The organism is Gordonia sp. IITR100, from assembly GCF_002009645.1.
Lineage (GTDB): Bacteria > Actinomycetota > Actinomycetes > Mycobacteriales > Mycobacteriaceae > Gordonia > Gordonia hongkongensis.
In genome coordinates, this window is sequence record NZ_MVKV01000021.1 from 1 (window position 1) to 84,382 (window position 84,382).

An 84,382-nucleotide genomic window follows, 5' to 3' on the forward strand; every position below is an offset into this window, starting at 1 on the left:
TGACGCTTCCGTCCCGCCATGATCCCTATCGTCCCTTCTCCGCCCTCAACAGGGCAATCAGGACTCTAGAACCACCCGGACCGGTTCACGGGGGACACGCCACAATACCGAGCCTGCGCTCGCGGTGGGCGTTCGGTTGGAGAGCGTCGACGGTCAAGAGATCATCCGGATTGATGTTCCCCGCGCCGACCCTGGCCCCGTCGGCACGAAGTTGGGAGTCTTCACCAAGCGCGTGATCAAGTCTACGGGCGAGCCAGAATGCGCCCCTATGACCGCGCATGAGATTGTCAGCATGGGCATGATCACCCGCGGTCAGGATTTCGCAGCCTCTGCAGCGTGGGACGCAACCCTGACTGACCTCGATCCGTTTGAGTTCAATCGTTTTCGTCGGATGTGCCTTGCGTCGGGAGACGATCTTGCAGACCTCTCCGACCCAGATATACTCCGGGCTCTCGGGCTCGTACCTTTGTCCGCCCCGGTCAGCATCGGGGCAGTCCTTCTCTTCGGAACTGGGTCCGCGGTGCAACGATGGGTCCCAAACGCTGAAGTGTTGTTCCAAGACGTACGCAGCGGGCACCCACCCACAAACATCCAAATGGTGGAACCACTACTAAAGACGGCTGAGAAGCTGCGCGACCTCGTAGATGCACAGAACACAGTCACGGAAGTCATGGCTGGGCTCCTGCGTGTTGAAGTTCCACTCATCCCATCGATCACTCGTCGGGAAGCTGTCGCGAATGCGTTGGTACACCGCGACTACACCGCTGTTGGTCCCATACGGTTGCAGCTGACGGACGGCAGTTTCGTGGTCTCCAGTCCGGGCGGATTTCCACCGGGCGTCACCACGCAGAACATTCTTGACCAGTCCAGACCTCGAAGCCTGATTCTCGCTGGAGCGTTCAAACGCGCCGGCTTGGTCGAGAGGAAGGGCAAGGGTGTCAATGACATGTTCGAACAGCAGCTAAGGGCCGGACGAGACGTCCCTGACTACTCACACAGCACCAGCGACTCGGTTGTGGTCACCGTCCCCCTCGGAAACGCAGACCTGGATCTGGTTCGTTTCTTACTCACATGGGAGAACGAACACCAGCAACCACTGAGCCTCGACGAGTTGCGGATTGTCCACGAGGTGAAGACTTCGGGCTCGGCGACGAGTAGCGAAGTCGCTGAGGAGTTGCATCTCATTCCTGCGAGCACCAGGACTAGCCTTGGGCAGCTCGTCGAGAGGGGCATCCTCGAGTCTCGCGGTGTCGGTCGCAGTCGGAAATACCACCTGACCGCGCGCTTCTACGATCTTGCGCAAGATCGCAACGCCTACGTGCGTGTGAAAGGCGTCGATCCGCTCCAGCAGGAACGAATGATCCTAGACTATGTGACCGCGTACGGTTCGATAACCCGTAGTCAGGCCGCCGAGCTCTGCCAGACCATCCCGCCTCAAGCCCGCTCGGTACTGAAGCGGCTGGTGGAAGACGGCCGACTGATTCTGGTAGGGCAACGTCGCGGTTCACGCTATGTGCTACCAGACTGAATGAGCGATAACTCCGCGGGCCAGCATTTGTGGAGCCTAGGAGATTCGAACTCCTGACATCTGCCTTGCAAAGGCAGCGCTCTACCAACTGAGCTAAGGCCCCGTGCCGTACCGATCGGTTCGGCGGGATGCGAGATTCCGATGTCCGAAAACATCTGTCGCAGTGGGCCTAGGAGGACTTGAACCTCCGACCTCTTCGTTATCAGCGAAGCGCTCTAACCGCCTGAGCTATAGGCCCTTGAACCGAGGAGTGAGATTACCCGACCGATGCCCCAACAAACAAAACGGCTGGTCAGGGGCTCGCTCAATCGAGGTCGGCGAGAGTCACCTCGGCGCCGCCGACGAGGTCGGCACAGATGTTGTAGATGTAGCTGCCGATCGTCGCGAGCGCGGTCAGCAGGATCGCGTTTATGGCGCCCAGGAGCGCCGCGGCGCCGAAGACGGTGCCCGCCCCGATCACGTCGTTACTCGCGGCCGATTCCTCCGCCATGAGCGTTCCGAAGCTGTTGTTCACCTGATCCCACACGCCCATGCCGTCGAGGATGAGGTACAGCACGGCGACGGAAATCATCCAGATGAAGAACCCGACCACCGACAGCACGGCCGCGACCTTGAACGTCGCCCACGGGTCGATCCGACGCACCTGCACCGAGGCGCGCAGCGCGGTCCCGGCGGCGAGTACCTGGCGAGGCGCCGACCGCGGTGCGGAGGGCTTGGATCCCGGCGCCTGTGCCGTCTCGGGTCGCTTCAGGTCCGCCGTGTGGTGGATCTGATCGAGGTCGGGCAGGTCGTTCTCCGGGAGGTGTCCCCGATCGATGGTGCTGGTGGGAGACTCGACGAAGCCGGGTTCCTCGGTCGCCGTCGCGGCACCCGCCCGTCGCGGACTCTCGAGCTTGGTCACCGGGGCCTGCTGGCCGCTCATGCTGGCGGCAGCGGTGCCGCTGTTCGTCACGACGCCACGCGGCGGCGGGCCGCCCGGGTTGTTCAGCGGCGGGCCTGCCGGGCCCTCACCGGTGCTCGGACGCTGGGCGGCGTCGCGGTTGAACGTCTCGGTCGGGGCGGCTGACGGATCGTCGGCCGGCCCCCGCTGCCACGGCGGCACCAGTCCCCCGGTCGGGGTTCCCGTTCCGGGTCCCGCCGGTCCCCCGGCGGGGCGCCCGTTCTGGTCCTGATGCGGCTCGTTCGGTGTGCTCACAGACATTCCCTCACTCAGGCGTTCCTGACGTTGCTCGCTCGGCGCCGGGTCCGAACCCACCGTTCCCGACCCGTCGACTCGCGACGGGTCGAGCAACAGTGGCCTTCACCCTAACGCCTAGGAAGAGACCTCTGTCTCGTCCGGCTCGTCGGCGTTGCGGGCGATGGCGATGACCGTGGTGCCCTCGTCGATGTTCATCAGACGGACACCCTTGGTCTGGCGTCCGGCCTTGCGCACCGATTTCGCCGTGGTGCGGATGACGCCGCCCCCCGAGGTGATGGCGTAGAGCTCGGAGTCGTCGTCGACGATGAGCGCGCCGATCAGTTCACCGCGTCGACGATCGTGGGCGATCGTCAGCACACCCTTGCCGCCGCGACCCTGCACCGGGTAGTCGTCCATACCGGTCCGCTTGGCGTACCCGCCGGACGTGGCGACCAGCAGGTAGGTGCCCTCGCGGACGACGTTCAGTGACAACAGCGTGTCGTCGGTGTTGAACCGCATGCCCTGGACGCCGGAGGTCTGCCGGCCCATCGGCCGCAGGGCTTCGTCGTCGGCGTGGAACCGGATCGACTGTCCCTTCTGCGACACCAGGAGCAGATCATCGTCGGCGCTGCACAATTGGGCGCCGACCAATTCGTCCTCGCCACGCAGGTTGATCGCCGCGATGCCGCCGGAGCGGTTGGAGTCGAAGTCGACCAGTCGCGACTTCTTCACCAGGCCGTTGCGGGTGGCGAGCACCAGATACGGCGCATCCTCGTAGGTCTTCAGCTGGATGACCTGGGCGATCCGCTCCTCCGGCTGGAAGGCCAGGAGGTTGGCGACATGCTGACCACGGGCGGTGCGGTTAGCCTCGGGCAGCTCGTAGGCCTTGGCGCGGTAGACGCGACCCTTGGTGGTGAAGAACAGGATCCAGTCGTGGGTCGAGCACACGAAGAAGTGTTTGACGATGTCGTCCTGCTTGAGCCCGGCACCCTGCACACCCTTGCCGCCGCGACGCTGGCTGCGGTACAGGTCGGTCTTCGTGCGTTTGGCGTATCCGGTTTCGGTGATCGTGACGACGACGTCCTCGCGGGCGATCAGATCCTCGTCGCTCACATCGCCGTCGGCCGCGATGATCTTGGTCCGACGCTCGTCACCGTACTTCTCGACGACCTCCTTGAGCTCGTCGCGCACGATGGCGCGCTGACGCTCGGGCCGGTCGAGGATGTCCTTGTAATCGGCGATCTCGAGTTCGATCTCGGCGAGTTCATCGACGATCTTCTGACGTTCCAGGGCCGACAGACGGCGCAACTGCATCGCGAGGATGGCATCGGCCTGGATCTCGTCGATGTCGAGGAGGTCGATCAGGCCGGTACGCGCGGTCTCGGTGTTGGCCGAGCGGCGGATCAGCGCGATCACTTCGTCAAGCGCGTCAAGGGCTTTCACCAGACCGCGCAGGATGTGGGCGCGCTCCTCGGCCTTGCGCAACCGGTACCGCGTCCGTCGCACGATGACGTCGATCTGATGCGCCACGTAGTAGCGGATCATCTGGTCCAGACGCAGCGTGCGGGGCACGCCGTCGACGATGGACAGCATGTTCGCACCGAAGCTGGTCTGCAACTGGCTGTGCTTGTACAGGTTGTTCAGGACGACCTTGGCGACGGCGTCGCGACGCAGCGTCACCACGATCCGCATGCCGACGCGGTCCGAGGACTGATCCTCGATCCGGCTGATGCCCTTCAGCTTTCCCTCGTTGACCTGCTCGGCGATCGACTGGATCAGGTTGTCCGGGTTGACCTGGTAGGGCAACTCGGTGACCACCAGCGTGGTGGATCCCTTGTTCTCCTCGATGTCGACGACACTGCGCATCCGGATGCTGCCGCGCCCGGTGGTGTAGGCGTCCTTGATCCCCTGGCTGCCGACGATCAGTCCGGCCGTGGGGAAGTCGGGTCCCTTGATGCACTCCATGCACGCGGCGAGGGTGGTCTCGTCGTCGGCGTCGTGGTTCTCCAGCGCCCAGAACACCGCATCGGCAACCTCGTTGAGGTTGTGCGGGGGCATGTTCGTCGCCATACCGACGGCGATACCGCCGGAACCATTGATCAGCAGGTTCGGGATACGCGACGGCAGGACCGTCGGTTCATTCGTCTTGCCGTCGTAGTTGGGGACGAAATCGACTGCCTCCTCGCCGATGTCGCGCAGCATCTCCATGGCCAGCGGGGTGAGCCGGGCCTCGGTGTAACGCATCGCCGCGGCGCCGTCGTTGCCCCGCGAGCCGAAGTTGCCCTGACCGTCGATGAGCGGGTACCGCATCGACCACGGCTGGGCGAGGCGCACCAGGGCGTCATAGATCGCGGTGTCGCCGTGCGGATGGTAGTTACCCATCGTCTCCGCAACGGGTTTCGCCGATTTGACGTAGCTGCGGTCCGGGCGGAACCCCGCGTCGAAGGACGCGTAGAGGAGGCGGCGGTGCACCGGCTTGAGACCGTCGCGGACCTCGGGAAGAGCGCGGCCCACGATGACGCTCATCGCGTAGTCGATGTAGCTCTTCTGCATCTCCTGCCCGAGATCGACGGGCTCGATGCGATCGCCTTCACCGCCGGCGGGCGGAAGGGTGGTGTCAGTCATGTGTGTACTTTCTCCGATCGGAGCGGAATCGCAGGAACCCGCGATCAGACATCGAGGAAGCGAACGTCTTTCGCGTTGCGGGCGATGAAGCTGCGTCGGGCGGCGACGTCCTCACCCATCAGGATGGAGAACAGTTCGTCGGCGGCCGCGGCATCGTCGAGGGTGACCTGGCGCAGGACACGCACGGCCGGGTCCATGGTGGTCTCCCACAGTTCCTTGGCGTTCATCTCGCCGAGGCCCTTGTACCGCTGGATGCCGTCGTCGGTGTTGATCTTCTTGCCCGCCGCACGACCGGCCTCGAGCAGTCCGTCCCGCTCGCGGTCGGAATAGGCGAACTCCGGAGCCGACTTCTGCCACTTGAGCTTGTACAGCGGCGGCATCGCGAGGAACACGTGACCGTGCTCGATGAGCGGCCGCATGAAGCGGAACAGCAGGGTGAGCAGGAGGGTCGAGATGTGCTGACCGTCGACGTCGGCGTCGGCCATCAGCACGATCTTGTGATAGCGGAGCTTGCTGATGTCGAACTCGTCGTGGATGCCCGTGCCGAAGGCGGTGATGATCGACTGGACCTCGGTGTTCTTGAGCACCCGGTCGATGCGCGCCTTCTCGACGTTGATGATCTTGCCGCGCAACGGAAGGATCGCCTGATACATCGAGTCGCGGCCCGACTTGGCGCTGCCGCCGGCCGAGTCGCCCTCCACGATGTAGACCTCGCACTTGCTCGGGTCGTTGCTGCGGCAGTCGGCGAGCTTGCCGGGGAGGCCACCGATGTCGGTGGCGGTCTTGCGGCGCACCAGATCGCGGGCGTTGCGTGCTGCCATCCGGGCCCGCTGCGACTCGACGATCTTCTTGATGATCGTCTTCGCCTCGGCCGGGTTGGCCTCCAACCAGTGTCCGAGGTGCTCACTGCAAACGCGCTGGACGAATCCCTTGACCTCGGTGTTGCCCAGCTTCGTCTTGGTCTGGCCCTCGAACTGCGGATCACCGACCTTCACCGAGATCACCGCGGCGAGGCCCTCGCGGATGTCGTCACCCGAGAGGCGGTCTTCCTTCTTGTCCTTGATGAGCTTCTTGTCCACCGCGTACTTGTTCACGGTGAGGGTCAGCGCGGCGCGGAAACCCTCTTCGTGGGTACCACCCTCGTGGGTGTTGATGGTGTTGGCGAAGGTGTGGACCGACTCGGAATAGCCTGCGTTCCACTGCATCGCGACCTCGACCTCGTGGCCGGTGCCCTGGCCGGTGAAGCCGACGACGGTGGTGTGGATCGACTGCTTGGTCCGGTTGAGGTGCTTGATGTAGTCGACGAGCCCGTCGGGGTAGTGATAGGTCCGAGTCTTCGGCTTGGCCGCGGCGGCGGCCTTCTCCTCCTCGGACTTCACCGCCTCGGCGGCCTCGGTGGTGCCGCTCTCCTCGTCACCGTCGGCGTCACCCGGCGGCTCGATGGCCTGTGGACGCTGATCGGTCAGCGTGATGGTGAGGCCCTTGTTCAGGAAGGCCATCTCCTGCAGACGACGCGCCACGGTCTCGGCGTTGAATCGTGTGGTCTCGGTGAAGATCTCGGGGTCCGGCCAGAACCGCACCGTGGTGCCGGTCTTGCGCGTCGGGGTCCCCTTCTCGAGGGCGCCGGGTGTCGCGTAGGTGTAGGTCTGCTCCCAGTTGAATCCGTCGTTCTGGATCTCCAGCTCCACCTTGGTGGACAACGCGTTGACCACCGAGATGCCGACGCCGTGCAGACCACCGGACACCGCGTAGGCGTCGGAGTCGAACTTGCCGCCGGCGTGCAGCTGGGTCATGACGACCTCGACCGTCGGCACGCCCGTGCGGTGCATGCCGGTCGGGATGCCGCGGCCGTCGTCGACGACCTGGACGCCGCCGTCGGCCAGGAGGGTCACGTCGACGCGCGAGGCGAAGCCGGCCATCGCCTCGTCGACCGAGTTGTCGACGACTTCCCAGATCAGGTGGTGCAGCCCTCGCTCACCGGTGGATCCGATGTACATGCCGGGCCGTTTGCGGACGGCTTCCAGACCTTCGAGGATGTTGATCGAATCGGCGCCATACTCTGACGGCTTCTTCTTGTTCTTCTTCGGTCCGGTGTCGTTGGTGTCGGCCACGAGGTGCGTCCGCTCCTGTTCTGCTCATCGACGGATCAGGTGGTCTCCGGATCCGTCGTCGATCCTTCTCGACGGGGCACACGGCGGTTGCGCGCACAGGGATACCCGGTGGGTACATCCGGGTAGCCTGGAGGCGCTGTCTGTCTGCTGTTGTGCACCCCTGTCGGGACAACTCTCCACAGTGTACTGCCTGACTCGCCCTGGAACGCGCATCCGGGGCCGCTAACAGGCCCTCAGAACGATTTTTTTGCCTCGATCCCGGTTCGATCGTGGCTTGGGGATGGAAAACGGCCCACGAGGCTCTGCAACTAGTAAAGTGCGGTCGAGTCTGCTAGCGGCGCGTCAGCCGTAGGTGTCGCGTGGGCCGCGCCCGCGCACATGCCGTTCACCCTTACGCCACGACGGGCCCTTCGGACCGCTGATCCGCAACGAGGTGACCTGGCCGTTGCCGATGGCGGCCGCGATCTTGGCGAGGATCTGGGCCTGGATGTAGCGAAGTTGCGTCGCCCATGCCGTCGACTCGGCCTGCACGTGGAGGACGTTGTCGCGCAACGCAACCGGCTTCGCATGAGCGGCTATGTCCGAACCCACGATCTGTTCCCACATCCCGAACAGGGTGCCTTCGCCGATCTTCTCCTGCCACCCGCGATCCTTCGCCAGACCTCCGACGAGCCGGCCGAAGGGCTGCGGATCCCGCGGATCCGGACCGGAGCCGGACCAGCGTCGACGCCCCTGGGATCCGCGCGGGACCCGACGGACGGGTGACGCCCGGCCCCTGCCGACCGACTTACCCGCGGCGCGGGCCTGGGCCCGGGCCTCCTCGAGCGCCTTGCGGGCACGCTCGTACCCGCCGAGTTCGCCGGGCGGTGTCGGCCGTGGTGCGGGGTCGGCAGGATCCGGGGACCCGGACGGGCGATCGTCACTCATGGGCTTCCTCCCCCGCTGCCGTCACATCGTCGAGCGCAGAGTCGACGATGTGCGACCGCCGGCCCGCATCGTCGTCGACCACATCGACGCCGATCCGCCGGCCACCGATCCGCCCGGGGATGTCCTCGGCGACGGCGGCGGTGATGAGGAGTTGCTCGGCGTCGGCGGTGAAATCGACGAGTTGCGCGCGCCGCTTGGCGTCGAGTTCGGCGAACACGTCATCGAGCATGATCACCGGCTCGACACCTTCGGCGCGGGTGAGCTCGACGGAGCCGAGGCGCAGAGCCAGTGCCAACGACCAGGATTCCCCGTGTGAGGCAAAGCCTTTCGCGATATCGCTGCCGAGGACGATGTCGATGTCGTCGCGATGCGGACCGACGAGACACAAGCCCCGCTCGATCTCCTTGTCGCGCAACTCCGTCAGGCGTAGTGCCAGCACGTCGGCGATCGCCTCGGGTGTGTGTTCCTCGATCTCCACACCGCCGGCGGGACGATACCGGAGCACGGCCGGCCGTGAATGCGGCGCGATCGACGCATACGAGCCGGTGAAGTGCGGCTCGAGCTCGGCGAGCACCGACAACCGCGCGGCGATCACCTGACCGCCGAGATCCGCGAGCTGACCGTCCCAGACATCGAGCGTGCTGACCACCGAATCTGCCTGTTGCCCACCACGTCTCAGCGCCGCGGCGGCAGTCTTGAGCAAGGCCGACCGCTGACGCAGGACCCGGTCGTAGTCTGCGCGGGCGGCGGCGAATCGGGGACCCCGCTGCGCGACGAGCTCGTCGACGAAGCGTCGTCGGTCGCTCGGGTCACCACGCACCAGGGACAGGTCCTCGGGCGCGAACAGCACCGTACGGAGGATGCCGAGCAGGTCGCGGGGCCGCCGCGCCGGGCTGCGGTTGATGGTCGCCTTGTTGGCGCCCTCGGCATTGATCCGCAGCTCGGCGGTCAGCTCACGGCCGTCGTTCTCGACCGTCGCGGTTACCGACGCCGACGCCGATCCCGCGTGTACGAGCGGTGCATCGGAACTCACCCGGTGTGAGCGCAGCGTCGAGAGATAGAACAGCGCCTCGAGCAGATTGGTCTTGCCGAAGCCGTTGCGGCCGGTGAAGACCGTCGGCCCGGGTGCCAGATCGAGGTCGACGGCCCGCCACGATCGGAAATCGCGCAGATGCAGCTCACGGACGAACACGAGTCGGCGTCGATCCTGAGGACGGTGAGGCCGTGGCGGCCGTCAGCCCGGGAGGCGGACGGGCATCAACAGGTAGCTGAACGCGCTCTCGGGAGCGACGAAGGCGCCGGACTCGTCCGCGACCGGATCCTCTCCGCTGGCCGGGCGGAGGACGGCAGGCCGACTGGGGGTGGTGAATCCGAAGTCCACCGCGTCGGCGTTGATCGCCGACAACCCGTCCTGCAGGTACCCGGGATTGAACGCGATCGTGAGGGGCTCACCCTGGAACGACACGGGCAGCTCTTCCTCGGCCTTGCCGGCCTCGTCGCCGCCCGCGGTGAGCAGCACGGATCCCTCGGAGAACTCCATCCGGACCTGCGCGCCGCGCTCGGCGACCAGGGCCACACGCCGGATCGCCTCGATCAGCGGGCCACTGTCGATGGTGGCGACGGCGGTGTGGCTGGCCGGGAGCAGCTGACGGAACTTCGGGAACTCCGCGTCGAGCAGGCGGGTGGTGGTCTTCTTGGTCTCTCCCAGGATGCCGAGGATGCCGTCGGATCCGATGGCCGCGCCACCACCGAACGCCAGCGAGACGACGCCGGTGCCCTCGGCACCTGCGGTCTTGGCGCTCTCCGAGAGCGTCTTCGCGGGCACCAGTACGGCCCCCTTGGTGTCGGGATCGGAAGGCTCCCACTGCAATTCACGCACCGCGAGGCGGAAACGGTCGGTAGCGGCGAGGACGACGGAGTTGCCCTCGATCTCGACGCGGACACCGGTGAGCATGGGCAGGGTGTCGTCCTTGCCGGCCGCCACGGCCACCTGCGAGATCGCCTCGGCGAAGAGCTGCGACGGGATCGTTCCGGTGACGGAGGGCACGTCGGGCAACTGCGGGTAGTCCTCGACCGGCATCGTCGGGAGCGAGAACTTCGCGCTGCCACAGGTGATCGCGACGCGTGCACCGTCGAGGGTCACATCGACCGGTTTGTTCGGCAGGGCCTTGGTGATGTCGGCGAGGAGCCGACCGGAGACCAGGACCTGTCCGGGCTCGGCGACCTCCGCGCCCAGATTTTCCTGGGCCGAGACCTCGTAGTCGAAACCCGAGACGGTCAGGCCCGTTTCGCCGACGTTGAGCACCACACAGCCGAGAACCGGGACGGGCGGACGAGACGGGAGACTGCGGGCCACCCAGGCGACGGAATCAGCGAACTCGTCACGCGCGACACGAAACTTCATGCTGGGAGGTTGCCCTTCTCTCGTTCTCGTTCCCGCCTGGATCGCCGGGTCGGCGGCGCAGTGGGTCGGCCGGCCTGGAGTGGGATCCCGCATCCGGGAATCCCACTGTAGAACGCCGCCGCCCGAGCCGGAGTGGTTGGGGCCAAGTCAGACCGTCGTCGGAGCCGGCCGCGGGCGACGCGATCGGCGACGGTCTGTGCACAGACCTTCTTACAAAAGAATCTCTTTCTAGAGGGATCCATCTCAGTAATAGGAGTTGTGCAATCTGTGGACAACCATGACATCGGGCCAGTCCGGGCGGGTGTGGACGTGTGCATGACCGGTGGAGCAACGTCGAGCGGATCCCTTCGGGGATGTGGAGTTCTCGTGTTGTTCGCGCGGCGTCCACCGGCGATGCACATGCCGACCCCGGTTATCCCAAGGATTGTGCACAGCTGGTGATCGATCGTGAGCAGGGTCGATGTCGGCCGAATCCGACTGTGGGAAGGCGGTCCACGGCGGCGAAGACTCTCGACCCGAGGACCAGACTTGGCATTCGGAGGGGCCATCGCAGTCGCCATCGGATGCCACTGCGGGCGGCGGAACACCCCCGGACGACCGCACCCCCGGGCCGTCGTGGCCTCGGGGGTGCGGAGAGCTGTAGGTGTGCGCGTGTCAGCCCACGGCGCGCTGCTTGATGCGGGCGGTGAGTTCCTGGACGTGGTCGTACACCCGGCGGCGCTCGGCCATCTCCTTGCGGATCTTCCGTTCGGCGTACATCACCGTCGTGTGATCGCGGTCGAAGGTCTCGCCGATCTTCGGCAGCGAGAGGTCGGTGAGCTCACGACACAGGTACATGGAGATCTGGCGGGCCTGGGCGATCGACCGTGTCTTACCGGGACCTCGTAGTTCCTCGACAGAGATGTCGAAGTACTCGGCGGTGATCGCGAGGATGCTCGCCGCGCTGACCTCCAGGGTCCCCGAGTTGGGGAGCAGGGCCTGCAGGACGACGTCGGCGAGTGACTTGTCGAGAGCGGCGTCGTTGAGCGACGCGAACGCCGTCACGCGGATGAGTGCACCCTCGAGTTCACGGATGTTGCGCTCGATCTTCGACGCGATGAGTTCGAGAACGTCGTCGGGAACCGCGATGTTGTCCATCTGCGCCTTCTTGCGCAGAATCGCGATCCGGGTCTCCAGATCGGGCGGCTGGACATCGGTGATCAAGCCCCACTCGAACCGCGTACGAAGCCGATCTTCAAGTGTCGCAAGCTGTTTCGGCGGCCGGTCAGAGGAGATGACGATCTGCTTGCTCGCGTTGTGCAGGGTGTTGAAGGTGTGGAAGAACTCTTCCTGGATACCTTCTTTGCCCACGAGGAACTGGATGTCGTCGACCAGCAGCACATCGACGTCGCGATACCGGCGCTTGAACGCCACCCGCCGGTCGTCGCGGAGCGAGTTGATGAAGTCGTTGGTGAATTCCTCGGTGGACACGTACTTGACCCGCATGCCCGGGAAGAGGCGCTGCGCGTAATGGCCCGCGGCGTGCAGCAGGTGCGTCTTGCCGAGTCCGGACTCTCCCCAGATGAACAGTGGGTTGTAGGCCCGGGCGGGGGCTTCCGAGACCGCCACCGCCGAGGCGTGCGCGAACCGGTTCGACGCGCCGATGACGAAGGTGTCAAAGGTGTACTTGGGGTTGAGGTTTGCGCCGGTGGCCGGCGGCGTCGAGGTCGGCCGCTCGGCGAAGTACGACGCCCAGTCGCCGGACGGGCGCGTCGACTCCGGCACCGGGGACGGCGCGCGGCCCGCGCCCACGGGTGCGGCCGTGTAGTCGACCGCTGCGGCCGCTCCGGCGATGGGCCGTACGTCGGGAACGGGTGTTTCCGCCACCGGCTCGTCGTTGCGCGGGGTGGCGATACGGACGCCGAGATCGACGGGTTCGTCGAGGTGGCGGCTGAGGACCGAGCGGATGGTCTCCCGGAGATTGCGTTCGATCTGTTCCTGGACCAGCGCCGTCGGCACGGTCAGCAGGGCGAAGCCTTCGGTGAGGGTCAGGGGTCGAACCAGTGACAGCCACGCCTTCTGCTGGCGTGTCAGTGGTTCGTGGTCGCGTGCGGCTTCGTCGTCGTTGAGTTCGGCGACGACCTGTTGCCACACCTCGCCGAAAGTGTCTCGGTCTGAAGTCACGGGGCTGGCCTCCTGGTCCGGAAAACTACCAGCGATCACGAGAGCGGTGGCATCTGCGCCGGAGTCCCCGTCTCTCCACAGGGTTATCCACACCTGTGTACAAAGGTGACGAACTGGGGACTTCGGTCGGAGCCAGGTCCTCGAAGATCTACCTCGACGGGAGGGGTGGCCGACGCTGTGAGTGAACGTAACAGAGGTCGGGGAGGGCCACAAAGCGATCGGGACGTTTGACTCGATTCTGCTGACAATCTTGCTTTCGTGGCCGAGAACACACTGGTCGCGAACGGTCCCGGAGAACGGACGTCGCCGTTTGATTTGGACGCCCGGTGTCAGTAGTCTCGACTGGTCATCCAGGTTGCGGATTTGCGCGGCGAACTTCCGTGTTCGCCGAGTCATCACCGACACCAGTTCGGCACCGTCCTGGATCAACAGACCAACCACAACATGTGGGTCATGCCCGGGTAACCGGCGTGCCCACAGGGAGCACAAGGAGTCACCGTGGCCAAGGGCAAGCGTACTTTCCAGCCGAACAATCGTCGTCGCGCTCGCGTGCACGGATTCCGTCTGCGCATGCGGACCCGCGCCGGACGTGCGATCGTCAGCGGCCGTCGTTCCAAGGGCCGCGCGAAGCTCACCGCCTGATCGTCGGCTCTCACCGGGTCCCGTACGGGGCCCGGTCAGCTGTTCGATGACTGCGCCCCTTCATCGGATCTCACGGGGATCCGACTTCTCTCGCACCCTCAAGTCCGGTGCGCGGGTGAACAGTCGTGACTTCGTCGTCCATCTCGCGATGGTCGGTCGTGAATGGCCCGACCCCCGCGGCCTTCGACGGGACGTGGCGATGTCCGGTGGTCCCTGGTTCGGTCTCGTGGTCAGCAAATCCGTCGGCAATGCGGTGACGCGCCATCTCGTCGCCCGCCGACTGCGCGCGGCATTCGCCGGCGCATCGCATCTGCTTCCCGACGAGACCTATGTGGTCGTCCGTGCCCGCCGAAGCGCGGCCGAGCGATCCAGCGACGAGCTCGCCGACCAGCTCCGCGACGCGTTCACCAGTCGTCGTGTCCTCGCCCTGACCGAGGCCGTCGCGGCGTCGGCCGATGGAGCGGGACCGCGGTGATGAGCGGCACCACCGACACCACGCCGTCGCCTGAGACCGAGGCGGATTCGACGACTCCGCACGCGGCCTCGAGCGGATCCGGCGCGCGCCTGTGGCGCGGACTCCGCCTCCTCCCCCGCCGCACCGTCATCTTCCTCATCGAGCTGTACCGCACCTGGGTGTCGCCGATGCGTCTGCCGTCCTGCCGGTTCGAACCCACCTGCTCGGGATATGCGGTCGAGGCACTGGACCGGCACGGCTTCCTCTACGGCTCGGTGCTGTCGGTCATCCGGCTCGCGAAGTGCGGACCCTGGCACAAACCCGGTTACGACCCGGTTCCCGAACGCGGCTTCGGCGAACTGTGCCGCGACCTGTGGCGCTCGGCGACCGGCACACACCGACCTCGAAACCATCAGCACGCGTCCGGCGAGACGCGTGCTCTGTGAGTACAACAAGTGAGGGGTAACTGACCCGTGCTCGACTTCATCTATTACCCGGTCTCCGGGATCATGTGGGTCTGGCATTGGCTCTTCAGCCATGTCACACCGAACTCCCCCGGTGGCGACGGCATCGCCTGGGCCCTGTCGGTGGTGTTCCTCGTGTTCACCCTGCGTGCGATTCTCTACAAGCCCTTCGTGAAGCAGATCCGCACCACGAAGAAGATGCAGGAGATCAACCCGCAGCTCCAGGCGATCCGTAAGAAGTACGCCAAGGATCGGGTCAAGATGACCGAGGAGATGCAGAAGCTGCAGAAGGAGCACGGGTTCAACCCGATGCTCGGCTGCCTGCCGATGCTGCTCCAGATCCCGGTCTTCATCGGTCTGTTCCACGTGCTGCGCTCGTTCAACCGCATGGGCACCGGCATGGGTCAGCTCGGCATGAGTGCGGCAGAGACCCGGTCCCAGGGCAACTACGTGTTCAGCGCCGAACAAGTGCAGAACTTCCTCGACGCCCGCCTCTTCGGTGTCCCGCTGTCGTCCTACCTCGTCGAGCCGGCGACCGAGTTCCAGGCCTTCGTCGAGCCCGGCTCCCCCATCGACTTCACGCGCCCGCAGATCGCGTTCGTCGTCATCCCCATGATGATCGTCGCCTCCATCGCGACGCACCTGAACTCGCGTGCGTCGGTTGCCCGTCAGCCCGAAGCGGCGCTGGAGAATCCGCAGACCCGGATGATGAATAACCTCGCGCTGTACGTCTTCCCGATCGGCATCCTCGTGACCGGCCCGTTCTTCCCGGTCGCCATCCTCCTGTACTGGATGAGCAACAACATCTGGACCTACGGTCAGCAGCACATCGTCTTCGGGCACATCGCCAAGGAAGAGGAAGAGGCCAAGCTCCTCAAGCAGGAGAAGCTGAAGGCCAATGCGCCGAAGCCGGGCGCGCGACCCGACCGGAAGAAGAAGCCCGCCGCGACGAACACCAACGGCGCCGACTCGACGAGCGTCTCCCTCTCGAAGGACGGATCGTCGGACAAGGCCGGGACCGACGGTGTCGACGCAGATGCATCGCCCGACGAGTCGACGACCGCCGCAGCGGACACCGGGGCGGGAGCCAAACCCAAGCCGGGTCAGAAGCCCACACGTCCAGGCGCCGGCGCCGCCCCGGGCAAGAAGCAGAACCACAACCGCGGAAGCCGTTCGACAGCCAAACGCGGAAACAAACGCGGTGGCAAACGATGACCGCCCCAGACTTGTTCGATGAAGCACAGAAGTTAGGTGAATGAGATGACAGCAGAGACTGCAACTCAAGCCGGTACGGACGCCGAGACCACGGCGGGACCCCAGACCGAGGACCAGGCCGATACGTCTTCGTCGGCTGTCGGCGACGACGGCGCGGTGGCGGACAACGCCGTCACGGAAGCGGCGGATAGCGACGCCGACGATGACGAGGCGGCCGCGACCGACGTCGACGACGAGACCGATGAGGACGACTCGGATGAGGACGACTCGGATGAGGACGAGGACGACGAAGACCGTCTGGTCGAAGAAGGCGAGATCGCCGGCGACTACCTCGAGCAGTTGCTCGACGTCCTCGACTTCGATGGCGACATCGACCTGGATGTGGATGGCGACCGAGCAGTCGTCAGCATCGATGGCGGCGACGACCTGACGAAGCTCGTCGGGCGCAAGGGCGAGGTCCTCGACGCGCTCCAGGAGCTGACCCGCCTTGCGGTCCAGCAGGCGACAGGTGAACGCAGCCGCCTGATGCTCGACATCGCCCGCTGGCGGGCTGATCGCCGTGATCGGCTGGCACGCCTCGGTCGTGAGGTCGCCGAGCGAGTCCTGTCGTCCGGCGAGCGCGAAGCGCTGGATCCGATGACCCCGTTCGAGCGGAAGATCGTGCACGACGCGGTCGCGGTCGTCGACGGCGTCGTCAGCGAGAGCGAGGGTGCAGAGCCGAAACGTCGCGTGGTGGTCCTCCCCTCGTAGCAAGTACTCCCCTCCCCCACGGAGGTGAACAGGCCCCGACCGTCTCGGTCGGGGCCTGCTTCGTTTCCGGGTACTTCTTGGGTTGTGTGCCGCGATAGCGGGTGGCGCTTCGTCGGCGTAGCGCATTGTGGGCTACTTACACGGTTGTTGTTTCACGTGAAACACGAGCCGTCCGATGAGGCGGCGAACAGAACGGATGCGCGCGGGGCGTTGTTGGGCACGATCGAGTCGACGGTCGGCGCCCCTTGGAACTCGGGTTGTGGTCGAACGTCCCGGGATGTCGCCGGCGGAATGCGTAATCGTCACCTTCGGATGCCTCGATCCCTCGCGCCCGGTGGCCGACTCAGGCGGCGACGTTGCTGCACATGGCGGTAGCGCCAACTCGCACCATGGACGTCCTCGTAGCGCGGTGGATGGCCACGTGTGCCGGACGCGACGAGGGAGCCCAAAGCCGTTCATTGCCCGGCCCGGGTCGAGGCCCGTTCGGTCGAGCGGCTGCCGAGTTGCTGTCTCGGCGGCCGCTGTGACGCCAGGGCAGTTCCGGGTGTTGGCAGCGCGGACCGCGGCAGTGACTCTCCGGCGGGTTGGCATACCCGCGCCATCCGTCGCCACTGGCCAACGACACCGCTCGCTGCTTGGTCCGGACGTAAACTGGTCGAATTGTCACGTGACGCTTCCTTCCGGGACCGGAGTGTCAATCGAAACGGTCGTCATCAGACCCTTCGAGGCTCGCTTCGCTCGCACCTCAGCGAGCTGGGTGGCGCAGGGCTCGCACGTCACTATCTTCAGCCTGGCGACTGTTGTGGACCATGGAAGAACACTCGTGAATATCCGAGTCCGTGCTCCCCTGATCCGACAGATCGACCTGCCCCCTGCACCCAGAGGTGACCCCGGAGCTTGCGGAGGCCGCGTCTAGTTCTGCCCCTGCGGAGTGTCCGGAGCTTGCGGAGGGCGCGTCACCCCCTGCTCCCTGAGGAGCGTCCGGAGCTTGCGGAGGGCGCGTCACGAAGGGTCTTCGCAACCCGGCCCACCAAGACCCTTCGTGACGCTCGCAGGCTCGCTCCTCAGGGAGCGGGGGTGATGCTCGCAAGGTCGCTCCTCAGGGAGCGGGTGGTGCCGCTCGCAAGGTCGCTCCTCGGGGAGCAGGTTGTATCGCTCCCGAGCTCGCTCCTCGGTATCTGCGGCCTGGCGGCCGTCGTGGGCTACGAGGGAACCACCGCTCCCTGAGGAGGCCGGAGCTTGCGAGCGTCACGAAGGGTCCTGGCGAGATGCGTCGCGAATCTATCAAGGCTCGTCGACCTCGACCACATTCGTCGCTTGCAGTGCCTGGCGGCTTGCACTTCTGACACCCCAGGGGGCCGCAGTCTTGAGGACCTCTCGGATTAGGGGGCGGAGGGGGCGTATGCGACGCAGATGTCGATCTCGGATTCGACGGGACGCCGCGTTCTGATCCGCCGGTTTGTCGTCGAATCACACCGATGTGTTTCACGTGAAACATGGCGCCTGGACCCGATGTGCACCGACCTGCCAGAGGGTTGGGTTTCACGTGAAACACTGTCTAGGAATCCCACTCGAACGGAGGCGAAGTGCCGTCTGACGCACAACCCGAGCACGAGCACGATCTTGATGTGTTGGCGGTTCCGCCAGACATCGCGACTGATGTCTTCGGTGAGCGGGTGGCGCTGGCGGTGGACTACTGGCGCATCCTCGCCACCGACGGGATCGACCACGGACTCATGGGGCCGCGAGAGGTCCCGCGACTGTGGGATCGTCACATCCTCAACTGCGGCGTACTCGGCGAGCTCATCTCCGACGGATCGCGCGTGATCGACATCGGCAGCGGTGCCGGCCTCCCTGGCATCCCCCTCGCCATCGCACGCCCGGATCTCTCGATCACTCTCATCGAACCGCTCCTCCGACGCAGCACCTTCTTGGACCGTGCTGCTGCCGCGCTCTCGTTGGACAACGTGATCGTGATCCGTGGGCGAGCCGAAGAGAAGGCGGTACGCGCCGTCGTCGAGCCCGCCGATGTGGTGACGTCGCGAGCCGTCGCGCCGCTCGAACGATTGGCGAAATGGTCCGCTCCCCTGGTCCGGCCCGGAGGCCAGATGATCGCGATCAAAGGGTCGTCAGCAGCCGAAGAGATCGAACGAGATCGGGCGGTGGTCGGGCGCTCTGGGATCACAGAACTGACGGTTCACACGTGTGGCGATCGCGTTCTCGAAACGCCGACGACCGTGATCGTGGGAACCAAGACCGAGCGGTCGCGCGGTGGCCGTTCCGGACGGCGCTGAGGAGGCGATCGGATTGGTGTGGAGTCCGCGAAGGGCGCAGAATAGGAAGCGTTCTGTCGGCACCCCCGAAGGTGCTGCAATGGACGCTTCCGCGACCGTGGGGTCGGCAGCTACAGCCGCCGGCGGTACGGACGCGAGTCCGTACGAGGTCGGTCAAAGGAGTCCACGCGTGGTCGATCAAGACCCGAATGTTTCACGTGAAACCCCGGCAGGGGGTCACCCCGGAGTTGACGGCCAGCCCTTCGCCGACACCCCTATCGCCATGGCCGCAGAGCGCGCGAGCCAGGTACTGACTCCCGGGGGTGCGGGGCAACTACCCAAACCGCCGCATACACGGATCATGACCGTCGCCAATCAAAAGGGCGGCGTCGGGAAGACCACGACGACCGTCAACCTCGCGGCCGGGCTCGCACTGCGCGGTCTTCGCGTTCTGGTCGTCGATCTCGACCCCCAGGGCAACGCCAGTACCGCGCTCGGCATCGATCATCGTGCGCAGGACATCGCATCGGTGTACGAGCTGTTGCTCGGTGAAGTGACCCTCGAGGAAGCGATCCAGGAGTCGCCCAGCCAGCGCGGCCTGTTCTGCGTACCTGCGACTCTCGATCTGGCCGGCGCCGAGATCGAACTCGTGTCGCTGGTGGCCCGCGAGAATCGATTGCGTAATGCGCTCGCCGACGATGTGCTTGCCAAGTACCAGATCGACTACGTGTTCATCGACTGTCCCCCATCACTGGGTCTGCTGACCGTCAACGCGATGGTGGCAGCCCGTGAGGTTCTCATCCCGATTCAGTGCGAGTATTACGCACTCGAGGGCGTCGGACAGTTGCTGCGCAATATCGAACTCGTACAGGCGCACCTCAACCGTGAGCTCCACGTCTCCACGATCGTGCTGACGATGTACGACGGCAGGACGAAACTGGCCGACCAGGTGGCCGAAGAAGTGCGGCGCCACTTCGGCGACAAGGTGCTGAGCACGATCATCCCGCGAAGCGTCAAGGTGTCCGAGGCCCCCGGCTACGGGATGACGATCATCGAGTACGACCCCGGCTCTCGCGGCGCAATGAGTTACCTCGATGCCGCACGCGAACTGGCGTTGCGGGCTGCCGAGGGGGCGCCGGCGTGATCCGGTATCGCCTCGGTTCACGTGACACGCCGACTGACGACCATCATCGCGAAAGGGAGCACCAATGAGTCAACGAGACGCTGCTCAGCGCCGGGGTGGACTCGGACGAGGGCTCGCGGCGCTGATTCCGACGGGGCCTGCCGACGACCAATCGGGCGCCCCGCGCCTCGGCAACGCCGCAGCGGATGTCGTCATCGGCAAGGGTCCGACGACAGCTGATGATGGCGTCAAGACCTCGTCGACTGCCGCTACGCAGGCGACCGGGACGCAACCTCTCAGCCCGGAAGAGGCGGGCGCGGTGTACCGCGAGTTGCCCCCGAAGGAGATCCAGCCGAATCCCAGTCAGCCCAGAACCGTCTTCGATGACGAGGCGATGGCGGAGCTCGTGCACTCGATTCGAGAGTTCGGACTGATGCAGCCCATCGTGGTGCGCCGACTCAAGCAGCCCACCGCGGATGGGATCGCCTATCAGATCGTCATGGGTGAGCGCCGGTGGCGGGCAAGCCAGGAGGCAGGGCTCGAGGCCATCCCCGCGATCGTGCGGGAGACGCCTGACGGTGACATGCTGCGCGATGCTTTGTTGGAGAACATTCACCGTGCGCAGCTCAACCCACTCGAAGAAGCGGCGGCCTATCAGCAGCTGCTCGAGGAGTTCGGTGTGACGCACGAGGAGCTCGCCTCTCGCCTCGGCCGTTCTCGCCCGCTGATCAGCAACATGATCCGGTTGCTCAAACTCCCGATTCCGGTGCAACGCCGGGTCGCGGCGGGGGTGCTGTCGGCCGGCCATGCCCGCGCTCTCCTGTCCCTCGAGACCGGAAGCGACGCTCAGGAAGCTCTCGCGGCGCGGATCGTCGCCGAAGGATTGTCGGTGCGGGCGACCGAAGAAGCTGTCACGCTCGCCAATCGTGGCGACGGTCCGGAAGCGAAATCTCCGTCGGCACCGAAACGCCGTCCGATGCAGATGCCGGGCCTCCAGGATCTCGCGGAGAGACTGTCCGACAGTCTGGACACCAGGGTTACAGTCAGTCTAGGGAAAAGAAAAGGCAAGATCGTGGTGGAGTTCGGCTCGGTCGACGACCTGGAACGCATTGTCCAGTTCATCGATCCGAAGAAGTGAATTTCGACGCGGGATTTCCGGTACCACCTAGACGCGGAAGTAATGTCACAGTGACGATTGACGTAGCCAGCGGGCGCTTGTACAGCGAAAGCTGTTGTTGCGCTACTACATTCGGCATCCGTGGAATTCTCGACCGGGGCGCATCGACATGAGTGTGTCCGTCACTCGGTTGGAACTGGGATCCTTCGCCTCGCTCCCCCACCACACCCGCAAATGCGTCTTCTGGGAAGTCGAGCCCGTGGCGCAGACAAGCCGCGGCACGGCACCGGGCCCCGGCGATCTCGAACCCTACGAGAGCGAGTTCGACAAGGAGGCGTGGATCTCGGGTCTTCTCCTCGATTGGGGTGCGTGCGGGCAGGTCGCGATCGAATCGAGCACGAATACTGTCATCGGTACAGCCTTCTACGCGCCGCCCAATCGTGTTCCGCGGTCGCAGCACTTCCCTACGTCGCCGGTCAGCCACGACGCCGTGCTGCTCACCAACATCCGTACCGAGCCCGGCCACGACGAAGTCGCCACCATCCTGCTGGACGCGGTGCTGGGCGACCTGATCCGACGAGGCGTCCGGGCGGTCGAATCGTTCGGTCTGGTACGGAACGGGTCCGGCGCGGATCCCTTTGTGCTCGCCGGGAGCGCGGGTGGGGTGGCCGACGATCTCGAGCTCTGGTCGGATGAGGCGATCGTCGAAGTCGCGCGTGAGATTCTCGATGACCCGCAGACCGACCTCTGCACGAACTGTATGAATGACGCGTCGTTTCTGAAAGATTCCGGGTTCGACGTCGTGTCGTCTCACCAGAGGTTCCCGCGTTTCCGACTGGAGCTCGACGAAGGACTCGGCTGGAAGGTCGAGGTGGAGAGTGCGCTGCAGAAACTGGTGGTGATGGCCGAGATGGATCTGGCCGGTCGGCAGCGGACGGCGGTCCCGGTGGGAACCGGGCCGCAGCGGATCAGCGGGAGCTGTTCTCCGCGGCCAGCAGATCCGCGAAAGTATAAGTACCCGTAGGACGATCGTCCTGATCGAGCAGGTACAGTCGCTTCACCGCCACCACGATGGCGTCGGCGATGACGTTGCGCCAATCTGAATCAGCAAGCACTGCAGCGTCGTTCGGGTTCGTGATGTAACCGACGTCGATGAGCGCCACCGGCATCCTGGTGAGCCGAAGGACATCCCAGGTGCGCTCGTGAGTCCGGCAGTCCGACAACGGCGTGCGTGCCGCGATCTCCCGCTGGATGAAGCCGGCGAGGTTGCGCCCGATCGTCGAGTACGAGTCGTTGTTGCCGAAGTAGAACGACGCGACACCGTTGGCGCGCGCGTTCCGGTAATGGCCGCAGCGGAGCGAGATCATCAGGTCGGCGTCCATCAGATTCGCGACGCGAGCGCGCTCGTCGTCCCCGGGACGCCCCCGACCGTCATGCGACAGGAACGTCTGCATCCCTGTGGCCGCCATCCGGCCTTCGAGACGAGCACCCAGGTCCCAGAGCAGTTCCGACTCGCGATCGGCGACCTCACCCGTTGACAGGGCGTGGAGTCCACCGGAGCCGGGGTCGATGAGGATCCGCTTCCCGGACAACTGCGGTCCGGAACGACGGACGTGCTCCTCCTCGCGGATCGCGTACGGCGAACCGCCGGTCACTCTCGTGCCGAGGCGCTCCAGCGAACGCAGGGTGGCCGGACCGCAGATCCCGTCGGAAGCGAGACCGTATTCACTCTGGTAAAGACAGACTGCGTTATGAGTGGTCAGGCCGAAGACGCCGTCGACCAGTGACGTGAAGTAACCGAGGTTCTGCAACCGGCTCTGCAGGGTCGCGACATCGTCGCCGACCATGGGCGCCGACAGCTGATACGAGAGCACTCGAGCGCCGAGCCGGTAGGACGCCTCGCGCAGGACGCGGTAGGTCGCCGGGCCGACGATGCCGTCGACGATCAGGCCGCGCTCCTGCTGAAACGCACGGACGGCCCGGTCACACGCCTCGTCGAAGACGGCTTCGGGTGGATTCCACCCGTTCGCCGAACCACCGTGTGTGGCGCTGGAGGATCCATCGTCGGGCAACAGACCACGTCCGACGAGGATGGCGCGGATCTCGGCCACCGCCGAGCCGTGATCACCAAGTCGGAACAATGGCATCTGGTCACCCCTCGTACGAATCGCGGCAGGTGCGGCTCTGCGCGATGTCCGATGTAGCCATGCGGTACACCGGTGAAACGTCAGCCTGCATTCTCGCAGCTGGACTTCACTACACCAAACTGCACGGAGCCGAATCGGCGTGATCCGGCGTGCAGGGGTCTCCGGTCGAGACCACGGCCGACACTACCAACGCAAACAGTCCGCGGGTGGAACGGCAACGTCGTTCACCCGTCGGACTGTCGCGTCGATGTGCGGAGAATCGCAGGTCGTCAGGCCGACTGGCCGACGACCGAGTCGAGCTCACGAAGCAGGGCGGCCTTGCCCTTGGCGCCGACGATCGTCTTCACCGGCTGACCCTTGTCGAACAGGATCATGGTCGGGATGGACATGATCTGGAAGTCACGCGCGGTCGACGGGCTCTCGTCGACATCGAGCTTGGCGACCGTCAGCTTGTCGCCGTGGTCGCGAGCGATCTCCTCGAGAACCGGAGCGACCATGCGGCAGGGACCGCACCAGGTGGCCCAGAAGTCCACCAGAACCGGCTTGTCGGCGCCGAGAACGGCGTCCTTGAACGTGGTGTCGGTGACGGCAACGGTGTGTGCACCCATGATCTGATCTCCTTGGTCGGACCGGGCCGGGTGGCCCAGGGGGTAAGTGGTTGACGGTTCAGGCGGGTGCCTGAACAGCGTCGATCTCGGAAACGGAGGCCGCTTCGGCGTCGTCCACGCTGAGGTCGGCTGCCTCACCCTGCTCGGCCAGCCAGCGCTCGGCGTCGATGGCCGCCGAACATCCACTGCCCGCGGCGGTGATGGCCTGTCGGTAGGTGTGGTCCACGAGGTCCCCGGCGGCGAACACGCCGGGAAGCGAAGTGAGGGTCGTACGTCCCTGGACCAGGACGTAACCCTCGGGATCCAGGTCGACCTGCCCGCGGACGAGCTCGCTGCGCGGGTCGTGGCCGATCGCGACGAACATGCCGGTCACATCGAGGGTGCTGACCTCGCCGGTGCGCGTGTCCTCGACCTTCAGGCCCGACACCGAACCGTCGCCGACCACGGACTGCACCGCGGCATTGGTGACGAAACGGATCTTGTCGTTGGCACGTGCGCGCTCGAGCATGATCTTCGACGCCCGGAACTCGTCACGACGGTGGACCAGCGTGACACTCCGCGCGAACTTGGTCAGGAACGTGGCCTCTTCCATCGCGGAGTCGCCGCCGCCGATGACGGCGATGTCCTGGTCCTTGAAAAAGAAACCGTCACAGGTGGCACAGGCGGACACACCGCGGCCGAGGAGCTGCTGCTCCCCCTCGATGCCGAGATAGCGCGCCGCCGCGCCCATGGCGAGGATGACGGCGCGGGCTCGGTAGATCTCCCCGCCGACCTCGACCTCCTTGATCCGGCCGGTCAGCCGAACGGTGTCCACGTCCTCCATGCGCAGGTCGGCGCCGAAGCGGATGGCCTGCTCACGCATCTCGTCCATCAACGCCGGACCCTGGATACCGGTCTGGAAACCGGGGAAGTTCTCCACCTCGGTGGTCGTCATCAGGGCGCCACCGAACTGGGTGCCCTCGAAGACGATGGGAGATAGCTCGGCGCGCGCGGCGTAGATCGCTGCGGTGTACCCGGCAGGACCAGATCCGATGATGATCAACTCGTGGATCTGCTGGGTCTCTGGCTGGCTCACTTGTCCTCCGTGCTGTGGGTTTAGCGAGACCCGCCCAGTCCAGGCGGGTCACGGCTGCTTCAACACCAGGGTAGGCGGAGATGTTCCCGCTGACGCGACGCGTGCCCCGGCCGGTCGGCGCAGCCCTGGGCCTCGTGACGTGCCGGTCACCCGCCGACGATGCCTCGTGAGATCAGCGCCGGGTTTCCCAGGTCACAGTCGAGGCCGACGATCAGCGCGTCGAAACGTCCTGCCACGCCCGTCGACAAGAGAATCGCGGCGGCCCCGGTGCCGTCGACGAGGATTCGACCGGAACCGACGATCACCACCTCGACCGGTACCAGGTGCGCGGCGGTGCAGCGGCGGAGCGCCTCCACGGAACCAAAGGGTGCTCCGTCGGTACGCCCGAGGACCGAGAGTGCGGTCGCGATGCCCGCGGGACCCGCCGGGGTCGGGACCGACGACGACTGAGCGCGCGGCGTCTGCCCGGGATTGGTCGCGTCGGGCGCCGAGACCAGCCGCAGTATTCCGACTGTTCCGACCGCGACGACGACGACTGCGGCGGCAGCCAGCAACAGACGGCCGGCCATTCGACGGTCGTCGCGCGATCGGGAGCGGGCGGGTCGACGCCCGCGGCGTGCGGCCGAGATGTCGACCGGTGCGGGATCCCGGCCGAGCGCGGCGAGGGTGGTCGCGACGTCGGCGCGGACCTGGTCGGGAACGGGTGCGGGCGCCGGACCGGCGGAGCGTAGATCGTCGGAGGTGTGATCCAGCGCGGCCAGGATCGATTGTGCGGCAACGTCATCGACGATGCGGGAACGGATATGTGCGGCTGTCCGGTCGGGCAGTGCACCGGCGTGCAGGTCGGCGAGGATCTCCGCCGAATACGGCGGGTCCGGTAGATCGCCGGTCTCGTGGTCGTCGGGTCCCCGAGGGGTCATGGTGTCAGTCTTCCATTCCGGGGGATGGCGGGCGTTCGTGGAGTTCGGCTCGGTTCGGCGTGGTTCACGAGCGGAGTCGGGTCAGAGGAGGCGGTCTCCTGGTCGCGATCCGTCGAATACTTGGACGCGGCCCGCCCCGGTTCGGTTCCCCCCGGCCGCGATCTGTCGGGAACGGTATGGACCAGTCGGGGTGATGGCGGGTCAGCCGCTCCGCAGATGTCCGAGGACCTGGGCGAGTTTGAGGCGGCCGCGAGCGCATCGACTCTTGATCGTGCCCTCGGCGACACCGAGGATCTCGGCCGCTTCGGCGACCGTGTAACCCTCGATGTCGACGGCGACGATGGCCGCCCGTTGCCCTTCGGGGAGGACGTGCAGCGCTCGCCCGATCGACACCGACAGGTCGACGGCGGCGATGTCGTCGGTGGTGTCGGCGATGGAGACCACGTCCCATTCCGGCAGCGGCACGGTTCTGCGGACCTTGTTCCGTCGGATGCGATCGAGGCCGGCGTTCACGACGATCCGGTGCAGCCAACTCGTCACCTTGGCATCGGACCGGAAGTCGTGTGCGGTCCGATGCGCGGCGAAGAGGGCGTCCTGCAACGCGTCTGCGGCATCCTCCGGATTCTGGCTGGTCCGCAGCGCCACCGACCACAGGTAATCGAGATGGCGGCTGATGAGATCGGAGAAGGCGTGTGGGTCGCCGGCGAGGTGAGCGTGCAGAAGCTGCTCGTCGCTACGCGTGTCGATCGCGTCGTTCCCCCCGGGCATGGGCTGAGAGTAGTGGAGCCGACACCGCGTCATCCGTTGGAGCGACGGCTGTGCACAGCTGTCGCCGGTTGACGAATTTGTCCTCAGGCCGGCCGGTCAGGACTCCAGGCGGGCGCGCACCGCAGCCATCCGCGTCCGCAACTCACTCTCGTCGATGACCCCGCGGTCGAGCAGAGTGTGTGCCAGGGCGACCAGTTGGTTCTCGGGGTAGGGCAGGTCGGCGTAGATGGTCGCCGACAGCCGGTCCTCCTCGTCGCGTCGTTCGACGACGCCGGGGGCGCCCGCGTTCACCGCGGTGGAGTCGGCGACCCGGTCGAGCGCATCGCAGAGACCGTCGAGGCTCGTCTTCCACGGTGGAACAGGGTTCTCCACACCGTATTTCGCGGCCATTCGGTGCCACACCTGGTTCCGGTCGACGATCTCCTCGAGTGGTCCGTGGGATGATCCGGTGCGTCCGTCCTCGGTCATCGGCTACTCCCCCGCCGGGTGGACGGCCGGACGGATGGCCGAGACGACGTTGGTGGTGACCCCCGGTCTGGGGAGCGCGACTCCGATGAGGCAGTCGCGGGTGATGATCTCCGACAGCTGCTGCTCGGTCCATCCGTCGGTGCCTGCCGGGCGCCGCGGCATCACCATGAAGCGGTGCTTCTGATTGGAGTCCTGCACGCGTACGGAGACACCCTCCGGGAGCTGGAGTCCGAACTCGGACAGCACCTGTCGCGGCCACCGCACCATCCGGCGACGGTAGTTCGGCGTTCGGTACCACTCGGGCGAGTTCCCCAGGATCGGGCGCGGATAGCACGAGCACAGCGCACACACGATCACGTGATGGATCGTGGGGGTGTCGGCGAGGATCTCGAAAGCCGTGAAATCGCTGGGTGTTCCGAAACCGGTCGGTTCGAGCCAGTCGACGCCGACCTCCTTGCTGGCGGCCATCGAGTCGTCGAGTGCCAACCGCTCGAATTCGGGGTCGAGCCAGGCCCGGGCGACGAGCGTCGCCGCGGGCGTCGGCCCGATCTGTTCGGCGAACTCGGTGAAGCGGCGGTGCTCCTCGGCGGTGAAGAGTCCCTTTTCGATGCACAGCTCACGCAGCGCGATCTCGAGTACCTCGAAGTCGGTGATCTCGTCGACCATCGGCTTGACCGTCCGGTCGTGGTCGTGGTCGTGGTGATCGTCGCTCACCAGCGGTCGTCCTCTCCGCCGGCGGATTCGAGCCAGCGTTCGGGGATCTCGGTCTGCAGGGTGTCGTCGGCGGGCCCGGTGTAGCCGTGCCAGAGGTCGCCCATGGTGAACCGGACCACGTAGAACCACTCCGGTTGGGCGTCAGAGAGACCCCAGGTCTCGTCCTCGGGCGCTGGGCTCTCGTAGGCGACGGCCGCGACCTCGCCGACCGCGCCCCGGACGTATTCCGGTGTCCGCGTGTACAACAGGACGGGCAGCTCGCGGACCCGGACCCGGTCCCCGATGCCGAATGCGGCGTCGCCCGCCCGCCCGGCGTAGATCTGCGGGTCGCCGATTCCGATGGCGTGCCGGTGGTGTGTGTTCCGCGGGACGTCGGATCCGTCTCCGACGCTGCGCGGGCGGGCCTCGAGACGCCGGCCGTCCAGGCCGCCCGCGTATCGCTCCCGGACCTCGAGCATGCGTTCACTGAGCTCGCCGAGCGCGATGTGGTGCTTCTCGACGAGAATTCTGGCGACCGCCAGCAACCAGCGTCCGTAGTACGGGATTCCGAGGTAGACCGCGCGACCGACGTCGACGTTGCCGATCCGACGCCGCTCTTCGGACAACCAGATTCCGCGCCAGGCGAGCACCTCACACATGACATAGGTCATGTGCTCCCATTCTTCGTACGCCTTGCCCTCGTAGGTGATCGGTGCGTCGGGCTCACCCCCGACGTCGTGCACCGGCTTCATGTAAGCGACGAATCGATCGTGGTCGAGGAGATCGGGCGTCGGGGCATCCGGCAGCTCGGGATACGAGGACTTAAGTCGCGCAACGAGTTCGAGTTGTCTCGCACGTTCTTCGGCAGTGCTCACCGGACACCTCCCGGACCCTTGTCCGACGGTTGCAGCGCAGTTGCAGGAGAACTTACACGCCGGCCGCGGGGTTCAGGAGCGTTTTCGGCACGCCCTTGCTCCCCGATCCGAACGAACGACAACCGCGAGCGCATCAACCCTTCGTGGATCGTCGCTTGCGCTCCTCGCACCTCAGTATCTGCGGCCTGGCGGCCGTCGTGGACTACGAAGGAACCCGTTGTGTTCGAGCAAGCCCAACCACTGCTCCCTGAGACTGAGGAGGCCGGAGCTTGCGGAGGCCGTCACGAAGGGTCCTGGGAGTCGGGTTGCGAAGACCGTGACGCGCCCTCCGCAAGCTCCGGGCGCTCCTCAGCTGAGAGAGCAGGGGGCAGGGCGTTCTTTCGGATCAGGGAGCAGAGGGAGGGCACCGTTTTGACCCCACACAGCAGCGGTTCTGTAGTTCTTGCGGATATGGGAGCAGCCTCGAAGGGTCAGGTCAGAAGCCGGCCATAGGCGGCGGCGAAGAGCTCCACACAGACGTCGAGGATCTCGTCGAGCGCATAGCGTTCCGCGTCGGCCTCCCCCGCACCGGCGACGTACCAGTCGACGAGAAGCTGGGTGACTGCTCCGACCAGGCCCACCGACGCCAGCCGTTCGCGGTCCGACGTCGGTCGCGAGCCACGAGCGAGTGCCAGGATGAGCGCGGCCCAGTCGTGGATCGCGCGCATGCGGACCCGCTCGATCTCCGGGGACACACCCACCACTTCGACGAGCATCACACGCGCGCGCCGGGGATCGTCGGCGAGGCAGGACATGAACGCCCCGAGAGCCGCTCGTGTGACCTCCGGAACACGCTCGGCGGCAACGCCTTCCGCCGAGTCCGATGATCCGGGGGCGGCGCCGGCGATCTCCGCTGCGGCATCGACGGTCGCCGCCCGGACGAAGTCGACGCAGTCGTCGTACACGGCGACGAGCAGGGCGGCGCGGTCGGTGAAGGACTCGTAGAAGTATCGCTGCGTCAGTCCGGCGAGGTCGCAGATCCCCTTCACCGACACGTTCGCGTATCCGTCGGTTCCGAAGGCGTCGAGCCCGGCCTCGATCAGGGCGGCGCGACGGCGTTCGCGCCGCTGCGTCGGGTCGGCTCCGCCATAGCGTCGTCCGGGCGGGGTCGGCGTCGACGGGCTCGGGTCCGGCACGGCTGTCACGCGAACTCCCTCCCGGGTCTTTACAGCAGATCTTCTGACACGTTACCTTGTCAGAAGTAAGTGACATGGCATCGTGTCAGATATCGCTGTGAGGGGACAATCGTGCTGGAGCTCTTGCCGGAGCCGATGAGTGAGCCGACCGTGCTCGCGATCCCGTTCTTCGTCACCCTGCTGGCCATCGAGTGGTTCGCCGCGGCCAAACTCGAGCACGATGACACCGAGACAGCGCCGCCGGGCGCCTACGACTCGCGGGACGCGCGTTCGAGCGTCTCGATGGGACTGGTGTCGATCGCGACCAGCGCCTTCTGGAAATTCCTCGGACTCCTGCTGTACAGCGTGCTGTTCGCCTATGTCGCCCCGTGGCAGCTTCCCGCGGACGAGTGGTACACGTGGATGATCGCCTTCCTGGGCGTGGACCTCCTCTTCTACTGGAGTCATCGCGTCTCGCATCGGGTCCGCCTGGTGTGGGCGACCCATCAGGCCCATCACTCCAGCGAGTACTTCAACTTCGCGACGGCGCTGCGGCAGAAGTGGAACATCAGCGCCGCGGTGCTGATGTGGATCCCCCTACCGCTCCTAGGCATCCCGCCCGCCCTGGTGTTCGCCGCCTACTCGCTGAATCTCATCTACCAGTTCTGGATTCACACCGAACGGATCGGAAAACTGTGGGCACCCGTCGAATTCGTGCTCAACACACCGTCGCATCATCGGGTGCACCACGGCTGCGACCCCGAGTACCTCGACCGCAACTACGGCGGGGTCTTCATCCTGTGGGACCGGATGTTCGGCACGTTCGCACCGGAGATCCGCCGGCCCCGTTACGGCCTGACCAAACCGGTGGACACATACAACATCCTGCGACTGCAGACGCACGAATATGCGGCGATCGCGCGGGATGTGCGCGGTGCGTCGACGTGGCGCGCCCGCCTCGGCTACGTCTTCGGGCCGCCGGGATGGACGCCACGCGACCTGGTCGGAGAGCAGGTGGCGGGGACGACTGGCGCATCCTCGGAACGCATCTGACGGAGCGACCTCAAGGGCGAGGTCGGTCGGGCGCCATATGCGGTCACCGTGCCGATCGTCGTGACGAGTGAGATGAGCGCGGTCTGGATGCCGAGCACCGCCGGGCTGATCACGAAGCTCATGAGCCAGACCTCAACTCACTCAATCTGGTTCGTGCATCTGAGCCTGCCGCGAACAGGCATCCGAGCCCTGCTGCCACCACCGTCGCCCCGAGAACGGCGCAGCGCCCGAGGCCCCGGGGTCGGTCCTACGCTTCTCGCGTGTCAGGCGGTCGCGTGAGTACCGCGGGGCGGCCGAGGGAACCGTCACGGTCAGATACGAGCGCGCGGTATCAGGATGGCGTATGCCAGTTTCCTCAATTGCCCGTCGATGCCGGGCCGAGAGCGGAGCTCGGGGGACGAGATCACGTGGCCGGCGAACCCGGCCAGAGCCTGCTCCAGAGCCTTGGCATCGGCCTGTGACAGGCTGGGCGTACGCACGCGGATGGCAGTGGTCCACTCGGCGGAGTAGTCCGAGGTGATGCGGCCGAGAGATCTGGTCGGCTTCCGGTAGATACACCGCGTCCCGAACTGCCACGGCCAGCACCCGCCCATTGGGGCCCAGCGAGTAGTCGACGAACACGCGCAGGAGCACGTGGAGCGTGTCACCGGCGGAGGCTCCGTCGAGTGCCGCGATCGACGTCCCCAACAAGCCTTCGATGCCTCGACGGATGACCGTCCACAAGATCTCCGTCTTCCCTGCGTGCTCGTGATAGACGGTCGCCACCGAGACGCCCGCGTGGGCGGCGATCTCGTCGATACGAACGTTCCGGAAGCCGCGTACGAAGAACAACTCGGTCGCGACGTCGAGGATTCGTTCGCGTCGGGCGATCGGACTTCGACGTGATCGTGCGTCATCTGTCCCCACCACAACCGGAGCCGTGGCCAGGTCACAGTCGAGAATCGAGTCCGTGAGCGCTCGCTGGACCTGCATGAGCCGCTTGGCCGACAGTGAGCCACGCATCCGGGCCGTGCTCGAGTACACACTGAGGACAGCGGTCGCGAGTAGTTCCGCGCCCGCCGGGTCGACCGCGGGTCGGGCGGCGCTGATCTTCGCCGCCAGCGTGTCCACGAGTCCCCCGAAGGAGCGATTCAACTCGGACAGGCCCGATCGCTCCAGGTGCAATCGTTCGCGGTTCCAGAGGATGGAGACATCTCGATGCGCGGTCATGTCACCCAATGCGTCGAAGAACAACCCGATTTGCTCCTCGGGAGTGCCACCGCGCTCCTGCGCATCGGCCATGAACCGGCTGACGGTCCGCACCTGCGCGGTCAACGCCTGCGCGAGGATGTCCTGCTTGGACGGGAAATGTCGGTACAACGCAGGCCCGGTCAGTCCGACCGTCGCACCGATCTGTTCCATGCTCACGTTGCGGTAGCCGAACTCCTGAAACAGGCGTGTCGCCTCTCGGACCAGGTGTTCGAGCCGGAGTTCGGGCAGTCGAGCGCTCTTCGCACTCGCGGTGTCTGCGGATTTCGACACTGGTGTCGAGGGCAGCGGTACAGGAGACCGCGCCGATGGATCTGCGTCATGACCCGCTCGTACGCGAGTGCCGTCGTCGTTCATACTCGTTGGTCGTAACTCGGACCTCGAGTTGCACGCGCCGATAATCGCGGGGCGCGGTCAGGTGCTCGACCGGTGCGTCAGCCGGCCATCGTGACGCGCGAGATCTCGGCCTGATAGCCGCTTCCCGAACTCGGCAGGCTCGTGAGCCAGACCATGACGTAGCGGGTGGTCGGCGGCTGGGCGATCGGAATCGTGGTGGACGCCTGGTCCACCTGACCCGACGCCACCGTCGTCGTCCGGGCGAACGCCGGACGCGCCGACGGCGACGTACGGATCTCGACGCTGATCCCGGGCGTCGGACTCTCGATGGTGACCGACCGCACCAGGCGTTCCGCTCCGAGGTCGAACATGAGGCCCAGCCCCGGCTTGAGCCCGCCGAAGTCCGGACGCCCGCGATAGTTGTCGGTCTGCCACGGCGGGGCGGCGCCGGTGATCACGTTGCGAACGTTCGCCGAGTTGTCCGGTGTCTGCGCGGAGAAGTCGACGACCGAGACCGACTGCAGCGCAATGGGTTGCAAGGCCGCCGGGGCCGCGGGCGTCGGCGGCGGCTGGGCGCCGGGCGGAGGCGAGGGCTCGGTCGTGGTGAGGATCGAGTCGATGTCGCTCGAGCCGCTGCTGCCGCCGAAGATGTTGGTGGCACCCACGATCAGCGCGATGACGATGAACAGCGCGAGGAGTCCGGCGCCGATGAGCAACGCCAGGTTGCGGCGCGGTGGCTTCTCGTCGCCGCCGGCACCCAGTCGGGGCGCCACGCTCACCGGCGGCGGGGCGTCGGCGTCGGTGATGGCCGGCAACATGTCGGTGTTCAGATCGACGACCGTGGCCTGATCGAGGACGTGCTGGACCGTGGCCGCGGTACGGATCCCGCGGGAACCGTCGAGCGCGCGCGCCGCGACCGCCGAGATCTCGAACGGGATGTCGGGCTTGCTGAGCCGCGGCTCGACCGGTTGTCCGTCCTCACCGGGCGTGGCCACGGGGATCCCACCCACGGGCTCGGTGGAGTCGGCGGTGGTGATCAGCCGGGACCCGTCCGCGGGATCGAGCGCCCAGCGGTTGAGCAGGAGCGCGTACAGCACGGCACCGAGGCCGCGAACATCGGACGCCTTGTCGTCCCCGGCGAGGGTGCCGGGGAACGCCAGCACGGCATTGCCGTCGTGGCTGATGCGGATGCGGTCGGGATGGTCGATGGACAGCGCGCCACCGGAGCGGTGGGCGATCTCGGCGGCCGCGGCGAGTGAACGCACCGCCCGCGCGGCGCCGATCGGCGACGGTCCCGACCCGGCGACATCCGCCAGGGACGATCCGGGCACCCATTCGGCGACGACGATGCCGCCCGACGATCCGCGGACGACGTCGAGGACCCGTGCCACCCCGTCGGAGTTGATCTGGCCCAGGCGCAGGGTGCGCGACAGCACGGCCTGCGGTCCCTGATCGGACATCTTGGCGGCCTGACCACGCTCGGGCGGCGGTGCGAGCTGCTCGGCGTCGACGAAGGTCAGCGCGACCTCACGGTCGAGGTTGATGTCCTGGGCCCGCCAGAACTGCAGACCGCGGGTGCCGCCGTGCTGCTCGAGCAGTCGGTACCGGCCGCCGGCGACCGCAGCACCGGGGATGAGGCGTGGTCCGCGCCGGCGTGGGCTCGCCGCGCTGTCGGCCGCACCGGTCTCGGCGGCGGGAGTCGGGGTCGGTGGAGTGGGTGCGTCGCCGGCTCTGGGCGCGGCGGGCGGCCCGGTGGCAGCAGTGGTGTCGACCTCACTGTCACTCACGCGACGGACTCCTCTCCTGCGGTATCTGATGTCGCGCGGTACCGGCGCGCGTTCGGGGATGGGGCGCACATCCCGGGTCGCGCCGATCGCGCCACCGGAGTGTACGGAGTACGACTGCCACGTCGCGGTACCTCTGTCGAAGCGGCGCAGCACCTGTACCTGACCAGAGTACGGGAGCGATTCGTCGCCTGTGACGCGCGGAAACTGAACTGTGATCGCCGGTGACTGTTCACGTTCGGGCTGCGGCGGCGGGGCGAGCGCCGGGATGAACCGGCCGAGCAGACGGCGTACGGCCAGCCCGATCGCGACGACATCCGGTACGCGGGCCGCGGCGAGACCGGCGTAGGTCACCGCGAGCACCACCGCGGCGGTCAGCCCGAGGTAGAGGACCGACCCCACCTTGCCCAGCCAGCCGATCATGTCGTCGAGGCCGGTGAGTTTCGCGACTGCCCACACGGTGGCGGAGACCCCGATCGAGACAGCCAGGGTCACGACGGACGTGCGTGCCACATCCGAGAGCCGGGCCCCGCGAAGACGGCTGCGGAGCAGGAAGTGCCCGACGACGGCACCGACCAGATAGCCCAACCCGTTGGACAGCGCGAGCCAGCGCACGACGAGTTCGGGATCGTCGAAGAGCACCGGCCCCAGGTACGACGACACCACCTTCACCACGGTGATGCCCAGCGCGATGAACGTCGGGGTCCACGCGTCCTCGCGGGCGTAGAACACGCGCAGCTGGACGAGGGTCATCGAGTACGGGATGAGGGTGAACGCACCCCACGACAGCACCGAACCCAGCTGCGACGCGGAGGCGGCGTCGAACTTGCCGAAGTTGAAGACGGCGATGGCGATGGCCGGTCCGAAGAACGTCATGAACGACACGACCGGGACGAGGGCGACCATCGTCAGTCGCGTCGCCAGGGACAGATCGTCGACGACCGCCTTGGTGTCGTCGGCGGTGGCGTTGCGCGACAGTCGCGGCATGATCGCGGTCAGGATGGTCACGCCCAGCACGCCGTACGGAAGCTGCAACAACTGCCAGTGGGTGAAGTAGATGCTGACGCCCGACGCGTCGGCCGACGATGCGATCCGGTAGGTGACGATCAGGCCGACCTGGAGCAGCGCCACATACGCGACGATCGCGACGGCCATGTTCCCGAACTGGCGCAGGCGCGCGTCGATCCCCCACTGCAGGCGCAGCCGCACCCCCGACTTGCGGAGGAACGGCACCAGTATCAGCGCCTGGAGCACGACACCGGTCGTGCAACCGATGCCGAGCACCAGGAGCTGCGGATCGGACATCCGGACGGGGTTGAGGGTGATCTCGCCGGGCACCACCGCGTAGAGCACGAGAGTGGTGATCTGCACGACGTTGTTCAGTACGGGCGCCCACGCACCCGGCTTGAAGTAGCCGCGCAGGTTGAGGATCGCGATGAACAACGCGGACAGGCCGTAGAACAGGATCTCCGGCAGCAGCAGGTAGGCGAGCGCGGTCGACAGCTCGCGATTGACCTGCCCGTCCCCCAGGTTCAGATAGGTGAGCAGCGGCGCCGCGATCACCGCCACGACCGTCGCGGTCCCGAGGACGACGACGGTGATGGTGAAGATCCGGTTGATGAAACCCTCGCCGCCGTCGTCGTCCTCGGCCTCGGCCCGGGCGAGCAGCGGGATGACGATCGCGGTCAGCACGGCGCCGAGGACGACCTCGGCGATCATGTTCGGCAGCACGTCGGCCGCCTGGAACGCCGAGGCGATGGCAGGGCCGAGCATCGCGAGGATGAGCACGGTCCGCAGGAAGCCGGTGATGCGACTGAACAGGGTGGCGATCGCGATCGACCCGCTGGTGCGCAGGATGCTCGAGTCCGAGTCCCGCGCCAGACCGGTCGACGACGCTTTCCCGTCGGACGCCTTCCCCTCGGGCGCCTTCTCGTCGGGTGCCTTCTGGACGGACACCGCGCCGGCGGCCACCGGACCGTTCGACGGTCGGCGGGGGTCGGACGCGGTCATGACCCGCGTGTTGTTCTGGGCCGGTGACACGTCCGGCCGGGCCGGCGTGGGTGCCGGTGGAGTAGGTGCCGATGGCGCGGGCGGACGCGGGGCCGAGGGTGCCCGCCCGCCCGGTCGCGGCGGCGCGGGTCGTGGGGCCGCAGACCGCGCGTCGGGCGATCCTGGTGCGGCAGGCCGTGGCGCGGTGGGTCCCGGATCCGGGGACCCGGGCGGGATCCGCGTCGGAGGCACCCGGCCACCCGGAACCCGGTTCGGCGGAATCCGCCGGGGTGCGGCGCGCTCGGGACGCTGGGGCGGCACCGGGCCGGGTGTCCCCGACCGCGGTGCACGCGGCTCATCGTTCCAGGTCACGTCGCTAGGGCCGCCGTCCTCGGGTCGTCTGATGTCGGTCATGGAGGGTCATCGCCCGGTTCCTCGCCGTACGTCCGACCCTCGCTCTGCAGGGTACGGCGTCGTTCCTGATACCCGCTTCCGGCAAGCATTCGCTCGAGTTCGTCGGGTTCGGGACGGTCGGCGTCGGCGGGATCGGGCTGGCCGCGGAAACGATGCCAGAGGCGACGCGCGGTGAGCAGGACGAGCGCCGCCGCGGCGATGATCGTGATGTAGAACAGCGGCTTGCCGTACGCGTTGGTGTGCACCGACAGGCTGATCGGCTGGCCCAGTGGCACGCCGGTGACCGTCGACAACCGGATCTGCACACTGATCGCCTCGGAGGCGTCGCCCTGGGTGGGCAGCTGGATCTGCCGGGTGCCGCGCGCCGGGATCTCGATCACCCCGAGGTCGCCGATCTCGATGCCCGCCGGCTCGGATGTGGTGATCCGGGCACGCACCGGGAGCGCGAGGTCGTTGCTCACGACCAGCAGCAGCGGACTCCGCTCGGAGGCCAGCGTGTAACGACCGCCGGGATCGAGGATGGTGACCGACTGCGACATCCGGTACAGGGTCGACGCGACGGCGTCGATGCGTTCGGTCTGCGCGCGCCGCAGGTGGGTGTAGACGGCCGACCCCTGGGCATCCGGGGAGCGGATCGCCCGGAGCTGGTCCTCGCGCAGCGGCGACATGTACCGCTCGGGGGTGGCGGCGACATCCGCCGAGCGCACCAGGGCGCCCTCGAATTGCCAGCTGTCCTCGACATTGCGTCGTATCGATCCGGTCGCGTCGCTCGTCAGCACCGAGCCCACCTCGCCCACCGGACCGACCCCGGGCGGGTCGATCAGCCGCGCCTGCTCGGGCGCGGAACCGAGGTCGGCGGCCAGCGTCGACAGCGGAGCCGGTGTCGCGGCACCCGATTCGAGGAGCAGCCGTGCGGTGGTGAACAGGGCCTCGGCGTCGGCGGACGTGGGCGACCAGTACGTCGGGGGCATCAGGAACGCCGATCTGCCGACGACCGGGTCGGGCGACGGGCGTGCCCCGGGTGCGGTCGGACCGGGTTCCGGCGCGGCGATCGCGGGATAGGCGAGGGCACCGATCGCGCTCTGGCGCCTGCTTCCCTCGGACTCGTCGGACAGGTCGACGCGCTGACTCGGAGGCGTCAGAGCGGGGGTGGACGGCGCCGTACCGAGCGCGGCGAACGAGGCGGTCACAGGTGCGTCGTAGGTCTGGGCGGCGAGGTCACCGATCCGGTAGCGGCCGGCGGCGTCGCGGCGACCGACCGGCGCGACGGAGTTCGACGACACCGCGGTCGCGGTCACCTCGGCCTCGGTGAGGGCGGCGGCGCCGTCGGCGTCGATCGCCCCCAGGGCGGGGATCGAGAGACCGCGCACGCTCCGGACGCCGAGCACGGTGTCGATGATGTCCGCCGGTGACCGCAGCGCGGCCTCGGTGAGGCCGGTGTTGCCGATCCGAGTCAGGGAGGTCAGGTCGGCCTGCGCGTACGGCAGGGCCACCACACACATCCGCTGCGCGATCCATCGCAGGCTGGCGAGCCAGCGACCGGCGGCCTGCGCGCCGTTACCGGGCCGGGTCGTCGACCGCGGATCGGCGGGATTGTCGGACACCTCGTACCCCAGCGACATCGCGCGCACCGTGACGACGAGGTCGGGGTCGATCGCCAGGCACATGCTGTCGGCGAGCTTCTCCGAACCGGGCAGTGCGCTCGGTTCCGGGTTCTCCGGTGTCTCGGATGGCGGGGTGTCCGATGCCGCCGAATCAGATTGTGCAGGTGGAGGTTCCCCGACGACCCGCTGCAGCGCGGCGAGTAGCTCGGCGAGTCTGCCGCCGTCGGCGAGCGACCGCGCCATGTTCTCGTTGATCAACCGGACCGGTTCGGTGTTGCCGCCCAGCACACCCGGCGCGAGCTGCGGCGGGGCGGCCAACGGCCACACCATCGTCATGCGTGCCGGGCTGGACAGGTTCGCCGACACCGACCCGTCCGGCCCGAGCCCGACGACCGGGTCGGCGTCGGAGTACTCGGTGGACGGGTCGACGTAACCGGCGGCCCGGGTGTCGTCGGGCGGTAGGGACAAGACCGGCAGCAGCATCCGCGATCCCGCGACCTGCGCGGTGTTGCCGTACTCGGGGGTGCCGTTGACGTTGACCTGCATCGGGTACACGCCGGGCTGGGAGATGGCCAGGCCCTGGCCGTCGGGACCGTTGTTGGCCGAGAGTGCCATCGACATGCGGAAGCCGACGCTCTCGCCGGGGGCGAGCGAGTCGGACAGCGCCTCGAAGGGGCCGGCCACGGCGACGGCCGGATCGTCGTCGGCGAGGTCGGTGCGCAGGCCCGCGGCCGACGCCACCGGATCGCCGCGCTCGAGCCGGATGGTCAGGTCGGTGATGGACCGGTCGCCGACGTTGTCGACGCGTCCGCTGACGGTGACCACCGGCCGGCTGGTCGTGGTCACGATGTTCGGGGTCATCGAATCGATGACGATGCGGGCGAAGCGGCTCGGTGACCGGTCCGACGCGCCGGACCCGGCGTCGGAATCGCTGGTGGCCGTCTCCGGCGCCGCCGACGCCGGTCCCACCGCGCCGGACAGGACCATCAGACCGAGAACGGCCAGGACCACGGCGGAGGCCAGAGTCGCGAGCGCGCCGGACCGCAGCGCATGCGAGAAGGCGAGAGAACGAGACGAACGGGGCTCGGCGGCGGACGGGCGCGGCTCAGCCATCGCCGGCCGCGGGCCGTCGTGGACGGCGCCGGCGCCGGCGCGGACGAACCGGGGGCGGTGGCTCGTTGCGGCGCTGGTTGCGCGCGGCGGCGGCTTTCTCATAGGCGTTGGGTTCGGTGCGGATGCTGTCGGCCTCGGACTGGGCCAGCCGGGTGGGGTCGGCGGCGAGTTCGGCGATCACACCTCGGGCCATCCGGGCGAGTCGCCGCTCGTCAGAGTACGTGAGCCGACGCGGGAGCTCGTGTAACGGCACCCAGGCCACCTCGGACACCTCGTAGTCGGCGTCGGACAGCTCGCCGCCCGTGCACCGCAGCAGGTAATGATGCACGGTCTTGTGGATCCGACGACCTTCGCTGACGAACCAGTAGTCGATCTTGCCGAGCGGGGCCACCACCGTGCCCTGGATCCCGGTCTCCTCCTCGACCTCGCGGATGGCGGTCTGCTCGGCGGTCTCGCCGGTTTCGATGTGTCCCTTGGGCAGCGACCACATGGTGCGTCCGCGACGGTCGACGCGACCGATGAGCGCGGCCGACAACTGGTCGACGGGGAGGTCGAGGTCGGAGATGACGAGCCCCCCTGCCGAGGTCTCGCGCACGGTGCGGAGTTTCTCGTTGCCCGCGCGGTCGGGATGGACGCGCTCGGCAGCCGGGCGTTCGGACGCACGGTCCGCCCGCGCCGTGCGCCGTCGACCCTTCGACGCCTTGCCGCCGGCCTGGGTCAGACCGGTCTTGGTCAGCTTGGCGCTGACGGCGACCATGTCCGACGGCTTCGGCGGGGTGACGCGGGGTCGCGCACGATCGGGATCGACCGGGAGCTTGTCGACGGGCTCGGCCTCGACCGGATCCGGGCACGCGGGATCGGCGGCCCGGGCGCGGGCGAGGTCATTGGGAGTCGGGTGATGAGTGCTGGGTGCCGGTTCGGAGGCCGGGTTGGGCGAGCCGGGTTTGTGGCCCGGCCGCGAGCCCGCCTGGCCGGGAGTCGGCTGCTTGTTCTTGGGTTGGGCATGACCGCTCTGTTTGTGCCCGTGCGGACTGTGCGCCGTCGGGGTGTGAGCGGGCGCCGCACCTCGGTTCTCGGACTTGCGCCGGCCCCGGCGGCGTCGGCCGCGCCGGGCACGACGCCCCTGGCCGGAGGCATTCTGCTCGCCTTGTCCGCCACCCTCACCGTGCGCACCCGACGAGACGCCGCTGACGTCTGAAGGGTTGGTCGAGGAATCGGTGGACACTCCACGATGCTAGCGGCTGGTCACCTGCAGTTTGTCCGGACGCCTCCGAGGGCGCGTAGGTTGTGGATTCGCAGTGTCGCGAGTGCGCCGGGGGTGTATGAGTCGTCGCCGACGAGCTGTGCGGCGTCGTCGTCGCGGGTCACGACGGTAGGGTGGCAAGCCGTGAACGACACTTCCCCGTCCGGTGCGGCGGCGTCTGGGCCATTCCGGAATGGGGCAGCCCAGCCGGACCAGGTGCACTCGGCGGACCCGGAACGGCGCACCCGTCTGCTCGCCGCCGCGGCGATCGCACTGCGCGACCTCGACGACGTCCTCGTGCCCCTCGGCAAGCTGTTCGAGACCGCCGGCCACGAGCTGTACCTGGTGGGCGGCTCGGTGCGCGACGCGGTTCTCGGGCGTCTGGGCAACGACCTCGACTTCACGACCGATGCGCGCCCGGAGACGGTGTCGCAGCTCCTCCGCGGCTGGGCCGACGCGTTCTGGGACGTCGGCATCGAGTTCGGCACGGTCGGGGTCCGCAAGGGCGACCACCTGATCGAGATCACGACGTTTCGCGCGGACTCGTATGACCAGGTCAGCCGCAATCCCGAGGTCACGTTCGGCAAGACCCTCGACGACGACCTGATCCGACGGGACTTCACCGTCAACGCGATGGCGGTCCGGATCGGCTCGGCGGGCGCCCAGGACTTCCGGGACCCGCTCGACGGGATGACCGCCCTGCTGGCCGGGGTCATCGACACCCCCGCCACGCCTGCACAGTCCTTCGGCGACGACCCGCTCCGGATGCTCCGCGCCGTGCGGTTCGTCTCTCAGCTGGGATTCCGGCTCGCGCCGCGCGTGTGGCAGGCGATCACCGACATGAACGGCGAGATCGAACGCATCACCGTCGAACGCATCCGTACCGAGCTGGACAAACTGATCTGCGGCGAGTTCCCGATCGAGGCGATCGACGCCATGGTCGAGACCGGTCTCGCCGAGCGGGTGCTGCCCGAGGTGCCCGGCATGAAGCTCACCATCGACGAGCACCACCAGCACAAGGACGTCTACCAGCACTCACTGACAGTGCTCCGCCAGGCCATCGATCTCGAGGACGGCGATCCGGACCTGGTGCTGCGCTGGGCGGCTCTGTTGCACGACATCGGCAAACCCGCGACGCGGCGGCACGAACCGGGGGGTGGCGTCAGCTTCCATCACCACGAGGTCGTGGGCGCGAAGATGGTGCGCAAGCGGATGCGGGCGCTGAAGTATCCGAAGGCGGTGGTGTCCGACGTGGCGCAGCTGGTCTTCCTGCACCTGCGCTTCCACGGTTACGGCGACGGCGCGTGGACCGACTCGGCCGTCCGTCGGTACGTCACCGATGCCGGTCCCCTGCTCGACAAGCTGAACAAGCTGGTGCGCGCCGACTGCACCACCCGTAACAAGCGGCGCGCCCGGCGGCTGCAGCAGAACTACGACAGTCTCGAGCAGCGGATCGCCGACCTCCAGGCGGCGGAGGATCTCGAGAAGGTCCGGCCCGACCTCGACGGCAACGCGATCATGGAACTCCTCGGCGTGCCGCCCGGCCCGATCGTCGGACAGGCGTGGCGTCATCTGAAGGAGCTACGCCTGGACCGTGGACCGCTCAGCCGCGACGAAGCCGAGGATGCCCTTCGCGAATGGTGGGCGGCGCGCAGCGGTCAGTGAGGACTGCGAGACGCCCCGGGCGTTTCAGCTCGCGGGCGCGAACACCTCGATCGCGTGCGGTACCGCCTCGAAAACCGCCGGCAGCTCGCCGACGAGGTCACCGTCGACCGACACGAGGGCGGGCGGATCGCAGTACAGCTCGACCTCTGCGCCGCGCATGGTCCGGACGTTCGGGCTGTCGATGTGCTTGCCCGAGAACACCTTCGGGAAGACACGCGCAATCGTCCAACGTGCCAGCCGCGGTGGGGTGAGCGCGAGGGTAACGTCGAGCCGGCCGTCGGTGATCGACGCCTGCGGCGTGATCTTCATGCCACCGCCGTACGACGTGGTGTTGCCGATCGCGGCGAAGATGAGGTCGGATTCGACGGCCTGGTCGTCGACGCGGACCTGGTAGTGACGCGACCGCAGTGCGAGTAGTTCGAGCAGCGCCGCGATCGTGTACCGGGACTGTCCGCGCGGTCGGCGCATGTCGATGGCCCGCGCGGTGACCGCGGCGTCGAACCCGGTGGCGGCGACCGTGCTGAACAGCGCGGTCTGCCCGTCCGGGAAGCTGACCCGGCCGAGGTCGATGGGTCGTCGGTGGCCGGCCAGGATGACCTCGACGGCGTCGGCCGGATCCAGTGGGATGCCGAGGTTGCGGGCGAAGTCGTTCCCGCTCCCGGCCGGGATGACGGCCAGCGGCTTGCCCGACCCGATCGTGGCCTCCACCGTCAGACGCACCGTGCCGTCGCCCCCCACGACGACGAGGACGTCGGTGTCCCCGCGGGCTGCCTTGCCGGCGAGATCGGCGGCGTCGGCGATGTCCTCGCCGACGATGATCTCCACCTCCACGCCGCGGGCACGCAGCAGTTCTGCGGCGTCGTGGGCGACGCGCAGGCCCGTTCCGTGCCGTGCGTACGGACTGGCCACGAGTGTGGCGTGTTCGATAGTCATATGAGTCGGCCCCCCGCCGTTCAAGTGATCCGTTACAGTGTTACACATCATGGCAATCCGTAACGAGGAGATCGGGGATCTCGTTCTGGATGCAGCACGGAGCTGTCTGCTGCGTAGCGGCGGACGCAAGGTGACTGTTTCCGAGGTGGCCCGACAAGCAGGCGTGAGCCGACCGACGGTGTACCGCCGGTGGCCCGACATCAACGAGATCATCCGCGGGCTGTTGACCCGCGAGGTCCTGGGGGTCGTCGAGGACGCCATCGGCGGACGAGGCGAACCCGCCGATCTGGATGCGCTCGTCGATCGGGTGGTCGCGGTCGTCGGCGCGCTCCGCGACGACGAACTGATCGCCTCGCTGTGGCGCGAGCAGCGAGACTTCATGGCGCCGTACGTCTTCGAGCGTCTCGGTACGAGTCAGCAAGGGGCGCTCGCGATTCTCTCGGACATGCTGTCGCAGGCCCAGGAACGGCGCCACGTCCGGGCGGGTGACGCCAAACGGATGGCGGCGATGGTGCTGCTGATCGCGCAGTCGTTCCTCCAGTCCGGGGCGCTGGTCTCCGACATCATCGCCGAGGGCTGGAGCACCGAGTTGCACGAGATGCTGGCCGGGTATCTGCGTCCGGCCGGTGCGGGCGTCGACGGATGACGTCGTGAGCGTCGGTCCCGCGGTGCGAGTCTGATGGCGACCCTGTCCGCCGACACCCGTCGTCGTGCGCTCGACCGTCTGACGTCCGGCGATCCCCTGGATCTGCTGGTCATCGGCGGCGGTGTGACCGGCGCCGGGGTGGCGCTCGACGCCGCGACCCGTGGCCTGCGCGTCGCGCTCGTCGAGAAGGACGACCTCGCGGCCGGAACCTCGCGCTGGAGCAGCAAACTCGTCCACGGTGGTCTCCGTTACCTGGCCAGGGGTGATCTGCGGATCGCGCGCGAAAGTGCCGTCGAACGTCATCATCTGATGACCGCCATCGCTCCGCATCTGATCGCTCCCCTCCGCCAGATCATCCCCGACCGTGGCGGCAGGCAGACCTCGATCATCCGATTGGGCCTCCGCGCGGGAGATGTGCTCCGACGCAACGCCGGTACCCCCGACTCGCTGTTGCCGCCGCCGACCCGGGTGTCGGCGCTGGAGACCCTCGCCCGCTTCCCGGCGGTGTCGCCCCACGGTCTGCGCGGTGGTATCTCCACCTCCGACGGTCAGCTCGTCGACGACGCTCGGCTCGTCGTCGCCCTCGCACGTACGGCGGCTGGCTACGGCGCATCCGTCTGCACCCGGGTGCGGGCCGAGCGCGTGGACGGCCGCGGGGCCACCCTCACCGATCAGTTGACCGGTGAGAGCTTCGACGTCGGTGCGCGGATGGTCGTCAACGCCACCGGCGTCTGGTCCGGCGGCATCGATGATGCACTCGCCGTACATCCCAGTCGGGGAACGCATCTCGTCGTCGACGCGGCGCGGTTGGGATTCCCCGACGCCGCGCTGATGACCCCGCTCGGCACCTCGGTGTCCCGGTTCGTTTTTGTGATCCCCGCGCAGCTGGGGCGCGTCTACGTCGGCCTCACCGATGTCGCGGCGCCCGGGCCGATCCCCGACGTCCCGATGCCGGACGAGTCCGAGATCGACTTCCTGCTCGACGCCGTGAATCCCGCTCTCGCACGGCCGTTGGATCGCTCGGACATCATCGGCACGTTCGCCGGTCTGCGACCGTTGGTCGACACCCGCGGCGGCGGCCGCGACTCCGAGGCCCTCGCCGACGTCTCGCGGCAGCACCACGTCGGCGTCCGCGGCGATGGTCTCGTCAACGTCCTCGGCGGCAAGCTCACCACCTACCGGCGCATGGCCCAGGACGCCGTCGACGCCGCGCTCGCGACCACCGACCTCACCGCCGGGGACTGTGTCACGACCACGACCCCGCTGGTCGGAGCCCTGCGGAGTCCGCGCGAGCAGGGGCTGCCGGCTTCGCTCGTGCAGCGGTTCGGCGGGGAGGCGCCGGCGGTGGTGGACGCCGCCGTTCTCCCCGGTCCCCTGGATCCGATCGTCCCCGGCATCGATGTCACCCGCGCCGAAGTCGAGTTCGCGGTCACGCACGAGGGTGCCCTCGACGCCGACGACATCCTGCACCGGCGCACGCGGATCGGCCTCGTGCGAGTCGACGCCGACGCGGCACGGCCGGAGATCGAGCGGATCCTCGGCGAGATCCTCGGGTGAGCGCGCTCGGCGCCGGGTGAGCGTCAGTAACCCATGGTGCGCAGGGCGTCTGCGACGCGGTCGAGTTCGGACCGGCGTACGTCGAGGTGCGGGCTGATTCGGAGCACCGGATGCTCGGTCGCCAGCGGGGCGCGCCAGGTGTCCGCGGCGGTGACCAGGACACCGAGTGACAACAGCTTGTCGCGGGCCGCGGCGACGTCGTCGAACTGCCATCCGGGCGGTGGTGCGAGGGTGATGATCGCCGACGGCTCGTCGATCGGTTCGAGGACCTCCCAGCTCGCGATGCCGTGGAGTCGTTCGCGGGTGACCCGGCCGATCTTCGCGAGTTCGCGGAAGACGCGCTGCTGGCCGATCTCGAGCAACTCGCGGACCGCGACACCGAGTCCGAGGCGCCCGGCGATGAATGCCTCGGAACCGTCGATTCGTACCGGCCGCAACGAGTCTCGACGCACCGCGACGAACCCGACGCCACGCGGGCCGGTGAGCCACTTGCGGCTGGTGCCGTAGACGACGTCGGCACCGGTGACGGTGGGGACGTGACCGACCGACTGCGCCATGTCCACCACTACGGGCACACCGGCCCGATGCGCGAGTTCGACGATCCGCGTGACCGGCTGCACCACACCGGACATCGAGCCGATGTGGCAGACGTGGATGAAGTCGGGCTGCTCGAACTGCAGCATGTTCTCGAGCGCGTCGGTGTCGACGTGACCGTAGACGTCCCCGTCGGGCATGGTCCGTACCGCGTACCCGCGGCGCTCGAACTCCTCGAGGTTGGGGCCGAATTCGTTCTTCGCCACCCACACGGTCGATGTGACGGGCAGGCTCCAGTTGGTGAGGAGGGCGCGCAGAGCGGCGCGGGCGCTCTCACGGAAGACCACCTCGTCGCCGGTGTGTCCGATCAGGGCAGCGAGATTCCTTGTGTCGCGCGCGATCTCCTCGGCGCGGTCGTCGGCGGCGACATACGACCCGCGTTCGGTCTCCCGCCAGAGGTGCGCGGTCATCGCGCCGATCAGTGCGTAGGACGAGCGGCCCGCCGAAGCAGAGTCGAGGTGTGCCAGGGCTGGTTCGAGCCGGGCCGCATGCCACTGCTCGCCGAGATCGCTGACGTACATGGGCCACAACCTACCGGGTGGTCGAGGTGTCCACACCCATCGGGAACCGCACAGCGGGAACCCGGGCGCTGGGAACCGATCGATGGGAACCGATCGATGGGAACCGGATTGGGCCCCGTTGCGTCCAAGACCTCATGGACCCGGCGATCGAGTACTTCTTCGGGACCGGCGACGGTCCGACGACGCGCTGGTCCGGGACCGCCGACCTCGCGCTCGGGGATCCGCGGTCCGATGTCCTGGACGCGATCGGGCTCGACTTCGACGGCGACGGCCGTCGCGATGACGCGATGTGGGACACCGACGCCGACGGTGTCGCCGACGTCGCCGCCCTCGACACCGACGACGACGGCGCGCCCGACGCCTTCTACCGCGACTCCGGTGCCGGTCTGTGGGACCGGCCCGTCGCGCGAGCCGACCTCGTCGGCGAACAACTGCCGCGGCGCGACGTCCCCGAGCGGACTCCGCAACCCCCGCCGGCGCAGGTCACCCGGGTCGACCTCGACGACGACGGCGACCCCGACGTCGAGATCGTCGGCGCCGACCGGGGCGGCCGGATCGTCGGCGAACGACTCTACGTCGACTCCGACGGGGACGGCAGCCACGATGTGATGCTGGTGGACCTGGATGCGAACGGCGTGGCCGACGCCGCCTACGACAACCGGGACCCGCGGTTCACGCGGCGGGGTCGGTGACGGTGTGCCGCACCGTCGTGGGCTCGGCGGACCAGTGCCCACGCGGATGCAGGAGGCGCACCACGAGCATGCCGAGCAGGTACAGCACCACCCCGAGCACGACGAGCCCGACCGCCCGGCCATCGTCGGGGATCGCGAGGGCCGCGACGGTCACCGCACCCACGTAGGCGATGTTGAACACCGCGTCCTGCACCGAGAACACCTGTCCGCGCACCGCGTCGTCCACGTCGACCTGCATCGCCACGTCGCCACACAGCTTGGCGATCTGGCCGATGAGTCCGAGTACGAACGCCGACCCGCAGATCACCGCGAACTCGAAGCTGAGTACGGACAGCTCGGCGAACGCGCCGACGGCCAGTGCGGCGAGCAGCGTCACGTACCGGCCCACCCGTGCCACCGCGATCGGTGTGATGATCGCGGCGAGAAGCGCCCCCGCGCCGGTGAAACCGATGACCACGCTGACGCGGTCGACCCCGTCGCCGGGACCCATCTGGCGCGTCAGCACCAGGATCATCAGCGTGTTCATCCCGAACACCAGCCGGTGGGCCCCGATCGCCGACAACGCGGCGGCCACGGTCTTGTGGTGGACGACGGCGCGGGCACCGTGCCAGAGGCCGACCGAGACCGCGTGCACGGCCGAACGACCCGGGTCGTCGGGCTCGTCGGGACCGAGTTGCAGCGGACGGAACCGATGCGCCAGCCCGCCGGAGACGACGGCCAGCACGATCCCGGCGATCATCGTGAGGGCACTGCCCACGTTGTCGTCGCCGAAGATCGCGCGGAGTCCCAGGGTGATGCCGAGCCCGACGGTGAGCATCGCGCCGCCCAACGTCGTGAACAACGCATTGGTGGCGACCAGCACCTCACGCCGCGCGACGTGCGGCAGTCCGGCCGACAGTCCGGCCGCCACGAACCGGCTCGCACCCGTCGCGGCGAGGGCGGAGATCAGCACCACGACATCAGGTGCGCCGGAGGCGACGGCCAGTGCGACGAGCCCGATGATCAGCCCGCGCAGCAGGTTCGCGTACAGGAGGACGTTGCGTCGATCCCAGTGGTCGAGCAACGCGCCCGCGAACGGGCCGATGAGCGAATACGGCAGCAGCAGCACCGCGAGGCCACCGGCCACCGCGAGCGGATCGGCATGGCGCTCGGGGTTGAACAGGATGCTGCCGACCAGCGCGGCCTGGAAGATCCCGTCGGTGATCTGACTGGACAACCGGACCGACAACAACCGGCCGAGTCCCGGCGACGAACGGAGGGAGTGGACGAACACCGACCACCCGCGTTGGTCACGGGTCACCTGGGTGCTGCTCACCGATCCAGCCTACCGAGCTGACGATGGACGCCGTCGGCCACGGACGTGCGATGATGGTCGGGTGGCCGGAGGTGAAGACGCAGACGATCCCACACCGGAATCCCGCCCCGGAGAACACTCGGCGGACAGCGGTGGTGGTGCGCGTATGCCCGGCGTCCCTTGGGATGCCGACCCCACGCCGCGGGTGCGTCCGGGCACCGCGCTGATCGCCTCGACCGATCTCATCGAACCCACCTTCGCCCGGACCGTCATCTACGTCATCGAGCACAACGAGTCGGGCAGTCTCGGGGTCATCCTCAACCGGATGAGCCAGACCGCCGTGCACAACCTCCTGCCGCAATGGACCGACATCGCGGCCTCGCCGCGCGCCCTCTATGTGGGCGGGCCGGTGAACCAGGAGGCGGCGCTGTGCCTGGGGGTGGTGAAACCCGGCACCGACATCGACGACGTGCCTGCCCTGCGTCCGGTCGACGGCCGGGTCGTCCTGGTCGATCTCGACGCCGACCCCGAGCCCCTCGCCGAGATCCTCGAGGGTGTCCGGATCTTCGCGGGCTACAGCGGATGGGGCATCGGGCAACTCGACGATGAGCTCGACCAGTTCAGCTGGATGGTCGCCTCGGCACTCCCTCGCGACCTGCTCGCGCCGCCGGCGTCGGACGTGTGGTTCGACGTCCTGCGCAGGCAGGCCTGGCCGAAACCCCTCCTCGCGACCCACCCGATCGATCTCAGCGTGAACTGAGTCCGTCCGTCCGGACGGTGATGCTGAGCATTGCCTGAGACACCCGGTGATCCACGTCACCGGCGGGGTGTTAGGTTGTGGACGCTCGATCAATTTTTCGCTGGACAAGCCGTGGATTGTTCCAGCGCATGACATGCGGGGGTGTGCATGAGCGGGTCGAAGAGTGCGCGGGTTCTGGCCGGGGTGATCCTCGCGGTGGTCGCGCTGGTGGCGCCCATCGCCGTGGCGGGCGCTGCCCCGGTCGGACCCACCGGCGGCGCCGACGGGGCGCGATGGGCGGCGAGCCACGACGGCCCGCAACCCTATGCCGGCGTCAATGTCACCTGGGATGTGCCGATCCGGATGAGTGACGGCACGGTTCTCCGGGCCAACGTGTACCGCCCGGCCGACGCTCGCGAGCGTCCCACGTCGACGAAGACGCCGGTCATCGTCAACATGACGCCCTACACCAAGCTCATCACCACCGTCGGTTCCGCGGTGATGCAGAACCCGGTGCTCGAGCCCTACCTGCTGCAGATCGTTCGGTCGATCAACCTGTCCGGCACGCCGATCGACGGCATCAACGACATCGCGCACACCATCCGCGACGGCGGCGCGAAGACCTTCCTCGTCGACTTCGATCTCGTGCGCAGCGGCTACACGCAGGTCGTCGTGGATGTGCGCGGCACCGGTTTCTCGCAGGGAGTCTGGGACGTCTTCCAGTCGCGGGAACAGCGCGACACCATCGAGGTCATCGACTGGGCGTCGAAGCAGCGGTGGTCCAACGGCAAGGTCGGCATGTCGGGTGTGTCGTACTCGGCGATCAACCAGATCCAGGCCGCGAACAAGAACCCGAAGGCACTCAAGGCGATCTTCCCGGTCGAGCCGGGCGGCGACCTCATCCGCGACATCGTCGCGCCCGGCGGCGCTCTGGGTGTCGGCTTCCTCCCGCTGTGGCTGACGCTGGTCAACACCACCAAGATGATCCCGAACGTCGCGTCGATGCTGAACGGCACCTTCGACTGGAAGTGGTTGGCGGACCGGATCTCCGACCCGTTCACCTTCTACCCACAGCTGTTCGCCGCACTGCTCACCCCCGACATCCCGTCGGTGCCGCCGAACCTGAAGGCGTTGCTGGACAACAACTCCGAACCGAGGTCCGCGTGGCTCGACCACGCCGACCGCATCACCACCCCGACGCTCATCTACGGCGGCTGGTTCGATCTCTTCACCAACAGCGAAGTCCGGATGTACAACAACATCCCGTTGCCGCCCGGCAAGAAGCAGTTGATCATGGGCGACGGGTATCACCTCACAATCGGCGGCGGCCAAGAGGGCCGGCGGAACACCCCACCCCGGTTGGACGTCCTGCAGAAGGCGTGGTTCGACAAGTGGCTCAAGGGAATCGACAACGGTGTCGACCGCTACGGACCGGTCAATCTCAAGCAGGTCGGCGACTCGTGGATCACCGCCCAGCAGTTCCCGCGCGCCGGGATGGAGCGCCAGCGGCTCTACCTCGATGACCGGCGCAGCGGTACCGCGGCACACGCGGTCCGGGACGGCAGCCTAACTCCCGTTGCACCCACATCCCGCGCTCGGTTGACCATCGCGCCCGGTCTGGCGACGATGTGTTCGCGCGACGCCGCACAGCAATTGGCCGGTGCCCTGGCGATCTTCCCCTTCTGCGCCGACGACGCCCGCATCTCCGAGCGCGCCGCACTGACGTTCACCACTCCCCCGATGACCACGACACGCAGCGTGTCCGGGTACGCCAACGTGCGGTTGAACACCGTTCTCGACGCCACCGACGGATACTGGACCGCCACCCTCAACGACGTCGCTCCCGACGGGACGTCGAAGGTGCTGACCTCCGGTCAGGTGATGGCGTCGCTGCGCGGATACGACGAGGCGAGGTCGCGGTTCGCGCCCAACGGCGACGTGATCGATCCGTTCTACGAGCTCACGTTGGCGTCACGCCAACGCGTCGTGCCGGGCCGCCCGGTGAGTGTCGACATCGGCCTGCTGCCGACCGAGGCACTCATCAAACCGGGCCACCGCCTGCGGATCGACGTGTTCGCGATGAACTTCCCGCGCGGTCTGCCGTTGCGTCCGCTGTTGAACGAGTCCGGACTCCGGCCGCAACACATCCAGCTCGACCCGAACCGGCCGAGCTTTGTGAACCTGCCGCTGTCGACGCCGGTGGGACCCCCTGCTCCCTGAGGAGCGCCCGGAGCTTGCGGAGGGCGCGTCACGAAGGGTCTTCGCAACCCGACTCACCAGGACCCTTCGTGACGCTCGCAAGCTCGCTCCTCAGGGAGCGGGTGGTGACGCCCGCGAGCTCGCTCTCAGTATCTACGGCTTGGCGGTCGTGGACTACGAAAGAACCCGTTGTGTCGGAGCGGGCCCAACCTCCGCTCCCTGAGGAGGCCGGAGCTTGCGGAGGCCGTCACGAAGGGTCCTGGCGAGATGACGTCGCCAACCCTTCGAGGCCCGTCGACCTCGACGCGCTCCTTCGTCGCTTGCTCGGCCCGGCGGCCAACGCTCCTCGTACCTCAGTATCTGCGGCCTGGCTGCCGTCGTGGGGTCGAAAGAACTGCATCGTTGCCGCCCTATCTTGAAGCGCAATCTCTGCCGAACTTGCGCTACTCGCGTGCACTGTGGCGCCGCATTCTCGTGACCGACGAACTTCAACTCGACTCCTAGACTTCGATCGAAGTCCATCGGTCGAGTTGAAGTCTGCCGGTCGCGGGCCCGGCGCCCTCCGTTGTTATCTGCTCTACCCGCAGGCCGCTTTGCGGACTCCGGAACCGCTGAACTGGCGTTCTTTCGGATCAGGGAGCCGGGGTGGGCGCGCCGGCCGCTTCGGCGTCGTCGGCCTGCCGCCCGTACCGAGTGGCCAGCCACGAGCAGATCATGAGCTGGATCTGGTGGAAGATCATCAGCGGCAGCACGATGAGGCCGACGGTGGTGCCGGCGAACAGGACGGTCGCTATGGGCAGGCCGGTGGCCAGGCTCTTCTTGGTGCCGCAGAACTGGATGGCGATCGTGTCGGCGCGGTCGAAGCCGAGCCGCTTCGGGAGCCAGCCGGTGATCGCGAGCATCACGATGACGAGCAGCAGCGAGATGACGGTCACGGCGATCACCTGACCCACCTCCACCGACGACCAGATGCCCTGGACGACCCCCTCGCTGAACGCCACGTAGACGACGAGCACGATGGCGCCACGGTCGGCCAGCTTGGTGATCTTCGCGTGCCGGGTGAAGAACGGGCCGACCCACCGGCGGGCGAGCTGCCCGAGCAGGAACGGCACCAGGATCTGCGCGACGATCTTCAGGACCGACGTCGCGTCGATGCTGATGTCGCCGGCGTTCTGCATCAGCGCGACCACCAGCAGCGGGGTCAGGAAGACGCCGAGGATGTTCGACGTGGATGCGCTGACGATCGCCCCGGCGATGTTGCCTCGGGCCATCGAGGTGAAAGCGATCGAGGACTGCACCGTCGATGGGACCAGGCATAGAAAGAGCAGTCCGGCATAGAGGTCCTCGCCGATCAACGGCTCGACAACCGGTTTCAGCGCCAGTCCCACGATCGGGAAGACGATGAACGTGAACGCGAGGATCGTGACGTGCAGCCGCCAGTGCCGGAGACCTTCGAGCGCCTCGCGTGGATGAAGTCGAGTGCCGTAGAGGAAGAACAGTGCGGCGATCGCGACGATCACCACCCAGTCGAGTGCCTCCGCCGCCGCGCCGCGAACCGGCAGGAATGCGGCCACCGCGACGGCGATGCAGATGGCCAGGATGAAGCCGTCGATCGGAGAACGATCGAGGAGATTCTTGAGAGTACGCATGGATGTGCCCCGAGATCAGTGATGTGAGACGACGCCGGCCGCCTCAGGCCTGGGCCGAGTCGCCTGCGCAGACGCCGCGCAACGAGCAGGCACCGCAGCTGCTGGTGCCGCAGTCGGCCGCCGGGGCCGAGGGGTTCTCGTCGGCGGCATGGCTGTGGGCGTCGCCGCCGGAACAGCAGGAACAGCCCTCGTCGTCGGCGGGTACGGCTGCAGCGGCGCGTACCCCGATCCCGCTGACCAGTCCGACCACCACGAGCGCGGCCACCAGCGCGACGAGTCCGAAGGCCAGTGCCCACCCGCCCGGGACGGCAAGGGTCGCGATGGCCCCCAGCGTGAGGATCACCGACGCGCCGAGAGTGCCCGGTCCGGCGATGCGGTTGGCGATGCGGAAAGCCTCGTCGGACCGCATGGTCTCCGCGGAGCGAACGCCGATCCAACGATTGCGCGGGAGGGTGCCGCGGAGTCCGCGGATTCCTACCACCGCCCAGAGTCCGGCCAGCACGAAGAGCAGTACGGCAACGGCGACGGACACGGCATTCACGACCCACAGCATACGACCGTGCGTCGTACCGAAGTGAATCGGTATCTGACGAGCCGGTGCCGCCCACGTCGGAGGCGACCGGATTGGGGGCGGCGACGGACAGGATTTACCCTGGTCGCGTGACTTCAGCCGAGAAGACGAGCGGCGACACCGCCGGCACGACCGCCCACCGCTACACGGCGGCGGTCGCCGGCGAGATCGAGCAGCGCTGGCAGCAGACCTGGTCCGACGAGCACGCCTACGAGGCGCCGAATCCCGTCGGGCCGCTCGCCGGTGACCTGTCCGCCTTCGGCGGCGGGGACGCCGACGCCGCCGACAAGCTCTTTGTGCAGGACATGTTCCCCTACCCGTCCGGCGCAGGCCTGCATGTCGGCCACCCGCTCGGCTTCATCGCGAGCGATGTCTTCGCGCGCTACCAGCGGATGACCGGCAAGAACGTGCTGCACACGATGGGCTTCGACTCGTTCGGCCTGCCCGCCGAGCAATACGCTGTGCAGACCGGCACCCATCCGCGCACCACCACCGAGCAGAACATCGAGCGCTACCTGGGCCAGATCCGACGGCTCGGGCTGGGCCACGACGAGCGCCGTCGGGTGGCCACCACGGACGTGGACTTCTACCGGTGGACCCAGTGGATCTTCCTGCAGATCTACAACGCCTGGTACGACACCGACCAGGGCAAGGCTCGGCTCATCTCCGAGCTGGTCGACGAATTCGCTTCGGGTGCACGAGCATTGGGTGGAAAGCATGAGGGGCGCCGCTGGGCCGACCTCTCCCCCGCCGAGCGCACCGAGATCCTCGACGACCATCGCCTGGTGTACCTGAGTGATTCGCTGGTGAACTGGTGCCCCGGACTGGGCACCGTGCTGGCCAACGAGGAGGTCACCGCCGACGGCCGCAGTGACCGCGGCAACTTCCCGGTGTTCCGGAAGCATCTGCGGCAGTGGATGATGCGGATCACCGCGTACTCCGACCGGTTGCTCGACGACCTGGATCTGCTGGACTGGCCGGACAAGGTCAAGACCATGCAGCGCAACTGGATCGGACGCTCGCGCGGTGCCCAGGTTCGCTTCGACGTGCCCGGCGTCGGCGGCATCGAGGTGTTCACCACCCGTCCCGACACCCTGTTCGGCGCCACCTACATGGTTCTCGCGCCCGAGCATCCGCTCGTCGGCGACCTCATCACCGGAGCATGGCCCGAGGGCACCGATGATCGCTGGACCCGCGGCGGGGCCGACCCCGCGGCCGCGATCGCGGAGTACCGCGCGTCGATCGCCGCGAAGTCCGACCTCGAGCGCCAGGAGAACAAGGAGAAGACGGGTGTCTTCACCGGGAGCTTCGCCGTCAATCCCGTGAACGGAGAGCAGGTTCCGGTCTTCGTCGCCGACTACGTCCTCATGGGCTACGGCACCGGCGCGATCATGGCGGTCCCGGCCCACGACGCCCGCGACCATGAGTTCGCGACGGTGTTCGGACTGCCGATCCGCGAGGTGATCGGCTCCGACACCGACATCGCCACCGAGGCGTACGTGGGCGACGGACCCCTGGTGAACTCCGGGTTCCTCGACGGTCGCAATGTCGAGGACGCGAAGGCGGCGATCGTCGAACGTCTCGAAGCCGACGGTATGGGCACCGGGAGAATCCAATACAAGCTGCGCGACTGGCTGTTCGCCCGTCAGCGTTACTGGGGCGAACCCTTCCCGATCGTCTACGACGCCGCCGGCCAACCCCACGCGCTGCCGGAATCGATGCTGCCGGTGGAGCTTCCGGAGGTCGACGACTATGCGCCGGTGTCCTTCGACCCCGACGACGCGGACAGCGAGCCGTCGCCTCCGCTGGCGAAGGCCACCGAGTGGATGACGGTGGAACTCGACCTGGGCGACGGCGTGCAGACCTACACTCGGGACGCCAATGTCATGCCCCAGTGGGCGGGCAGTTCGTGGTACCAGCTGCGCTACATCGACCCCACCAACTCGGAAACCCTGTGCGCCAAGGAGAACGAGGCGTACTGGATGGGGCCCCGGCCGGCACTGCACGGCGAGAACGACCCGGGTGGCCTCGACCTCTACATCGGTGGCGTCGAGCACGCGGTGCTGCACCTGCTGTACTCGCGGTTCTGGCACAAGGTCCTCTTCGACCTCGGATACGTCACGAGTCGCGAACCGTACCGAAAGCTGTTCAACCAGGGCATGATCCAGGCGTACGCCTACACCGATTCGCGCGGCATCTATGTGCCCGCCGAAGAGGTCACCGAAGAGAACGGCGAGTTCTTCTACAACGGTGAGAAGGTTCGCCGGGAGTACGGCAAGATGGGCAAGTCCCTGAAGAACTCGGTGGCGCCCGACGACATCTGCCGCGACTACGGTGCCGACACGCTGCGCGTCTACGAGATGTTCATGGGTCCGCTCGACCAGTCACGGCCGTGGGCCACCAAGGACGTGGTGGGGTCGCAGCGATTCCTGCAGCGCATCTGGCGACTCGTCGTCGACGAGGAGTCCGGTGCGCTCCGGGTCGCCGACACCGAGCTCGACGACGACACGAAACGGTTGCTGCACAAGACGATCGCCGGCGTCCGCGAGGACTACGACGCGTTGCGCAACAACACGGCGGTCGCCAAGCTCACGGTGCTGACCAACCACCTCACCAAGAACTTCGAGAAGACCGGCGCCCCGCGGGAGGCCGTCGAGGCGCTGGTGATCATGCTGGCTCCCCTGGCCCCGCACATCGCCGAGGAGCTGTGGCACCGGCTGGGTCGGGAGACCCTGGTGGTGCGGACCGCATTCCCGGTCGCCGATGAGGAGTGGCTGGTCGAGGACACCGTCGAGATCCCGGTTCAGGTCAAGGGCAAGGTCCGCAGTCGGATCACCGTCCCGGCCGACGCCGACGAGGAGACCCTGCGTGCCGCCGCGCTCGCCGACGAGAAGATCGTCGCGCTCCTCGACGGCGCCGAACCCCGCAAGGTCATCGTGGTGCCCGGTCGGATGGTGAACATCGTTCCCTGACGGCACCTCTCTGATCCGAGTGGGCCGTACTCATGCTCCCTGAGGTGCGAGCGAAGCGAGCCACGAAGGGCTCGCAAGGTGTCTCACCAGGCCCTTCGTGGCTCGTCGCTTTCGCTCCTCGCACCTCAGGGACCAGAGATCGACGCTCGCTCCTCAGGGATCCTAGGCCGGTCGTATCTACTTCGGCGGCAACTTCCGCGCGTAGTTCGAACCGATCGCAATCCAGCGGGAGAGCTGGCGGTCGGTGGCGATGCCGGCGTCGTCGACGCGTAGCCATCCCCGGAGCTCGCGTTCCGACATCACCATCGGCCGGGTGTGCGGGTACTCGAGGAGGCTCTCGGTCTCCTCGGGTGCGACGCGCACCATGATCCCGCCCTTGCCGCTGGCAGCGACGGCCATGTTGCCGTTGATCAGAAAGGCCAGCCCGCCGAACATGCGCTTCTCGTCGAGGCCGCACTCGGTCGCCAGCAGAGCACGGATGCGGTAGGCCAGTTCCTCGTCGTACGCCACCGGTCCACATTATTCGGCTTCGGTCACGAACCGGGACTTGGCAACGAACTTACTGCGCAGTAAGGTACTGCCATGGCGATCAACCTGGAGCTCCCGAAGAAGTTCGATTCGACGGTCGAGCGCACCCACATGGCTGCCGAGCACCTCTTCCGGCCGATCTCGCGCAAGTACGACCAGGCCGAGCACGAGTACCCGGTCGAACTCGACGAACTGGCGAAGCTCGCCAAGCAGAGTCGCTCCACGGAGAAGTCCGCCGACGCCGAGAAGTCCGCCTCCGACGCTCCGTCGGTGAACGGCGCGAACATGCGCGGCCTCCTGTCGGCTCTGGAGATGAGCTGGGGCGACGTGGGCCTGCTGCTCTCCATTCCCGGTCAGGGCCTGGGCAATGCCGCGATCGCGGCCGTGGCGAACCCCGAGCAGCTCGAACGCTTCGGCGACGTATGGGCGGCGATGGCCATCACCGAACCGAGCTTCGGTTCCGATTCGGCGGCGGTCTCCACGACCGCGACCCTCGATGGCGACGAGTACATCCTGAACGGCGAGAAGATCTTCGTGACCGCGGGATCGCGCGCCGACCACGTCGTCGTGTGGGCGACCATCGACAAGAGCGTCGGACGCGCGGCCATCAAGAGCTTCGTCGTGCCGATGACCACCGAGGGCGTCACCGTGGCCCGCCTCGAGCACAAGCTGGGCATCAAGGCCTCCGACACGGCCGTCATCCGGTTCGAGAACGCGCGGGTCCCCGCCGAGAACCTGCTCGGCTCGCCGGAGATCGACACCAAGAAGGCCTTCGGCGGGGTCATGCAGACCTTCGACAACACTCGTCCGGTGGTCGCCGCGATGGCCATCGGGCTCGGTCGCGCCTCCCTGGAGGAGCTGCGTCGGATGCTGGAGGAAGCGGGTCACGAGATCGACTACGACCGTCCCGCGTCGTCGCAGCACGCCACCGTCGCCGAGTTCATCCGCCTCGAATCCGATTGGGAGGCCTCGTGGTTGCACACGGTGCGGGCGGCGTGGATGGCAGACAACAAGCAGCCCAACTCGACCGAGGCATCGATGTCGAAGGCGAAAGCCGGTCGGACCGTCACCGACATCACCAACAAGACCGTCGAGATCGGTTCCACGGCAGGCTATTCCGAGACGTCACTGGTGGAGAAGTGGGCGCGTGACTCGAAGATCCTCGACATCTTCGAGGGCACACAGCAGATCCAGCAGCTGATCATCGCCCGGCGCATGTTGGGGAAGAGCTCGACCGATCTGACGTAGTCCGGGTGTCGTCGAACGTCCTCAGACCTGCGCGATGAGCCACGCCGCGATCGTCTCGGCATTGTCGCGGTCGGTGGCCACGCCCGCATGCCCGGTGAACCGGTCGGAATACGTGACGCGCACCCCGGCGCGCCGATAGGTCTGCACCAGACCGGACACCAGCGGTTGCGGCGACACGGTGTCGACGGTGCCCGAGTCGATGCGGACCGGTAGCCCTCGAGCAAAACGCAGACGGTCGACGTCGTTGTCGCGCAGCACTTTCAACAATGCGGCCTTCATCTCGTCGCCGCGCGGTCCCAGGAGCTGGGCCGGCGCGAGGCCGCCGAACGAGTCCGGTGAGGTCAGGTCGGCGTAGCAGCGGGCCTCGACCTGCGGACGGAGCCTGCTCGCCGCCGCGCTGAGCCCGCCGTTGGACATCAACTCGTCGAACTCGGGATCGGCTGCGGCCGCGCCATATCCGATGAGAGCGGCCAATCCCATCAGTTCGTTGATCGCGGGACCGGACACCGGAACGTGGGACGCCCCATCGAGGAGCGCGGCCACCTGCGTCGGCGGTGCGAGTGCCGACACCGCGCGGAGTCGGAGGTCACCCCATTCCGATGACGGCCGCGCCGCGGCGGCCAAGGCGGCGACGGCGCCCTCGGAATGCCCGGCCACGACGACGTCGCGGCCGATCCGTCGGTCGTGATCCGCGACGGCCAGCGCCATGTCGACCGTCGATCGCGCCAGCGAGTCGCCGATGAGATACGGGTGCGGCCCGGGCCCGCCGATGCCCTCGAAGTCGGGCCGCGCCACGGCGAATCCGGCGTCGAGCAACCGGCCGACGATGCCGTCACCTGACGTCATGCGGGGAAGTTCGGAATGACCGGCATGGGCCTGCGACGGCGCGCATCGGTCTGCAGCGCCGACCGTCATGTGATTCCACACGGCGAGCGGCCAACCCCCGGCGGGCGGCCGCGTCGACGGTGTGAGCAGCGTGCCGGTCATCTCCGTCGGGAGACCGCGGATGGACGTCGAGCTGTATCGCACGCGCAATGTCGAACCCGCTTGGGGGAGTGCGATGACCGGGTCCGTCACGGTCTCGGAGTCGACGATGCGCGGGACCACGTGAACACCGGCCGGCGAATCCGGCCCCGGACCTCCCGCCCTGGCGGGAGCTTGCACGGTCAGGGCCGTGGCGAAGGTCAACGCGACTCCGACGACTGCGGCGAGAAGCCGTCGGCCGCCGATCGATCTCTTGTCCTTCGCAAGCAGGGTAGGCAACGTCACCCGTAGCAGAGTAACCGGGATCCGGGTGCGCCGCGCCGCCTCTGCGGGTCGCAGCACAGATCAGCGCAGGAGACGTTGGCGCAGTGCGGCTTCGCGCGCGAGCCGTTCGGCGTCGCGGCGGCGGCGCTCGGCCATGATCGCCGACAACACGTCTTCGAACGGGGCGCCGGGCGGGGGAGCGGGTGCGACGAACGGCGCGACGTCGAACACGATCCTCCGGGCGGCATGGGCTCTCGGCTCGGGCTTCATGCCGTGGCGGCCGTTGAGGAACTGGCGGATGATCACCGCGAGTGGGTCGGGGAGGGCGGCCATGTCGGCGGACACGGCCCACGAGTGCAGGCCGGGTGGCATCTCGATGGGTGCCTGCTCGACGAGCCGGTGGCGGTCGCGGATGACGTAGGTCCCGGCGAGCAGGTCGCCCAGGCGCTTGCTCTTGCGCGAGATGGCCGCCGAGATCAGCGCTGGGAGTCCCAGGCACGCATACAGTTCGACGAAGCCGACGAGTGCTCGGGTCAGGGAGTGGCGGAACCCGGTCGGGCCCGCGTCATCGCGGACTGTTCGGAGGCCCAGGACGAGGTGTCCCACGGTCTTCCCCGGGGTCACGGTCTCCAGCAGCGTCGGGAGTGCGACGACGGCGACGATCGGGATCAGGGTGTTGATGGTTCCCCGCCACGCCTCGCTGGCCTCGCCGGCGACCTTGAACGACATCCACCACAGGAACAACCACAGTCCGAACCCCAGCAGGACGTCGATGATGCCGGAGAGAATCCGGTAGCCGAGGTTCGCCGGCGGGAGTGCGAGAGCGACCGCCTCGCCGGAGACGAGGTCGTTGCGTCCGACGCCGACTGTCGTCGTGGCGCCCGCGCCCCACGCGACCGGACCGGGTCGGCCGGCGACGGGTGCACCCGGGCCCGCGGGGGCCCGAGGCGGCACTGGACGAGACATCACGCCTCACCCTACGACGCAATTCGTCGACAGGGCATCGGGAACTCACAGCCCCGACGTCCGCTGAATGACACGTGCCGCGGAGGTGAGAATGCCCGATACGCTGGCCGAGTGGATCTCGACGCCTATGTGTCCGCGCACCGCGCGACGTGGGAGCGGCTCGATGCGCTCTCGCGGCGCCGCCGACTCACCGGTGCCGAGGCCGACGAGATGATCGACACCTACCAGCGGGTGGCCACCCACCTGTCGGTCATCCGCTCGACGGCGCCCGATGCCTCGCTGGTGGCATACCTGTCGGGCCTCCTGGCCCGCGCCCGCGGTCGCGCCACCGGAACCCGGGTCAGCACGCCGGCGACGGTGATCGAGTTCTTCACCCGATCGTTCCCCGCGGCCCTGTACCGGATGCGCTGGTGGTGGCTCTCGGTGATGGGCGGGTCCCTCGGTGCGGCCGTGATCATGACGTGGTGGGTGCTGGCCCACCCGCGGATCGAGAGTTCGTTCGCATCGCCCGCGGAGATCGAGCGTCTCGTCACCAACGACTTCGAGAACTACTACAGCGAATACGAGGCGACGTCGTTCGCCGCTCGCGTGTGGACCAACAACTTCTGGCTGGCCGCGCTGTGTATCGCGTTAGGGCTCTTCGGGTTCCCCGTGATCTGGATGCTCTACACGAACATCCTCAATCTGGTGGTCGTGGCGTCGATCATGATCCGGCACGGTCGTGGTGACCTGTTCTTCGGACTGATCCTGCCGCACGGAATGCTCGAACTGACCTGCTTGTTCGTCGCTGCGGGCGTGGGCCTGCGGATCTTCTGGGCCTGGGTGGCCCCGGGGAATCGAACGCGTGCAACGGCTCTCGGGGAGGAGGGCCGGGCAGCGGTCGGTGTCGCGCTGGGTCTGGTCGTCGTGCTGCTGCTGTGCGGGGTCATCGAAGCGTTCGTCACGCCGTCCCCGCTGCCGACCTGGGCCCGGATCGGGATCGGCGTGACGGCGTGGACGCTCTTCATGTCGTACGTCTTCGTCGCCGGTCGCCGCGCGTACGAGTACGGCGACACCGGCGATCTCGACGAGGCAGCTCGCGGGCTCACCGTCCCGACGGCGAGATAGCGGCCCGTCGACGTCGAACCGGAATGGAACGACGCCTACGATCACCGGAAAGGGTCGACGACGACGAAGGGGAACACTCTGATGGCCACTCGCAAGGGATCACTGGACGCTGTCTCGCTGCTGGGCGGGGGACTGGCCGCCACCGGGGTTGCGCACTTCATCAAGCCCGAGATCTTCGCCCCGATCACCGAGCCGGTGTTCCCCGACGACACCACCACCTGGACCTACCGCAACGGTGCCTGCGAGACCGCCATCGGCCTCGCACTGGTGTCGCCGCGGACCCGCCGGCTGGGCCTGGCCGGGCTGGCCGGCTACGTCGGGTTCCTCGGTTACCGGGCGGCTCTCGCGAAGAAGTGATCCTTTGCTCCTCAATCCGAAAGATTGACCTGACCAGTGCTCCCTGAGGAGCGCCCGGAGCTTGCGGAGGGCGCGTCACGAAGGGTCTCGCAAGGCGTCTCACCAGGCCCTTCGTGGCTCGTCGACCTCGACGCGCTCCTTCGTCGCTTGCTCGGCCCGGCGGCTTGCGCTCCTCGCACCTCAGGGAGCAGAGGGGACGGCACCTCTCGGGCTAGGAACCAGGGGGCAGGTCGTTCTTTCGGATCAGGGAGCAGGTCGGCCTCACGAGAACCGTTGCGCGAGCCACCCCCCGATCTGGGCGGCGGCCAGGCTCGCGCCGGTCGGGGCCCCTCGGCGGATCGGACCGCCGAAGTGGGTTCCCTCGACGCGGACGTGCGTGACATCGTCCGCGCCGAGGGCGTTCACCATCGCCACCGCATCCTCGGGGAAGCACGCTTGGTCGCCGGTGAGCTCGACGAAGAGCGCGGGAACCCGGACACCGGGCGCGCATCGGAGGAATCCGGCGTTGCTCGACAGGCCAGACCAGGTGGACAGCCACGCGTCGGGGGTCGCCAGCCGACCGAACCCGACCAGGCCGTAATCCGTGAGGTCGGGACGCCGACCGAACAGCGACCCGTAGGGCCGGTCGTTGGGGCTCAGGGACTGATCGAGGAACCGCAGGTCGGCGTCGGTCCGGTAGATAGTCATGATGCGCGGGGCGAGCGAGGCCCGACGGTCGTCCGGGTCGTCGCTTTCTGCGAAACGTGCTCGTGCGCGCGCGGTTTCGGCGACCAGATCCCGCGCGACGGTGTCGAGTCGTTCGACCCGGGCGCGTTGGGCGGCGCGGTACCGCTCGACGAAATCCGGTGCGTACGAGGAGCTTTCCGGAGGCTCCGCGTAACCGTTGGCGGGCTCGAACGGATTCAGCGAGGGGTCGGCAGCGAGCGGATCGTCCTCGTCGGTGACCGATGGGTCGATGAGGCGCAGCAGCAGTTCGCCTTGACCGGGATGAGGCGCGAGGAAGATGGCGCCGTCGGGGACCGGCATGTCGGCACCGGCCAGGTCCACGGGTCGGCCGGCGGGAGTCGTGGTCAGCCGATCGCCGGGCGCCAGTCCGGCCTGCTCGTGGTAGAAGGCGAACAGGGCGCCGCCACCCGAATGGCCCAATGTGAGCACAGATCCGAAGTCACGTTCGCGCAGGAAGACCTGTCCCGCCGCGGCGTCGAGGATGGCCTGCTCGTGGACGAGGGTGAGGTCGTTGTTGACCGAACGCGTGCCCTGCGTCCACACCGCGAACCCGCGGGCGAGCAGTTCGGGGACGAGTACATGGTGTGTCAGGTCCTGCCGCGGATGCATGAGGGCGACGACGACGGTCGCGCCGGGGACGGTGCGCAGAACCCCGGTGACCTTGGCGCCGTCGGCGGTGGTCAGCTCGTGCACGGAGGTCGTGGTGTCCGCCGGTTGCTCGGCGGCGTCGATGTAACGACCCGCTCCCAGTCGGCTCGTGCCCGCGGCGGTGGGGGCGGTCATCGCGGTTCGACCTTCAGTGCGTCCTTGTCCCACTGCACTATTCGCGAATCGAGGAGCCCGGCGACGCTGCTGTACCAGACGGCATGGCGACACCCGGTTGCCCGCCGGTCGATGACGATGGTGTCGTCGGCGGTGATCCGGAAATAGGGTCCGACATGATCAACCGAAACACCCGGCGCTTCGCCGGCGACCGCCGCGACGGCCTTGTTCTCCGGGACGTCGAGTACGAACAGGGTGGTCATCGGACGGTCGCCTCCTCGGCGGCGAGTACGTCGCCGGCGGATTGCTCGTCCTGCCAGGCCGCAGCCCGTTCGACGATCCGCTCGGCCTTGCGCATGAGAAGCGCGTCCATGCTCGGATTCGGTTGCGACACCACGTCGATGAGAGCCTCGATGGTCAGATTGGCGTCGAGGTCCTCCTGCGGCGTGACGGCCCGCATCGCACGCGTGATCTCGATCATGTATCCGTTCGGGTCATGGGTGTAGATCGACTCGATCGTCTCGTGTTGGATCTGCATCTCGACCGGCCACTCGCTGGCATCCAGGCGTCGCCGGTACTCCAGCAGATCGGCTTCGTCGTCGACGTGTATGGCCAGGTGACGCGAGCGGATGAACCAGATCGGTACGTCCTCGGCGAAGCGTGAGTACGAATCCCCCTGCGGGCCACCGTCGAACGGCTCCAGTCCGAAGTAGTAGAAGAACGCGAGCCGGTCGTCGTTGCCGATGTCGAAGAAGAAGTGGATGAAGTCGGGATGCCTGTCGGGTCCCCAGCCGGCCGCGCAGATCGAGTGGACGACGGGGAAGCCGAGGACGTCGCGGTAGAAGCGGACCGTCGCCGCCGGGTCGAAGGTGGGGTAGGCGACGTGGTCGACGCCGCGGACCTTGTGGGGGAGTGAACTCATGGGGGGCTCCAGAGGATTCGAGGAACGGGGATCAGGCGGGGACGGTGGCGATGTCGGCGCGCAGCAGGCTGCCCGCGCCCTCGATGGAGGCCGGAAGGCCGAGTCCGCGCAGAATGCTGTAGGCGCCGGCCGTGGCAGCCGACAGCACGGGCAGACCGAACTCACGCTCGGCGTCGTCGATCAGATCCAGCGACGGCATCTGGACACAGCAGGACAACACCAGCGCGTCGACACCGTCCAGTTCGAGGGACCGGGCGGCGGTCATCACGCGTTCGCCGGGGATACATCCCACCTCGGCGTTGTCCGCGACTTCGAGGGCCCGCCAGTCCATCACCTCGAAGCCCTCGGCGTCCAGGTACTCGACGACCTTCTCGGCGAGCGGCCGGAGGTAGGGGGTCACGAGGGCAATGCGTCGGGCGTCCAGTGCACGGAGCGCCTCGACCAGGGCACCTGCGCTCGACCGGATGATCGCGTCGGAGCCGCCGGTGGCCAGCTGTTCCGCGACGGCACCCTCGACGCGCTGGTGCTCGCCCGGCCCGCCGACCATCAGCGCCACCAGGCAGGCATAGAGGATCACCTCCGGTGAGGCGTCGGCGATCTCGAGAACGCAGCGTTCGCGTTGTGCGTTCATCGCGGCGAGCTGTTCCGGGGACACCGTGTGCATCCTCATCCGGGTCGAGTGGAACGAGAACTGCGAGGTCGGGTGCCGGTTCAGGAGGGCAGGCATCTCGGTCTCGACCGTGACGTTCGAACTCGGCACGACGAGGCCGATGCGATGGACACCCATGGGTCCGGTCCTTTCGATCGCGGCCCGCGGAGGGCCGTTCACGCCAAGTTGACGTTAGCGATGATTATTCGACGCCAATGATGATTCGTCAAGGCGTTCGTCACGGTGGGTCTGACCTGCAGCGATAGGTGACTGGGGGACACTCGATGGTGATCCAGCTCATAACAAATGCTTGACAGGTGGTCGATTGCGTCGAATACTCAACGCCAACGTAAACGGACCTGAAGGGCCTCGCAGCCCGGACAACGAAGGAGTACCTGGCCATGGCATACGTGATAGGTGTGGACGTCGGGGGGACGTTCACCGACGCCGTCCTCGACGACGGCAACGGCTTGGTCGTCGCGGGGAAGGCGCCATCCACCCCGCCGGATTACTCGGCCGGGGTGATGGATGTCCTGACCGTTCTCGCCGAGCAGTTGGGCCGTCCACTCGACGCCATGCTCGCCGACACCCACCACATCGCGCACGGCACCACGTCGTCGCTGAACGCGCTGGTCATGGGCCGAGTGCCGGACGTCGGATTCATCACCACCAAGGGGCACCGCGACTCGATCTTCATCATGAACGTCGAGGGTCGCTACCTCGGTATGTCACCCGAACAGCTGCAGAATGTGGTCGCGCAGAGCAAGTCTCATGGATTGATCCACAAACGGCATGCGCTCGAGGTCACCGAGCGAATCGACCGGGACGGCCGTGTCGTCGTCGCACTCGACGAGGACGAGGTCCGGACCACGGTCCGGCAACTGCTCGACGACGGAATCTCCGCGATCGCCGTGTCGCTGCTGTGGTCGTTCCGCAACCCCGTGCACGAGCAGCGGATTCGCGAGATCGTCGCCGAGATCGATCCGAGCGTCTTCGTCTCGCTGTCGAGCGAGGTCAGCCCTCGCATCCGTGAGTTCGCCCGCAACGCGACCACGGTCATGAGCACCCAGATCGGTCCGGGCCTCCGGGACTATCTCGGCGAGCTCGAGGGCAGACTGCGCGAGCACAAGCTGGCCGGCCCCTTGCTCGTAATGCAGAGCAACGGCGGCGCGGTGGCCGCATCGGAGGCCCCGGGAAATGCCATCTCGACGGTGGGTTCGGTGCTCACCGGCGGCGCGGTCGGGTCGGTGTCCCTCGGTAGGCAACTGGGCCACGACAACATCATCGCCACCGACGCGGGCGGCACGACGTTCCTCGTCGGGCTCGTCGTCGACGGGGAGCCGGTGCGATCGTCGACGACGATCATCAATCACCATCCGATCAACGTGCCCACCCTCGAGGTCCACGCGATCGGCGCCGGCGGTGGCGCGATCGCCTGGCTCGATGCCGGCGGCAACCTGCAGATCGGCCCCCACAGCGCGCAAGCCGTTCCGGGCCCGGCCTGCTACGGACAGGGCGGTACCGAACCGACGAACACCGACGCCAACCTCGTGCTCGGAATCCTGCCTGAGCGCGGTCTTCTCGGCGGCCGCAAGGCTTTGGACCTGAATCTCGCCCGCGAAGCCATCCGTACGCGCATCGCCGAACCGCTCGGCCTCTCGGTCGAGGACGCCGCCGCGGCCATCTACGCGGTGCAGAACGCCCAGACCGGCGATCTCCTGCGCAAGACCGTCGTCGAGGCCGGCCACGACCCCCGCAACTTCATCGTCTACGCCTTCGGCGGCTCGGGTCCCGCTCATTGCGGGCTGTACGCGCAGGAGATCGGGGTGTCCAGGGTCGTCGTCCCGCTGGGCCAGGTGGCCTCGGCGTTCTCGGCTTACGGCCTCGCGTCGTCGAACATCGTTCTCGCCAAGGAACTGTCGGACCCGGCGGCGATGCCACTCGACCCGGCCCGGGTGGAGGAGAACTTCAAGCTGCTCGAGGAGCAGGTGCGTGGTCAGCTCGACCGGCAGGGCCTGCAGTTCGCCTCCGTCGAGATCGAGCGCGAGATCGACATGCGCTACACCATGCAGCTGGCCGAGGTCGCGACCCCGCTGCCGGATGGTTCGCTGACGTCGACCGAGATCGTCGCCGCCGCGGAAGCGTTCGAGAAGAAGTATGCCGACCTGTACGGGAAGGACAGCGGGTTCCGCGAGGCGGGCATCCAGGCCATCACCTACCGGGTCCGCGGCACGGGAGTCCTGCCGTTCTCGCCGGAACTTCCCGAACTCGCCACCGCCGACACCTCGGACCCGGCTTTGGCACACGTGGGCGTGCGCAAGGTCTGTCTCGACGGCCGGCGCGGCTTCGTCGACACCGACATCTACGACTACGCCGGCCTGCGCGCCGGGCACATCGTCCGCGGACCGGCGGTCATCGAGGTGCCCACCACGACCGTCGTCGTCCCCCACGACACCACCGGTGAGATCGACCGCCTCGGCAACCTGAACATCACCGTCGACCCCGCATGATCGATCACCAGCAGCAACCACAGGAGTCGCTCTCATGACCGCACCCATCCCCGGCTCGGAGGTCTTCTCCAGCCGACCCGCCGACATCGACGCGCTGGCCAGATCCCTGCCGCCGTCGTTGCCGGTGCACACCGTCTCCCAGGAACAGATCGACGCACTCGACCCGCTCACCTACGAGGTGATCCGGCACCGCTTGTGGTCGGTCACCGACGAGATGGGCGAAGCCCTCAAGCGGATGTCGGGATCACCGATCGTGACCGATGCCAACGACTTCGACTTCGCGATCAGCGACGAACTCGGCCAGGAGGTCCAGGTCGGGCTGTACAACACGATGCTCGTCGGCGCCGTCGACCTCGCCATCTACTGGACACTGCAGCATCGCTCGCTCAATCCGGGAATCGCCGAGGGCGACATGTTCCTCTGCAACGACCCGTGGGTCGGCGGTGGACTCCACCAGAGCGACGTGATCGTCTACCAGCCCGTCTTCCACGACGGGAAGCTGTTCGCCTGGACAAGTGCGATCTGTCACGAACCCGACCTCGGTGGGTCGGGACTGGGTTCGTTCGACCCGGCCGCCAAAGACGTTTTCTCCGAATCACTTCCGACGCCGCCGATCAAGGTGGTCCGCGACTACGAACTGCAGCGGGACGTCGCCGACGTCTGGGTGCGGCGCAGCCGGGTCCCGATGCTGGTCGGACTCGACCTGCGCGCCAAGATCGGGGCGAACAGCGTCGGACGTGACCGGTTGCTCGCGGTCATCGAGCAGTACGGCGCGGACACGGTCAAGGCCGTCATGAAGCGGATGATGTCCGACGCGGAGGGGCGGCTGCGGTCGAAGCTGTCCGATCTGCCGGACGGAACGTGGCACGCGACCGGCTATCAGGACCAGTCGCAGGCCGGGGACCGTGGCGTCCACAAGATCACCGTCGCCATGACCAAGACCGACGATCACCTCGAATTCGACTTCACCGGCACCGACCCGCAGACGGGCGTCATCAACTGCACGTATGCGGGCATGCGCGGCGGGGTGATGCTGGCGCTGCTCCCCATCCTCGCCGGCGACATCCCGTGGTCGGCAGGCGGTCTCATGCGGTGCTTCGACCTCGTGGCCGAAGAGGGGACGATCAACAACGCCACCTTCCCGGCGGCGGTGAGTCGCGGGCCGATCGGCCCGGCGTGGCTCACCGGCAACCTCATCGCCGAGTGTCTGGCCCAGATGCTGGATCGCCACCTCGAGTTCGGCAAGAACGTGCAGGCATCGTGCTGCGGTACGTGGGACACCGCGGTGGTCGCGGGCCTCGACGAGCGCGGCGAACAACCGGTGCCGTTCCTCAACATCATGATGGAGCCGATGGCCGGCGGGTACGGTGCGCGGCCCGTCGCCGACGGCATGGACACCGGTGGCCTCTTCTGCATCCCGATGGGGCGCATCCCCGACACCGAGATGACCGAGTTCCTCTACCCGCTGCTCACGCTGTGGCGCCGGGAGGAGCCCGACTCCGGCGGCCCGGGGCGCCATCGCGGCGGGGTGTCGGCGTCGTTGGCGGTCACCCCGTACGGGACGAGTCTGCCGATGGGTCTCGTCTTCGCCTCGGCGGGCAAGGCCGTCGCGCAGAACGCCGGACTCGCCGGCGGACTGCCCGGCAACACCGGCCTGGAGATCCTGGCACGCGACTCCGGCGTACAGGAACTGTTGGCGCAGGGCCGGATTCCGGGCACGCTCGACGAGCTGGCCGGTGCGAAGGAGATCGGCGCGTGCTACGACGAGAGTTACCTCGCCCCCGGTGAGGTGCTGTACATGCACTGGCAGGGTGGCGGCGGTTACGGCGATCCGCTTCGCCGGGAACCGGAGGCCGTGGCCGCCGATGTGCGCAACGGGAAGGTGACCCCCGCGGGTGCCGAAGACGCGTACGGCGTCGTGCTCACCGCCGGCGAGGTCGACGACTCGGGCACGGAGCGGAAGCGGGCGGAATTGTTGGAGATGCGGCGTACCCGCTCCGAGATCCCCAGCGGACAAGAGGCGACCCTCGATCTGAGTTCCGCTCGACGACTCGACGACAACCTGGTCGAGGTCACCATCGGCGATTCCCGCGTGGTGGGATGCGCCCACTGCGGAAGACTGCTGGGCGACAGCAAGTCCGGGCGGCTCGACCTGGCGCGCTACGACGGTCCGTCGAGCGACGCCGGTCCGCAGGTCACCTCCGATCCGGGCGAGTACGTCGACACCGAGGTCGTCTTCCGGCAGCAGTGCTGTCCCGGGTGCTTCACGGCCATCTACTCGGGCATCGTGCCGGTCGACCATCCCGACCGCGTCGCCGAACTCGCCCAGCTCATCCCGGCGGTGGCGGGTCGATGACGGTGACCTTCATCCCCGGACGACCCTCGGACGGCGCGGCCCCACCGGGTCGGGCCCGGTGGGGTGATCGCCTGGTCGGGTATCCCGCGGATCGCGCGGCGGCCTACCGGCGGGCGGGGGAGTGGACCGATCGCCCACTGGCCGACCGGTTGCAGGACACCGTCGACCGTTTCCCCGACCGCCCCGCCGTCGTCACAGACGTGGCATCAATGACATACGCCGAGTTGGGAGTTCGCTCCGATCAGCTGGCCGCCGGGTTGCTCGATCTCGGGTTGAAGCCGGGTGACCCCGTGCTGTTCCAGACGGGGAATCGAATCGAGACCGTGTTGATCTGGTACGGATGTCTCAAAGCGGGACTCGTCCCGGTGGCGACACTGGCGGCTCATCGGGCGCACGAGATCGGTCACATCTCCCGCGCGGTCGGGGCGGTCGGCCACGTCGTCGAGGCGGGGCTCGGTTTCGACCTCGTCGAGTTCGCCCGGCAGCAGGCAGCGGGTCACCCGACCCTGCGGACGATCCTCACCATCGGGGCGCCCGACGGCGTCGGGGACGACGTGAACCGGGTGGAGGCGCTCGGCTCCGGAATCGCGCCCGCGGAGGCACGAGCGCGGATCGCCGCGATCCAGGCCGACGTCGATCCGCTCGACGTGTGTGCGTTCCAGCTGTCCGGCGGCACGACCGGTGTGCCGAAGGTCATTCCGCGGCTGCACGTCGAGTACTGGGACAACGCCCTGCTGTACGCCCGGCGCCTCGGTTGGACCGAGGAGACCCGGGTCGCCCATCTGATCCCGATCATCCACAACGCGGGCATCAGCTGCGGCCTGCACGCCGCACACTCGGTGGGTGGTTGCCTCGTCCTCGCGACCGCGGACGTGTCGAAGGCGTTCCCGCTCATGGCACGTGAACAGGCGACGGACGTCCTGATCGGGCACGGGCATTATCAGGCCGTCACCGGTCCGGACTTCGACGCACCGAGCGCCTTCTTGCGCACCGTGATCCTGTCCGGGGCGAAGCCGAGTCGTGAGCTCTTCGACCGAGCCGGCGGGGAGAAGCGCTGGGTCGGACAGCTCTTCGGTATGTCCGAAGGCCTGTTCACGGTGTCCCCACGCGACTCGTCCGACGAGGACCGCCAGACCACCGTCGGTACCCCGATCGCGGCCGGCGATGAGATCCGCATCCTCGAACCCGGTACGGAGACCGAGCTGCCCGACGGCGAGGTCGGCGAATTGTCGTGCCGAGGCCCGTACACCATCCCTGGCTACTTCGATGCGGCCGAACACAATCGGACCGCGTTCACGTCCGAGGGCTTCTACCGGACCGGGGATCTCGCGAAGGTCGTGGTGATCGACGGGGTGCGCCACCTGTCCATCCAGGGGCGGATCAAGGACCTCATCAACCGCGGCGGTGAGAAGATCAACGCCGAGGAGGTCGAGCTGCTGCTCGTCACCCATCCGCAGGTGCGCAACGCCGCGGTCGTCGCGATGCCGGATCCGCGTCTGGGAGAGCGGACCTGCGCGTACCTCGTGACCGCCGACGACCGGCAGGTGTCGATGGAGAGCGTCCAGGCCCACCTGGAATCGCTTGGCGTGGCCAAGTTCAAATGGCCCGAGCGACTCGAGCTCGTGCCGGAACTGCCCCAGACAAACGTCGGGAAGATCGACAAGAAACGACTCCGCGCCGATGTCGTGGCCAAGCTCGACGCCGACGCACGCGTCGGATCTGCCGCCACGCCCTCGGGCGCCGACCAGTGAGGAACAACCCATGAAACTCAGTCGAATCGCCGTGCTCGGTGGCGGTCCGGGTGGGCTGTACGCCGCGCGACTTCTCAAACGAAGCCATCCCGACGCCGAGGTGACCGTCTACGAACAGGGCTCGCCCGACACCACTTTCGGGTTCGGCGTCGGACTCGCATCCCGTACCCAACGCAACCTGCGCGAGGCGGACCCCGCGTCTCTCGACGCCATCGTCGCGGTGTCGCATCCGCACGAGATGTCGATGCGGGTCGGTGACGACGTCGCCCGTCTGTCGCACGGGGAGCTGCTCGCGATCGCGCGTACGACACTTCTCGACGTTCTCCAGCAGCACGCCGTGGACGCCGGGGTACGGCTCGAGTTCGGTGTGCGGCGGACGGTCGCCGACCTCGACGCCGACCTGATCGTCGCCGCCGACGGTGTCAACAGTGCAACCCGGACGGACATGGCCGACGATTTCGGGCCGGCCATCTCCACCGGGGAGGGACTGTATCTGTGGTGCGGAGCCGACGTCGCCCTCCCGAGCGCGATCTTCACACCGGTCACCACGGCCGATGGCACCTTCGTCGCGCACGCCTACCCGTACGCGTCCGACCGGAGTACGTTCCTGATCGAGACCGACGAGACCACCTGGCGTCGTGCCGGTTTCGATCTCTCCACCGAGAACACCCCGATGACCGACAGCGACCAGACCGCGCTGGCATATCTTCAAGACGCCTTCGCCGACACGCTGGGCGGGCACCGGCTGATCGGCAACCGCACGCGGTGGCTGCGGTTCCGCACCGTCACCTGCGCCCGGTGGCACTCCGGGAACGTCGTGCTCCTGGGGGACGCCGCACACACCGCGCACTACTCGATCGGTTCGGGAACCAAACTCGCGATGGAGGATGCGATCGAACTCGATCACGCGGTCCGGAGTGCGACGACGCTCGACGAGGCGCTGTCGGCGTACGAGTCGGCGCGTCGGCCGAACGTCGAGTATCTGCAGTCGATCGCGGCGCGTAGCGAGCAGTGGTGGGAGTCGTTCCCCCGCCGCACCGGAATCCCGGTGGACCAGTTGATGATCGCGTACATGACCCGAGCCGGGAAGGTCGGACTCGACCGCTTCGCGTCCTCGGCGCCCGAGGTGGCCCGCCGCGGGCTCGCCGCGTATGCGGGCGTCGACGATGCTGCTGTCCCCGCCGGCGGATTGTCGACATGGGTGGTCGGACAACCGTTGTCACACGGGCCCTGGACGTTCCCGACCCGGCAGGCCCCCGCCGAGCTGTTGCTCGACCCGGGAACCACCCGGCTCGAGGTCGACATCGACTCCGCCTGGGGAGAGGCCGCGGTACCTCTTCTCGCTGCAGCTACGGGCGCGTCCGCGGTGTGGCTGACCGGCCGCGGCGACCGGGACGCGGTGCTGACGCGCCTGGACCTCGGCGAGCGGCTGCGTCAGGAGACGGACGCGCTGGTCGTCGTGGAGGCGCCCGCCGGCTCCTACGACGATCTCGTCGCCGGGTTGGTGAGCCTGCGCACCGATCTCGTCGCCGTGACCGACGGCGACGTCCCGGACGAGGTCCCGGAGGTCGGGCGCGGCGCGGGGGCCGGACGCACTATTCTTCGCCTATGACCAGCTCGACGCCCCAGGAGTCGCCGGCCGCCGGGCGCACCGGCCGCAGCAATTCACGGCGTGAGCTGGTCGAACGCGAGATCATGGAGCAGGCCACCAGGTTGTTCGCCGAGCGCGGGTTGGCGAGCACCACCCTTCAGGACATCGCCGACGCCACCGGTCTGACGCGTCCGGCGCTCTACCACTATGTGGCCAACAAGGACGAGCTGTTCGCCCGGCTGGTCAGCGAGATCGCCGAGGAACCGGCCATCCTGCTCCACGAGATCAACCAGCGAACCGACCTCGATCCGGTCGGGAAGATCCACGAGATGGCGATGTCCATCGCGCTCCACCAGACCCAGACCCTGGATCGGTTCCGGCTGCTGATCCGCTCGGAAGCGGAGCTGCCGCCCGCACTCGCCGAGACCTACCGGCAGAGCCGCCGGCGGGTGCTCAAGGAGTTGGTGGCGGTCATGGAGGAAGGTATCGCCGGGGGCCGGTTCCGTGCCGCCGATCCACGGATCTCCGCGCTCGGCATCGTCGGCATGCTGAACTGGCTGGCCTGGTGGCATCACCCGGGTGACAGCGAGAGCGACCGTAAGGTCGCGCGCCAGCTGGCCGACATGGCGGTCAACTCGGTCGTCGACCCCGATGCGGACAACACCGTGTCGGGCGCAGAACGACTCATCGCGCAGATGCGGCAGAACCTCGATTACCTGGAGCGGGAGGTCCGGGAGCGCACGGAGCCCCCGGCTCCCTGATGCGAAAGAGCACTCCTGGCCTTCGATCCGAAACAAGCGCATAACCCCTGCTCCCTGAGGTGTGAGGAGCGATAGCGACGAGCCACGAAGGGCAACCCCTCCGCTCCCTGAGGAGCGCCCGGAGCTTACGGAGGCGACGTCTACTTCTGCTCCCTGAGGAGGCCGGAGCTTGCGGAGGCGACGTCTACTTCTGCTCCCTGAGGAGGCCGGAGCTTGCGGAGGCCGTCACGAAGGGTCCTGGTGAGATGCGTCGCCAGCCCTTCGAGGCTCGTCGACCTCGACGCGCTCCTTCGTCGCTTGCTCGGCCCGGCGGCTGGCGCTCCTCGCACCTCAGGGAGCAATGGTTCTGTCCTCCTTTCGGACTAGGGAATTCTTCCCGCGCCTGCCGCCGAGTGCGGGATCAGATCCGTCCGAACTCCGCCATCGCGTCGGCGAGGGTCATGCCGTTGCGGATCGCGGCACGGACGTCGATCTCCTTCTCCGTCATGGTCTCCGCTGCCTCGAGCACGACGTCGACGATCCCAGCGGGGATGACGATGACACCGTCGTCGTCGCCGAGGATGAAGTCGCCGGGCTCGATGACGACCGGTTGCTCGGATGCGCCCGGCAGGGTGACGGGTTGCTGCCACGTCTCGACGCGCCAACGGCCGCTGGTCTGCACCGAGGTCGGATAGCGGGAGAACGTCGTGAAGCCGATCTCGTGGAGCCATCTCTTGTCGCGCACACCGCCGTCGACCACTGCGCCGACGGAGCCCCGCTGCATCATGCCGATCGCGACGAGTTCACCGAAGTAACAGACGCCCCGGCCGTTCCCCTGCCACACGGAGACCTCGTCCGGGCCGATCTGGCTGCACGCCTGCGCTTTCAGCGGGTCCCGTCCCGGGGCGTCGCTCATCGCGCCCGAGATGGTGAACGCCCAGCCGGCCAGCCGTTCGCGCCCGGCCGCACACGTGAAGTCGGTGCTGAGCGCCTGATCACGGTGACCCAGGTCGTCGAGGACGTCGGCGACGTTCGCGACGTCGACAGCGAGGAAGCGGGAGCGGATGAGTGCGCGGTCGGTGCTGGTGCGCATGGGCATCGGCGGCTGACTTTCGGTGAGGGCGGGCGAGGAGCGGGGAAGGAACTGCTGTCGCATCAGGTGTCCTGACGCGTGCGCATCCGCAGGCGGCGGAACGCGGTGAACAGGACGACGACGGCCAGGACTCCGTAGAGGACCCAGGTGATCGCGCTGCCCACCAGCACACTCGGATCACCGCCGCTCGACATCATCGCGTTGCGCAGGCTGGTCTCGGCAAGGGGGCCGAGGACGACGCCGATCATGACGGGGGCGAGCGGGAAACCATAGCGTCGCAACAGATATCCGACGAAGGCGATGGCGATGACCAGGATGAGGTCGGTGATCGCGGCCGAGGTCGCGTAGACACCGAGCACGCAGAACACCGCGATCCCCGCGTAGAGGTAGTGCCTGGGGATCAGCAGCAGTTTCGCCCAGATGGCGGCGAACGGCATGTTGAGGATCAGCAGCATGACCAGGCCGATGAACAGGCTGGCGATGAGCGTCCAGACGAGATCGGCGTTGCGTTCGAAGAGCAGGGGGCCGGGCTGCAGGCCGTACTGCTGGAATGCGGCCAGCATGATCGCCGCGGTGGCGGAGGTGGGCAGACCCATCGCGAGCAGGGCACCCATCGCGGTGCCCGAAGTCGCGTTGCCCGCTGCCTCCGGACCGGCGACACCGCGGATGGCGCCGTGACCGAACTGGGGGTCGGGTCGTTTGCGGTCGAGACGACGCTCGGTTCCGTAGGCGAGGAAAGTCGGCACCTCTGCGCCGCCGACCGGGATGACGCCGAAGGGGACGCCGAAGCCGGTGCCGCGCAACCACGCCGGAAGCGCCTCGCGGAACTCGGCGCGCTTGAGGAAGGGCCGCCCGACGACGGCGTCCGCGTCCGGCGCACGCGTGCGGTGGATGCGGGAGGCGACGTAGAGGACCTCGCCCAGGGCCAGGGTGCCGACGGTGATGACGATGATGCTGATGCCGTCGAACAACTCGGGCGCGCCCATCGTGAAGCGCTGGGTGCCCGAGATGCCGTCGATCCCGATGACCGCGAGGATCAGCCCGATGAGGAGTCCGGTCAGACCCTTGATGACGGAGTCGGAGACCACCGAGGCAATCGCGATGAAGGCGAAGACGGCGAGGGCGAAGTATTCGGCGGGACCGAATTGGATGGCGAGATCGGCGAGCTTGGGTGCGAAGAACACGACGATGGTCGTCGCGATCATGCCGCCGATGAAGGCGCCGATCGCGGCGGTGGCCAGGGCCTGGGCGGCCCGCCCGCGTTTGGCCATCCGATGACCCTCGAATGATGTTGCGATGGCGGTGGACCCGCCGGGCGTGTTCATCAGGATGCCCATGGTCGAGTCACCGAACAGGCCGCCGAAGTACACGCCGGCGAACATGATGAACGCGGCGGTGGGGTCAAGGGTGAAGGTCACCGGCAGCAACAGTGCGACGGCCATCGCCGAACCCAGGCCCGGGAGCACACCCACCGCGGTGCCGAGCAGCGCGCCGATGAAGACCCAGAGCAGGTTCATCGGGGTGAGCGCCTGGGAGAAACCTTCCAACAGGAGTGAGACGTTGTCCATCAGAACAGCCCTCCCAGGATGCCGGCGGGGAGGTTCAGCCCGAGACCCGCCGAGAAGAACGCCTGCACCGCACAGGAGACGACGAGCGACACCGCGATGTCGAGGACCGGACGGGTGGAACCCATGGCGTAGGCGACGATCCAGAACAGCAGCGCGGCGGACAGGATCCAACCCAGCGGGATCAGCAGCACGGTGAAGGCGATGAGTCCGGCCAGGACGAGACCCAGTGCACGCCAGTCACTCTGCGTTCGCCACTGACCGGTCGCGGGCGGCACGATGTCGGGATCGGGCTCGTCGGGGTGACGCAGGGTCTGCACGGTCAGGAGTCCGGCGATCAGGTAGGCGCAGATCGTCAGGATGATCGGGAAGAACGCGGGCCCGGGAGTCGCTGCGCTACCCGGGATGTCCATCCCGATGATGCCGGCGGTCAGGTAGACGGCAAGTGCGAGCATGAGGCCCGCGACGACCAGACCGCTTCGGCCGGTGAGCGGTCGGCGCGCGCGGTCCGATCCGTGTCCGTCGTCGAGCGTCGTGCCGGCGGGCTGTACCGCCGCATTGTCAGTCGTCATGATGGGCTGCCTTCACTGCCAGTACGGGGACCTCGGCGTCGATGAGGATGCGCTGTGCGTTCGAGCCGAGCAGGAGTTTCCCGACGCGGGACCGGCGGCGCAGTCCGACGACGATGAGATCGGCGGCCAGTTCTTCTGAGACGTCGATGAGTTCGGCGGCCGGATCGGAATCCTCGCGACGATGGCCGAGCCAGCGAATCGCGGTGTCGTTGCCGGCGTTCTCGATAGGGGCGAAGTCGGGCTCGGGAATGCCACCGTCGTCGTCGACAGCAGGGGTTTCCATGTCGAAGACGATCAGTTGAGAGCTCTCGCTGCGCGCGAGGCGCCGGCCGTGTTCGAAGGCCGCTCGACCTTCGGGGGTGTGGGCGAAAGCGACAAGGATGGGCATGGGTTCTCCGTGATGTCGTGTGGGGCAGAAGTTGTGCAGTGCAGGTTCGGCGACCGCCGGTCAGTCAGTACCCGAGGTCGGCCCAGATGCCGCGGACGAACTCCGATTGCTGGTCGATGACCTGGTTGAATCCGGTGCCCGGCGTGAACGTGTCGGACCAGTTGTTGCGCTGCAGTGCATCTCGCCACTCGGGTGATTCGACGACCTCGGTGACGATCGCCTCGAGTTCGGTGCGTTGGTCATCGGTGATGCCCGGCGGTGCGACCACCCCGCGCCAGTTGGTGAGGGTGACGTCGTAACCCAGTTCGGACAGGGTCGGCAGATCGATGGCCGGGACCGGCTCGGGGGCCGAGATCGCCAGCGCGCGTAGATTTCCGGCGGTGATCTGGTCGACGAAATCCTCGTAACCACTGACCGAGGCCTTGATCGTCCCGGACATGAGTGAGGTCGCCAGTTCGCCACCACCGGAGTAGGCGATGTAGTTGACCGCGCCGGGGTCGATACCGTTCTCCCGAGCCATCTGGCTGATGATCATCTGGTCGACGCTGCCCAGCGAACCGCCACCGAACGTGAAGTTCTTGGGGTCCTTCTTCCATTCGGCCATCAGCTCTTCGATGGTCGTGATCGGAGAATCAGCCGGTACGACGACGACGTCGTAATCGTCGGCGAGCCGCGCGATGGGGGTGACGTCTCCGAGATCCACGTCGGACCCGTTGATGTTGATCGCGCCCAGCATCGTGATGCCCATGACCATGATCGTGGTGGCGTCGCCGGTCATCCCCGCGAACTGGCTGAGTCCGATCGTGCCGCCGGCACCGGGGATGTTGACGACCTGCGAGTTGTTGACGATGTTCTGGGCTCGCAGCGCCTGCTGCATCTCGCGCGCCGCACCGTCCCAACCACCACCGGCGGCCGCGGGCGCGATCAGGGTCAATTGCGATCGCGCGTCGGCGCCGCCCTCGCTACCGGCCGCGTCGACGACGCCGACGACGACGATCGCCGCGGCGACCAGTGCGCCGAGTGCTTTGACGAGCGTGGGAACACGTTTCGGCGGACGAGACGTGCGGGACAGCTCTGTCGATTCGTCGGTGCCGGGGGATGGTGCGGTCATGCGGTCCTCGTTTTCGTTCGGGGTCGGGTCCCGAGGCCGAGAGCTACCAACATCGTCTGACTCGATTCTGCTGCGGATGTGAGGACAACCACGTCGGTGGTCACATCGGAAGTGTTGGCGTAACCGTCGTCACAGTCACGCTTGGGCGCATAAGTATCGTTTTGCGCTTTTCGCGCGCGCTCGGCGTCGCACAGTTATAGATTATAACCTATGGCGGTGACGCACGACACAGGGGTTGGAAAAGTGGCAGCGGCCAGGTCAGCCGGCGACGGGGTCCTCGGTGAGCGCATCGATGGCACGACGTCCGAGACTGTTGCCGATGTGCTCGCGCATCACCGCGTCGGCACGCTCGGCGTCACCGTCGGCGACGGCATCCATGATCGCCCGGTGCTCGGCGGTGACCCGCGACCGGTCGTCGGGTGAATCGCCCCGGTGGGAGAGGCCGATGACTCGGTAACGATCTGCTTTGTCCCAGAGTCGTTCGAGGATGTCGATGAGAACGGGGTTGCCCGAAGCGCGGTACACCGTGCGATGGAATTCCCGGTGTCGGACAAGGGCATCGACATCGGACGCACTGGCGATGGGCGAGAGGCGATCGAAGGCATTGCTGATGGCGGCGATGTCGGCCGCCGTTCGCGTCCGCGCGGCGAGCGCCGCCGCGAGCGGGTCCAGGTTCTCGCGTACCTGGTAGAGGTGGCGCGCCTCATCGGCCGATACGGGGGTCACGCGCGCGTCTCGGTGGGCCTCGAGTTCGACCATGCCCTCGGCGGACAGCCGGCGGATCGCCTCGCGGAGGGGAGTCGTGCTGACGCCGATCTCGGCCGCCAGCTTGGCCTGGGGGATCACCGCGCCGGCCGGCAGGACGCCGGTCAGAATCCGCCGCTGGAGCTCGGCGTATGCGTAATCGTTCTTGGTGAACATCCCGCCTGGTGTGGTCATGGCGGGCCTCCCGGCAGTGGTCATGGGACGTCGAGGGTGCGGCAGCGCCGGACGCGGCGATGATAACACGGGTGGTGCAAGTTATAGGTTATAACATATGGTGGGATGCATGAGTGGAGCTGAACGCCGCGCGCAACCCGATCTGCCGGTCGTCGATGTCGAGCGGCGGGTCGGGTCCGACGTGTACCGGCAGTGGCCCACGGTGGTCCGTCTACTCGCCGAGAACGTGACTCGCCATGCCGACGCCGAGACGCGCGATCGAGCCCTGGACGACATGACCCGCTGGCTTCGCGCCGGCACCAGCGACGCCGAGATCCCGTATGTGCCGGGCCGGTTGCTGATGCACGACACCACCAGCACGCCCGCCCTCGTCGACATCGCCGCGATGCGTGACGCGGTTGCCGCCCGAGGTGGGGATCCGACGGCGTTGAGTCCCCGCCTTCCGGTGGAGGTCTCGGTGGACCATTCGCTCGCGGTCGAGTCGTTCGCGCGCCGCGATGCCGCCGCGGCCAATCTCGCCCACGACATGCGTCGCAACGCGGAGCGGTATCGCTTCCTGGCCTGGGCGTCGACCACGATGGACACCGTGCACATCAACCCGCCGGGTACCGGGATCATGCACACGATCAACCTCGAACAGCTCGCCACCGTGGTGACGGTGGAGAAGGTCGGTGGCGTCGACCACGCGGTGCCCGACATGATGCTCGGTACGGACAGCCACACGCCCATGATCAACGGGCTCGGTGTATTGGGCTGGGGCATAGGAGGTCTGGAAGCCGAGACGGTGATGTTCGGCATGCCGACCACACTGCGGATCCCCGAGGTCGTGGGAGTCCGCCTCACCGGGACGCTCTCCGCGGGCGTGCTGGCCACGGATCTCTCGCTGGTCGTCACGCACCGTCTGCGCGAGCTCGGGGTCACGGGTGAGTTCGTCGAGTTCTACGGGCCGGGCGTATCGGCACTGACGGCGGGCGCACGGGCGGTGATCGCCAACATGGCCCCGGAATACGGTGCCACCACCGGGTTCTTCCCCGTCGACGCACAGACCGTCCGATATCTGGCCGACACCGGACGTACCGCAGAACACTGCGAGCTCGTCGAGTCGGTGACACGACGGCTCGGACTGTGGTTCGACCCCGATGCCGAGCCGCGTTTCACCCGCACGATCGACATCGACCTGGGTGCGGTGGTCCCGTCGGTGGCCGGTCCGCGTCGCCCGCAGGACCTGGTCCCGGTGACCGAGTTGCCGGCGACCTTCGACGCCGAGGGGCCTTCTCGATGTGACGACGACATCCCGATGCCCGCCTTCCCGATCGCCATCGCGTCGATCACGAGCTGTACCAACACCTCTGACCCGCGCCTCCTCATCGCCGCGGGTTTGGTCGCCCGCCGCGCACGGGAACGAGGGCTGCGGGTGCCGGAGTATGTGAAGACCTCCCTCGCGCCGGGTTCGCCCTCTGCCGCCGGCGTGCTCGAGCGGGCCGGTCTCACCGACGACCTGTCCGCGGTCGGCTTCGACATCGTCGGATTCGGTTGTGCCACCTGCATCGGCAACTCGGGACCGCTGCCGGCGGAGATCACCGCGGTGGCCGAGGCGCACACACGAAATCCGGTGGCAGTACTCAGCGGCAACCGCAACTTCCCCGGCCGCGTCCACCCGGACCTCGAACTGGGCCTGCTGATGTCGCCGCCGATGGTGATCGTCTTCGCGCTCGCGGGTGATGCGGCGATAGATCCCACCTCGGAACCGATCGGCGTCGACGCCGACGGACACGACGTGATGCTCGCTGAACTGTGGCCCGCCCCGGAGGAGATCGACGCGCTCACCGATGCAGCGCGGCGTCCGCGTGATGTCGTCGACGACTTCGTCTCCGCGTCCCGCAATCCGGCATGGGACGCACTCGATGTTCCGGATGGGCCGCTGTTCCCCTGGGACCCGTCGTCGACGGCCCTGCGGCGTCCTCCTTTCGCCGATGACGGCTACGCGCACACCATGCTCGGGGAGTACACCGCGCAGCCCCTGCTCGTGCTCGGCGACGACATCACCACCGACCACATCTCCCCGGCCGGGGCGATCAAGCCCGACAGCCCGACCGGTCGATACCTTGTGGAGCGAGGTGCGGAACCGGGCGACCTGAACGTCTACGCCTCCCGGCGGGGCAATTGGGAAGCCATGTTGCGGGGCGGGTTTCAGAACAAGAACGTCCGCAACGCGCTCGCACCGGATGCGGCTCCCGCGCACACCGTGCATGCGCCCACCGGCGAGGTCGTGTCTCTTCCGGAGGCCGCGGGCCGGTACGCCGACGACGGCGACGCGGTGGTGATCGTGGCGGGGGAACGGTACGGCATGGGCAGCTCGCGCGACTGGGCGGCGAAGCTGGTGCGTCTGCTCGGAGTGCGGGCCGTGCTCGCGCGCAGTTTCGAGCGGATTCATCGGTCCAATCTGATCGGTGTCGGCGTCCTGCCGTTGCTGATTCCTGCTGACGTCGACGGCGGGTTGCAGGACCTGCAGCCCGGAGACCGACTGCGCGTCAACGGGACTGCCGACGCCGTCGACCGCGGGACGGTGGCGGTCGTCGTCCGGCGGATCGACGGTTCCGAAAGGCGTTTCGACGCGCAGGTGGCCGCCGAGACCGATCTGGATCGTCGGCTTCTCCGACGCGGCGGAGTCATCCCCAGCATTCTCGACGAGCAACTCGTGCGGTGACCTCGCGGGCGGGGGGGGGGGGGCAACGCGTAGCTGCCAGCGAATTCACAGTGATCGGTCAACCCCCTCATAACCTGCGAGTTCACTCTCGATACATGAGAAAGAACAAGCACATCTCCTCGGTCCCGCTCGTCGTCCTCGACGACCCTGCTGCCATCGACCACGCGTACGACCTGTTCCGTCGCGACATCCCGCTGGCTGTCGTCAGCAGTGAGTACTCCGCGGTCCTGCCGTTCATGCTCGGCAACAACGGGCACACCGCGGCATTCGTCGCCGACGTCGACGACCCCGACCAGCTCGCGGAGGCGATCGTGATCATCGAACGCCGTTTCGGCCGAGTCGGTTCGGTCATCCGCTATGCGGCCGACATCCCGGCGGTGGCGGTGTAGGACGTGAGCGCGATGTCAGAACGACGGTGGGTTGTGGAGGAAGTCCTGGCCGGGAATCTGGACTCGAGGCGGCGGATCCGTTCGGCCGAACCCGCCGGTAATCGGCACGGCGGCTGACGACCCACCAACCGATAGAGAGCGGTCGATCGTCGCATCGCGGGTCGGCGACCTGGAACCATGCGCGACGGTGTAGCAGTGCAGGTGCGCGATCCCGGCCTCGAAGAGACGATCGTAGGCATTACCACGGCTGGTCGAATAAGGCTCATGCTGGTTCAGTGTTGCGACACAGCCTGTTTCAGGCCGATTTATGCGGGGGTCCACTCGAGTCCGAGGAGGGTCAGGGCACGGGCCAGTTGTGGATCCGCGGCGTCGATGGGGCAGTGGTCGACAACGTCGATGTGGGGGCTGATGTCGGGGTCGGCGGCGCGTTCGTAGAGCGCCCGCATGCGCAGCTGGTCGCCGTGGCGGGAGTCGGACTCGATCCCGTCGACCGCTGCCTGTCCGTGGTGGGTGAGGGCGTAGAGCCAGCGGGAGATGGCCTGGGTGAGCCCCCGGGGGCGGCCATCCCGCAACGCGGCGGTGTCGAGGTCACGCGTGAGCGTCGTACGCCTCGGCCACAACGGTGGCCGAGACCGCGCCTGCGTGTTTGCGGGCGTAGTACGTGGACGGGGCGAGCTGCATTCCGCGCTCGCGGAGCACGCGGCAGATCGGGACGACCCCGAACCGATCCCGGTGAGCGTCGATATGGTCGACGATCAGTACAGAAGCTCAGCATGCCACGACTATGCGCCGGACCGGGTTGCCGGAGCCAACCTTTAACACCACGCCAGGCGGCTCATCTGATGCATCATTGATTCATCCAGTGCATCATCAATGCCAATCTGCAGGTCATCGAGTTGTTCCGTAACAAGGCGGCCCGGCCTCAAGCGCTCGGCATCGCGTCGCAGCTGGGTCGCCTTCTCGAATGCCGCTGGGAAACAATGGTGTTCGTGAGCGCGGTCAGGACCAGGAGGAGTGGCGAGGCGATGCATCTGATGCAATATGCAGTGCTTCACTTAACATAAGGTAAATTATCGGCACTTGAAAGGCGTTGGGGGAGTATGTATTTGAACATTCTCTGACGTAACGTCAGCGGCTCCGCCGGTCGAGGGTGATCTCGAAGGTCGCACCCGAGGTTAGGAGCGGTTGATCAGACGGTTCACCCCGGCCACGACGGCTGTAGTGAGCACCCAGCCGATGATGACGTTGAGCGCGCAGCTGGCGGATGACGAACCACAGCCCGACAACCGGGCCGGCGACCAGCAATCCGATCGAGGTGGACAACGCGAAGATGCGTTCCGAACTGATCTGCCCGTGACGTGGCTCCTGACCACCACCCACGTGGTGATGAACGCGGCAGCCGAGGAAGTACGCGCCGGACGCCTTGACGCCGACGACGCCCCGTGGTTCATCGGTGCGATCCTGCTACCAGCGTTCACGCAGACACAAGATTGAGCCGCAACACTCTTGCGGTCGCGATCAACGGCACACGGCGCGGCACGCGCCTCGGCTGCAAAGCCCGTCAATCGCACTCACCCACGGTCGGAGATCTGATACCAGAGAGCACTTGGTTGTTGCGCTTCCAGTTACGGGCACGCCAGTTTGGCGTGTACCGCGCGGT

The 84,382-nt window shown here is 67.5% G+C and carries 68 protein-coding genes and 2 tRNA genes; 29 read left to right on the forward strand and 41 right to left on the reverse strand.

The genetic code is table 11. The annotated features are described in order from the left end of the window. Nucleotides 1-268 precede the first annotated feature (268 nt). Entirely contained in the window at nt 269-1,528 is a 1,260-nt protein-coding gene (locus tag B1818_RS20995; protein ID WP_254859780.1) for a crosslink repair DNA glycosylase YcaQ family protein, read from the forward strand. A 30-nt stretch (nt 1,529-1,558) separates the two neighbouring features. Here B1818_RS20995 and B1818_RS21000 read toward each other — a convergent pair. The 9 genes from B1818_RS21000 to dnaA form a co-directional block, all read right to left on the reverse strand. Beyond that, a tRNA-Ala gene (locus B1818_RS21000) sits at nt 1,559-1,631 on the reverse strand. Between the two features lie 61 nt (nt 1,632-1,692). Next, nucleotides 1,693-1,766 (reverse strand) — tRNA-Ile (locus tag B1818_RS21005). Nucleotides 1,767-1,832: 66 nt separating this feature from the next. Next, nucleotides 1,833-2,723 (reverse strand): DUF3566 domain-containing protein, encoded by an 891-nt coding sequence (locus B1818_RS21010; RefSeq protein WP_078113907.1) that lies wholly within the window; start codon nt 2,721-2,723, stop codon nt 1,833-1,835. Nucleotides 2,724-2,840: 117 nt separating this feature from the next. Beyond that, complete coding sequence (gene gyrA / locus B1818_RS21015; RefSeq protein ID WP_078113876.1) at nt 2,841-5,330, reverse strand: DNA gyrase subunit A; 2,490 nt, start codon at nt 5,328-5,330, stop codon at nt 2,841-2,843. Between the two features lie 44 nt (nt 5,331-5,374). After that, a complete protein-coding gene (gyrB, locus tag B1818_RS21020) occupies nt 5,375-7,441 on the reverse strand; it encodes a DNA topoisomerase (ATP-hydrolyzing) subunit B (protein WP_058252998.1) in 2,067 nt (688 codons plus the stop codon). Nucleotides 7,442-7,783: 342 nt separating this feature from the next. After that, nucleotides 7,784-8,368 (reverse strand): DUF721 family protein, encoded by a 585-nt coding sequence (locus tag B1818_RS21025; protein WP_058252997.1) that lies wholly within the window; start codon nt 8,366-8,368, stop codon nt 7,784-7,786. Beyond that, nucleotides 8,361-9,560: a DNA replication/repair protein RecF gene (gene recF / locus B1818_RS21030; RefSeq protein ID WP_078113877.1), complete on the reverse strand. Its 1,200-nt coding sequence runs from the start codon at nt 9,558-9,560 to the stop codon at nt 8,361-8,363. Before recF ends, B1818_RS21025 begins: the two co-directional genes overlap by 8 nt. Nucleotides 9,561-9,602: 42 nt before the next feature. Beyond that, complete coding sequence (gene dnaN, locus B1818_RS21035) at nt 9,603-10,772, reverse strand: DNA polymerase III subunit beta (protein WP_058252995.1); 1,170 nt, start codon at nt 10,770-10,772, stop codon at nt 9,603-9,605. A 654-nt stretch (nt 10,773-11,426) separates the two neighbouring features. Continuing rightward, a complete protein-coding gene (gene dnaA, locus B1818_RS21040; protein ID WP_078113878.1) occupies nt 11,427-12,935 on the reverse strand; it encodes a chromosomal replication initiator protein DnaA in 1,509 nt (502 codons plus the stop codon). A 498-nt stretch (nt 12,936-13,433) separates the two neighbouring features. On the opposite strand from dnaA, the gene rpmH reads away from it, so the two are divergent. The 9 genes from rpmH to B1818_RS21085 all read left to right on the forward strand — a co-directional run bounded on the left by rpmH (nt 13,434) and on the right by B1818_RS21085 (nt 21,997). Next, a complete protein-coding gene (gene rpmH, locus B1818_RS21045; protein WP_004020968.1) occupies nt 13,434-13,577 on the forward strand; it encodes a 50S ribosomal protein L34 in 144 nt (47 codons plus the stop codon). 46 nt (nt 13,578-13,623) lie between these two features. After that, a complete protein-coding gene (rnpA, locus tag B1818_RS21050; RefSeq protein WP_078113879.1) occupies nt 13,624-14,052 on the forward strand; it encodes a ribonuclease P protein component in 429 nt (142 codons plus the stop codon). Beyond that, nucleotides 14,052-14,477 carry a membrane protein insertion efficiency factor YidD gene (yidD, locus tag B1818_RS21055; RefSeq protein ID WP_058252992.1) on the forward strand — a complete coding sequence of 142 codons (426 nt, stop codon included), beginning with the start codon at nt 14,052-14,054 and terminating at the stop codon, nt 14,475-14,477. Before rnpA ends, yidD begins: the two co-directional genes overlap by 1 nt. A 27-nt stretch (nt 14,478-14,504) precedes the next feature. Next, complete coding sequence (yidC, locus tag B1818_RS21060; protein WP_078113880.1) at nt 14,505-15,710, forward strand: membrane protein insertase YidC; 1,206 nt, start codon at nt 14,505-14,507, stop codon at nt 15,708-15,710. 45 nt (nt 15,711-15,755) lie between these two features. Then, a complete protein-coding gene (locus B1818_RS21065) occupies nt 15,756-16,460 on the forward strand; it encodes a R3H domain-containing nucleic acid-binding protein (protein WP_078113881.1) in 705 nt (234 codons plus the stop codon). Nucleotides 16,461-18,046: 1,586 nt separating this feature from the next. Then, nucleotides 18,047-18,754: a 16S rRNA (guanine(527)-N(7))-methyltransferase RsmG gene (rsmG, locus tag B1818_RS21070; protein WP_058252989.1), complete on the forward strand. Its 708-nt coding sequence runs from the start codon at nt 18,047-18,049 to the stop codon at nt 18,752-18,754. Nucleotides 18,755-18,923: 169 nt separating this feature from the next. Continuing rightward, nucleotides 18,924-19,877 carry a ParA family protein gene (locus tag B1818_RS21075; protein WP_058252988.1) on the forward strand — a complete coding sequence of 318 codons (954 nt, stop codon included), beginning with the start codon at nt 18,924-18,926 and terminating at the stop codon, nt 19,875-19,877. A 64-nt stretch (nt 19,878-19,941) separates the two neighbouring features. Further along, nucleotides 19,942-20,994 carry a ParB/RepB/Spo0J family partition protein gene (locus tag B1818_RS21080; protein ID WP_058252987.1) on the forward strand — a complete coding sequence of 351 codons (1,053 nt, stop codon included), beginning with the start codon at nt 19,942-19,944 and terminating at the stop codon, nt 20,992-20,994. 148 nt (nt 20,995-21,142) lie between these two features. Next, a complete protein-coding gene (locus tag B1818_RS21085; protein WP_078113882.1) occupies nt 21,143-21,997 on the forward strand; it encodes a hypothetical protein in 855 nt (284 codons plus the stop codon). Here B1818_RS21085 and B1818_RS21090 read toward each other — a convergent pair. From B1818_RS21090 to B1818_RS21130, 9 genes are all read right to left on the reverse strand, one after another. Then, nucleotides 21,942-23,120, reverse strand: a complete 1,179-nt coding sequence (locus B1818_RS21090; RefSeq protein WP_078113883.1) for an N-acetylmuramoyl-L-alanine amidase — start codon at nt 23,118-23,120, stop codon at nt 21,942-21,944. The two genes, B1818_RS21085 and B1818_RS21090, sit on opposite strands and share 56 nt — an antisense overlap. A gap of 269 nt (nt 23,121-23,389) precedes the next feature. Continuing rightward, complete coding sequence (gene trxA, locus B1818_RS21095) at nt 23,390-23,728, reverse strand: thioredoxin (RefSeq protein WP_058252984.1); 339 nt, start codon at nt 23,726-23,728, stop codon at nt 23,390-23,392. 58 nt (nt 23,729-23,786) lie between these two features. Further along, the gene (gene trxB / locus B1818_RS21100) at nt 23,787-24,803 is read right to left on the reverse strand and encodes a thioredoxin-disulfide reductase (protein ID WP_065630850.1); all 1,017 of its coding nucleotides are present in this window, start codon (nt 24,801-24,803) and stop codon (nt 23,787-23,789) included. 146 nt (nt 24,804-24,949) lie between these two features. Beyond that, nucleotides 24,950-25,723, reverse strand: coding sequence for a hypothetical protein (locus B1818_RS21105; RefSeq protein ID WP_058252982.1), 774 nt, complete (start codon nt 25,721-25,723; stop codon nt 24,950-24,952). A 201-nt stretch (nt 25,724-25,924) separates the two neighbouring features. Continuing rightward, nucleotides 25,925-26,491 carry an RNA polymerase sigma factor SigM gene (sigM, locus tag B1818_RS21110; protein WP_058252981.1) on the reverse strand — a complete coding sequence of 189 codons (567 nt, stop codon included), beginning with the start codon at nt 26,489-26,491 and terminating at the stop codon, nt 25,925-25,927. Between the two features lie 96 nt (nt 26,492-26,587). Continuing rightward, nucleotides 26,588-26,959, reverse strand: a complete 372-nt coding sequence (locus B1818_RS21115) for a hypothetical protein (RefSeq protein ID WP_058252980.1) — start codon at nt 26,957-26,959, stop codon at nt 26,588-26,590. A 3-nt stretch (nt 26,960-26,962) separates the two neighbouring features. Next, on the reverse strand, nt 26,963-27,673 hold the full coding sequence (gene scnC, locus B1818_RS21120) for a thiocyanate hydrolase subunit gamma (protein WP_078113884.1): 711 nt from the start codon (nt 27,671-27,673) through the stop codon (nt 26,963-26,965). Next, on the reverse strand, nt 27,670-28,527 hold the full coding sequence (locus tag B1818_RS21125; RefSeq protein ID WP_078113885.1) for an SH3-like domain-containing protein: 858 nt from the start codon (nt 28,525-28,527) through the stop codon (nt 27,670-27,672). Before B1818_RS21125 ends, scnC begins: the two co-directional genes overlap by 4 nt. 470 nt (nt 28,528-28,997) lie before the next feature. Continuing rightward, on the reverse strand, nt 28,998-29,711 hold the full coding sequence (locus tag B1818_RS21130) for a TetR/AcrR family transcriptional regulator (RefSeq protein WP_078113886.1): 714 nt from the start codon (nt 29,709-29,711) through the stop codon (nt 28,998-29,000). 102 nt (nt 29,712-29,813) lie between these two features. On the opposite strand from B1818_RS21130, the gene B1818_RS21135 reads away from it, so the two are divergent. Further along, the gene (locus B1818_RS21135; RefSeq protein ID WP_078113887.1) at nt 29,814-30,734 is read left to right on the forward strand and encodes a sterol desaturase family protein; all 921 of its coding nucleotides are present in this window, start codon (nt 29,814-29,816) and stop codon (nt 30,732-30,734) included. 141 nt (nt 30,735-30,875) lie between these two features. Here B1818_RS21135 and B1818_RS21140 read toward each other — a convergent pair whose 3' ends face one another. The 4 genes from B1818_RS21140 to B1818_RS21155 all read right to left on the reverse strand — a co-directional run bounded on the left by B1818_RS21140 (nt 30,876) and on the right by B1818_RS21155 (nt 40,447). After that, nucleotides 30,876-32,255 carry a TetR/AcrR family transcriptional regulator gene (locus B1818_RS21140; RefSeq protein WP_176455965.1) on the reverse strand — a complete coding sequence of 460 codons (1,380 nt, stop codon included), beginning with the start codon at nt 32,253-32,255 and terminating at the stop codon, nt 30,876-30,878. A gap of 161 nt (nt 32,256-32,416) precedes the next feature. Further along, nucleotides 32,417-36,112: a murein biosynthesis integral membrane protein MurJ gene (locus tag B1818_RS21145; protein ID WP_078113908.1), complete on the reverse strand. Its 3,696-nt coding sequence runs from the start codon at nt 36,110-36,112 to the stop codon at nt 32,417-32,419. Between the two features lie 389 nt (nt 36,113-36,501). Next, nucleotides 36,502-39,096 (reverse strand): DUF6049 family protein, encoded by a 2,595-nt coding sequence (locus tag B1818_RS21150; protein WP_078113909.1) that lies wholly within the window; start codon nt 39,094-39,096, stop codon nt 36,502-36,504. 118 nt (nt 39,097-39,214) lie between these two features. Then, on the reverse strand, nt 39,215-40,447 hold the full coding sequence (locus B1818_RS21155) for an NUDIX hydrolase (protein ID WP_058253768.1): 1,233 nt from the start codon (nt 40,445-40,447) through the stop codon (nt 39,215-39,217). A gap of 234 nt (nt 40,448-40,681) precedes the next feature. On the opposite strand from B1818_RS21155, the gene B1818_RS21160 reads away from it, so the two are divergent. After that, nucleotides 40,682-42,130, forward strand: a complete 1,449-nt coding sequence (locus B1818_RS21160; RefSeq protein ID WP_058253767.1) for a CCA tRNA nucleotidyltransferase — start codon at nt 40,682-40,684, stop codon at nt 42,128-42,130. A gap of 24 nt (nt 42,131-42,154) precedes the next feature. Here B1818_RS21160 and B1818_RS21165 read toward each other — a convergent pair whose 3' ends face one another. After that, nucleotides 42,155-43,063 (reverse strand): diacylglycerol kinase family protein, encoded by a 909-nt coding sequence (locus tag B1818_RS21165; protein WP_078113888.1) that lies wholly within the window; start codon nt 43,061-43,063, stop codon nt 42,155-42,157. 49 nt (nt 43,064-43,112) lie between these two features. On the opposite strand from B1818_RS21165, the gene B1818_RS21170 reads away from it, so the two are divergent. Both B1818_RS21170 and B1818_RS21175 read left to right on the forward strand, forming a co-directional pair. Beyond that, the gene (locus B1818_RS21170) at nt 43,113-43,709 is read left to right on the forward strand and encodes a TetR/AcrR family transcriptional regulator (protein ID WP_065630859.1); all 597 of its coding nucleotides are present in this window, start codon (nt 43,113-43,115) and stop codon (nt 43,707-43,709) included. Between the two features lie 33 nt (nt 43,710-43,742). Further along, nucleotides 43,743-45,266 carry a glycerol-3-phosphate dehydrogenase/oxidase gene (locus tag B1818_RS21175; RefSeq protein WP_078113889.1) on the forward strand — a complete coding sequence of 508 codons (1,524 nt, stop codon included), beginning with the start codon at nt 43,743-43,745 and terminating at the stop codon, nt 45,264-45,266. Between the two features lie 23 nt (nt 45,267-45,289). Here the strand turns inward: B1818_RS21175 and B1818_RS21180 are convergent, their stop codons facing one another. Next, nucleotides 45,290-46,381: an aminotransferase class V-fold PLP-dependent enzyme gene (locus B1818_RS21180; RefSeq protein WP_058253763.1), complete on the reverse strand. Its 1,092-nt coding sequence runs from the start codon at nt 46,379-46,381 to the stop codon at nt 45,290-45,292. A 134-nt stretch (nt 46,382-46,515) separates the two neighbouring features. On the opposite strand from B1818_RS21180, the gene B1818_RS21185 reads away from it, so the two are divergent. After that, complete coding sequence (locus B1818_RS21185) at nt 46,516-47,073, forward strand: hypothetical protein (RefSeq protein ID WP_058253774.1); 558 nt, start codon at nt 46,516-46,518, stop codon at nt 47,071-47,073. Here the strand turns inward: B1818_RS21185 and B1818_RS21190 are convergent. Then, the gene (locus B1818_RS21190; RefSeq protein ID WP_058253762.1) at nt 47,054-48,388 is read right to left on the reverse strand and encodes an MFS transporter; all 1,335 of its coding nucleotides are present in this window, start codon (nt 48,386-48,388) and stop codon (nt 47,054-47,056) included. The two genes, B1818_RS21185 and B1818_RS21190, sit on opposite strands and share 20 nt — an antisense overlap. A gap of 145 nt (nt 48,389-48,533) precedes the next feature. On the opposite strand from B1818_RS21190, the gene B1818_RS21195 reads away from it, so the two are divergent. Both B1818_RS21195 and B1818_RS21200 read left to right on the forward strand, forming a co-directional pair. After that, on the forward strand, nt 48,534-49,127 hold the full coding sequence (locus B1818_RS21195) for a YqgE/AlgH family protein (protein ID WP_058253761.1): 594 nt from the start codon (nt 48,534-48,536) through the stop codon (nt 49,125-49,127). A 147-nt stretch (nt 49,128-49,274) separates the two neighbouring features. Further along, nucleotides 49,275-51,326, forward strand: coding sequence for a CocE/NonD family hydrolase (locus B1818_RS21200; protein ID WP_078113890.1), 2,052 nt, complete (start codon nt 49,275-49,277; stop codon nt 51,324-51,326). Between the two features lie 611 nt (nt 51,327-51,937). Here B1818_RS21200 and B1818_RS21205 read toward each other — a convergent pair. Together B1818_RS21205 and B1818_RS21210 are read right to left on the reverse strand one after the other, a co-directional pair. Continuing rightward, the gene (locus tag B1818_RS21205) at nt 51,938-52,954 is read right to left on the reverse strand and encodes a bile acid:sodium symporter family protein (RefSeq protein WP_078113891.1); all 1,017 of its coding nucleotides are present in this window, start codon (nt 52,952-52,954) and stop codon (nt 51,938-51,940) included. Nucleotides 52,955-52,997: 43 nt separating this feature from the next. Continuing rightward, nucleotides 52,998-53,507, reverse strand: a complete 510-nt coding sequence (locus B1818_RS21210; protein ID WP_065630867.1) for an SdpI family protein — start codon at nt 53,505-53,507, stop codon at nt 52,998-53,000. A 107-nt stretch (nt 53,508-53,614) separates the two neighbouring features. On the opposite strand from B1818_RS21210, the gene leuS reads away from it, so the two are divergent. Next, nucleotides 53,615-56,497 carry a leucine--tRNA ligase gene (gene leuS, locus B1818_RS21215; protein WP_078113892.1) on the forward strand — a complete coding sequence of 961 codons (2,883 nt, stop codon included), beginning with the start codon at nt 53,615-53,617 and terminating at the stop codon, nt 56,495-56,497. 177 nt (nt 56,498-56,674) lie between these two features. Here leuS and B1818_RS21220 read toward each other — a convergent pair whose 3' ends face one another. Beyond that, nucleotides 56,675-57,007 (reverse strand): TfoX/Sxy family protein, encoded by a 333-nt coding sequence (locus tag B1818_RS21220; RefSeq protein WP_065630869.1) that lies wholly within the window; start codon nt 57,005-57,007, stop codon nt 56,675-56,677. Between the two features lie 72 nt (nt 57,008-57,079). Between B1818_RS21220 and B1818_RS21225 the strand changes: the two genes are divergently transcribed. After that, on the forward strand, nt 57,080-58,273 hold the full coding sequence (locus B1818_RS21225; RefSeq protein WP_058253755.1) for an acyl-CoA dehydrogenase family protein: 1,194 nt from the start codon (nt 57,080-57,082) through the stop codon (nt 58,271-58,273). 21 nt (nt 58,274-58,294) lie between these two features. Here B1818_RS21225 and B1818_RS21230 read toward each other — a convergent pair whose 3' ends face one another. Together B1818_RS21230 and B1818_RS21235 are read right to left on the reverse strand one after the other, a co-directional pair. After that, nucleotides 58,295-59,542: a lipase family protein gene (locus B1818_RS21230; protein ID WP_254859782.1), complete on the reverse strand. Its 1,248-nt coding sequence runs from the start codon at nt 59,540-59,542 to the stop codon at nt 58,295-58,297. Nucleotides 59,543-59,602: 60 nt separating this feature from the next. Beyond that, nucleotides 59,603-60,487: an RDD family protein gene (locus B1818_RS21235; protein WP_065630871.1), complete on the reverse strand. Its 885-nt coding sequence runs from the start codon at nt 60,485-60,487 to the stop codon at nt 59,603-59,605. A gap of 111 nt (nt 60,488-60,598) precedes the next feature. Here B1818_RS21235 and B1818_RS21240 point away from each other — a divergent pair, with 111 nt between their 5' ends. Beyond that, the gene (locus B1818_RS21240) at nt 60,599-61,594 is read left to right on the forward strand and encodes a stage II sporulation protein M (RefSeq protein WP_068970385.1); all 996 of its coding nucleotides are present in this window, start codon (nt 60,599-60,601) and stop codon (nt 61,592-61,594) included. A gap of 81 nt (nt 61,595-61,675) precedes the next feature. Next, nucleotides 61,676-61,951, forward strand: coding sequence for a hypothetical protein (locus B1818_RS21245; RefSeq protein WP_065630873.1), 276 nt, complete (start codon nt 61,676-61,678; stop codon nt 61,949-61,951). A 261-nt stretch (nt 61,952-62,212) separates the two neighbouring features. On the opposite strand, the gene B1818_RS21255 is transcribed toward B1818_RS21245, so the two are convergent. The 4 genes from B1818_RS21255 to B1818_RS21270 are packed head-to-tail and all read right to left on the reverse strand — an operon-like array spanning nt 62,213 to nt 65,148. After that, on the reverse strand, nt 62,213-63,460 hold the full coding sequence (locus B1818_RS21255; RefSeq protein ID WP_078113894.1) for an alpha/beta hydrolase: 1,248 nt from the start codon (nt 63,458-63,460) through the stop codon (nt 62,213-62,215). Further along, nucleotides 63,457-63,702, reverse strand: a complete 246-nt coding sequence (locus B1818_RS21260; RefSeq protein ID WP_078113895.1) for a hypothetical protein — start codon at nt 63,700-63,702, stop codon at nt 63,457-63,459. Before B1818_RS21260 ends, B1818_RS21255 begins: the two co-directional genes overlap by 4 nt. Beyond that, nucleotides 63,699-64,361: a VOC family protein gene (locus tag B1818_RS21265; protein ID WP_078113896.1), complete on the reverse strand. Its 663-nt coding sequence runs from the start codon at nt 64,359-64,361 to the stop codon at nt 63,699-63,701. Before B1818_RS21265 ends, B1818_RS21260 begins: the two co-directional genes overlap by 4 nt. A gap of 31 nt (nt 64,362-64,392) precedes the next feature. After that, nucleotides 64,393-65,148, reverse strand: coding sequence for a maleate cis-trans isomerase (locus B1818_RS21270; RefSeq protein WP_058253748.1), 756 nt, complete (start codon nt 65,146-65,148; stop codon nt 64,393-64,395). A gap of 263 nt (nt 65,149-65,411) precedes the next feature. On the opposite strand from B1818_RS21270, the gene B1818_RS21275 reads away from it, so the two are divergent. The 5 genes from B1818_RS21275 to B1818_RS21295 are packed head-to-tail and all read left to right on the forward strand — an operon-like array spanning nt 65,412 to nt 73,979. Beyond that, nucleotides 65,412-67,520: a hydantoinase/oxoprolinase family protein gene (locus B1818_RS21275; RefSeq protein WP_078113897.1), complete on the forward strand. Its 2,109-nt coding sequence runs from the start codon at nt 65,412-65,414 to the stop codon at nt 67,518-67,520. Nucleotides 67,521-67,554: 34 nt separating this feature from the next. After that, nucleotides 67,555-69,876, forward strand: a complete 2,322-nt coding sequence (locus B1818_RS21280) for a hydantoinase B/oxoprolinase family protein (RefSeq protein ID WP_078113898.1) — start codon at nt 67,555-67,557, stop codon at nt 69,874-69,876. Next, nucleotides 69,873-71,627, forward strand: coding sequence for a (2,3-dihydroxybenzoyl)adenylate synthase (locus tag B1818_RS21285; protein ID WP_078113899.1), 1,755 nt, complete (start codon nt 69,873-69,875; stop codon nt 71,625-71,627). Before B1818_RS21280 ends, B1818_RS21285 begins: the two co-directional genes overlap by 4 nt. Before the next feature lie 10 nt (nt 71,628-71,637). Continuing rightward, on the forward strand, nt 71,638-73,239 hold the full coding sequence (locus tag B1818_RS21290; RefSeq protein WP_078113900.1) for an FAD-dependent monooxygenase: 1,602 nt from the start codon (nt 71,638-71,640) through the stop codon (nt 73,237-73,239). Further along, nucleotides 73,236-73,979: a TetR/AcrR family transcriptional regulator gene (locus B1818_RS21295; protein ID WP_078113901.1), complete on the forward strand. Its 744-nt coding sequence runs from the start codon at nt 73,236-73,238 to the stop codon at nt 73,977-73,979. Before B1818_RS21290 ends, B1818_RS21295 begins: the two co-directional genes overlap by 4 nt. 400 nt (nt 73,980-74,379) lie before the next feature. Here the strand turns inward: B1818_RS21295 and B1818_RS21300 are convergent, their stop codons facing one another. From B1818_RS21300 to B1818_RS21325, 6 genes are all read right to left on the reverse strand, one after another. Next, nucleotides 74,380-75,114 (reverse strand): RraA family protein, encoded by a 735-nt coding sequence (locus B1818_RS21300; RefSeq protein WP_254859784.1) that lies wholly within the window; start codon nt 75,112-75,114, stop codon nt 74,380-74,382. Beyond that, the gene (locus B1818_RS21305) at nt 75,114-76,619 is read right to left on the reverse strand and encodes a tripartite tricarboxylate transporter permease (protein ID WP_078113903.1); all 1,506 of its coding nucleotides are present in this window, start codon (nt 76,617-76,619) and stop codon (nt 75,114-75,116) included. Before B1818_RS21305 ends, B1818_RS21300 begins: the two co-directional genes overlap by 1 nt. Next, entirely contained in the window at nt 76,619-77,188 is a 570-nt protein-coding gene (locus B1818_RS21310; RefSeq protein ID WP_078113904.1) for a tripartite tricarboxylate transporter TctB family protein, read from the reverse strand. The genes B1818_RS21305 and B1818_RS21310 overlap by 1 nt, the downstream gene beginning before the upstream one ends. Continuing rightward, entirely contained in the window at nt 77,178-77,576 is a 399-nt protein-coding gene (locus B1818_RS21315) for a universal stress protein (protein WP_058253740.1), read from the reverse strand. The genes B1818_RS21310 and B1818_RS21315 overlap by 11 nt, the downstream gene beginning before the upstream one ends. A 64-nt stretch (nt 77,577-77,640) precedes the next feature. After that, nucleotides 77,641-78,687, reverse strand: coding sequence for a tripartite tricarboxylate transporter substrate binding protein (locus B1818_RS21320; RefSeq protein ID WP_078113905.1), 1,047 nt, complete (start codon nt 78,685-78,687; stop codon nt 77,641-77,643). A 258-nt stretch (nt 78,688-78,945) separates the two neighbouring features. After that, nucleotides 78,946-79,626 (reverse strand): GntR family transcriptional regulator, encoded by a 681-nt coding sequence (locus B1818_RS21325; RefSeq protein ID WP_078113906.1) that lies wholly within the window; start codon nt 79,624-79,626, stop codon nt 78,946-78,948. A 109-nt stretch (nt 79,627-79,735) separates the two neighbouring features. Between B1818_RS21325 and acnA the strand changes: the two genes are divergently transcribed. Both acnA and B1818_RS21335 read left to right on the forward strand, forming a co-directional pair. After that, a complete protein-coding gene (acnA, locus tag B1818_RS21330) occupies nt 79,736-82,333 on the forward strand; it encodes an aconitate hydratase AcnA (RefSeq protein WP_058253738.1) in 2,598 nt (865 codons plus the stop codon). Between the two features lie 95 nt (nt 82,334-82,428). Then, nucleotides 82,429-82,722, forward strand: a complete 294-nt coding sequence (locus B1818_RS21335) for a hypothetical protein (RefSeq protein ID WP_058253737.1) — start codon at nt 82,429-82,431, stop codon at nt 82,720-82,722. 305 nt (nt 82,723-83,027) lie between these two features. Here the strand turns inward: B1818_RS21335 and B1818_RS21340 are convergent, their stop codons facing one another. After that, nucleotides 83,028-83,342, reverse strand: a complete 315-nt coding sequence (locus tag B1818_RS21340; RefSeq protein ID WP_231742667.1) for a hypothetical protein — start codon at nt 83,340-83,342, stop codon at nt 83,028-83,030. A gap of 601 nt (nt 83,343-83,943) precedes the next feature. On the opposite strand from B1818_RS21340, the gene B1818_RS24300 reads away from it, so the two are divergent. Then, nucleotides 83,944-84,216 carry a hypothetical protein gene (locus B1818_RS24300; RefSeq protein ID WP_024497892.1) on the forward strand — a complete coding sequence of 91 codons (273 nt, stop codon included), beginning with the start codon at nt 83,944-83,946 and terminating at the stop codon, nt 84,214-84,216. Nucleotides 84,217-84,382 lie beyond the last annotated feature (166 nt).

Coding starts and splice junctions, on each gene's coding strand:
- B1818_RS20995 (WP_254859780.1), top strand. CDS start 269: ATGACCGCGCATGAGATTGTCAGCATGGGCATGATCACCCGCGGTCAG.
- gyrA (WP_078113876.1), bottom strand. CDS start 5,330: ATGACTGACACCACCCTTCCGCCCGCCGGCGGTGAAGGCGATCGCATC.
- B1818_RS21025 (WP_058252997.1), bottom strand. CDS start 8,368: ATGAGTGACGATCGCCCGTCCGGGTCCCCGGATCCTGCCGACCCCGCA.
- dnaN (WP_058252995.1), bottom strand. CDS start 10,772: ATGAAGTTTCGTGTCGCGCGTGACGAGTTCGCTGATTCCGTCGCCTGG.
- rnpA (WP_078113879.1), top strand. CDS start 13,624: ATGACTGCGCCCCTTCATCGGATCTCACGGGGATCCGACTTCTCTCGC.
- yidD (WP_058252992.1), top strand. CDS start 14,052: ATGAGCGGCACCACCGACACCACGCCGTCGCCTGAGACCGAGGCGGAT.
- B1818_RS21065 (WP_078113881.1), top strand. CDS start 15,756: ATGACAGCAGAGACTGCAACTCAAGCCGGTACGGACGCCGAGACCACG.
- B1818_RS21080 (WP_058252987.1), top strand. CDS start 19,942: ATGAGTCAACGAGACGCTGCTCAGCGCCGGGGTGGACTCGGACGAGGG.
- B1818_RS21085 (WP_078113882.1), top strand. CDS start 21,143: ATGAGTGTGTCCGTCACTCGGTTGGAACTGGGATCCTTCGCCTCGCTC.
- B1818_RS21090 (WP_078113883.1), bottom strand. CDS start 23,120: ATGCCATTGTTCCGACTTGGTGATCACGGCTCGGCGGTGGCCGAGATC.
- trxA (WP_058252984.1), bottom strand. CDS start 23,728: ATGGGTGCACACACCGTTGCCGTCACCGACACCACGTTCAAGGACGCC.
- B1818_RS21105 (WP_058252982.1), bottom strand. CDS start 25,723: ATGACCCCTCGGGGACCCGACGACCACGAGACCGGCGATCTACCGGAC.
- sigM (WP_058252981.1), bottom strand. CDS start 26,491: ATGCCCGGGGGGAACGACGCGATCGACACGCGTAGCGACGAGCAGCTT.
- B1818_RS21115 (WP_058252980.1), bottom strand. CDS start 26,959: ATGACCGAGGACGGACGCACCGGATCATCCCACGGACCACTCGAGGAG.
- B1818_RS21145 (WP_078113908.1), bottom strand. CDS start 36,112: ATGACCGCGTCCGACCCCCGCCGACCGTCGAACGGTCCGGTGGCCGCC.
- B1818_RS21150 (WP_078113909.1), bottom strand. CDS start 39,096: ATGGTCCTGTCCGGCGCGGTGGGACCGGCGTCGGCGGCGCCGGAGACG.
- B1818_RS21165 (WP_078113888.1), bottom strand. CDS start 43,063: ATGACTATCGAACACGCCACACTCGTGGCCAGTCCGTACGCACGGCAC.
- B1818_RS21170 (WP_065630859.1), top strand. CDS start 43,113: ATGGCAATCCGTAACGAGGAGATCGGGGATCTCGTTCTGGATGCAGCA.
- B1818_RS21175 (WP_078113889.1), top strand. CDS start 43,743: ATGGCGACCCTGTCCGCCGACACCCGTCGTCGTGCGCTCGACCGTCTG.
- B1818_RS21180 (WP_058253763.1), bottom strand. CDS start 46,381: ATGTACGTCAGCGATCTCGGCGAGCAGTGGCATGCGGCCCGGCTCGAA.
- B1818_RS21185 (WP_058253774.1), top strand. CDS start 46,516: ATGGACCCGGCGATCGAGTACTTCTTCGGGACCGGCGACGGTCCGACG.
- B1818_RS21195 (WP_058253761.1), top strand. CDS start 48,534: ATGCCCGGCGTCCCTTGGGATGCCGACCCCACGCCGCGGGTGCGTCCG.
- B1818_RS21200 (WP_078113890.1), top strand. CDS start 49,275: ATGAGCGGGTCGAAGAGTGCGCGGGTTCTGGCCGGGGTGATCCTCGCG.
- B1818_RS21205 (WP_078113891.1), bottom strand. CDS start 52,954: ATGCGTACTCTCAAGAATCTCCTCGATCGTTCTCCGATCGACGGCTTC.
- B1818_RS21210 (WP_065630867.1), bottom strand. CDS start 53,507: ATGCTGTGGGTCGTGAATGCCGTGTCCGTCGCCGTTGCCGTACTGCTC.
- B1818_RS21225 (WP_058253755.1), top strand. CDS start 57,080: ATGGCGATCAACCTGGAGCTCCCGAAGAAGTTCGATTCGACGGTCGAG.
- B1818_RS21235 (WP_065630871.1), bottom strand. CDS start 60,487: ATGTCTCGTCCAGTGCCGCCTCGGGCCCCCGCGGGCCCGGGTGCACCC.
- B1818_RS21245 (WP_065630873.1), top strand. CDS start 61,676: ATGGCCACTCGCAAGGGATCACTGGACGCTGTCTCGCTGCTGGGCGGG.
- B1818_RS21255 (WP_078113894.1), bottom strand. CDS start 63,460: ATGACCGCCCCCACCGCCGCGGGCACGAGCCGACTGGGAGCGGGTCGT.
- B1818_RS21260 (WP_078113895.1), bottom strand. CDS start 63,702: ATGACCACCCTGTTCGTACTCGACGTCCCGGAGAACAAGGCCGTCGCG.
- B1818_RS21265 (WP_078113896.1), bottom strand. CDS start 64,361: ATGAGTTCACTCCCCCACAAGGTCCGCGGCGTCGACCACGTCGCCTAC.
- B1818_RS21270 (WP_058253748.1), bottom strand. CDS start 65,148: ATGGGTGTCCATCGCATCGGCCTCGTCGTGCCGAGTTCGAACGTCACG.
- B1818_RS21275 (WP_078113897.1), top strand. CDS start 65,412: ATGGCATACGTGATAGGTGTGGACGTCGGGGGGACGTTCACCGACGCC.
- B1818_RS21280 (WP_078113898.1), top strand. CDS start 67,555: ATGACCGCACCCATCCCCGGCTCGGAGGTCTTCTCCAGCCGACCCGCC.
- B1818_RS21285 (WP_078113899.1), top strand. CDS start 69,873: ATGACGGTGACCTTCATCCCCGGACGACCCTCGGACGGCGCGGCCCCA.
- B1818_RS21290 (WP_078113900.1), top strand. CDS start 71,638: ATGAAACTCAGTCGAATCGCCGTGCTCGGTGGCGGTCCGGGTGGGCTG.
- B1818_RS21295 (WP_078113901.1), top strand. CDS start 73,236: ATGACCAGCTCGACGCCCCAGGAGTCGCCGGCCGCCGGGCGCACCGGC.
- B1818_RS21300 (WP_254859784.1), bottom strand. CDS start 75,114: ATGCGACAGCAGTTCCTTCCCCGCTCCTCGCCCGCCCTCACCGAAAGT.
- B1818_RS21305 (WP_078113903.1), bottom strand. CDS start 76,619: ATGGACAACGTCTCACTCCTGTTGGAAGGTTTCTCCCAGGCGCTCACC.
- B1818_RS21310 (WP_078113904.1), bottom strand. CDS start 77,188: ATGACGACTGACAATGCGGCGGTACAGCCCGCCGGCACGACGCTCGAC.
- B1818_RS21315 (WP_058253740.1), bottom strand. CDS start 77,576: ATGCCCATCCTTGTCGCTTTCGCCCACACCCCCGAAGGTCGAGCGGCC.
- B1818_RS21320 (WP_078113905.1), bottom strand. CDS start 78,687: ATGACCGCACCATCCCCCGGCACCGACGAATCGACAGAGCTGTCCCGC.
- B1818_RS21325 (WP_078113906.1), bottom strand. CDS start 79,626: ATGACCACACCAGGCGGGATGTTCACCAAGAACGATTACGCATACGCC.
- acnA (WP_058253738.1), top strand. CDS start 79,736: ATGAGTGGAGCTGAACGCCGCGCGCAACCCGATCTGCCGGTCGTCGAT.
- B1818_RS21335 (WP_058253737.1), top strand. CDS start 82,429: ATGAGAAAGAACAAGCACATCTCCTCGGTCCCGCTCGTCGTCCTCGAC.